The following is a 115,343-nucleotide window of genomic DNA, read 5'->3' as shown; positions in this document are numbered from 1 at the left end:
ATTAGGTTAAAAGAAAATGGGCATCAAGAACCGAAACAATATTTTACTAAACATGAAGAACAAGAATTTGAGTTTTTTGATTTCAGTAATGTGGAGAATACAAATTTGCTTGAGGAATGGATTGAGCAGAAAACAAAAGAAACGTTTACATTATTTAATTCAAATTTATACTATTTTGCTTTAATAAAATTAAACGATAATGAATGTGCAGTCTTTGGAAATGTTCATCATATTATTATGGATGGTTTATCAATTCAAATATTTACTGAGCAGATTGCAAAATATTATTATGACATGCATAACGAGAATGAGGAAGGCGAAATTAAAAATTCATATGTTCAATTTCTGACCAATGAACAAACATACTTGAATAGTAGTCGCTTTCAAAAAGATCAAAAATTTTGGCTAGAGGAATTTAAAACACTGCCATCTGTGACTGGATTGAAGCCTTATAATACGTACCAAGTTAGTACCAAAGCATCACGTGAGACGTTTATATTAACGGAGCATTTGAAGAGAAAGATAGAAAAATTTTCTGAAGATTACAAATTTAGTTTATACACCCTTTTTGTTGCTGCTTTCTCGTTGTCCATGTATCGGTGGACCTCATCGCTTGATATTGGTTTAGGAATGGCTTACGGCAACCGTATGACTAAAATGGAACGAAAATTGATTGGAATGATGGTGAGTACAGTTCCTTTAAGAATGGATATTGATCCAGAAGAAGAAGTACTTTCATTTATTAGTAGGGTGTCCAGAAAACAAAGTAAATCATTAAGACACCAGAAATATCCATTTGATTTGTTATTAAAGCAGATTAATAAAGAGAATAACAGTAATGTGAGACTTTTCGGAACTACGATTGATTATAGGGATCGTGATGAAAGTGGTGACTCACTATGGATTCCAAACCGTGAAGAAGTACAAGATTTTGCAGTGCATATTGAAAATCTAATTGATATAGACTCTTTACATGTACATATTGATTATCGTGAGGAGCTATTTTCTAAGGAAGAGATAGAACGATTCTTTAACGTTATGCTAGTGATACTGGAAAATATTTTTGAAAACCCAAAGCAGAAGGTGGCTGAAATAGAAATCATTTCTGAGGAGGATAAAAGAAAAAGTTTAGTTGAGTTCAACAATCCTAAACTGGATGTCCCGCCTCAAGTAACTATTCATGAAATGTTCGAACGGCAAGCGATGATTTATCCAAATGCTATTGCAGTTACGTATGAAAAAGAAAAAATTACTTATAAGGAACTTAATGAACGTGCAAACCAGTTAGCTCATTATCTGCAGAAAAAAGGAGTAGGACCTGATACTTTAGTTGGACTGTGCGTTGAACGTTCCCACGAGATGACTGTAGGTATTTTAGGGATTTTGAAGGCTGGTGGGGCTTATGTCCCACTTGATCTAACATATCCAGAGCAACGACTTCAATATATTTTAGAAGATGCTAGCATTCAGTTATTCGTAACGCAAGAAAGTTTAAAAGAATTGAACTGGTTACCAGAAAATGTTGAGTCGATTTGCCTGGATCGTGATCAAGATGAGATTGGGAAAGAAAGTAAGACTTTGCCGGTTTCTGGTGTCGGTCCCCAAAATCTGGCATATGTAATCTATACTTCGGGATCAACGGGAAATCCAAAGGGCGTTATGATAGAGCATCACAATGTCATTCGGTTATTTAAATCGACGGATTGTTGGTATCAGTTTAATGAAAAAGATACTTGGACGCTTTTTCATTCGTATGCATTTGATTTCTCAGTATGGGAAATTTGGGGAGCATTATTATATGGTGGAAAATTAGTTGTTGTTCCGTACTGGATTAGTCGATCACCTAAGGATTTTTATCAATTATTGGTGGAGGAAGAAGTCACAGTTCTAAATCAGACACCTTCCGCATTTCGACAATTAATACAAGTGTGTGAACAAGAAGATGAGAATAAAAATTTGCAGCTGCGTTATGTCATATTTGGCGGAGAAGCGTTAGAACCTACTAGCTTGTTACCGTGGTTTCAAAGGTATGGGGAGAAAAACCCACAGTTAATTAATATGTATGGAATTACAGAAACTACAGTTCATGTTACATATTATCCAATTACTTTAGATGATGTGCAGCAGGCTTCAAGAAGTAATATTGGAAAGCGGATTCCCGATTTAGAAGTGTATATACTAGACGCTTATCAACAACCTGTTCCTATAGGTGTTGATGGTGAACTTTATATTGGCGGGGCAGGGCTTGCACGTGGGTATTTAAATAGACCTGAATTAACAGCAGAGCGTTTTATATCTCATCCATTTAGTAGTGATCTGAAAGCAAGATTATACCGGACAGGAGACTTAGCGAGGTATTTGCCAGATGGGAATCTAGATTATCGTGGAAGAATTGATCATCAGGTTAAAATACGTGGTTTCCGAATTGAGATTGGGGAAATTGAGTCTACTTTACATACATATGCATATGTAAAAGAGGTAGTTGTAATTGTAAGAGAAGATCAGCCAGGCGATAAACGATTAGTAGCATATGTTGCAGGAGATGGAAATGTAGATGCGTGGAGAGAGTATCTTAAAGCGAAACTACCAAGTTATATGGTTCCTTCGGGATTTGTGGCGATGGAAGCTATTCCACTTACAGCTAACGGTAAAGTTGATCGTGAGGCCTTACCTATGCCGGAGGAAACGCAGATTAATAGTGAATGTGTTGGCCCTCGGAATAGTAACGAACAGATACTAACTACCATTTGGAAGAGAGTATTAGGTGTTAAAAAGGTGGGAATCTATGATAATTTCTTTGAAATTGGTGGCGACTCGATTCTCAGTATTCAAATCATATCTCAAGCAAGTCAAGTGGGGTTAAAACTTACTCCAAAGCAAATGTTTGAATGCCCAACTATCGCTGAGCTGGCACAAGTGGCTATAGAAACGCAGGGAGTACAAGCGGAGCAGGGAATTGTGATAGGTGATGTGCCTCTTACTCCAATTCAGCGCTGGTTCTTCGAGCAAGAACATCCACATACAGAGCATTGGAATCAATCAATGCTTTTAAGAGTAAAAGAAAGATTGGATGTGAAATTACTAGAGGGAGCGATATTAAATTTACTGAAACATCATGATGCTTTACGTTTCCGGTACGAACAGTTACCAAACGGAACGTGGAGGCAGAGAAATGAAGGGGCTGATGAGCTGTCAGTACTCCATGTTGTAAAACGGAATCAAGTTAATGAAAAAGAGTGGAATAAAATAATACAAGAAGAGATGAATATTCATCAAGCTAGTTTCAATTTAATTACTGGTCCGTTAATGAAAGTAGTGTACTTTGAAGATAACTTGACTGAAAATGATCGAATATTCTGGGTGATACATCATTTAGTAGTAGATGGAGTGTCATGGAGGATTCTATTGGAAGATTTACAGGTGGTATATAACCAGATGAAACAAGGTCAAGAAATTCGCTTACCTGCGAAAAGTACATCTTTTAAAGAATGGTCTGAACGACTTCAGACATACAGTGATTCGGGTATTTCAAAAGAAGTAAAGGATTATTGGAATGAACAAGTAGAAAAAGAAACGATGAAAATTCCAATGGACTATCCAATACAAGAAACGACAGAAGAATCGATTGATCAAGTGACGGGGACTTTAGGAATAGAAGAAACACAAGCATTGTTTCACGAAGTTCTAGTCACTCATAAGACAAGGATTGATGAGGTACTATTAACGGCATTAGGACAAGCTATCGTCGATTGTACAAATCAGCAAACCGTTTCTATTCATCTAGAAGGACACGGGAGAGAAGAGATGATTGAAGGTATTGATTTATCAAGGACAGTGGGCTGGTTCACGAGTATTTATCCCGTTCATCTCAATTTTCAAGGAACTCAGACACCTATTGAAGGGTTAAAGGCAGTCAAAGAGCAATTGCGTCGAATCCCAAATCGCGGAGTTGACTATGGTATTTTACGTTACTTGAATAAAGGATTACTTCCGTTTTATCAGCAAAAGCCTTCAATAAGCTTTAACTATTTGGGCCAATTTGATCAGGTGTTTTCAAGGGACTCTTTGTTTATACAAGAGACAGGATTTACATTTTTAGATCATGCTCCAGATTCCAAACCATCTCATCTAATTGATGTTATCGGAATGGTGAAAGATGAAAAGTTACATTTTATTTGGATGTATAGTAGGGAACAGTTTTCTAAATTAAAAATTCAAGTGATAGCAGATGGTATGTTGAGGCATCTTCGTCAACTTATAAATAAACCAACAACAGAGTCTGCTTTTACGGTATCAGATTTTGCTGATGCAGAGGATCTTACGGAAGAAAGCTTGAGCAAAGTATTACTTAAATTAACAAAGAAGAGGGTGTAAAAATGGGAGACGTTATTGATATATATGGTTTATCACCTTTGCAAAAAGGAATACTGTTTCATACTTTATACGATCAAGATGATGAACATTCTTTTTCCTATATTGTACAAGTAGGTTTCTTGCTCGGGGGGCAATTGGATGTTGATACTTTTGAAAAGGCTTGGGAATATGTTATTAATCGACATGAGGTTTTACGTTCAGTATTTGTATGGGAGGAAGTAGAAAAGCCACTACAAGCGGTTTACCAACGTCTTCCTTTTACTATTCATCAAGAGGATTGGAGCACCTATCCACATGAGGAAAGGGTGAAGAAATTACAACAGTTTTTGAATGTAGATCGTAGAAAAGGATTTTTATTGGATGAAGCACCATTGATGAGAGTCACTGCGATTAAAGAAGCAAAAGAGGAAACGAGAATTATTTGGACACATCATCATATTTTGCTAGATGGATGGAGTGTGTCATTGGTCTTTAGTGAAGTGATGGAAGTTTATCTCAAGATGATAAAGGGAGAATTATTGACTCTTCCTAAATCTCTTCCTTATAAAAAATATATCCAGTGGATAAATAAACAAGATCAAAGTCAAGCAGAGGAATTTTGGAAAGAAGAATTAAAAGGGTTCTATGCACCTACGCCATTAGCAATGGAAAGAAAGGATCAAGGACAAGAGAAGGGCTATGGAGAGTGTGTTTATCAAGTATCTGAGAAACTTACTGAGAAGTTACAAGAGTGGGTACGAAATAGTCGATTAACGTTGAATACGTTAGTACAAGGTGCATGGGCTTATTTGATGAGTAGGTATAGCGGTGACAGTGACGTCGTATTTGGCGTAACTAGCGCTGGACGTCCTACTGATTTAATGGGAGCAGAGAATATGGTGGGGCTATTTATTAACACATTACCTACAAGAATTCGATTAACGGATAATACATCAGTAGTAGATTGGCTTCGTAAAATACAAATGAAAGAAATGGAACGAAGACAGTATGAGTATAATTCGTTGATAGATATTCAAGGCTGGAGTGAGGTTCCGCGAAATAGCTCCTTATTCCATACCTTGTATGTGTTTGAAAATTATCCAATTCAAGGTGAGAGAAATGATGATTTAAGATTACTAGATGTTACAAGCACGGAACAAACAAATTATCCTTTAACACTCATTGTAATGCCCGGTAAGAAAATTACTTTAAAGTTGATGTATGATCGAAGCTATTTTAATGAAGAAACAATAAATCTGATTCAGAATCACTTATTGCAAATATTAATTCAGATGACGAAGAGCCTAGATTCAAAACTATTTGAAATTACTCATTTAACAGAAGAAGAACAGATACAGTTACTAGAGGAATGGAATCATACTCGATTTAATTATTCGGCTGAAGGCATGATTCATACGATGTTTGAGGAGCAAGTTAAAAAAACACCGGAAGCAATCGCGGCTAGTTACGAAAATGAACAAATTACCTATAAAGAGTTGGAGAAGCGTGCAAATCAGCTAGCTCATTATCTACAAAAGCATGGTGTAGGCCCAGAGTCTCTAGTTGGGGTATATATGGAACGTTCATTACAAATGATGATAGCGTTATTAGGTATTCTAAAATCAGGAGCAGCGTATGTTCCACTTGACCCTACTTATCCAGAGAGTCGACTTCGATATATATTAGAGGATGCTGGAATCGAAGTACTAGTGACGGAAGAGAATTCTAAAAATTTGTTTGTATCTGAAAATATAGAAACGATTTGTATGAATAAAGATTACACTGCAATTGAAAAAGAAGAATCAACCCCATGTATAAGTGGTGTAACAGGAGAAAATTTAGCGTATGTTATGTATACTTCAGGATCTACAGGGAATCCAAAGGGAGTAATGATTGAGCATCATTCAGTAATTAATTATCTAGAATGGATGCAACATAAATATCCGCTTTCTGAAAAGGATGTGGTCTTGCAGAAAACGCCATTCTCATTTGATGTCTCTGTTTGGGAATTGTTTTGGGGCATTCACGTTGGTGCAAGTGTATCTTTCCTACCTCCAGGTGGAGAAAAAGATCCTTCTATTATAGCTGAAGTGATTAAACAACATCAGGTTACTATAGTTCAATTTGTACCTTCGATGTTATCTGTTTTCTTAGACCACTTCAATCATATTGAATTGAACATGAATTGTTCGTCCGTACGCCATGTATTTTCTGGTGGAGAAGAACTAAGTTCAGGGTTGGTTAGACGATTTCAACAGAAATGGAATTATAGTGGACAAGTGAAATTAACCAACTTTTATGGGCCAACTGAAGCCACTATTTATGTGAATGCATTTGATATTCAGCCTAATCAAGAATTTGTTTCTATTGGGCAGCCAATACAGAACACGCAATTATATGTATTAGACCAAAAGCAACGCTTGCAATCAATAGGAATTGAGGGTGAGTTATATATTGGTGGTGCTGGTTTAGCACGTGGATACTTAAATCGTCCGAATCTTACTGCTGAAAAATTCGTTTCGCATCCATATCGATTTGGGGAACGACTATATCGAACAGGAGATTCAGTAAGATATTTAACTGATGGAAATTTAGAATTTATAGGTAGAATGGACCACCAAGTCAAAATGCGTGGTTTTAGGATTGAATTAGGAGAAATTGAAGCGACTTTAGAAAAATGTTCGTTTATTAAAGAGGCTGTCGTATTAGTTAGAGAAGATCGTCCAGGTGATCAACGATTGGTTGCATATGTAATAAGCGATGGAAATACCGAGGAGTGGAGAGAGTATTTACAAAAACAATTACCAAATCATATGATTCCAGCGCACTTTATAGAGTTAGAACACTTCCCGCTTACTCCAAATGGGAAAATTGACCGAAAGGCCTTGCCAGCACCTGATGAGCAAGCTATTGAAGATTTAAATGTGCTACCTCGGACGCCATCGGAAGAGCTTATTGCCTCGGTTTGGAGTCAAGTGTTAGGAACAGAAAATATTGGCATTCAGGATTCCTTCTTTGAACGTGGTGGGCACTCACTACTTGCTACTCAAATTGTCTCTAGATTGCAAGAAATGTTCCAAATTAAAATTCCATTACGTGAACTTTTCAAGCACGATACAGTGGAAGCATTGGCGAAACGAGTGGATCAGTTACGAAAAGAAGATAAAAAACGAGAGGTTGCTCCTCTTGTACCTATGAAACGAGAAGAAGTTATCCCACTTTCCTATGCGCAGAAACGTCTATGGTTTATTGATCAATTAATGCCAAATAGTGCTATGTACAATATTCATGCAGCGTGTCGCTTAACAGGTAAATGGTCAATTGAAGCATTGGAGGTCGGATGGAATCAATTGTTGGAGCGTCATGAATCATTAAGGACGACAATTCTAGAACAAGAGGGTGAACCTTTTCAACAGGTTCAATCTCATGTGTTCAGGCATATTCCTCAAACGAATCTAACAGATCTTTCTTTGGAAGATAGGGAAAGAGAAATGAAACGCCTTATTCAAAACGAGGCGGAGGAACCATTTCATTTTGGACAAGGTCCTCTGATTCGAACACGAATATTGAAAGTGGACAGGGAAGAATGGGTTCTCATTTGTACGATGCATCATATTATTTCAGATGGATGGTCAATGGGAATCTTACTTGAAGAATGGATGGCTTTTTATGAAGGAGCACTAACCGGAAAACCAGTGGAATTGAAGGAGTTATCTATCCAATATGCAGATTTTGTCATGTGGCAGAAGGAATGGCAAAAAGAGGAGAGTTTGAATCAGCATCTTCAATATTGGAAGGAAGAATTATCTGGGGAACTACCGGTTTTACAATTACCGATGGATCGTCCTCGACCTGCAGTTCAAACCCATCGTGGTGCAAGTCAGTCCTTAATAGTGGCGAATTCCTTACAGGAAAAGCTCAAAGATTTAAGTTTGCAAGAAGGATGCACTTTATTTATGACATTGATGGCAGCGTATCAAAGCTTCCTTTCTCGTTATACAGGACAGGACGACATTATAGTTGGAAGCCCCATCGCTAATCGAAATGTGAAAGAGATTGAGGGATTAATAGGATTCTTTGCAAATACGTTAGTTTATCGAGCTGATTTCAGTGGGAATCTGACGTTCCAAGAACTATTGTCGCAGATAAGAAAAAAAGCACTAAAAGCATACGAGTATCAGGACATCCCATTTGAGAAAGTGGTAGAATCCGTAAAACCTGAACGGAATACAAGTCATTCACCAATATTCCAAACTATGTTTACTTTACAGAATACGAAACAAGAGTTTCTTCAGCTATCCGAAAGACAAATGGAACTCATGGAAAGCCATGTTTCTGTTGCCAAATTTGATTTGAGTTTATTTGCTTCTGAGACGGAAGAAGGATTATCACTAACCTTTGAATATAATACTGATTTGTTTAATGATACAACCATTAAACGTATGGTAAATCATTTTGAACATTGGTTAAATCAAATTGCCTCTTATCCAAAATGTTTATTATCAGAATTGAATATGTTATCGAAAGTGGAATATAAGCAACTACTAGAGGAATGGAATGAATCAGCCGTTATAGATATAGAAGATAGTATGATTCATACAATGTTTGAAGAACAAGTGGAAAAAACACCAGAAGCAATTGCAGTAGTGTGCGAAGATGAAGAACTAACATATCGAGAGTTGGACGAACGCTCGAATCAGTTGGCACATTATTTACAAAAAAATGGTGTAACATGCGAAACATTGGTTGGGATTTGCGTTACACGTTCATCCGAGATGATTGTCGGTCTCTTAGGAATTATGAAGGCGGGAGGAGCATATGTCCCAATTGATCCAGCGTATCCGGAAAGTCGACTGCAGTACATTTTAGAAGATGCTCAAATAAAGGTACTGGTGACACAGGAAAAGTTACAAAAAAAAATGGTTATACCTACATTCGTTAACGTCATTTGTATTGATCGTAATCGAGCAGAAATAGAACAAGAAGTTACTACGGTATGCACGAGTGAAGTGACGGGTGATAACTTAGCCTATATTATCTATACTTCAGGTTCCACGGGAAATCCAAAGGGAGTAATGATTGAGCACAGGAATACAGTAACAATGATTCATTGGGCGCATCATACGTATTCTCGAAAGGAATTAGCGGGAGTATTAGCTTCAACTTCACTATCTTTTGATTTATCCGTTTTTGAAGTATTTGTTCCCTTAACGATGGGTGGTAAGGTGATTGTCGCTGAAAATGCTCTACATCTAGACAAGTTGTCTACCAAAGGTGTGACTTTGGTTAATACTGTGCCATCGGCAGCAAAGGAACTGGTTCGAGCAAAAACAATTCCTTCTTCAGTAAAGGTAATGAATTTGGCTGGAGAACCGTTGCCATATCCGCTTGTTCAAGATTTATACGAGAGAAGTACGATTGAGAAGGTGTTCAACTTATATGGACCGTCTGAAGATACTACGTATTCCACGTATCTGGAATTAGAAAAGGGTGTCATGCATAGGGTACCACCAATTGGTAAACCAATCTTCAATACAGAAGTATATGTATTGAGTGCTGAGCAAAAAATGGTTCCAATTGGTGTAGTTGGTGAGCTGTACATTGGTGGATCAGGGTTAGCACGTGGATATTTAAAACGCCCTGACTTAACGAAAAATCGATTTATACCGCATCCGTTTAAAGAAGACGAGCGAGTATACCGGACTGGAGATCTAGTAAGGTATTTGCCGGATGGAAATTTGGAGTATGTTGGAAGAATTGATCATCAGGTGAAAATTCGTGGGTTCCGGATTGAACTAGGAGAAATCGAAGCGGTATTACAAAAGCATACATTAGTTAACGAAGCTATTGTGATGGTGCGGGAAGATTATCCTGGCGATCCACGTTTGATTGCCTATGTTGTAGGAGACGGGGATGCTCAAAAGTGGCGTGATTATCTCAAGGACCAACTACCAAATTATATGATTCCATCCTATTTTGTTGGATTAAATGCATTTCCACTCACTCCTAATGGAAAAATTGATAGGAAGGCTTTACCAGCACCAGAGAAGCAGGAGATAGCGAGTTGTTATATTGCTCCTCGTACGTCTACGGAAAAAACAATTGTTTCGATATGGCATGAAGTTTTAGGTATGGAAAACATCGGAATTCAGGATTCGTTTTTTGAAATTGGTGGACATTCATTACTTGCTACGCAAGCTGTTTCCAATCTTAAAGAGGCTTTTGGAATCGAGATACCATTGCATGATTTATTTATATTTCATACGGTGCAGCAATTGGCAGAACAGATTGATCAATTGCTCTATAACAAAAATCAAGAAATGCAGAATGATAGTAAGGAGAATGTAAGTCTTCAAGACTATATTCAAAAAGAAGCAGAAGTGAGTAATGATGAAGAATTATTAGAACTGCTTAAGCAATTAGAAGAGCTATCAGAGGAAGAAGCACATGGGATATTCGAGAGTAATTTGATTGAGGAAGGGGTAAAAAAATGAGAAGTGATTTACTTGCAAAGCTGAGTTCACTTTCTCCTGAGAAGAGAGCATGGCTTCAGAAGCAAATGCAAAAAAAGGAGAATAAAGAAGCACTCCCGTTGTCTTATGCACAACAACGTTTGTGGTTTATGGACAGATTTAACCCAAACAGTTCTTTATATAATATTCCAACAGTATGGCATCTAAAAGGAAATTGGATACCTGAAGCATTAGAGAAGGGATTCAATCGACTCATTGAACGTCATGAATCATTACGAACTGTTTTTAAAGAAATAGGAGAACAGCCTGTGCAACAAATTGTCGAATTCCTTCCTAGAGCATTACCTGTAAGGGATTACTCTCAACTTCCTCTAGAAGTAAAAGAAAAAGAGGTAGATAGTTTAATTGCGAGAGAAGCGCAAGAACCATTTGATTTAATGAATGGTCCTTTAATTCGTAATCAGCTTGTTCAATTAGAGAAGGATGAATGGTTATTACTGTGTACGATGCATCATATTATTTCTGATGCTTGGTCCATTGGTATATTCATGAATGAATGTCTTGCTTTCTATGAAGAAGAAACAGGCGGAAATCCTGCTAAATTAAGTTCATTATCTATTCAATATGCAGACTTTGCGAAGTGGCAAAAGGAGTGGTTGCAAGGTGATGTGCTAAATCGTCAGCTTACGTATTGGCAGGAAGAATTGTCTGGTGAGCTTCCTATTTTACAACTGCCAGTGGATCGACCTCGACCGGTTAAGCAGACTTACTCTGGGGCTGCGCATCACGTGATTTTTCCTTATAAATTGCTCAGTCAATTGAAGGATATAAGTCGACAAGAAGGGTCCACTTTATTTATGACTTTAATGGCCGCATACCAGAGCTTTCTCGCTCGTTATACGGGACAAAAAGATATTCTAGTTGGTAGCCCGATTGCAAATCGGAACCATAAGGGAGTAGAAGGATTAATTGGTTTCTTTGTTAATACGTTGGTTTATCGATCAGATTTGAGTGGCACCCCTACTTTTCGGGAGATTTTGAACCAAACAAAGAAAAAGGCGTTAAAAGCTTACGAATATCAAGATATACCATTTGAAAAAGTGGTAGAAGCTGTGCAACCTGAACGAAGCATGAGTCATTCCCCTATATTTCAGACCATGTTTACGCTACAGAATATAAAACAAGAACGACTAGATTTGCCTGATAGAAGTATTGAAATGGTAGAAAGTAATATGTCTATTGCTAAATTTGATTTGAGCTTAACTGCCTATGAAGTGGAAGAAGGTCTATTCGTCTCATTTGAATACAACACGGATTTATTTGATAGTAGTACCATTGCACGTATGGCAGGACATTTTGAGAACTGGCTAAATGAAATCACGTATCATCCAGATGAATCATATACAAAGCTGTTAATGTTATCGGATACTGAGCAAAAACAACTCCTAGAAGAATGGAATGATACGGACGTAGTTTATGGTCATGATTGTATGATTCATGAGCTATTTGAGCAACAAGTTGCACGGACACCTGATGCAGTGGCGGTAGTTTATGAGGGTGGAAAGCTAACGTATCAAGAACTAAATGAAAAATCGAATCAATTGGCACATTTTCTACAAAAACGAGGTATCGGACCTGAATCATTAGTTGGTATATGTATTGAACGTTCTCCTGATATGATTATCGGTCTCTTTGGGATTTTGAAGGCAGGTGGGGCTTATGTCCCACTGGACCCAAGTTATCCCGAAAACCGCCTGAGATACATTTTGGAGAATTCACAAATTCAAGTGCTGTTAACAAAAGAGGCACTACAGGACTGGTTACCTAAAGATATTCAAGCAATTTGTTTAGATCGGGATCAAGTAATGATTTCTAAAGAGAGTAATTTAGCTCCGGTGAGTGGAGTAACAGCAAATAACTTAGCCTATATTATATACACTTCGGGTTCGACAGGAAATCCAAAGGGGGTAATGATTGAACATCATTCTGTTATCAATCGCCTACAGTGGATGCAGAAAAAATACCCATTGTCTGAGGAGGATACAATCCTACAAAAGACACCGTTTTCGTTTGATGTTTCTGTCTGGGAATTATTTTGGTGGTCATTTGTAGGAGCACGTGTTTGTTTACTTCCACCAGGAGGAGAGAAAGATCCTGCGGTGATTGAGGAGTATATTGAACGATACCGTGTGTCCACCATGCATTTTGTTCCGTCGATGTTATCTACTTTCTTAGATTATATGGAATTATATAATTCGAAAAGGGATGTATCGTCTTTAATTCAAGTTTTTACTAGTGGAGAAGCGTTAAACACTGAACAGGTTCGCCGGTTTAAGGGGATCTTTTACAATGCTCAGCAAACAAAGTTAATTAACTTGTATGGTCCTACTGAAGCAACTGTGGATGTGACTTATTACGATTGTGATTTAGAAAAAGAACCAATGCTTATTCCGATTGGTCGTCCGATTGATAATACAGAGTTGTATGTGTTAGACCAATATCAACAAGTGGTCCCGATTGGTGTGGCAGGGGAACTTTACCTTGGAGGAGTAGGATTAGCACGTGGCTACTTCAATCGACCGGATTTAACTACTGAACGTTTTATTCCGCATCCCTTTAAGGACGGGGAACGATTATATCGAACGGGTGACTTGGTTAGATATATAAATGATCGTAACTTAGAATATATTGGAAGAATAGATAACCAAGTTAAAATTAGAGGATTCCGAATTGAATTGGGAGAAATAGAAGCAGCTTTACATGATCACTCATCTGTAAAAGAGGCAGTCGTGTTGGTGAAGGAAGATCGACCAGGAGATAAGCAGTTAGTAGCTTATGTAGTGGGTGAAGGGGATACTGGGGAGTGGCGTGAATATCTCAAGAAGCAATTACCACATTATATGGTTCCGGCATACTTTTTCCAAATTGAAGGTATGCCACTTACTCCAAATGGTAAAGTGAATCGGAAAGCATTATTGGAATTAGAAGAACAGTTCATAAGTGAAGATATTACTTCATCACGAACACCAGTGGAGGAGCTCATCGTTTCCGTTTGGAGCCAAGTGTTAGGAATAAAAAATATTAGTGTTCAGGATTCCTTTTTTGAAATCGGTGGTCATTCACTACTAGCTACTCAAGTAGTGTCACGTTTACAGGGAATTTTTCAAATCGAATTACCAGTACGTGAACTATTTGAATATACAACGGTGGAGTCACTGGCAAAGCGATTAGAACAGTTACGTAAAGGAGATAAAAAACGAGAGATTCCGCCACTAATACCAATGAAACGAGGAGAAGCTATTCCACTATCTTATGCCCAACAACGTTTATGGTTTATTGATCAATTTACACCTAATAGTGCCCTTTACAATATGCCAATGGTATGCCGTCTTACAGGGAATTGGCTACTTGAAGCATTGGAAACGGGATGGAATCAACTAATAGAACGTCATGAATCACTGCGGACGGTCTTTCAAGAAGTGAATGGTCAACCCGTACAGCAAATTGAACCGTATGCTTTTCAATCAATTCCGAAAACGGATTTAACTATGCTTGCTTCTGAAGATCAAGAAGAAGAAGTTAAACGTTTAATTCAACAAGAAACAGAAGTGCCATTTGATTTAACAGAGGGTCCATTAATCAGGACAAGTATTTTGCACGTGGGAGAGGAAGAATGGATACTCCTTTGTACTCTACATCATATCATTTCAGATGGATGGTCAATGGGAATCCTACTTGAAGAATGGATGGCATTTTATGAGAAAGCAACGAATGGAAAGGTAGCGGAACTTGAACCATTACCGGTTCAATATGCCGACTTTGCTCAGTGGCAAAAAGGATGGCTAAAGGAGGAGGTGCTTGATCAACAACTCCAATATTGGAGGGAAGAATTGTCTGGGGAGCTTCCTGTACTCCAACTTCCTGTGGATCGCCCGCGTCCCGCAATACAAACTCATCACGGGTCGACATACACTCTGGTTCTGCCAAGCACGCTACATGATAAATTGAATGAACTTAGTCGAAAAGAAGGGGCTACGCTCTTCATGACGCTTTTAGCTGCATATCAAAGTTTTCTATCTCGTTATACGGGACAAGAAGATATTCTGGTCGGAAGCCCAATTGCGAATCGGAATTATAGAGAAATTGAAGGACTAATTGGTTTCTTCGTTAACACGCTAGTTTATCGAGCTAATTTGAGTGGTAGACCGACATTTCAAGATGTACTGTATCAGGTTCGTCAAAAGGCATTGAAGGCGTATGAATATCAAGATATTCCATTTGAAAAAATTGTAGAAGTTGTGCAACCGGAGCGAAGTACAAGTCATTCGCCAATCTTCCAGACTATGTTCATCTTGCAAAATATGAAACAAGAGTTACCGGTGTTATCGAGTAGAAGTATTGAAATGATAGAAAGCCATAGTCCAATTGCAAAGTTTGATTTAAGTGTAATGGCAGTTGAGACGGAAGAGGGATTACTTTTTACTTTTGAGTACAATAAGGATTTATTCAATGCTACTACTATTGAACGGATGGCAGGACACTTTGAGAAATGGCTACATGAAGTTTCTCATCGCCCACAAAATCCGTTGCATGACCTGAGCATGCTATCAGAAACCGAGCGTACTTTGTTATTAGAAACATGGAATGACACTGTAATGGAAATGTCTCATCAGGGTCTTATTTGCGACAAAGTTGAGGAGCAAGTAGCAAGGCGTCCTGATGCGATTGCGATAGTTGATCAAACAAAACAGTGGACTTATGGTGAATTGGATACACAAGCAAATCAGTTGGCAAATGTTTTACAGCGAAAGGGAGTAGCCCCAGAGTCAGTGGTAGGGGTTTATCTTCCGAGGTCAGCTGAGCTGATGGTAAGTTTACTAGGCATTTTAAAAGCTGGTGGAGCTTATGTCGTTTTAGATCCGTTGTATCCAAAATCAAGGTTAGAATACATGATTGAAGATGCAGGAATTCAATTTGTAGTGACGGCGGAAGGACAAGAAGGACATTTCGCACACGTCGAAATGGTGAGGTTAGAAGAATTAACGGTGGAAAGCGTAATCGCACCTACACGTCAAATAAATCCAGAGAACTTAGCCTATATTGTTTATACCTCTGGTTCTACAGGAAAACCGAAGGGTGTCATGGTTGAATATCGCTCATTAATGAATATGGTTTCTTGGCATCAGGAAGTTTATCATATTTCAGCAGAGGATCGTGCGACTCAGATTGCAGGGGTTGCTTTTGATTCGGCTGTCCAGGAGATCTGGCCGTATCTAACTGCTGGCGCAGCACTCTACTTGTCAACAGAGGAACTGAGAATTAATCCAGAAGCACTAAGGGACTGGCTCATTGATTCACGAATAACAGCTAGCTTTGCACCTACGCCTATTCTGGAAAGACTCTTGAAATTATCTTGGCCAGATAAAACGGATCTTCGTTTTATCATTACTGGTGGGGATCAATTAACGCAGTATCCATCTAACGATATTCCTTTTGCGGTAATTAATCAGTATGGTCCATCGGAAAATACCGTTGTTACCACAGATTATTATGTACCTGTAGGAGTGACAACAGGTACGCCATCGATTGGTCGACCGATTGCGAATACAGAAGTTTATGTGTTAGATTCTCATCTTCAGCTAGTACCAATTGGTGTAATTGGAGATCTCTATATTGGAGGGAAGAGTCTTGCACGTGGATATGCTAATCGTCCGGATCTTACAAAGGAAAAATTTATTCCACATCCTTTCAAGTCAGGAGAACGTCTCTATTATACAGGAGACAAAGCAAGTTATCTTTCTGATGGTAATCTCCAGTTCCATGGACGTATAGATGACCAAGTGAAAATTCGTGGTTTCCGGATTGAATTGGGAGAAATAGAAGCTGTTTTGCAGGCGCATTCTTCTGTCAAAGAAGCTGTTGTATTGGTGCGAGAGGATAATCAAGGTGATAAGAGATTAGTAGCTTATGTAGTTGGTGAAGGAAGTGTCCATGAATGGCGAGAACATCTACAAACACATTTACCTAATTACATGGTTCCAACAAACTTTATTGAGATGGAATTTTTACCACTTACACCGAATGGAAAACTTGATTTGAAGGCATTGCCTATACTTAGTGAACAATCCACTGAAAATACTGTATACCCAAGAACTCCGCTGGAAGAACTTATTGCTTCAGTGTGGAGTCAAGTGCTAGGAATAAGAGACATTGATGTTCAGGATTCTTTCTTTGATCTCGGTGGTCACTCTCTACTTGCTACACAAGTGGTCTCACGCTTACAGGAAGTCTTTCAAATCAAATTGCCAGTACGTGAACTGTTCGAATATTCAACGGTCGAGGCATTATCGAAACGAATAGATCAGTTACGTAAGGGGAGCGAAAAACGAGAAATTCCACCATTGATGCCGATGGAACGAGGGGAAAATATTCCACTGTCTTATGCCCAACAGCGCTTATGGTTTATTGATCAATTTGCACCTAATAGTGCACTTTATAATATGCCAATGGTATGCCGGCTTACAGGGAATTGGTTACCTGAGGCCTTGGAGTTGGGATGGAATCAGTTGATAGAGCGTCATGAATCTTTGCGGACTGTATTTTATGAAGAGGATGGCCATCCTGTGCAGCAGATTCAACCGTACGTTTTCCGTCCGCTTCTGCAAATGGACTTAACTAAGCTTTCATTAGAGGAGCGAGAAAGAAAGTTGGAGCAATGGATTCAAACTGAAGTAGAATCTCCATTTGATTTAGAACAAGGGCCATTATTCCGTGGGAAACTCATAAGAATTTCAGAAGAAGAATGGGTTCTTCTGTGTAATATGCATCATATTATCTCGGATGGGTGGTCAATGGAAATCTTGCTTCAAGAATGGATGGCATTTTATGAAAATGCGATTGGTGAAAAACAAGCAGAGCTGGAACCACTACCAGTTCAATATGCCGATTTTGCTCAGTGGCAAAGAGACTGGTTGAAAGATGAAGTACTATATCAACAACTTGCATATTGGAAGGAAGAATTATCTGGTGAGTTACCAGTCTTAATGTTGCCAATAGATCGTCCGCGTCCGCCAGTGCAAACCCACCATGGATTAACTCATAATGTTTTGTTGTCACGCTCATTACTGGATAAATTAAACGAACTAAGTCGTCAAGAAGGGGCCACACTTTTCATGACCTTATTGGCATCGTATCAAAGTTTCCTTGCTCGTTATACGGGACAAACGGATATTATTGTTGGCAGCCCAATTGCAAATCGAAATTATCGAGAAATTGAGGGGCTGATTGGTTTCTTTGTCAACACCTTGGTTTATCGAGCTGATTTAAGTAATGCACCGGCATTTCAAGAGTTGTTATCTCAAGTACGGATAAAAGCATTGAAGGCGTATGAGTATCAAGATGTTCCGTTTGAGAAAATTGTAGAGGTTATCCAACCTGAACGAAATACAAGTCATTCTCCGATTTTCCAAACCATGTTTACTTTGCAAAATACGGGACAGAAGCTACCAGAACTACATGGAAGAAATATAGAAGTAATGGAAAGTAATGCTCCGATCGCTAAGTTTGATTTAAGTTTAACTGCTGCAGAAGTGGAAGAGGGTTTATTACTTACTTTTGTTTATAGAACTGATTTATTTGACAGCTTAACTATTGAATCCATGGCTGAACATTTTGGGAACTGGTTGAATGTAATCGTGGAGAATCCTGATAAATCATTAGCTAAGTTGCCTATATTATCAGGATTACAGCAAAAACAGTTGGAAGAGTGGAATAATGGTGCTGTAGCATATCCACAGGAAAGTACGATTCATCAGCTGTTTGAAGAGCAAGTAAATCGTACACCTGATGCGGTAGCAGTGGTAGATGAAAAACAGCAGTTAACATATCGAGAGCTGAATGAAAAAGCTAATCAATTGGCCCACTATCTTCAGCAATGTGGGATTGGGACTGAATCATTAGTTGGAATTTGCTTTGAGCGTTCAGTTGAGATGATTGTTAGTATTATGGGGATCTGGAAGGCTGGAGCAGCATATGTTCCATTGGACCCATCATATCCAGAAAGTCGCCTACGATATATTTTGGAGGACACTGAAATTCAAGTATTAGTTACGAATGAGTCATTGGAAGGTTGGATACCCAAAGAAGTCAAGGCAGTTTGTCTAGATAGGGATCAGGCAATGATTTCAAAAGAAAGCATTTTTTCACCAAAATGTGAAGTAACAGGAGAAAACCTAGCGTATGTTATCTATACTTCGGGATCGACGGGGAATCCAAAGGGTGTCTTGATACATCATCATTCTGTACTAAACTTGTCGCATGGTTTACAAAAAGAGGTTTTCGAACATGAGATACCATCTAACATGCATGTCGGTTTAAATGCGTCAATTGCCTTTGATGCATCTATTCAGCAATTACAAATGCTGCTTTATGGTTCAAGTTTGTATATTATTCCGAATGAAGTACGAAGTGATCCGGAACAGTTTGTAGCTTATATTAGGGAGAACAAGTTAGCAATCTTTGATATAACGCCTTCAATGCTTCAATTACTTATAGATGCCGGATTGTTAGAAACGTACGATGGTGTTCATGTTCCAAGTAAGGTATTGGTTGGCGGCGAAGCGATTATGCCGTCATTATGGGAACAGCTAGTAGAGACTGATAAAATACATTTTTATAATGTATATGGTCCTACAGAATGTACGGTTGATGCAACATGCTATCATATCAAAAAAGATAGTAAGAGAGTAACAATTGGGCGTCCATTGCCTAACATCCAAACTTATGTATTAGATAGAAATAGGTTGCCAGTTCCAGTTGGTGTGATGGGGGAACTTTATATCGGAGGAGCAGGTCTAGCAAAGGGGTACTTGAATCGTCCAGAGTTAACATCCGAACGATTTATTTCTCATCCATTCAAAGAAGGCGAGAGGTTATATAGAACAGGTGATCTTGTGAGATATCTTCCTGATGGTAATATAGCCTACTTAGGAAGAATGGATAATCAAGTGAAGATTAGAGGATTTCGAATTGAACTTGGAGAGATTGAGTCGACCTTACAGGAGCATTACTTAGTAAAAGAGGCAGTTGTAATGGTTAGGGAAAATCAGTCGGGAGATAAGAGGCTGGTAGCTTATGTAGTGGGCGAAGGCAGTTTAGAAGAATGGCGAGAGTACCTTAAAACAAAACTGCCAATCCATATGATACCTTCCTACTTTGTCGAAATGAAAGAATTACCGCTAACCATAAATGGAAAGGTTGATCGGAAATCGTTACCTATACCAGATTATCAAGGAACAAAAGAAGGATACGTGGCCCCAAGAAATGAACGTGAACATAAGCTTTCTATCATTTGGGAACGTGTGCTAGGTTCAAAACGTATTGGTATGAATGATAACTTCTTTGAAATTGGTGGAGATTCAATTCTTAGCATTCAGATTGTCTCGCGCGCGAAGCAAGTTGGTTTACAATTGACACCAAAACAAATATTTGAACACCAAACGATTGCTGAGTTGGCGCAAGTAGTCAAAGAAGAACAAGGTGTACAAGCTGAACAGGGAATTATAACTGGAGAGACGATACTTACACCTATTCAGCAAAGGTTTTTTGCACAAAATCATCCTAACCCACATCATTGGAATCAATCCATGTTCTTTAGAACGAAAGAGAAATTGGACATAGGATCACTGGAAAAGGCGGCAGGTAACCTTCTACTTCATCATGATGCTCTGCGTTTAAGATATGAACGTTTATCTAATGGGGTTTGGAAACAGTGGAATGAAGGAATAGAAGAACAATTGATGCTTACTGTCATTTCATTAGACGAAGTGCCGGAACCTGATTGGCATCAGGTTATTCAAAAAGAGATTAATGTTGCACAAGAAAGTTTGAATTTACATGATGGTCCGCTAATGAGAATGGTGTATTTTGATGAAGGTGAGCACGCTGGCCGATTATTTTGGACAATTCATCATTTAGCCGTGGATGGTGTTTCTTGGCGAATTTTATTGGAAGATTTGCAAACAGCATATACGCAAGTAGTCCAAGGGCAGAAAATTCAATTACCTATGAAGAGTACATCTTTTAAAGAATGGTCGGAGAAATTACATCATTACGCTGAAACGGGCCTATCAAAAGAAGTGCTACATTACTGGGAGGAGCAGGCTGAACAAGACGTAGTTAAATTGCCGGTAGATGGTACTATAAGTAATCCAGTAAGCGCAGTAACTGAGGAAATTACTGTGGTGTTAAATGAGAATGAGACCCGTATGTTATTGCAAGAGACTTTAAGCACTCACCGTGTCCAAATCAATGAAGTATTATTAGCAGCATTAGTACAAGCTACGGCAGCATGTACGGGGCAGCCGATATTGAGCGTAGATTTAGAGGGACATGGTCGAGAAGAGATTATTGAAGATGTTGATTTATCGAGAACTGTGGGATGGTTTACAAGTATTTACCCAGTTCATTTAAATATTACTAGTGCTAATACGCCAATTGAAGCATTAAAAGCAGTTAAAGAACAAGTTCGCAAAATTCCTAATAAGGGTGTTGATTATGGGGTGTTGCGTTACATGAACGCAACAATGTGTGAGCAATTAAGCTCCCAATATACACCGTCTATTAGTTTTAACTATCTTGGACAATTTGACCAAATGTTTTCTAGCGATGCAATGTTTATTCCGGAGAACGAATTTAAGCGTTTAGATCATGCTGCCGGTTCCAAGCGATCGCATGTAATTGATGTAATTGGGGTTGTAACGGATGGAAAACTTCAGTTCACTTGGGTATACAATGTTGGACAATTTGCCAAATCAACGATTCAAAGTATTGCACAGAATATGCTATATCAACTGAGTACATTGATTCAATTTTCAGATAGAGAATCTGCACTGACCATTTCGGATTTTGCAATGGCTAATCTTAGCCAAGAAGGTTTGACAAATGTACTAAACAAAATGCATCGCGGAAAGAACAATCAGATTACTGATTTATATCCACTATCACCTTTGCAAGAAGGTATGATTTTCCACACATTGCATGACCAAGGGGATGAACATGTTGCACCGTATATAGTGCAATTGAGTTTTATGATTCGAGGAAAAATGAATATTCCTACATTTGAGCAGGCGTGGAAATCTGTAATTCAGCGGCATGAAATTTTTCGTACAGGATTTGTATGGGACGAAATTGAAGAACCTGTACAAGTGGTGTATGAAAATATCCCATTTAAAGTGAATAAAGAAGACTGGCGTACAATGACAAGTGAAGAGATAGAGGAAAAAAGAAAAGTCTTTTTGGCATTAGATCGAAAACAAGCCTTCCAATTTGATGAAGCACCATTGATGCGGGTAACAGTCATTCAAGAAGGTGAGGAAGAATATCGGATTGTTTGGACCCATCACCATATTTTACTGGATGGATGGAGTTTACCATTAGTATTTAATGAATTACTTACAGTCTATCAGAAGAGAATGAATGGAGAAGCTGTGAAGTTACCTAAGTCCTCACCATATAAGAAATATATCCAATGGTTAAGAGAGCAAGATAAGGAGCAGGCGGAACAATTCTGGAGAGAGAAGCTAAAAGGTTTTACTGCGCCAACTTTGCTGGGCTTAGAAAGTAAAGAGGAAGAAAAAGGTTACACAGAGAAGGTTACGTATTTATCAGAAGAGCAGACTCAAGCGTTACAAGGATGGGCGAAACGCAATAAACTTACTTTGAGTACAGTAATTCAAGGTGCATGGGCATATCTCATGAGCCGATATAGTGGAGAAAATGACATTGTTTTTGGTGTAACAAGCTCAGGGCGTTCTACGGAGATTATTGATGTTGAAAACATCGTAGGTCCTTTCATTACAACGTCACCGACGCGAATTCAATTGATGGATGATATAAAATTAATAGATTGGTTGCAGAAGATACAAGAGGAAGAGATAGAAAGAAGACAATATGAGTATGCTTCTTTGACAGAGATTCAGGGGTGGAGTGAAGTTCCTAGAGGAATACCGCTGTTCAATAGTTTATATGTGTTTGAAAATTATCCAGTGAAAGAGGAGTCTTCAGAAAATCTGGAAATTGGTGAATTGGAAGGGGTAGAACAAACCCACTACCCATTAGGGTTAGCTGTAGTTCCAGGAATCCAGTTATCGTTAAAGTTAATGTATGACCGTAGTAAGTTTAATAGAGTAACCATTGAACGAATGCTGGGTCATTTACACAAAGTGTTAATGCAAATGCTCAAAAACATTGATCAAAATCTATCGGAGCTAGTATATATTACGGAAGCTGAACAAAGAAAGCTATTGGAAGAATGGAATAATAATACTATATCCTATCCACGTGAGAATGCAATTCATCAACTATTCGAAGAGCAAGTAAATCGTACGCCTGACGCGTTGGCAGTGGTAGATGAAAAACAGCAACTAACATATCGAGAGCTGAATGAAAGAGCTAATCAATTAGCCCATTATTTACAGAAATGTGGAATTGGGACAGAGTCATTAGTTGGCCTTTGCTTTGAGCGTTCAGTTGAGATGGTTGTTGGTCTCATGGGAATTTGGAAGGCTGGAGCAGCCTATGTTCCATTAGATCCATCGAATCCGGAAAGCCGCCTACAATATATTTTAGAAGACACAGGAATTAAAGTGTTAGTTACAAATGAAGTATTACTAGGCTGGATTCCTAAAGACATTAAGACAGTTTGCCTAGATAGGGACCAAGCAATGCTTTCTCAAGAAAGCAAACTTTCACCAATATGTGAGGTAACAGGGGAAAACTTAGCGTATGTTATCTACACTTCTGGTTCGACAGGGAATCCAAAGGGAGCTTTAGTACAGCACCATTCTGTAATAAACCTATCATATGGTTTACAAAAAGAAGTTTTCTCACATGAGATACCTAGTAATATGCGCGTTGGTTTGAATGCATCAATTGCCTTTGATGTATCTATTCAGCAATTACAAATGCTGCTTTATGGTTCAAGTTTATATATTATTCCAAGTGAAGTTCGCACTAATCCAGAACAATTTGTGTCCTATATTAGGGAGAATAAATTGGAAATGTTTGATATGACACCTTCATTACTTCAATTACTAATAGATGGAGGATTGCTAGAAATAAGTGCTGATGTTCATGTACCAAGCAAGATATTGGTCGGTGGTGAAGCAATCATGCCGTCATTATGGGAACAGCTAGTAGAGACTGAAAAGATTGATTTTTATAACGTATACGGTCCTACAGAATGTACAGTTGATGCAACATGCTATCATATCAAAAAAGATAGTAAGAGAGTAACAATTGGACGTCCATTGCCGAACGTTCAAACTTATGTATTGGATAAAAATTTGTTACCTGTTCCAGTTGGTGTAACAGGTGAGCTATACATTGGGGGTGCAGGTATAGCGAGAGAATACTTGAATCGCCCAGAATTAACAGCAGAGCGATTCATCTGTCATCCATTTAATGAAGAAGAGCGTTTATATCGTACGGGAGATTTGGTTCGTTATTTACCTGATGGTAATTTAGATTACTTGAGAAGAATTGATAATCAAGTAAAAATTAGGGGCTTTCGTATTGAGCTTGAAGAGATTGAAGCGAGTATAGAGAGGCATCCACTGGTAAAAGAAGCAGTAGTTTTGGTAACAGAGGATAAATTAGGAGAGCAGAGATTGGTTGCTTATGTAGTTGGAGATGGTAGTATGCATGAGTGGCGTGAATATCTCAAGACACAAGTACCAAATTATATGGTTCCCGCACACTTTATTAAGGTAGACGAGATTCCTCTTACAACAAATGGCAAAGTTGATCGAAAGGCATTGAACAATTTAACTATTCATAGAGAAAGTAACTTCTCTACACCAATCATTCCAAGGGATGAAATTGAATATCAGTTGATTAAAATCTGGCAGGATGTGTTACAGATAGAAGATGTCTATGTAAATGATGATTTCTTTAATAGAGGAGGACACTCTCTCCTTGTAATTATATTAGTTTCAAAAATTAGGGAGAAGTTTGGAAAAGAGATTAAGGTTTCAACATTGATTAAGAATCCAACATTGGAAGGAATCGCATGCCTTATTCGTGATAAGCATGATATGACGAAATCAGTAGCAGCGCTAGTTCCACTACAAGAATCAGAAAAAAGCCCTTTCTTCTGTGTTCATCCGTTTATGGGGAATGTATTCTGTTACATTCAACTAGCAAGATTACTTAAGAACCATTGTTCATTTTATGGTTTACAGAATCCTCTTATAGAAAAGGGAGAAATTGATGAATTGACCTTGCCGGAAGTAATTCAACTTTACATTGAAGAAATCAAACGTGTTCAGCCAGAAGGTCCATATCGTCTTGGAGGATGGTCTTTAGGCGGTGCGATTGCTTATAAAATCGCAACTGTACTAAAGAATCAAGGTGAGGAAGTTGAGTTGTTGATACTAATGGATACTAAAGTACCTTCAGAGCAGGACTATAAAACAACGGAGGATATGCTCTCATATATATATGAGCATTTCATTTCTAGAGGTTTTACTGAGCAGGGGGAAGGCCTCTTCCATGAACAAGATATGCTTGTAGAGCGATTAATTATGGAAGGAGTACTCCCGCCTGATGCAGATCTTATGAATTTGAAGCAAGTTATCAATGCTCATAGGAAATGCCTGAACATAATGGCAGATCATGATTTAATATCATACTCTGGAGAAGTTCTCTATTTTAGTGCTGAGGAAGGAAAAGAGTTGTTTACAGATTGGGGACCTTTATTAAAAGGAAGAGTAAATAAGTATTCTGTCCCTGGATCACATGAGGAAATAGTAGACTTCCCCGCAGTTGAAAAGATAGCTAAGTACCTATTAAATGAATTTGAAGGGATAAAAGAAACATCCCTTTCATTAACTGAAAAGTAGAGAGTGCAAAAGATGCAACGCTATGAACGAAAAGGGCAGCCCAATAACTGCAAATAAAGTGTAGGCAATAATGAATATATCAAGAGTATTACTTTTTAAGAGGATAATGTAAAAAGTAATTGGTAGAGACATAGAAATCTTTGTAATAGAAGCGAATGCCTGATGATATTACTGAGGAAAGGTGCATATTTTCATTGATATGTAAATATGCACCTTTTCTATTGTATTTGCAATTTAATAAAGTTAATTTGAATTTATGTAACGCACATATATGAAGCCATCTTTTAAAAAAGGAAGTGATTTATCATACACATTCAAGCTGTGAAAATACCAAAGAATATTGAAAGTCATTTGTTTAAGCAACTTAGTAACTTAGTTTCAAATGAGAAGAAAGAACGAATGAAGCGTTTATTAAACTCATGCGACGTTAATAGGACCCTGATAGGGGATTTACTAATCCGATCTCTAATCTGCCAAAAGTATAAAATTAATAATGAAGAAATTAGATTTAAATATAATGAGTATGGAAAACCTTTTGTTGAAAATTTTTCTGACTTTCATTTTAATCTGTCACATTCAGGAGAATGGGTGGTTTGTACTACTGCTAATTTTAATGTGGGTATTGATATAGAAAAGATTTCAGAGATAGAGGCGCTTAAATTAGCAAAAGAATTTTTTTCAGCGGATGAATTTTATGATATATCTAATATGAATTCTGATGAACAAATTAATTGTTTTTTTGATTTATGGACATTAAAAGAAAGCTATATAAAAACGATTGGAAAAGGGCTTTATACCCCATTAAATTCATTCTCTATAAAAAAAAATCACGAACTTTAATTTCATACAAGAATATACCTAAAAACTTTTACTTTAAACAATATAACATTGATCCAAATTATAAGTTATCTGCTTGTGCAACAAGGGATGAATTTCCGCAAGAGATAATAATTAAAGACATTTATGCAATTTGCCAAAATATATACAAATTTGAAAGTAAGGAGAAAATCAATGCAGAAGACTAAACTTTTTTGCTTTCCACATGCTGGGGGATCTGCGTTTAGTTACGCAAAATGGAAAAATCACTTTAATCCATCTATTGAGGTAGTCCCGATAGAGTTAGCTGGCAGAGGATATAGAATTGAAGAAAACTTGTACCAAAGTATGGAAGAGGCAGTAAATGATGTCTACAATAAAATAGTTATGCAGATAGATGATTCGCCCTACATTCTATTCGGGCATAGCATGGGAAGTTTGATCGCCTATGAAGTAGCCAGAAAAATAAAAGATTCTAAAAACGTATCGCCTGAATTTCTTGTTTTGTCCGGTAGAAATCATCCAAATAGTAAAATAAAAAATATCCGACATAATCTTTCTAATGAGCAATTCAAAAGAGAAGTTATTGCAATGGGAGGTACACCATCTGGGGTACTGCAATCAGAAGAATTGATGGAGATTTTTCTCCCTATTCTAAGAGCAGATTTTAAAATCGTTGAGACGTATATTCATGACAAAAATACACAACCATGTGATATTGATTTTCTTATATTTAATGGGGAAAATGATGAATTTACTACATATGATCAAGTAATAAAATGGAAACGATACACAAGTAAAACGTGTACTTTTCATTCTTTTGAAGGTAATCATTTCTTTCTAAATGAAAATATTGAAGAAATAGCAAATAGTATTAAAAGAAAGTTAGATTCTAAAAGATTATCAAATAGTTTTTAGAGTTTTATAAGTATGCTCATAGCTAAAAATATTAAAGGGTTTGAAGTATACACTTCTTGTGCAGATATGCATGGCAAAAAGACAATCGAGTACATTCGGTGGTCTTTTTCTATTTTCATGGAGTTTGTGGCGAAATGGTAGACTTGCTAGATTGTGGATCTAGTATTCTGTTGAATGTGCGGGTTCAAGTCCTGTCATTCCGACCACGAGGGGGTATAATTTAAGGGCGAGACAGGGGCCTCCAGAACCTCTGACCATAATTGTATAAACGTAGCGAACATTTCCTATCTACAGGTCTATTTATGTACCAAAGGGATACATTCGGTACATATTTAATACAGCGCATTGGTGAAGCGGCCAAACACATCGCCCTTTTACGGCGACAACCGCGGGTTCGATTCCCGCCATCCACTTATACTTGTTCATTAAAAGGTTTCACAAACAATATGTAATACGTTATGGGTACTTACATAAATTTATTGATTTTCAGTTAAAAAAGTATTGTGCGATTACACACGTTATGTTACATTAATGTTACTAAGTTGTTACATTTTATTATAAATGTTTCGTTTTTGTTTCCTGTTATTTCCGTAATGTTACAAAAAACTATAAATGTTGTTATGTGTATAGGAGTGTGTGTAGTAAAAAGTCTGAGTTGAAAGTACGTGCACACTTTAAATTTCCTTTTTGTCTGAATGAAGAAGACTACCAACTAATTAAGGGCTTTAAAGTAACCACTTTAAATAAAATGTGCTTCCTTTCCCACACACAATTGAGTACATATTTAAAGTACAGCCTAATTGCTACACAGACTCTTGTACATATAAACATTAAGGTGAAATAGAGATAAGAATTCATTACATAAAAAGCATTACCAAGCTAAACTTACAAAATATCATCTGTGCATTTTGATGAAATGTTAAAATGCCTAGATGATATTTTTTTTGAAGAATTCTTGGATATGTTTATGAGTAACAATTCCTAATACTTAATGATTCTCTACTACTAAAACATCCGATAATTTATGTAATTAGATTTACAGGGTGTATGTACATTCACTTATATAGGGAAAATGAGGTTTTTCATATGAAGTATAGTTATAAAGTGTTTATATTTATTTGGACAATTATTTTATTGTTTTTTCTACTTTATCATGGTTACAGTGAAATTTCCGAAAACGAGCAAGTGCCAGTCATAACAATCAAACAATAAAAATAAGAAATACTACAAAAGCAAAACATAATAAAAATAGATACCCGAAAATGTTTAAGAACAGGAACAATTACATGCATAAACAACCTTACGATTTCCATGCATACCCCACGTCATTTGGGCAATAGGGGAAAAGTATTATTATTTGGCGTGCGCAATCTTCCATCACTAGTAGAAACGGAAAGTTCCGTATCCCTGCTGAAGGAGGAAGATGTCTACCTGCCAGGGGGCGGATCTATTCAGCATCTAGAAATATTGGAATTAAAAGTGTAGAAAACAAATAGTGAAAAGGGAACATATCTTGTGTTTCCTTTTTTATTCTTGTAGATAAGTCTGGGGAGAAAACGGGGATTTCTGCACGTAACATAGATCTCATCGGTATACTAATTGTGTTTTACGTATAGCTGGGAGTTGGTGTGATGGTATTTGCAATGGATGTGAGATTCCGTCATTCTTTTCATGAAATTGAATCATTAGACATTCCAAATATATTGTTTCCGAGTCAGTGCAGGAAATTGTATCAAGTGATTGGAATCGGCATTCAAGAAGAATTCCGCAATCCCTATGTCATTATAAAAGAGCAACATGGTTCCGTTATATTCCGATTACCAGAAGAATTATCAACATGGGTGCAGAACAAATTATTACTTGTTAAAGGGGGGCCAGTTTGTTTCCATACTGCATTTCAGTTAGCCATGCGAAGTTTTGTGCCATTTTTTGATCTCGGATATAAAAAGAATAGTCTGTCAGGTTAGGTGAGGAGATGCCACCTCTGACTTTCACATCATACGTAGGATGTGGTGTAACTTGAATCAATTCAGTTTTATGATTCTGAATAAACATTCTAACCTTTTCAAACTTGTTAATTACGGGCTGTATCTCCATTTTAAACCGATCATAGGGATATGTTTTATTTTTATTGTAATACCTATCCAGTTCAATCAACTCTGACACTGCGGTATCAAATTCACTCTTTACTTCAGGATTTACTTTTTGCAACCATTCTTTTGCATAAGAGCGGAATGAAGATTTATAAAACAAATTCACATCAAAACCAGCTAATGTGAGTGGCTTTCCTTTTTCTTTTTGTTCTTTCATATAGGTAAATAATTGTTCAAGTTCCTCAGTTTTCCATACAGAGTATAAGGATTGTTTCATCGCTTCTGTAGCGGTTGAGTTATCAAAATTTTGCTGAACAGCTGCTGCTTCCAAAAGCCCTGTTTCAAATGCAATCACATCATATTCCAGGTGTGTAACAGCTTGGGAGAAAGTGCTGGAAGACGGAATCCCTAAGAAAGCAAAAAAACTAGGTGTGAAATAATCAGTTATTTGTGATGGTGGATTCTCCTAGGTGGAGGGTTCACCGTTTTTTATTATATGTTATGTTGTGGTTTTTATATAAAGCATATTGAAAAGATGGATTAAATCTTCTGGAATGATGTCTCCATAATTAATAACTTGTACAATAACCTTTCAATTATCACTAAATCCATTCATATCAACAAGTTGTCCCATATATCCCTTTGTAGCAATATCTTTTAAAGTACGCTAAAAAATACCCTTTATTTTATCTTTATCTTATCTTTACCTTATCTTTAAATTTTTATATTAAACTTGAAACCTTAAAGTATTGATGTATGAGTCTAAAAGGGTGGGAGATAGATGTTCATTACATAGTTTATATATAACCAATTACCTTTGAAAAATTGCATTTCTTATACGAGGAGGAATATATGAAGGATACAAGTAAAAAACAAATTATAAAAGTGTTCCTTATTAGCATTTTAGGCTTAGGAACAATACTTGGAATGCTATATTTTAATCATAAAACCAATATTCAACAAAATAAAGCGCTAGCCACCGAAAAACGTGTATTGCAATATGAGTCTACCTTAAAAAAAGAATTAGAAAAATATAATTTAGGAGAGAAAACACCAATTTTATTAGGAATTATGTATCAAGAGAGTAGAGGTGAGGGAAACGACCCTATGCAGTCATCCGAATCACTTGGATTAAAGCCAAATGAAATTCAAGAGATAAGCTTGAGCATTAAACAAGGGGTAAAGCACTTTGTTAAAATGTACAAGTATGGAACGGAAAAAGATGTTAGCATGGATACAATTATTCAAAGCTATAATATGGGGCCAGGGTATATTGATTTTATTGCTAGTCAAGAAGTTAAACAACACTCGGAGGATTCGGCCAAAAAATTTTCTAAGATGAAAGTTGATCAAAATCCAGCAATGTACACTTGTGGTGGAAATAAAAATAATTTTAGGTATCCATATTGTTATGGTGATTTCAAATATGCCACAAAGGTAAATGAAAAAACAAAACTTATTGAAGAACTTCTTCGAAATGTACATAGCTCTTCTAAATAAGTTGCAGAATGAAATATAATGATACCCAGTTATTAACAATAACATCTAAGAAAAAACTATTTTATTTATTAATTCACATAATTTTCAAAAATAAATTCTGTAGATGTTAATATTTGTTATATAATATATTTGTCAAAGCATTACCCTTGAAGTTTCTACGGTCAATTTGTAAGATAGTTTGTTTGGTCCTTATATTCGCCTTAAACTAAAAAGAACTTGTAGAGATTCCTACAAGTTTTTTTGTTTTAAGGGTTAAATGTGAATTTCAAATATAGTTGTAATTTTTTGAGGGGGAAAAGTAAATGTTTATAAAAACAGAAAGGTTATTAATACGGAGATTTGAGTTCAAAGATTGGCAAGCTGTTCATGAGTATACATCAGATATCAATGTTATGAAATACATACCTGAAGGGGTTTTTACTGAAGAAAATACAAGAAACTTTGTGAATGAAAACATTGGTGAAAATGCTAAGAACTTTCCTGTAGTATTAATAGATAGGGATATCCTGATTGGTCATATAGTTTTTCATAAATATTTTGGTGAGCATACATATGAGATTGGTTGGGTGTTCAATCCTAAATATTTCAATAAAGGATATGCTTCTGAAGCAGCACAAGCTACATTGAAATATGGCTTTAAGGAAATGAAATTACATAGGATTATAGCTACATGTCAGCCACAAAATACCCCATCATATCGAGTAATGGAGAAGATTGGAATGAGAAGAGAAGGCTATTTCAGGAAGTGTATACCACATGGGAATGAATGGTGGGATGAATATTATTACGCTATTTTAGAAGAAGAGTAGTGTTTCAGAATGCATCATTTAAATTGACACTCTTATTCCTAAATAGGCAAGTTGACTATCTTTATTGGGGATTCTTGCTACTAAAGGCGAAGTTTATTTTCAGTATCGCTGACGTGCAAAATTTTGTATAATCTGATCTTATCTCTAAATCACAACTGTTACCCCATCACCATCAAGTTAAAGTTTCATTTTATTTTGCTAACTTGATCGTGATGTGACGTAACCTTAATTATTTAAAAATTTTAAAAAGTCCCCTTAGTCATGTTAAAGGGACCTTGATCACGCAAATGATCTGTAAACCAATTCATTTTTTATATACAGATCATTTGTATGATAATTTTTTATAAATAATTGCTAAATAGTGAATTTACATAAATGCTTTTAGTAGTTCTTGAATTAATGGGATTGCTCCACCTATAAATTTTAAAACTGCCATTGCGATTTCCATATTATTCTCTCCTCTTTTTCGTATTAAGATGTAATAAATCTTTATAACCTTATTATAGTAAGCGCTTACAATTATAACAATATATTTTCGTATGCAATATTGCATATTTATACATTAGATCTCTATTATTCATTTTTTAATGGTACTATAGCGAGGTGAGAGTCTTTAAGGGTTCTGCTTAATAGGAGGAAATATGGAAAGAGTGCAAGCGATTTACAGTAATCAAAAATTTAAGAGTTGGGTTAAACAGGTATTAGCTGTAGGAGGAGTAATAGGGTGCTGTTATTTGGTGTTATATGTTTTCTGTTTCTTAGTTATCATGTAAATAGTATACAACTAAACTAGTAGAGTCTTGCCTAGAAAGGTAAGGCTCTTTTATTGTAGTACCTGGAGATGAGCAAACTACATACAATATCTCTCAGGTTTTTCAGATCACTTTGTACGGTTTCTTGTTTAGAACACTAATTCCTATCATTGAAAACAGAATTCTATGGATAAAAAATATGTTTTTACTAGATACATATTAAAAAGACAAGCATAAATTATATTAGATTTTGACAAAGTCTTTTTGATTTCTAAAAGGATTTAAATCTTACTTATAGATTTGATTCCTTTTTATATAATATAATCCTTATATTGATACGTAAATATAATACAGTAATAATGATTTAAAAGCAAGAATTTTAGTAGCGGTACGTTCACACATCCATCAACTTAAGATTTTAAAGTAGCTCTTAAACAAAAAAAATTCTTTTTTTAATTGATTAATAGTAAACAAGAAAGATTGGCAAATTAACAACTAAAGAGATTTATTCAGGTAAAATCTATCAAAAGGTCCTTTACAAAATTTATACATAATTCAATTACAAAATAATATAAAAATTATGCATTTTTGTAAAAGAAATTCATTGACACTTGTGTATATAAGTAACTATACTCGTTACATCAAATTGAATGCGTGATAATACGATTTTATTATTATTACAAACATGTAAATATAAAAATAGAAAATTTCAATTTGATAAATACAATGGTAGAGGTGTTTATTTTAATGAAGCACAAATTAATTGCAACAGGTATCCTTGCAGGAGCTATATTATCCTATTCTTCTAATATTTTAGCAGATACTCATAAATTCCCAGATGTTCCTACATGGGCTGATAAATCCGTTAACTATTTAGTTGATAAACAGGTATTAAATGGTTATCCAGATGGAACTTTTGGTTCAAATGACTCCTTAGACAGAGCTTCGGCTACAAAAATTATGACAAAAGTTTTAGGTATACAAATTGATCCTAATGCAAAACCATCTTTTACAGATTCACAAAATCACTGGGCTACTCCTTATATTGCTGCTGCTGAAAAAGCTGGTATTGTTAAAGGTGAAGGTAATGGAATCTTTAATCCATCCGGAAAAGTAACTCGTGCTGCTATGGCTACCATGCTAGTAAATGCATATAAACTACAAAGCACAGCAAATCATAACGAGCAGGTTAGATTTGAAGATTTAAAAGGGCATTGGGGAGAAAAACATGCCAATATTTTAATAGATTTAAAAATTTCTAATGGTACCGAGAACGGTTGGCAACCAAATAGATTTATAACACGTGCTGAAGCTGCTCAACTTACTGCAAAAACAGATATGTTACAACAAAATTTAAACGATGAAAAAGAGGTTATTACTGCTACCTCATATGAAGATTTAAATTTAACAGTGGCTTCGAAAATTACAGCTCAAGAGATTGATAGTTTTATTGCAAAATATCATTCAGATAGTCCCTTAGTTGGACATGGACAAGATTTTATCAATGCGCAAAATCAATATGGCGTGAGTGCTCATTATTTAGCGGCGCATGCGATTTTAGAATCTGGATACGGAAAATCAGAAATCGCATATCAAAAACATAATTTATTCGGTCTACGTGCATATGATGGAGAGCCGTTTAAATATGCGAAATATTTACCAAGCTACGGCGATAGCATTGCTTATAATGCTAATTATGTACGAGAAAGATATTTAGAAGAAAATGGTATGTATTATAACGGGCCAACATTAACTGGCATGAATGTGAAATATGCATCAGATAAAGGCTGGGCTAAGAAAATTGCAGGCATTATGGAACGTATTAAACCGTTTCGTGTAGAAGACTATACATATGAAAAAAAATTATCAAAGAATCCTGAAACATTAGATGTCGAAGCGTTATCAAATGAAATTCCGTATAAAATGTATGCAGACGGTTCAAGCACAAATGTTGTATCATCAGCTACTTACTACCAGGTACCTTATCCATTTAATTTGAAAATTAAAAGTAGACCAGATGTAGCTGTCGAGGAAAATAAAGTTGGTACAGTAACTCCTGGAACAACCATCTTTATTTATCGTGAAGATCCAAATGGATGGGTAGAATTCTCTTTTGAAGCTAATGGAGAAAAATATTGGACATTAAAAAATAAATTAAGTATGTAATTAAAAAGATCTATTGCACTAGTTTTAAAAGTATGGGATTGGACAATTGATTCTCTAGATTAGAAATACAGTAAATTACCCGTTGATGTAGCAGCTGCAAAGATTATTCAAAATGTCTTAGCAGGTGCGACATCCGCATGCTTTTTCGGGAAAATGTTGCGCAAAGTAGGTTCATTTTCAGCACTATCTCCTGGTTCACCGTAATCTTTAATGATGTAATATTCCTTATCTTAAATGTATATATTGAATATATGGATATATTGTGTTATGATGTGAATTAGAAACTCGCGTGTTTCAAATACAACATTTTTATCTTCTTGATGACCTCTTATCTTTCCGTAAGAGGTCCTTTTTTATCCCTCCGTATTGCATAGCCGCTAAAATACTATGAAAAGATACTAGAGACTACTACAATGTGATATTCTCTAGTATTTTTTCTTTATCCATATTATCTATTGTTGGGTAATCGATGAATTATTAATTTTTGTATGATTTTCACAAAATAACTTTGAACCATTATTTATTTCAATATAAAATAATAAAGGGGTATATATGAATAGGTATGTCCTTTTTATGTGATGATAATGCGAATTGAAGCGTAATACTGAAACGGTAAACGAGAAGAATCAGTGCCGAAACAGATAGTAAGGAAAGTAAAACAGTAACAGCAGACAATACTTATAATGAAAACGTTCATAATGGACTGTCTATGGATGGAGAAAAAATACGAAAAGATAAAAGGGGCAAATGAATATGAACAGAGCCTTTAAAGGTACCGTATTAGCAGGGATAAGTGTGGGTTTCTTGCTAGCTGGTTGTACAATAGAAACATATGTCCTAACGCAGTCCAGAATATAAGCAAGTAGATTAAGTATTCTAAGCAGATAAATGAAGACTATCGCGATGAAGAAATTGAAAGACAACTAAGAGGTATAGCATTCTGACTTTCTAAATAACATGAGTGTTTCTATAGAATGAATCCTTAGGAGGGCTATTGTGGAACCTTTAATCAATGCTATTCTATACTTTGTATTTTTATTTGGAGCACTGTTTCTTATACTGGGTACTGCATTGGTTTTATTAATCGTGGCTGCATTACCAGTAATCTGGAAGAAGAATCTATCATTCCTAATGATTAGTTTAGGTATAAATATACTTGTCATTCCATTGTCTTTTTTTATTGGCGGGATGGCAACAGATTCTTCTGGTAGTACGATGCACGATTTTTGGGAAGTATTTTTCTTTATTCAGGTATTTCCGTTTCCCCTAGTACTGCTATCTTTAGTTTGGTGGCTTGTGCGTCGAAAAAAAGCAAAAGTTCATGTATAGTGTTTTTAATGCAAATAAGCTGTCCGTTTGGGCAGCTTATTATATTTATTACTAAGCGTGATTATTTCCAAAATGAATGCAATACCACTATACAGTTAAATTGAAGGTGAAACATATTGAAATCTTATCAAACTTTAGCCCACTTGTATGCATTAGGACTAGGCTGCGGACTTTGGAATAGAGAGGAGGTTATTTCATGGTGCGATAGGTTGATTGAAGCAAGTGATCACCCGCCATATGAAATTATGGAGATATCTTTAATGTCTAAAGCAAAGCTGATATATATAGAATCGGCTTTACTGTCATATAGCCGCATAGTTGATGAAAAACCCTTGGTAAACATCCTTCTTTCAGTCTTAAATGAAAAGTTAGTAGCTCAGAAATGGAATATTAAACAAGCGATTACTTGCTCTACTCGATTACTAGTAAATAGAGGCCTGTATTGGGAAGAAGAATATTTTGATTTATACAGCCTTAATGATAGCTATGACTTAGCACAGGAAGGTATCCATTTTAATGAAAAAGATGTGATTTCTGCTTATATCGATACATTAGATGTTTTTCGCATCCATTTTAACGAGTTTGAAGATCTCTATTTACAAGTCATGAAACAGAAGTGGCAAGGGGAGAGGGCAGGAAAAAGAATCATTGAATCGTAAGATTTATTTCCTGTATTTATCACCAAATTTATCTAGCCAAGACAAATCTGTCTTCGTGTTGATGAATTTTTGTCTCTTAATAGCTTAATGCTATCGTTTTTAATTTTTCCGACAGCAAGCAAAGTTAGCATGTTTAATGCATAATCAGACGCCTGTAAATGAGCATTACTATTTAAATTTTTACCAGAGAGTAATTTAGTTAATTAGTAGAAAAAGGAAGGGGCCTATTTGGCTCCTTCCCTTTTCTCATACATACATAACGCTTGTTGACAACTTATGAAATAATAGCATTCATCGCTATTAAAATATAACATTAAAAGCAATTAATTAGATATGTAATTTTGCATATATTGTACTATTTCATGAATAGGAACAAAACTATTTATTCCTTTCTGTATGGAGACAAATAGATTTAGGTTTACTTAGGGTAAGAAGACCTGATCATTGATTGCTGGTTAAACCATATTTCTACGTATTTGAAACAAATTATTTCACTGAATTGTATGTTAAAGAGAGTGAGGGATTTATGAAATGTAGATTATTCCTTGATTTCTTACTCGTGATTTTACTTGGACATCGGAAAAGAAGTTACGTTATATACGATTTCAAAAGGGGATATTATTCAGTGCATCAAAAGATGCGCTCCGTTTCCTGTTTCCTATCCTACTAAATTACCATTCCAAGCAAATTTCTTCTCTTTCAAACAATTCATCCATTGAATAAAGATAATTCGGCCATACGTATCGGAGGACATGAAACTTTCTTAATACCATTTGGAATATATTTCAATATACTTCCGATACTATAACAGATCGAAAATTTCTTTATTGGAGGTATATAATGGCATATCCATTTCGTAACTTAGTATTTGAAGGTGGCGGGGTAAAGGGAAGCGCTTATATAGGTGCCATCCGTGCACTAAATGAAGAAGGGATTTTACCAGAAATACAACGATTTGGAGGGACTTCAGCAGGAGCGATTACTGCATTACTTTTAGGTCTTTCCATTCCATTCGCAGATCTTGTAAAAATCCACAAAGACATGAATTTCAAAGCGTTTAAAGATGATGATTTTTCGATTGTACAAGATAACATTCGTTTATTTTTTGATGGTTTTGGTATCTATAAAGGGGATTTCTTCACTGAGTGGGTAGGAAAGATTGTTGAAAAGTGGACAGGGAGTAAGGACACAACTTTTCAGCAGTTGTATGACAAAACAGGAAAAGACGTGTTTTTCCAAGGAACGAACATTTCTACACACCAGCTTCGTACGTTTTCACGCGAAACGACACCTGATGTCCCATTAGTAGTTGCTGTGCGGATTTCGATGTCCATCCCATTCTTTTTTAAATCTGTGGAATGGGATAAAGATTATTATGTAGACGGAGGTGTACTCGATAACTACCCAATTCGTTTATTTGATCGAAAAAGTTTTGTGAATAAAGAAGAACACTTCACGACCACAGATACGATTGACGAGGTTAATAAACTGATAAGCAATATAGAGGATCATTTTACATTAAGAAGCTTACACACGAAATACAATGCATCTTTCTTTGATCCTACAGATGAAATTGTCTACAACAAAGAAACACTTGGTTTCCGTTTAGAATCTCAGGCGGAGGTTGCCATGTTAAAACATATCGCAACCTCAACAGAACATCATATTGGCCATTCTCTTATTCATTTTGCATGGAATTTGTCTCAAACCATGATCAAAGGTCATGAGAGCGGAAAAACCACCAAAGAAGATGCTGCCCGCACTGTATTTATTAATACATTCTTTACGTCGGCGTTTAATTTTGATATCACAGAAGAAGAAAAGAAAACACTCATGAATTCAGGTTATACTTCTACTAAAGACTATCTACATCAGTTTAATACGTCTGAAGTAAAATTGTTTAATCGACCATAAAGCCGAGTGCAATGCACTTGGCTTTTTTTAATCGTCCTGTAAATTCTTTTTTTAGTAGCTAATAAAAATTTAGATAGACTATGCATAGAACAAGAGAGAGGAGATAACAGAAAGTAATAAATATAAGTTTTGATGACTTCTTATTTTGTAAAACTAGGGTGTAGAAAGGGTGAAACAGGTGGAAGAAAAACGAATTATGATTTATACAATTTTTTGGCTAACACAGTACAAAAGAGAACTTTAAAACGGTGGATAGGAATGTATCAAAAAATGAATAGAGTAGCAAGGCGGATTTATTGTGGAAGTAGGGATTTTCCTTTTTCTTTCTACTGATAATAAAGCGTTATGTAGACTGGGGATGTATAAGGTATTCATTGCTATTCCTTCAAAATGCTGATGTTACATCACATTAAAATAACCTCTAATTTAAGTATTGAAATTCTCTAAATCTCGATGTATTATATTCTTGTATTTTCTCACTTTGCGAAGCCTAGAAAACATCATCACTTCTGAAAGAACTCGAACTCTAGCCGGTTCTTTGAATTTACTTGAACTTATTTTTGAATCATTGTATTATATTTCCGAGTCTTACTCATATAAATCATTATCAGGAGAATCTGCAAATTTGCAGGTTCTTTTTTATTTTATTGAAAGTAAAATTTTAGCCAGTCGTTTATTTTCATATTGTTGATTTTTATACGTGTTTGGTAAAAATCAATGAGTTGCAAAAAAATACTATGCTGAAATCTAGTTTGGTATAGCAATGTGCATATAAAAGATCTCACTTTGCTATATCCCCTAAAAAGAGTCATAAAAATCTATATTTTTTTAATTCAGTTGCATACTACAAAACTTCTTTTAAAAGAAATGTATGTACATACACATTATATTTTGTTCCATAACTCTCTAACTTTCGTTCACGATAGTCTGTTAAGTACAGGATTATTGGCGGGTGGTGCAATAGGTGCAGAAGATGTGAAAACAAATGAAAAAGTACAAGTTGCTGTTGCAGGTAAAGAGGGAAATATAACGTATAAAGAAATTGATAAAGCAGAATCTCCATTGTTATTTGGAATGTATCCTTTATGTTAAGATCCTAATAAGAAGTTAGTTTTTTTTGATAATTAATATTTATACAAAATATATAATTAATATACTAAAACGTTTTTAAATTTTATTAATGTATTCCTTTTCATATGAATGAATTATTTATTGCAACAGGTTTCCCTTTCAAAATAAGATGTTCAAACAAAAGACAATATAAGTATCTTTATAATGATTTTTCAATATAATCAATGTGTTTATGAAAGGAACTCTGTGTTATTTTTGCTTTTTTACTAACTAATACAGCTTCAAACAAAGGACACAATTGCTACATACTAAGTGTAATTTATTACCTATTCAAAATTCTGTCTATTCAATCTTTCTAAAAATAAAAAAAGATTAAACTTATAAATATACAAGTTATAATGAGGGCGTCGAGACACAATTTATTACCTCTAGAGAAAATATCAAACCTCGTTTTGGATTAAAAATTCTAAAGAACTTGCCAGTAATTTTTTAAAATTGGACATACTGATATGATTACTATACGGAGGATAGCGGATTAGAAGGGAAGTTTATTCAACTCAATAAAGAAAGCGTTATCAAACAAAACTTGTTTTGAATCGATCATTCTAATAACTTAGATTCAACTACAGCTAAAAATAATAAATTATGGGGGTGCTTATATGAACATGAATGTAGCATCTATTAAAGAAAAAAAGATTGTTAAATACAAAAGTTGTTTTGATGTGATTGGGCCCATAATGATAGGCCCTTCAAGTTCACATACTGCAGGTGCTTTGGCTATTGGAACAGTTGCTAATAAATTATTTCAAGGTCTTCCCAAAAAAGTTGTGGTAAAGTATTATGAATCATTTGCTGAAACCCATAAAGGTCACGGAACTGATTTTGCAATTATTGCTGGTATATTAGGCTTAGCTGCTGATGACAGCAAAGTGCCAGATGCTATTAAAATAGCAGAGTCTAAGGGAATTGACATTACCTTTATTGAACAATTGGGTAATAGTCCTGCTGGTCATCCAAATACGGCAGATGTATATGCAGAGGATGAAAGTCGAAGTATTAGAGTAATGGGTATTTCGGTCGGTGGTGGGTTGATTGAAGTCAAAAATGTTGAAATTGATGGATTTAGCTTAAATCTGCAGGGGCCATTGCCAGTTGTTATTGCGATTTCAGAAAGAGCTGACTTTGAATTTGTTTTACGCAGGATCTTTAAACAATATGATGTGGAAATTAACAACTTTCATAGTTTGGAAGATAAAACAAAATATTTATATGCATTCGCTTTGGATTCGATATTGCCAGGTAATGCTCAGAAGGAATTAGGAGATTTAAGCAATATAGCTAATCTTATTATTCTTTAGTCACATTAAGGAGTGAAAAATATGTATATGGCCATAAAAGAAATTATGGATGCAGCTAATAAAAGCCAAAAGCAAATTTATGAATTAGCAATCGAACAGGAAATCAAACAAACTAAAACTTCTTATGAAGAAGTATGGAGTAAAATGGAACGAAATTTAGCGACTATGCAACATGCAATAAATAAAAGTATCGAGGGCGACGGTGTATTTTCTCCAACAGGTTTGACCGGAGGGGATGCTGTAAAAATTAAAAACTATCGAGAAAATAGGAAAACTCTTTCTGGAGATTTGATGGTGTTAGGGATTCAAAGTGCTATCGGTGTTAATGAAGTAAATGCTGCATTAGGAGCTATTTGTGCAACTCCAACAGCAGGTGCGAGTGGGACGATTCCGGGAGTCCTATTTAGTATTAAAGATACGTTGCAGTTAAGTCATGAAGATATGATTCATTTTCTATTCACTTCAGCGTTATTTGGAACGATAGTCGCAAACAACGCTTGTATTTCAGGAGCGTATGGAGGATGTCAAGCTGAAGTAGGAAGTGCCTCAGCGATGGCGGCTGCAGCTGCGGTAGAAGCTGCGGGTGGAACGCCACAGCAATCTTCTGAAGCTTTTTCGATTGCATTACAAAATTTACTCGGTTTAGTTTGTGATCCGGTCGCTGGTTTGGTAGAAATTCCTTGTGTAAAGAGAAACGCCATTGGAACGGCAAATGCTTTAGCAGCAGCGGACATCGCATTAGCTGGCGTAAACAATCTCATCAATGCTGACGAAGTGATTGAAGCCATGTATAGAGTTGGAAGACAGATGCCTCGCGAATTAAGAGAGACAGGTTTAGGTGGTATTGCAGTTACACCTACAGGAATTGCCATTAAAAATAAAATCTTTGGGGAGAAACAATCAAATCAATAAGTTATCGAATATATTGTGAAGTTTTTAACAATCTTTACTCTATTGTTCGCCTAAGGATGTCTGTATATTGGGGGAGTTATCAATAAAATATACTACTATATAATTAAAATATTTTATAAGTGGTAACAAACCCTTCAGGTTGATGCTTCGCTAATTTTTTGATTTTTATTAACCTAGAAGGGGGATATTCGTTGTGGGGCACTATATAAGCTATTCATTTTTCAAGAACGGTCTATATTCCTATATCTTAAAAAGAGAATTAAGAATAGGACACAAGGAGGAATTATTATATGGATGGGAATACTGCAAAAAACATAGAATTTCAAGCTGATAACACTGCAGTAAAAAATGAGAAATATTTAGACCCTAAAAAGTGGCATAAACAGGATACTACCTGGGCATTGAGCCTTTTTGGAACAGCAATTGGAGCAGGAGTACTCTTTTTACCGATTAATGCAGGTTCAGGTGGTTTATTATCATTGCTGTTAATTACCATACTTGCATATCCTGTTATGTATTATTCACATAGGGCGCTTGCTAAAATGATTTACGCTTCGAACTCTGCCGATGAGGGGATTACAGGTACAATAAGAGAGTATTTTGGAAATAAGGCAAGTATCATTTTTAATATTGTATATTTTGTCTCCATTTATACGATCGTGCTGATGTACTCGGTCGCACTTACAAATACCGCTAGTAGCTTTATCGTGCATCAATTGCACATGTCGGAGCCTCCAAGGTCCATTTTATCGCTTGTTTTAGTACTCGGTCTTATCGCTATACTAAATTTTGGTCAAGATATAACTGTAAAGATCATGAGCATGCTAGTGTATCCTTTTATAGCTTCTCTACTTTTTATCGCAATATCTTTGATTCCACAGTGGAATACGTCAATGCTTAGTTTTTCAAGTGTTTCTACTGCTTCAACAGGAACAGGATATTTAGGAACGATATGGATGATACTTCCAATCATAGTATTCTCGTTTAATCATTCGCCTATGATTTCGTCATTTGTTATGAAACAGAGAGCTACGTATGGAATAGATGCTACTGATGCTAAATGTGCTCAAATACAAAAAGTTTGTTATATTATGACATTCGCAGTTGTTATGTTCTTTGTTTGGAGCAGTACCTTAAGTTTGACTCCAAATGATCTTAAGGTGGCAAAAGAACAGAACTTGTCAATCCTATCATATCTTGCTAATGAGCTTAATTCGCCAGTAATCACTATTGCAGCTCCTATCATTGCATTTGTGGCTATTACAAAGTCTTTCCTTGGTCATTATATAGGAGCGTATGAGGTAATGCGTGACATGATTATCAAGTCCAGTAAAAAACGTGGGAAAGATATAGGAGAAAAAACAGTTAAGACAATGATTCTTACTTTTGTCGTATTAACATGCTGGTATGTTGCTTATACAAATCCAAGTATTCTTGGAATCATTGATGCCCTTAGCGGTCCGCTAGTTGCTTCTATCTTATGTATACTACCAATGTATGCAATCCATAAAGTATCAGTACTTGCTAAATACAAAGGGAAATTTAGCAATGTATTTGTCATTATTATAGGTATTCTTACTGTCCTAGCAAGTATTAAGTCATTATTCTAATCCACTATTGTTAGTATCGATGCAAAAACCGTGGGATATGGAAAAAAGAAAGATTCTTATCGGAACTGAATTCTATATTGTTAAACTAAAGAAATCATGGTTTTGGACAAACTCCTCACATTGGAGAGTTTGTCTTTTTTTATCATTTTAGCCAAGAAGACCCCTTCCTCAAGGAACGCAAAATAAGTAGGTGGGAGATGAATTGGCTAAAATGATAAACTGGTGACCCCGTATGTAGAAGTAAAAAAGGGGGAAACTATTGTATAATTATCGATAATTTAGGGGGCGCCAAATGAAACATAATAAAGAAGTAACACTTGGGGATTACGTTGAATTTTCATATCGTAAAAATCATAATTTGAAATTAATGGGATTTGTGGTGGATGTTTTACAAAATACAATTGTTGTAGATATTGCGGAAAGAATGGATATCAAGGTAGATGATTTTAGGCAAGTTGTAAAGCATGGTTATTATAATAAAGTGGTTCATAAGCAAATAAAGAATAGTGTTTTATAAAAAGTGCTCCTATATATATAAATTTAGGAGCACTTTTTATGGAGAGAATTTTAGCAAAGATTTTTTTGTCTGAGGTATAAAATTTTCATATAAAAATACGTTTTGAAGATATTTTCATATTTGTTAATTAATAATTTTTTCAATCTTTATAGCTGTTATGGATTTAAAATATTATTCATAAGAATTTCACATAATTTTATTAAAAAGAAAAATACTAATACTTGTTTTAATACTTTACTTCGAGTCATTAAAACAAATTTACTAACTACGAAACAAGGAGGCATCACTGTGGACATTCGTGAAGGATTAATTCCAACAGCTTTAGGTACAGCAGTGACAGCAGCAGGTTATGCTCTTAAACAAACTCGTGGAACTAATAAAATGATTGCAAATACAGTATTTGGTTTTGGTTTAGCACACGTCGTTTTAGGTGTAATCGATCTTGTTGAACATCGTCGTTAGAACGAAAGGCAAGCATTGATATATGCTTGCCTTTTTGGGAGTACATTTATTATTCATTTTTCAAAATATGTTTGTATGACGTAATCATTATCAATGTAATTAAATAGTTACACTACAAGAAAATTAGAAAGTAAAACTGTGAGCATTGAATTTTATGAAATGAGATGGTGATGGAATGGAATTTTCTTCTGAAAGTAATACGTATCATGCTGGTGACATTGTTTATATTTTTTACCGAAATCCTCATACTCAAGACGTAGCTAACATACAAGCTGCAGCAGTTGTAAATAATCCTGAAAGACCTAATGAATTAGCACTATTTCTTTACGAAACGTATTATCCACTAACAAATGAGATGGCTATATATGCTACCGAAGATGAAGCAAACCAAGCTTACACTTACTATTATGGTGATATTTCAGAGGGGATGTTAGAATGAATAAGCCATTTATGCCTAAGCTCGTATATTTTGAACCGAAAGCATTAGATTATCCTTTGGGGAAAGAGCTGTTTGAGAAGTTTTCAAAGATGGATGTTGAAATTCGACATACTACTTCCCATAATCAAGTAAGAGATTTGCCAGGGGATAACGATTTTCAAAAGTATCGAGTAGCAAAATCCACGCTGGTTGTTGGTGTTAGAAAAACACTGAAATTCGATACTTCCAAGCCTTCAGCAGAGTATGCAATTCCTTTTGCAACGGGATGTATGGGACATTGTCATTATTGTTATTTACAAACAACGATGGGAAGTAAGCCTTATATACGAACGTATGTAAATGTTGAAGAAATTTTAGATGCTGCTGATAAATACATGAAAGAGCGTGCACCTGAAGTAACAAGATTTGAAGCGTCGTGTACTTCAGATATTGTAGGAATCGATTATTTAACGCATACCCTTAAACGGGCCATTGAGCATTTTGGAGAATCTGAATATGGGAAATTGAGATTTGTTACGAAATTCCACCATGTAGATCATTTACTTGATGCTAAACATAATGGAAAAACAAGATTTCGCTTTAGTGTAAACGCTGATTATGTGATTAAAAACTTTGAACCAGGAACTTCTCCCTTAGCTAAACGAATTGAGGCAGCAGGAAAAGTAGCTAGAGCTGGATATCCTCTTGGTTTCATTGTAGCTCCTATTTACCTGCATGAAGGCTGGAAGGAAGGATACTATCATATGTTTGAACGCCTAAATGCTGAATTACCTCTTGATGCACGGGATGATATTACATTTGAATTTATTCAACATCGTTTTACAAAGCCAGCTAAGAGAGTAATTGAAAAAAACTACCCGATGACAAAACTAGAATTAGATGAAGAGAAAAGAAGGTATAAATGGGGGAAATATGGAATCGGAAAATACATTTATCAAAAAGAAGAAGAAGAGGATATAAAAAACTATCTGTATTCCTATATGAAACAGTTCTTTCCTAATGCAAAACTAGAATATTTTACATAAAAGAAACGAAAAAAATTCATTACATCATCAATCTAAAAAATTACTCACTCAAAAAAGTGATATTGGTCAACAATTCGCTAATAAATCATTTGAAAAATTTATATACGAAAGTCTTTTATGTAAAAAATATGTTTCATTATGAGCTGAACCCCAACAGTTAAACAGAAAAATACAGTGGTTGCTCTGAGTTAGTGGAGATAGAAGAAAGAGGCTTTGTAGTAGGTGCGTCTTACCATATTGTTAAGGAAAAGAAATCAAATCCAATTATGAAAGGGACGTATCAGATGGTACTTCTCAGTAAGTTAGCGCAGCAAGGTGGAAAAGGGGCAGGGAATAATTATATTAATGTGAGTGCAAAAGCAGATAGTGTATTTGAACAAATACGAATTATTGCTAAAAAAAATTAGTCGTGAATTATTTTTTCTGAAAAATTACTCTCGAATCCTAATGCTTTACAGAATACGCTAGATGTATATATTCGTGATCATGAAATGAGAAGAAACATCCGTCTATTTGTTTCTGAAAAAAAATGCAGAAACTATCTTGAAACAAAGTGCAAAACTAGAAAATTTACCGGCACAGTATATTGATATGCTAGCTGAACATCCTCCCAAAAACGCTCAAATGGTGGAGGCGGCAAGAATTGGTGATGTGCAGGAAAAGATAATTTCAAAACGCAGTTTTGTACTACCTATCTTAAGGCCAACAAAACAAGGGATAGAAATGGATGGGGCTGCATTGTTTCGTGGGAAGGATAACAAGTGTGTTGGAATGTTAAACGGAGAACAAACACTGGGAATGAACTTTGTAATTGGTGAGAAATTAGGGGGCTATTTTACCATACGTGAAAAGAATCAGCTTATTACATATGAAATTCATAAATTACATCGAAAAATAAAGGTTTTTACTGAAAATACTACAAAACCGAAGTTTGATATTCATTTGTTTCTCGAAGGTACTTTGGCGGAGTTGCATTTTAGCGATTATAAACAAGTTATGGATGAAAAACGCTTAACGAAGGATATTTCAAAAGAGATGGAGCAAAGGATTCAAAAATCAATAAAGCTTGTTCAAAAAAATATAAGGTGGATGTATTAGCATTAGGAGAAGTATATAAGCGGAATAATTATAAAGAATGAAAGAAAATAAGTAAGAATTGGGATCAAGGTGAAAATTATTTTAGTAATGCTGACATTAATGTTTATGTTCATCCAGTAATTGAACATTCAGGCTCAGCTTTACCGAAGAGAGTGAAATAAGGTGATTTAAGTCGTTAGCGGATTACAAATACGCTAAACGATATTAATGCTGGTTCTGCATTTTCAATCAGTGCAGACTTATGTACTTTAAACGTGATTAATAAATTATATTTGGCTTATTATGATCCTTTGGTTAGCACTAGTTAGAGTTATAGTAAAAATATTAAGTAGAAACGACTTATTTTTAATAATAAGAGGAAATATGTTACTGAAAAGTAAGGAGACAAATTATTACTTTTCTAAAGGGTAATTAGGTTCGTACAATGATGCATTAAAGTGATTCATAAGGGATTCTGAATGCTAAGAGAGTGAGAATGCATTACAAAAGAAAGGTGCATAGGCGCCTTTCTTTTTTGAAGGAATTTTTTGTTACGAGTTAGTACAAAATTGGGTTCAGGGGGTACTATAAAATTTTAGCTTGATGGCGATGGGGTAGCATCCACCGTCTATCAACATCACTACACCTATATTTAATACTGCGTTACGTGCCTTTAATCAAGTGAAAAACAAGACCCATTTTGTAAAAACTGAAACCAACGTTTTCTAAACTGAACTTGAGCCATATCTGCATGAACATGGGCCTCCATTTTTAAAGCTTCTGGTATAGGTCTAGGATGTTGACTTTCTACAATAATTTGATCCTCTTTTAGTACTCTTAAACTAAATTTAGCTAAAATTTGGTCTAGTAAAGGGAAGTACTTTAAAAATGTCCTTCCGGTATATCCCATAATTAATGTCTCTTCTTCATCAATTGGTGTAAACGTAATATACTGAATAAATGACTCATTCTCCTGTTTGCCACTGTGAAGCATCCACTGATGTGGGAATTTGTATTCAAGGTAAGCATCACCATTTGAGAATATAAACTGATCCAGTGTTCCCTCCAGCTTATAATTGGTTGATTCGGCTTTTGTTTTTCTACCAATCGTTTTTTTATGTACATAAGCAAGATGAGCAATATCCAGCACAGATTCGATTGATCGAGTAAGGTGTGCATTCCAAGTGGCGTGGAAGAAAGAGAGTTTAAAAGGAGTGTTCTCCATTACATGAAAAGTTTGCCATTCAGGTGGATTTTCCTCACTATCAGGGTATATCCAAATCAACCCAATCTTTTCTTTTACAGGGTATGAGAAGGTATGAGCAAATTTCGGGATAGGTTTATTGGGTTGGGATGGAATTCTTACACAAGTACCACAACTATCGAACTCCCAACCATGGTAGGGACAGACTAGTTTACCATTTACTACTTGTCCCAGTGATAAGTCAGCGCCACGATGAGGGCAGTAAGGTGATAGAGCCTGAACTTCGCCTTTTTCATCCCGATATAATACAAAATCTTTGCCAGCAACTCTTTTTTTTACTGGAATCTTTTTTATATCTTTTACATAACTCACAGCATACCAATTACGTGGGAATACTCTATTTATATTTAGAGTCATTTATTTTCTCCTTCTTTTTATTCACCTAGTAGATATTAGTGGTGTCTACTGTATACTGTCTATTCTATGCTATAAAATATTTTAAATGTTCGTTTAAAATTAATAAATCTACAGTTTGATCAAATCATTATGAAAGCCTGTATAATCTCTCTAAATGTAACAAAAATGACTATAGTACAATAGATTTTAAAAAGGAGAAAGTCTTATTTTATTGAAAATTGAGATATTAAGCAATATTCCTATTGCTATTAAATTCACCATTAAAGAACTTCCACCAAAACTTACAAATGGAAATGGAGTACCTGTAAGAGGAAATAGTCCCGTAATACCACCTAAATTTACAACTGATTGCATACCAATCATACATCCTATACCAATTGCTATAAAACTGCCGAATGGATCTACACATAATTGTGCAATTTTTAAGGAGCGAAGTACTATAGTCAAAACTCCAACCAATAGAATAAATACACCAATAAATCCTAGTTCTTCAGAAACTATTGCCATTATAAAATCAGTGTGTGGTTCTGGAAGATAACCTGTTTTTTGTATGCTATTTCCAAATCCACGACCAGTGATTCCTCCAGAGCCCATGGCAATAAAAGAGTTTACAAGCTGGTATCCATTTCCTTGCGCATCAAGAAAGGGATTGAAAATCGTAGTAATACGTGTCTTTTGAACTTCTGATAAACTATATTGAATCAAATAATATAAAATAGGTAACCATAAAATAGAACCGATGGTAGTTCTTTTGATTAGTAGATTTATATTTATTCCTGAACAAAGAAATATGCTAAAACCTATACCTAATATTAAAAGTGCAGATCCTAAATTTGGTTGTTTAAAGATAAGAAAAAAAATTGTAGCTAAAAAAAATAAAAGTTTTCCGATACCACTCCAGTTATTTTTAGCTTGTTCTTGTCGCAATGCAAAAAAACGGGCTGTTACAAGGATTGTTCCTAACTTAAGAAATTCAGCTGGCTGTATTCCAAAGATCCATGATTGAGCATTATTTACCACTTTTCCTTTCCATAAAACCATAATTAATAAAAAAATCCCCCCAACCATAATACAGATTGAGACTATTCGTTTTTTCCATATTTCATATGGGAGTAAAGCACAAATTATTAATCCTATTGTTCCTAAAAGTAGCTTTGTTAATTGAGAATCAACAAAATGTCTACTGTTATAACCGTAATGTTGAACAGCGACAATGGAGCTTGCACTATACATCATGATAATACCTAAAGTACATGTTATGAATAGAGGAAGGAGCAATAGATAATCGAGTTTTAATATTTTTTTCATTTTAATATCCTCCTGATTTAAAACAAAACATAATATTACATTTGTTAATGAATAGAATCTTGTTCTCGTCAATTACTAAATATGACTTTTGTTTAGAAAGATTCTATCACTTATTCCCTGTTTTTTACGCAAAAATCCCCCTAGTATGTAACTAGAGGGATTCAAAATGGCATGACTAAATAAGGCTTTTTCCCCCTAGTAGAGCTTTGGCACTATACAACGTAAAGTAATGAAAATTCATTACTTAGCTATCTTAAGAAGAGCCTTAATCCGACAATTCCTGTTCTACCCATTGGCGTCTTTCGACATTTTTGGGCAATAGCCTGTGTTTGCATAGGAGCCTCACCTAACAGGTTAAGCAATATAAATTTTATGTGTTTGTTTCGTGTAGCAAGCATAAATATATTTTTTTTGCTTGTCAAGCAACCATATTGCTAATTTTATTTGTTTTATTGCTTTATAGTTCTTTGAGAAATGATATGAAAAAATGTCTGTAATCATTCTGTATAAGTACATATTTTTGACTTGTAGTGTATCGTTTGATTAAGTAGTTTAACCATATAAATTTGATAAACAGTAAAGAAGATTTTAATCATAAAAGAAGATTTTTTTGTGAATGTTCTTTTGATATACAGAATGACTAATTATTCATCTTTTGTTATAAAGTTGGAATTTGATTAAAAACAATAAGTTTCATATGTTTTATTACGTTTCTTCGAATTAAATCTATTTGAATTCTATGTTTTTTAAGGGGAATTTTAAATTTATAATAAAATATAATTTCATTTTCTATAAAAGATTTTTTTATGAATGGAATTGAAAGTCAGTTGACAAATATTAAATTCTGGTTTAAATTTTGAAGTAATTCAATAAACTTTGTTAGGTGAGGCTCCTGTATAGAGAAACGCTGCTGCCCAAAAATGTCGAGAGACGCCAATGGGTCAACAGGAACGGTCGGATTAAGGCCCTTCTTAATGTAGCTGGTTATAAAAACCTATGCTATACAGTGCTAAAACTCAACGAGGGAGTGGTATACGATTTGATAGAAAGGCACCTCTGTGATTTCGGCAGAGATGTCTTAATAATCATTTATTTGTATTGTGAAAAAACCTTTACTCCTTTTTGAGTAAAGGTTTTTCTGTTTAATGTTATTTATTTTTATCTTGTCTATATTCAAAAAGGAGGTAATTCTAACTAATGAATTGATTGCAATGTAACTATTATTGCTCTAATAAAAAATTTAAGACAGATAAAATAAAACAAAACCACTCATGAAACTCTAGAGTCTCCCTTAGCAATATGAGGAGGAGTTAACATGAAGAAATTATTAAAGGAATTACTTATAACCAAAAATAACTTGGATGCAGAGAAAGTTTTACGTCTTCCGTCGTATGATATTGCGCAAGAAGTAAAACAGTTTTCAATTGAAGATCAAGTCATATTACTAAATACGATTCCTGTATTAAAAAGCTCTAAAGTTCTTCAATATATGAGTGCAGAAGAAAAGTATAATATCTTAATTCACTTATCTGAAAATAAAGCTAAAAAGTTACTAAATTTACAACCGATTGATGAATTAGTAGATTTACTTCTAGCGGTTCATCCGGAAAAACAGGCTAAATTAATGGCGTATCTAGATAAAATTACAAAACATAACGTAAAAAAATTAATGACTTTCAAACCTGAAACGGCAGGAAGTCTTGTTACAAGTGATTTTGTTGCAGTTAGAGGAAATTGGTCAGTAAAAATGACATTGAAGTATATTAGGGAACATTCTGAAAATGTAGAATCAATATCTTATAGTTATGTTCTTGATAGTCATGGTTATCTTGAGGGAATCGTTTCCATACATGAGTTATTACTAGCAACAGATGAAGAGATGTTATCTACTATCATGATGCCAGAGGTAATTTCAGTACACGCTGAAGTTGACCAGCAAGAAGTTGTAAAAAAGCTACTGAATTATAATTTAGCAGCAATACCTGTCACAACAGCAAATAATAAAATGATTGGTATTATAACATTTGATGACGTAATGAATGTTATGGAAGCAGAAGCTACAGAAGATATTCAAAAGTTAGGCGGAAGTGAACCATTGAATCAATCTTACTTTGAAGCTAGTATTTGGAGCATTTTCCTAAAACGTCTACCATGGTTATTACTTCTTTTTGTTGCTGAGGCATATACAGGTACAGTATTAAAGTATTTTGAAGACGAAATTGAAACTGTAGTTGCCCTTGCTTTCTTTGTTCCATTATTAGTAGGTACTGGAGGGAATACAGGAACACAGGTTGTAGCAACAATTACTCGTGCAATTGGTATTGGAGAGTTGAAATTTAAAGACATTTTCCGTGTAATGAAAAAAGAATTTGCAATTGGTATGCTTCTTGGACTTGCACTTGGGATAGCTGGGCTCATTCGTGCTTATATGTTAGGAGTTGGAGCAGAAGTTGCGCAAGTTGTAGCAATTACTTTATTATTTATTGTTATTTGGGCTTCTCTTGTAGCAGCTGTTTTACCTTTAATTCTAAGAAAATTAAAACTAGATCCTGCAGTTGTTTCAGGTCCATTTATTACAACATTTGTTGACGGAACAGGATTAATAATTTACTTCATGGTTGCAAAAACGTTATTAAATTTATAAATATACACTAAAAAAACGAAATCCGGAATAAGTATGTTGCCTTAATTGCTAAAACATAGTGGGGAATTCAGGCATGAGGAAATCAAACACTTTTGTCTTTAGATAAATAATATTTTAATGGATTTATTGAATGTAATGAATGCTGGAGGATAAAACTATGAAACATCTAAGAAAAATCTTCAAACGAATTTTGCTTCTATTTTCTATTTTAATGATTATTGGCGTAGGAATACTATTTGGTACTAGCTATGGCCGAGAGCTTCGTATAACAATCGCTGGGAGTATATTAACTTCTCAGCATCCACAATATGCGAAATATACATTCCTATCCCAAAAGGAACTAGATAAACTGCAAGATAGAATTAATCATCCAAAATGGTCAAACAGTGATGAGCATATTTATAAAAAAATAGTAGGAAAAAGATTAGAAGAATTAAAAAATCAGCCATTAGAAATTGATGTAGAAACAATTAAAAGTAATAAAGATAGTCGCTTTCTTTTCGAAGGAAAGTTAGTAACAATTAGTAATCCTTTCAATGTTAAACTTGTTAGCCATCAAGGAACACAGGGTGCTAACAGGGGAGAAAAAATTAGTGTAATGGCAAAACGTAATCATGCACTTGTTGCTGTGAATGCAAGTGGATTTGCTGACGAAACAGGAAGGGGTGGAGGAAATGTTGCTACTGGAATTGTGATAGAAAATGGGAAAGCTATTGATACAAATATGGATAGAAATGCCCCTACAATTATTACGGGATTAACAAAGTTTGGTCAAATGATAACAGGAAATTATTCTACCCAACAACTGTTGGATAAACAAGTCGTTTCCGCAGCTGGATTTATGCCACAGTTAATTGTAAATGGAGAAAAAATGATTACAGAAGGAGACGGCGGTTGGGGGTCGGCTCCAAGAAGTATTATGGCCCAAAAAGAAGATGGTACAATTATGTTTCTAGTTATTGACGGTAGACAGACACATAGTATAGGAGCTACGTTGAAAGAGTGTCAAGATATTTTATATGAAAAAGGAGCTATAAATGCAATGGCAATGGATGGAGGTTCTTCTGCTACGCTATATTTAGGAGGAAAGGTTATAAATTCACCGTCTACATTATCCCATGAAGATCGTTATTTACCGAACGCTTGGGTGGTAACAGCAAACCAAAAACAAAAAATAAAGATGACAATTGATGGGAGAAAAATAGATACCAAAACATCAGATGAATTTGATGCGAACATTTCAACGAATTTATGAATTATTAAAAATAGAACAAATACATGATTTTTATCCCGTTAGTCGGAAAATTGAAATTGTTTTTAAAAATTAGAAATTCTTATTTCATATTCATGATTTGCACAATATCAAATGAGAGTGATGAGGATTCCAAATTTACGGAATTCTTATCACTCTTTTTTAGTTTTTTGTAAATATGGAACAATATCATTACTTTCACTGTCTATTAAGCGTTAGAACATTTTTTATTAAATAAATTAAGAAAGGAATCATCATTTTTAACTAAGGGAGAAGATTGAATTGAAAAAATTATGGATGCTGCTTTTCGTTTGTTTTGCGGTTATGTTGGTAGGATGTAATAAAAACGAACCGCCAAAACAAGCATTTGAAGAATATATCAATTTATGGAATGATAGAAAATTTACAAATATGTATGATCATTTATCAGATCATGCAAAAAAAATCAATTTCTAAAAAAGAATTCACAGAAAAATATCAAAAAATCTATGAGGGGATTGGAGCTAATAATTTAAAAGTTAAAATGAAAGGAGAGCATACGAAAGATAAAGAGCTTTTTCTTTTTGAAGTTAAGATGGATACGGATGTAGGATCAGTTTCATTCATCCATGAAGCAAAACTTGTGAAAGATAAAGAGTCTTGGAAAATAGATTGGACACCAGACTTCATTTTTCCAGGAATGAAAAAAGATTACAAAGTACGTATGCAAATAGAGCAAGGAAAACGCGGAGAAATATATGATCGAAATGGAAAAGGGCTTGCAACGAATGGTAAAGCGACTGAGGTTGGAATTATTCCAGAGAAACTAGGCGAAACAGCAGCGCAAACGAAAGCAATAGTAGCACAATTACTTGATATGTCTATAGAAGAGGTCGAACAAAAGCTCACAGCAAAATGGATAAAACCAGACTCCTTTGTACTAATTGGTATTTTAAAAGAGGGAACCAGACAGAATGATTATATTGAATTAGAAGGAGTTTCATCTCACCCAGTAAATATTCGTACGTATCCATTAGGTGAAGCAGCGGCACACTTAACTGGATACATAGGAAAGGTGAATGCGGAGGAGTTAAAATCACTTCAAAAACAAGGTTATCAAGCAGATGATTTAGTAGGTAAGACCGGTTTAGAGAAAGTGTTAGAAAATAAATTGCGTGGTGAAAAGGGTGGACGCGTATTTATAGAAGATGAGAAGGGGAAAGAGATTAAAAACGTAGCAAAAAAAGAAGCAAAAGAAGGAGAAAATGTTACGTTAACAATTGATGCTGCAATTCAAGAAAAAATCTTTAATGAGATGAAAACTGAAGCAGGGTCTAGTGCAGCGGTCAATCCTAAAACAGGTGAAACAATCGCACTTGTAAGTAGCCCTGCTTATAATCCAAATATAATAGTTAGAGGAGCATCGAAAGCCCAACGAGAAGCATGGAGTAACGACTCGAAACTACCAATGACGAATCGCTTTACACAAGCATTTGTACCAGGTTCCGTATTTAAAACGATCACAGGTGCAATTGGTTTGGAAACAAACACAATAAATCCGAAGGAAGAATTTAAAATTCAAGGATTGAAGTGGACAAAAGATTCGTCTTGGGGAAATTACTATGTAACGCGTGTAAAGGATGCAAGTCCAATTGATTTCGATAAGGCAATGAAGTACTCTGATAATATTTATTTTGCTCAACAAGCTTTGAAAATGGGAAAAGATCAGTATGTAAATGAATTTAAAAAGTACGGATTTCATGAAAAATTACCAATCGAATACGAACTTCCTATTTCAATCATTGCAAAAGATGGGATAAAAAACGATATTCAACTAGCAGACACGGGCTATGGACAAGGACAAGTACTAATGACACCACTTCATTTAGCATTAACATATGCACCGATTGTGAATGAAGGGAATATTCCGTCGCCACATCTTTTAAAAGAAGCAAAAGTAGCAGGGAATTGGAAAGAAAATGTGGTTTCTAAAAAGAATCAAGAGATATTAAAGAGCGCATTAATTAAAGTCATTAATGACCCTGATGGCGCAGGGAGAATTGCACAGGTTGATGGTGTGACGCTTGCTGGTAAAACTGGTACAGCAGAACTGAAAGAGTCGAAAGAAGCAGACGGAAAAGAACTGGGATGGTTCGCAGCTTTCGATGCAAATGCGCCAGACATGATTGTTACAATGATGATTGAAGATGTAAAAGGAAGAGGAGGAAGTAACGTTCCAGGTGAAAAAATAAAACATGTATTTCAGAAATAATACTTAATTATAAGGTGAATTTTTCACTAAATTTATTACATGTTTGCTTAACTCAAAGATATAGATTGGGGGAAATATAGAACAATTAAATTTCAAAAAAGCATTCTTTCTAATCGAGAATGCTTTTTTGCTGTCATTCTAGAAAAGTTGACATTGTTAATGGTAAATAGAAGGGAATAGCAAATTGAAATGGACAAGTAGAGTGTTACGTTAAATTCAAAAAATAGATTATTGTGAGTGGATTTTTATCATTGTATGCTTTACTTGTTTTTTAGTAGTATTATTCTGCCTGAAAAAAGATAAACAATGGAACAAATGAAACTTGTATTTTGTCTATATATTGAAACCATAATAAAAAAGTGAGGGCAGTTTTATGTTTATTCAAATAAGTTTGAGGTGTGGAAATGGAACAGACGTTTATTGAAAAGTGTAATCATGATGAGCTGGACTATGTTATAAAAGACTATTGGCAAGATGTATGGAATTATTCATTTATTATTACGAAAGATCCACACTTATCAGATGATATCACGCAAGATGTATTTATAAAGGTGTTTAAAAATTGGAATTCATTTCGAAAGGAGTCATCTATTAAAACGTGGATTTTAAAAATCACAAGAAATACGGCAATAAACTATTTGAAATCCTCCTATTTTAAAAGGATATCTTTAATAGGATTTTTTAGTGACGATAAGCAATCCTTGTCAGCAGAACAAGAATTTTTTAAGCAAGAAGAAATGAATGATGTGTGGAAGGTGGTATTAGAACTACCTAAAAAGCACCGTGAAATAATTATATTGGATGCAAAATATGAATTATCTTATGAAGAAATGGCTGAAACATTAGGAGTATCCATTGGAACTGTAAAATCGAGATTAAGTAGAGCGAGAAGTAAGGTTTCAAAATTAATAGGGGAGGGTAGTAGTGATGAACAATAAACAAAATCCTGACTGGTATAGAAAAATAAAAAAAGGCCCAATGGAGAATCGTAAAGATGAAGAAGAATTTATTTCTAAAATAAAGCAGTCTATATATGAAAATAATGAAGTGGATTTTGAAAAACATAAAAGACCATTTCGTAAAAAAGCATTACCTATTGTAGTTGTTTTGGTTTGTACAATGTTATTTTTCATTGTTCAACAACCTTGGCTTGATGATAATAAATCACCGGTACAAAGTAGTACTCAAATTAAGCCTAAAACAAAAGATGAGTCTGCTCAAGATCCATCATTAAAACAATTTATGAATGAACTATATCAAAGTACGAACTCAAAAAATGAAAATAACTTGTACAAAGCGTTAAATGATGAAGTTCTATTTAAAGGAAAGAGTTATAGGAAGGATGAACTGAAGTTTGATGAAGATATCTTTCATGAGTTGCAAGTCGCCCTTACAATGGGAGGAGAGTTTGCAAAAGATACAAAGCAAGTATATAAAGTACCAAGTGGATTGACAGAAAGTAACCAACCAAACCAAGCGCATTTTATATATGCAACTGTTACTGGAAATAAAACGAAAATTTTAGCTGAACCAAAGCGAGAATCACAAGTTTTATATGAAGTATCTAATGAAATGGTAAAAGCTTGGATTCCAGAAAAAGTACAGAATAATGGATATATAAAAATATCTACAATTAACGGTAATACTGGATATGTACAGAAAGAGTATGTTTTAACTGATATTAAATATTCATTTATGTTCGAAAAGAATAATGAAGGTATATGGAAAATAATAAATATAGATTCTATATGGTAAAAGAGGAAGGTTCATTAAAGTGAACCTTCCTCTTTATTTTTATTTTCGTTTTGAAGAGTATTCCAGTACTCTAAAATTTCTGATGTAACGAGAGCGGCAATGTTTTTTTCTGAATTACTACCAGGGATAACGACAGAAACGGCAATTTGTGGATCTTCCGTAGGAGCATATGCAATGAAAAGAGAGTGATTTATCATTCTTGCTTGCTCATTTGGAAAACCTGTAATACCTGTTTTACCTGCGACGTCAAAGGGTAACTTTTTAATTTCCTCTATATTTTGACTCATCCCACCTTGCACGACACTCCAAAAGTTCATCGGGTAACGATTTGAACTTTCTAAAATGGGTTTAAACTTTTTGGTTTCCTTACCATCTTGACCAATAATCGCACTTACGATTTGAGGTTTATATTTGTCGCCTTTACTTGCCAAAGTTGCTGCATATTGAGCGAGTTGAAGAGGAGTATGCACTTCATTTCCTCCCCAAGAGGCATTTAATAAAGCTGAAATCCCATTTTCAAATTTATTAGATGGATGGAATTCATATTGTCCGTCTTCTTCAAAGGGTAAATCAATCCCAGTTTTAGAACGTAGGCCGAATTGCATTAAATAATCTGTCCATATATGTGCCACTTTTTCTATATTTCCATTATTTTGGTTGAATAAGGGCAGAGCTACTTTTGCTGTCATAAATGTGTTAGATGAATTAATGATAGCCTGCCTCGGTGTAATCTCCCCTGTTGGTGTTCCAGGCGCATTCGTAATGTTATTTTGATTATCATACTGAAAAGTACCTTTATCTAAATAAGTATCTTCTGGTTGGAAAAGCTTTTCATTTAATCCAATTAAAATAGTGAGTGGTTTTATAGTAGAAGCCATATTTACATAAGATTCACCATACTTTAATTTTTGAATTGCTTTATTTTGCGAAAGAGATTTAATGTTTTCTTTTCTAGAAGATACATGTGTATTTAATATATTTGGATTAAAAGCTACCGAGTTGGCCATAGTTAAAATTGCGCCAGTTTTTGCATCGCTCACTATAGCATAACCAGCTTTAGCATCAGGTGTTTTCTTAATTTGAGATTTTAATGCTTCTTCTGCCTTTTGCTGCAACTCAGAGTCTAAAGCTAGCCGCACATCTTTTCCTTTTTGTACTTTTTGAATGTTCCATAAGAACTTTTTATTATTCAATTTAAAAATAAGAGTTTTGCCTGGTTTTCCTTTTAAATCATTTTCATATTGCAGCTCAATCCCGCTTTTTCCAACAGCCATATGCTTGGACTTAAGGTCATTTTCTACATACCCAATTACTTGTGAACCAATTTCGTGTTTAGGGTAATATCGAATCCATTCATCTTTAATTATTACATTATTGGGTTTGTTTTTGTTTATGAATGCAAGTTCATTCTCATTTATATCAGAGTATAACGGTATATCATTCATAGTCTTCTTTTTACAAGATTGTTGCAATTGAGATTTTATGTTCTCTGTAGAAATATCATGTTGAAACTCGCTTGAAAATTGGTTAAAAAAAGCTAATGTGTTTGATGTATCTTGTTTCGATAGCTTTTCATCATTAGAAGTGCAATATAGAGACTTAACTTTCTTATTTGTAGCTAGCATTACACCATTTTTATCAAAAATCTTTCCTCTTTCAGCTGAAGAAGTTGCGATAGTAATTGAAATGAAGTTGATTTTTAATAAAATTAGTAAAATCAAACCTACAATAGAAAGAACCGCAAAAAATCTCCATCTTCTTGTATGTAACATATAACCCTCCCTTATGTAGCCTATTTCATCTTATATTTAATTATTTTTTTTGTAAATGTGGAACAACTTTATTGTTTAGGTTGTCTATTAAGTATTACAGCATGAAGAAAGGAATAATTAGCATGAAAATTTACTAGCAAGTTTATATGTAAGTTTAATAAGAGTTATTATACAGTTTAGCACTTCTAATGCAAGTGGCAAAAAAAATAGAGAGAAAACAAGAAGGGAGAGTTATTAATTCCGTAGCTAAACGAAAAGGAATGGTTGCTTACAAGGATTAAGCAAAAAATTGAGGCGATATTTATAACCGATTATCGGTATCTAATATATAAGGAATGCTTTTAGTATTTGTAGCAATTCCTGAAAGGATTAAATGGAGGATTTATGAAAGGACAAAAAGGCAAGAAGCAGAAGACATATATATCTATTCGATTAAATATAATGTTCCTTTGCATATTTGTACTATTCTCAGCTATTATTATGCAGCTAGGAAAGGTACAAATCGTTGAGGGAGAGGCTTATAAGAACCAAGTGGAAAGTAGTCAAAATGCAATAACTAGTATTCCAGTTCCACGTGGACAAATTTTAGATCGAGAAGGGAAAACAGTTGTTAATAATAAATCTCTTCGCACAATTACGTATACAAGGGTGAAGGGAATTACGAGTGAAGATATTTTAAAAACAGCAAAAGACTTGGCGAAAGTACTTGAAATGCCTGAACAAGATATAAATAAATTAACAGATATCGATAAAAAAGATTTTTGGATGCAGTTGAATTTGAAACGTGCGGAGACAAAGATTACTAAGAAAGATATAGAAAAGTTTAAAGAAAAGGGTATAGAGGGAAAAGAGTTAGATAAAAAAATAGAAGACTTAAGACGAGGTCGTGTTACAGAGGTAGAATTAGCAGAATTAACAGCACAAGATTTAAAGGTGTTAGCTATTAAAAGTAAAATGAGTTCAGGTTATCAACTAACACCACAAATTATTAAAAAAGATGTAACAGATGAAGAGTATGCGCGGATAAGTGAAAACCTTGCGAATTTTCCAGGAGTAGATGCAACTGTTGATTGGGAACGTAATTATGTAAATGGTAATTTATTTCGTTCTGTATTAGGAAATATTACGAGTAGTGAAGAAGGATTACCGAAAGAAAATTTAGATTCTTATTTAGTACGTGGATATAACCGTAATGATCGTGTTGGAAAAAGTTATATTGAACAACGATATGAAGATGTATTACACGGCACAAAAGAAGAAGTGAAAAATATTACTGATAAATCAGGAAACATTGTTAGCACAGAAATAATCTCTAAAGGAAAAAGTGGTAATAGTTTAACATTAACGATTGATATGGAATTACAAAAGAAAGTGGAAGAAAGTATAGAGAAAAACTTGAGAGCTTTTAAGAGTTCAGAGCCACTGCTCGATCGAGCTTTTGTTGTCATGACGAATCCAAATAACGGACAAATTTTATCAATGGCAGGCAAAAAGATTGTAGAAAAAGAAGGAAGAATAGAGGTTGAGGATTTGGCATTAGGTAACATGACAACTTCGTATGAGCTAGGGTCAGCTGTAAAAGGTGCTACTTTATTAACTGGATATGAGACAGGGGCAATACATCCAGGAGATCAATTTTATGACGCGCCGATGAAATTTAAAGGTACACAAGCTAAGAAATCGTGGAATGTATCCGGATTTGGTAATATTAATGATTTACGGGCTTTACAAGTATCTTCGAATGTATACATGTTCCAAACAGCTTTAAAAATTGCGGGAGTCAATTACGTACCAAATGGCTCATTGGATATTAAACAAGGAGCATTTGATACGATGCGCTATTATTTCAAGCAATTTGGTTTAGGTGTCCCAACAGGTATTGATTTACCGAATGAAATAATTGGACAAACGAGAAAAGTAGATAGTCAACCTGGGTTTTTACTAGATTTTTCTATCGGTCAGTATGATACGTATACGCCGTTGCAATTAGCGCAATATATTTCAACGATTGCGAATGGTGGTTATAGAATGCAACCTCAAATTGTACAAGAAATACGAGAACAATCAATAAAAGAAGAGGTTGGCAAAGTTATACGTTCCATAGAGCCTGTCGTATTAAATCGAATTGATATGAAGAAAGAACATATTGATCGAATAAAAGAAGGGTTTAGATGGGTATTCCAAGAAGGTGATGGAACTGGCGTGAAATATTTCAAAAACGCGCCATATAAACCAGCAGGAAAGACAGGAACAGCCCAAACTGTATATGGTGGAGATGACCCGATTGGTAGAAATGCAAAAGGAGAACGTATGGAATGTTACAACTTAACGTTAGTTGGATATGCTCCATATGATAATCCAGAAGTAGCATTTTCCGTAGTAGTTCCATGGCTTCATGATGATAAAAATGGAATTAATTCTATAATTGGAAAGGAAGTATTAGATGTATACTTTGATTTGAAACAGCAACGTATACATGGTGAAGCTACTAGTACAGGTAGTTCTAAGCAAAATTAGAGTACTTTTCTCAGGGAAGAGACCCTGTTCATATAAAGCCATTTATAAGTAAAAAAATGAAATATGAAATAAGAGATAGAGGCGTCGTAGCTACTATCTCTTATTTTGTTAATAACTCTCATACTAGCTATAATTTTTTTAGTTTGTGGAACAAATTTGGTTCGGTGATTGTCTATTATGTGTACGTATAAAAAGGTGCTAAAAATTTGGAAGGAATGATGATTTTGAAAAATAAGAGGATGCTAAAAATAGGAATATGCGTTGGTATATTAGGTTTAAGTATTACAAGCCTAGAAGCTTTTACAGGAGGGGCACTGCAAGTTGAAGCGAAAGAAAAGACTGGACAAGTGAAACATAAAAATCAGGCGACGCATAAAGAGTTCTCACAACTTGAGAAAAAATTTGATGCTCGAGTAGGTGTATATGCGATTGATACTGGTACAAATCAAACAATCTCTTATCGATCTAACGAAAGATTTGCCTTCGCATCAACCTACAAGGCTTTAGCAGCAGGAGTATTACTACAGCAAAACTCAATTGATACATTAAATGAAGTAATCACATTTACGAAAGAAGACTTAGTGGATTATTCACCTGTTACAGAGAAACATGTAGATACTGGAATGAAACTAGGAGAAATTGCTGAGGCTGCTGTTCGTTCAAGCGATAATACTGCAGGGAACATTTTATTTAATAAAATAGGAGGACCGAAAGGATATGAAAAAGCGCTTAGGCATATGGGGGATCGGATTACTATGTCTGATCGCTTTGAAACAGAATTAAACGAAGCTATTCCAGGAGACATTCGTGACACTAGTACAGCGAAAGCTATTGCTACGAATCTTAAAGCTTTTACGGTCGGAAATGCACTTCCAGCTGAAAAACGTAAAATTCTTACAGAGTGGATGAAAGGAAATGCTACAGGGGACAAACTTATTCGTGCAGGCGTACCAACTGAATGGGTAGTTGGAGATAAATCAGGTGCTGGTAGTTACGGGACAAGAAATGATATTGCTATCGTTTGGCCTCCAAATAGAGCACCAATTATCATCGCAATTTTATCTAGTAAAGATGAGAAAGAGGCAACCTATGATAATCAACTCATTGCAGAGGCAACTAAAGTTATAGTTAAGGCTCTTAAATAGTATTTTAGTTTTCGCATTTTTAACATGAAAGTATTAAAAGTATAAAGTTAGAAAACGACTCTTTTCTTGTGATAAGAGTCGTTTTTGTATTCTTATTATTAAAAAGGTAAAAGTAAAAATATAACGAATATATATGACATATCTCATACGAAATTTCATGTACTGCATTATTTTATTAATTTAAATAAATTCCAAGAAAGTATAATATAATTCAGTTAGCATATAGAAGTGTTTGATGAGAATGTAAAGGAGAAAATATGAAAAAGAAAATTAATAGAATTGTAATGATTATTTGTATATTAGTAGGTTTTACAATCTTTTTATATTTACAGAACAATTTAATAAGTATAACTGAGGTTAAAATAACCTCTAGTAAAATACCATCCTCTTTTAAAGGGTATAAAATTCTACAAATTTCAGACTTACACAATAAAAAATTTGGCGATAATCAAGATGTGTTAATTCAAAAAATAAAAAGTATAGACCCAGATATTATTGCGATTACGGGTGATTTAATTGACAGTAAATCATACGATGCAGAAGTGAGTATGCAATTAATACAAAAAATGGTAAAGAAGTATCCTGTATATTTTGTGACAGGAAACCATGAACAATGGTCTGGAAAGTATAACAGTTTAGAAAAAGAGTTGAAGAAATATGGTGTCAATGTTTTAAGGAATGAACATGTAGGCATTCGAAAGGGTGAGCAAGAAATAAACTTGCTAGGTATTGATGATCCAGAGTTTGTTACTGGAAACCGTGATGAAGGAAATATTATAATAGATGAAATTAAAAAAGCAAAAATTGAAATGCAGCCAGATAGATATAATGTATTATTATCCCATAGGCCTGAATTTATAAAGGAATATACGAATGAGAGGTTGGATTTGGTTTTATCGGGACATGCTCATGGAGGGCAAGTTAGATTGCCATTTATCGGTGGATTAGTTGCTCCAAATCAAGGTGTTTTACCTAAATATACAGCAGGTTTATATGTAGAACAAAATACATCAATGGTAGTGAGTAGAGGATTAGGAAATAGTATCATTCCGCAAAGAATTTTGAATAGGCCAGAGATTGTAGTCGTGCAGTTAAATTAAGCTGTACGATTTTTTTATGCAAAAGTGAGTAAAGAGATTTTATGTATTTTGCAGGAGTTAACATTACAATTTTGTTAAAAATTTTCTACGTTACATAAAGTAACAAAATTTGACCCTGATTGTTTGTTATAGTGTAAATAATCAAAAAACTTAAAATTTGTCGAGTGAAAATTGTGATAAGTAATTCATGTAAAAAACTTAAAGGGGTGTACACATGCATAAAGAATATGAAATTGAAGAATACACGGCGATTGAGGAACAAATACATTATTATTGTAAATGTTTATTAGTAAGTCATCCTGATCAAATAATAAAGTATTTAGAAAAAAGGTTAGAAAAATATGCAGAAACATTACAATATGCACATTTATATCCTGACACAGTTATTTTACCGTTACAGCAATTAGTTATTGAATATTCTTTAGATGTTGCTAGAATTCGGAAGTATATGAATTTAAAAACGTAAAGTGAAATTTATAGTTTAAATGAAACAGAGTCGACTTTAGGAAATGAAATTCTAATGTCGACTCTGTTTCATTGTTTAATATCGTTGATTGAACATACATACTAATCAATGAAGTTTGACATATAATTAAGCAAGGGTAAAATAAAAGTGAGTACTCACTCATTTTATTGGAAAAGGAGGATGGAACGTGCAACAACCTTCAATTATTTTACGGACTGTATCAAAAAGTTTTGGAAAAAAAGAAGTGTTACACAATCTTTCATTGCAAGTTGAAAAAGCAGAAATTTTTGGTTTTGTTGGACCTTCTGGATCGGGGAAAACAACGCTCATTAAAATGATTGCAGGTATTAATGAGGCAACGAAAGGTGAAGTGCTTGTTAATAATACTAATATGCCTAATTTAAATGAAATGAAAAGAATTGGTTATATGGCTCAGGCGGATGCATTATACGAAGAATTGTCAGCATATGAAAATGCAGATTTTATAGCAACGATGTATGGACTAAAGGGAAAACGTAAAAAGACAAGAATTGCAGAGGTTTTTGAACTTGTACAATTGTCTCAGTATATGAAAAAGCAAGTACAACAATTTTCAGGTGGAATGAAAAAACGCTTATCATTAGCAATAGCGCTCCTTCACGAACCAGAAATATTAATTTTAGATGAGCCTACAGTGGGGATAGATCCGCTTCTTAGAAAAACGATTTGGGAAAAATTTTATGATCTTAAAAAGAAAGGCACAACGATTATTGTAACGACGCACATTATGGATGAAGCTGAATTTTGTGAGCGTCTAGGGTTAATTAGAGAAGGGAAACTAGTTGCGGTTGGAACAACTGAAGAATTGAAAAAACGCGTGTCATCTGGACGGATTGAAGATGTCTTTTTGCTAGAAGAGGTGGTGCCATCATGAGAGTTACTGGTGTAATTATACGTATTATTCGTCAATTTTTTCGAGATAAGCGTTCGTTAGCAATGATGTTTGGAGCACCGATGTTATTACTTTGGCTTTTGTCACTAGTGTTTACACAGAAAGACTATATACCGCAAATTGCTGTTGTTGATATGCCCGCTCAAATAGTAAAAATGATGAAAAATCAAGAAGCGTCAATTTATGAATACAGTAAGGAAAAGGCGATTTCTGAGTTGGAAAAACAAAAAGTAGATGCAGTATTTCGTATAGAGAATGGAAAAATGAAACTTCTGTTGGAAGGTAGTGATTCGTCAAAAAATCGTGCTGTACTTCAAGTATTGCAAAAAAGCACAGAGAAGAATGATGTATCGATTATGAAACCTGAAGTAAATTATTTACATGGCTCTAAAGACTTTACGATGTTTGATGGGCTTGGTCCTGTATTAATTGGTTTCTTTACATTTTTCTTTGTATTTATATTATCAGGTGTATCTTTCGTAAGAGAACGTTTAAGTGGTACGCTAGAAAGGTTATTATCCACCCCAGTAAGAAGATGGGAAATAGTCGCAGGTTATATTATTGGTTTTGGAATCTTTGCCTTTATACAATCCATTATTATCGTAAGCTTTTCCGTTTATATTTTAGATTTATACGTAGCTGGCTCCATATGGCTAACGCTACTTATTACATGTATGCTCTCTTTAACTGCACTAACATTAGGTACGTTTTTATCGGCATACGCAAATAATGAATTTCAAATGATTCAATTTATACCGCTTGTTATAGTGCCACAAATCTTCTTTTCTGGATTGTTTCCAATGGAATCTATGAATAAGTGGCTCCAAATGTTAGGGAAAGCATTTCCACTCACATACGGCGCTGACGCAATGAGACAAGTGATGATTCGGAATCAAGGGTTTACAGAGATTGCATTAGATCTTACTGTGTTATTACTTTTTTCACTATTATTTGCAGTAGGAAATGTATTTGCTTTAAAGAAACATCGCAAAATATAATAATGACAAAAAGGAGCTTTATAAATGCAGAAGGATTGGCTGGAGGAATTAATAGCTGCAACTAATACGGATAAACGAAATGAACGTCAAATGCGAATATTAGAGGCGGCTGTTGATATGTTTGGAGAAAAAGGATACGCTTCAACTTCAACAAGTGAAATTGCAAAGCGTGCTGGTGTAGCGGAAGGAACCATCTTCCGCTACTATAAGACGAAAAAAGATTTATTATTAGCGGTCGTAATGCCAACTTTAACTAAGTTCGCTGCACCATTTTTCGTACAAACCTTTGCAAAAGAAATATTTAAATCAGAGTATGAATCGTATGAAGGACTTTTAAGGGTTGTAATTCATAATAGATTTAAATTTGCTCAAAAACACTTTCCTATGATAAAAATATTAATTCAAGAAGTACCATTTCAACCAGAACTAAAAAATGAAATACAGCAATTAGTAGAAACAGAACTGTTTTCACATTTCAAAAAGTTGATTGTGAAATTTCAAGAAGAAGGAGAGATTATTGAGATACCACCATCTTCCGTACTACGTCTTACTTTATCAGCTGTATTAGGTTTATTATTAACACGATTTTTATTATTGCCTGAAGAAAAATGGAATGATGAAGCAGAAATTGAAAATACGATTCAATTTATATTGTATGGATTAACTCCACGAATTTAATCGTCGAAGTGTGAATTACATACATTACTTTTTAAGTAAAAATAAATCGCCTTTAAAAAGGCGATTTATTTTCGTTATATATTTTTGATAAATAAGTACTTGTTTATTAAAAACATTCTAAATCAGCGTGTTTCTTTGTCTCTTCTTCTAAGACCTAATAATCCTGCTAGTCCTAATAAACCAAGCCAAGCCCAATTATTATTTCTATCACGATTATCATTTAAATCATTTGTTGTATTTACATTTCGAGTTCTTACATCATTATTAACTCTGTCTAAATTATTGTCATTTACTCGAGTTGAAATATCAGTGTTATTCACTCTATTCATATTATTTCCATCGTATTCAGCTTGCGCAGATGTACCTAAAAACATAATAGAGAGTGCTAAAACACTTAAAATAGATGATAATTTCTTTTTCATAACAATTCCCTCCTTTCTTAATCATTAATTTCTCCGGAGCATCTGTGTATTATTCATTTCACAATATCTAAACCAGTATAATAGGGCGCACATTTATTGAAAATAGAGTTGAATGATTGTTAATATATTATTGGATATATATTTCTCATAAAAATAAATGAATCAAACTTTGCTTAAAATGTTAATCTTAGTACAATTTATAGTATACGGACTAGCACTAAGGAGGTAATGAGATGCGACAATTTGCAAAACCTACAATCGTCGTAAGTAAATGTTTAGAATTTGATGCTTGTCGATATAATGGAGAGATGATTCCAGATGTAACAATACGAAATTTGCAGCCATTTGTTACATTTATACCTGTTTGTCCAGAAGTGGAGATTGGATTGGGAACTCCTCGTGAAACGATACGAATTGTAGAAGAAAATGGTGAGAACAGACTTGTGCAACCGTCGACACGAGAAGATGTAACTGAAAAAATGGAGCGGTTTTCAAATGACTTTTTACAAACGATATCGGATGTGGATGGTTTTATTTTAAAGAATCGTTCGCCAAGTTGTGGTACGCGTGATGTGAAAATTTATTCTGGTTTTGAAAAAGCGCCAGCAAAGGGAAAAGGATCAGGCTTATTTGGCGGAGCAGTAGTAAAAAAATTTTCGCATCTTCCTATTGAAGAGGAAGGTAGATTGTCGAATTTTATTATTAGAGAGCATTTCTTTACAAGGTTATTTACAATCGCATATTACAAAATGATTAAACATAATAAAAATATGAAAGACCTTGTATCGTTTCAGTCGGACAATAAATATTTATTTATGGCATACAATCAAGTGAAACAAAAGGAATTAGGGCGTATAATTGCAAATCAAAAAAATGAAAAGATTGAAGTTGTATTTGAAAACTATGAGAAGACTTTATATGAATTATTTATGCGCACCCCCCGCTATACATCGAATGTAAATGTATGCGAGCACATTTTTGGATACTTTAAAACAAAGCTAAAAAAACAAGAAAAAGATCATTTTATAGAACTGTTACAAAAGTATGCAGAAAAGAAAATACCACTTAGTAGTTTACTTACAATTTTAAAATCATGGGCCATTCGATTTGATGAAAAGTATTTATTAAGACAAACGTATTTCGAACCATACCCTGAAGCATTAGTAGAAATTTCTGATTCGGGAAAAGGTAGAGATTATTAAACAATAAATTACATAATTCGACACAAAATCTCCTATGTTGTTGTAGAACAATGTAGGAATTTTTTTGTGCATTAGTACAGAATCTGTTTTAAAATTAAGTTATGACAGAATTATAGCAATTGTCTAACTAATATTCTTGTCTTTTAAGTTGTTATGTTTGTAGTAGAAACTCGCACGCTGTCGAAACTCAATATTCGATAAGGGGTGTGTAGCGGAATGGAATTTACTCTAACTCGCGAAAAACAAATGATTAAAGAAATGGTACGTGACTTTGCTGAAAAGGAAATCGCACCGAAAGCTGTATATTATGACAAAACTGCAGAGTTTCCATATGAAACATTTCAAAAAATGGGCGAACTAGGATTATTAGGCATCCCATTCCCAGAAGAGTATGGAGGTTCAGGTGGCGATACTGTATCGTATGCGTTAGCAGTTGAAGAAATTGGTCGCGCTTGTGGTGGCACTGGTTTAAGCTATGCTGCAACAATTTCATTAGGTGCTTCTCCAATTTATTATTTCGGTACAGAAGAACAAAAACAAAAGTATTTAGTTCCAATGGCGTCAGGTAAAACATTAGGTGCCTTCGGATTAACGGAGCCGAATGCTGGATCAGATGCAGGTGGTACTCAAACGAAAGCGGTACTAGATGGCGATGAGTATGTAATCAGTGGTGAGAAGTGTTGGATTACAAACGCAGAGTATGCAAATACCATTATTGTAACCGCTGTCAACGGTGTTGAAGAGAATGGTAGAAAACGCATTTCAGCATTTATCGTACCTACTACGAGTGAAGGATTAACGATTTCTAGTCCTTACGATAAAATGGGCGTTCGCGCTTCTAATACTTGTGAAATCGTACTTGATGGTGTTCGTGTACCGAAAGAAAATATTCTTGGTGATGTAAATAAAGGTTTTAAACAATTTTTATATACACTTGATGGAGGACGTATTTCAATCGCAGCATTGGCAGTTGGTATTGCGCAATCAGCCTTTGAACGTGCATTGCAATATGCGAAAGAACGTCAACAATTTGGAAAGTCAATCTCTAATTTCCAAGCGATTCAATTTAAATTAGCTGATATGGCGACTGAAGTAGAGCTAGCACGCAATTTAGTACATAAAGCAGCTTGGTTAAAAGATAATGATAAACCTTTCGGCAAAGAAGCGGCAATGGCAAAACTATTTGCATCGGAAGCAGCAAGCCGTATTGCGAATCAAGCAGTACAGATTCATGGTGGATATGGTTATATGCGTGAATATGAAGTTGAACGACATATTCGTGATGCGAAACTATTAGAAATTGGTGAAGGAACTTCTGAAATTCAACGTCTCGTAATTGCTAGACATTTAGGATGTAGATAAAAGGGAGGAATCACTATGTTTCAAAAAATATTAATTGCAAATCGCGGAGAAATCGCAGTTCGTATTATGAAAACTTGTCAAAAACTTGGCATTCGCACTGTTGCTATTTATTCTGAAGCAGATGAAAATGCCCTTCATGTGAAAATGGCAAATGAAGCTTACTTAGTAGGTGGACCGCGTGTCCAAGAAAGCTATTTAAACCTTGAAAAAATTATTGAAATAGCTAAGAAGACAAATACAGAAGCAATTCATCCGGGTTATGGTTTATTATCAGAGAATCCGTCTTTTCCGGTTCGCTGCAAAGAAGAAGGAATCGTATTTATCGGTCCTTCAGAAGAAATCATTACGAAGATGGGAAGTAAAATCGAATCACGTATCGCAATGCAAGCAGCAGATGTCCCAGTAGTCCCAGGTATTACTACAAATATTGAAACTGCTGAAGAAGCAATTGAAATTGCAAAACAAATTGGTTATCCATTAATGCTTAAGGCATCCGCAGGCGGTGGAGGCATTGGTATGCAGTTGATGGAAACTGAGCAAACGCTCACCAAAGCGTTTGAAAGTAATAAAACAAGAGCGCAAAACTTCTTCGGTAACGGAGAAATGTATTTAGAGCGATATATAGCAGACGCGCATCATATTGAAATTCAGCTTTTAGCAGATACACATGGTAACACAGTGTATTTATGGGAGCGTGAATGTTCGGTACAGCGCCGAAATCAAAAAGTAATCGAAGAAGCACCTTCACCATTTTTAGATGAAGGTACACGAAAGGCGATGGGGGAAGTTGCTGTACAAGCTGCCAAAGCACTTGGTTATACAAATGCAGGTACAGTTGAGTTTCTTGTAGATGATCAGAAGAACTTCTATTTCTTAGAGATGAATACGAGATTACAAGTAGAGCATCCAGTGACAGAAGAAATTACGGGATTAGACCTTGTAGAACAACAACTTCTGATTGCAAGTGGAGAGAAACTATCATTTACTCAGGATGATGTAAAACGTAGTGGTCATGCCATTGAAGCTCGTATTTATGCAGAGGATCCGAAAACATTCTTCCCGTCACCTGGGAAAATTACAGATTTAACATTACCGTCAAATGTACGGATTGATCACTTCTTAGAAAATCATGTAACGATTACACCTTTCTATGATCCAATGATTGCGAAAGTCATTGCACATGGCGAGACTCGTGAAGAAGCAATTTCAAAATTACATGATGCTCTAGAGGAATTAAAAGTAGAAGGTATTAAAACGAACACACCAATGCTACTGCAAGTTTTGGAAGACGAAGTGTTCAAAGAGGGTATTTATACAACAGGCTTTGTAACGAAACAACTCGTTAAAAAATAAGATTTAACAATATTAAGGGGGAAAAAATGATGACGAAAGTATACGCATCGATGGCAGGAAACGTTTGGAAGATTGTTGTAGGAGTAGGAGATACAGTAGAGGAAGAGCAGGATGTCGTCATTTTGGAATCTATGAAAATGGAAATTCCAATCATTTCAGAAGAAGCTGGCACAGTTATGAAAATTAATGTGCAAGAAGGCGATTTTGTAAATGAAGGAGATGTATTATTAGAAATTGAATAGGGAGATATAGGGGGAATCGAATTGAAACTACCTAATTTTGCTGTCATTAAAGAAGTCGGGCCACGTGATGGCTTACAAAATGAAAAAAAGATTGTTGGCACAAAAGATAAAGTAAAATGGATTCAACTACTTACAGAAGCAGGATTGTCGTATGTTGAAGTTTCCTCATTCGTTCACCCAAAATGGGTCCCTGCATTAGCGGATGCAAATGATGTATTTTCTGAGCTGAAAAGGGATCCAAATGTTACATATGCTGCGCTTGTTCCGAATCAAAATGGTTTGGAACGAGCTTTTTTGCAAAATGTAGATGAGGTGAATGTTTTTTTATCAGCAAGTGAATCTCATAATAAAAGTAATATTAATAAATCGATTAAAGAAGCATTAGTTGTAATTGAAGATATAACAAAACAGGCATTATTCGAAGGGAAAAAGGTAAGAGGCTATGTTTCTACTGTATTTGGATGTCCTTATGAAGGGGATATAAGTGTCGCAGCAGTTGACGAATTATGTAATCAACTATTTTCATACGGCATTTATGAAGTTTCTCTTGGGGATACAATCGGTGTAGCGAATCCATTACAAGTAGAACAAGTATTAGAACATCTATTAAAGAAGTATGATGCTTCGCAGTTTGCCATGCATTTTCATAATACGTATGGAATGGCTCTAGCGAATGTAGTTAAATCATTAGAATACGGTATTACAACGTTTGATAGTTCTTGTGGTGGACTCGGGGGCTGCCCTTATGCACCAGGAGCATCAGGTAATGTTGCCACTGATGACCTAGTACATATGCTCCATAAATTAGGAGTCCAAACGAATATAGACGAAGAAAAGTTATTGAGAGCTAGTCAATTTATTCAAAGTAAGTTGAATATCCAATTACCGAGTCATGTGTATAGAGCGCTTCAACATAAAACGATAAGTAGGTGAGAAGATGCTACAATTACAAAACATTTCAGTTGATTATGTAACACCTCACGTAGTAAAGATTTCGTTAAATCGTGCAAGACAAGCAAACTCATTATCTTTGGCATTATTAGATGAACTACAAACGATATTAACTCAAATAAGTGAAGATTCAAACGTACGTGTAGTTATTTTGACTGGTGCTGGTGAAAAAGCATTTTGTGCTGGTGCAGATTTAAAAGAGCGTGCCGGTATGAATGAAGAACAAGTTCGCCATGCTGTTAGTATGATTCGCACTACTATGGAGATGGTTGAACAATTACCACAGCCAGTTATTGCTGCTATAAATGGAATTGCACTTGGTGGTGGTACGGAATTAAGTTTAGCTTGTGATTTTAGAATTGCTGCTGAATCTGCAAGTCTTGGTCTTACTGAAACGACACTTGCAATTATACCAGGAGCAGGTGGTACACAGCGCTTACCGAGATTAATTGGTGTTGGTAGAGCGAAAGAATTAATTTATACAGGTAGACGTATTTCAGCGCAAGAAGCAAAAGAATACGGTTTAGTAGAATTTGTTGTACCAGCTAATTTACTTGAAGAGAAAGCGATTGAAATAGCAGAGAAAATTGCTAGTAATGGACCTATTGCTGTTCGATTAGCAAAAGAGGCAATTTCAAATGGTATTCAAGTTGATTTACATACCGGATTACAAATGGAAAAACAAGCGTATGAAGGTGTAATCCATACGAAAGATCGAATAGAAGGATTACAGGCATTCAAAGAAAAACGCAAACCGATGTATAAGGGGGAGTAAATATGTTAGACCAAAAACAACAATCTAATTCATTTGAAGAACGAGTTGAAACAATTAAACAAGGCGGGGCACCGAAATATCATGAGCAAAATAAAGCAAAAGGAAAATTATTTGTTCGAGATCGTTTAGCGCTTCTATTTGATAATGGCGAATATGTAGAAGATGCATTATTTGCTAACTGTGAACAAACAGGCTTACCTGCGGATGGCGTTGTAACGGCAACGGGTAAAATACATGGTCGTACTGCGTGTGTAATGGCCAATGATTCTACTGTAAAAGCTGGATCATGGGGATCACGCACAGTTGAAAAGATTTTACGTATTCAAGAAACAGCTGAAAAACTACGTGTTCCGTTATTTTATTTAGTTGACTCTGCTGGAGCGCGTATTACAGATCAAGTAGAAATGTTCCCAGGGCGCCGCGGTGCAGGAAGAATCTTCTATAATCAAGTGAAGTTATCAGGTAAAGTTCCTCAAGTATGCTTGTTATTTGGACCTTCTGCAGCTGGTGGTGCGTATATTCCAGCCTTTTGTGACGTTGTAATGATGGTAGAAGGAAATGCATCTATGTATTTAGGATCTCCTCGTATGGCTGAGATGGTTATCGGTGAGAAGGTAACTTTAGAAGAGATGGGCGGAGCTCGTATGCATTGCTCTGTATCAGGATGCGGAGATGTTTTATGTAAGACAGAAGAAGATGCGATTACACAAGCAAGACAATACATTTCATATTTTCCAAACAACTACTTAGAAAAGACTCCATTGGTTACACCTCAAGAACCGAAGCAATTCGATAAAACGTTAGAACAAATCATTCCAGAAAATCAAAATGCTCCTTTCAATATGAAAGATCTCATTAATAGAGTTATTGATGAAGGTTCATTCTATGAAGTGAAAAAATTATTTGCTCAAGAGCTAATTACAGGCTTAGCACGTATTGATGGTAAGCCAGTTGGTATTATTGCAAATCAGCCGCGTATGAAGGGCGGCGTATTATTCCACGATTCAGCTGATAAAGCTGCTAAGTTTATTAATTTATGCGATGCATATCATATTCCATTATTATTCCTTGCGGATGTACCAGGATTTATGATTGGTACAAAAGTAGAGCGTGCCGGTATTATTCGCCACGGTGCAAAAATGATTTCTGCAATGAGTGAAGCGACTGTACCGAAGATTTCTATCGTTGTTCGTAAAGCATATGGCGCTGGTTTATATGCGATGGCAGGTCCAGCATTTGAACCAGATTGCTGTCTGGCATTACCGACAGCTTCTATTGCGGTAATGGGTCCAGAAGCTGCGGTTAATGCTGTATATGCAAATAAAATTGCAGCTTTACCAGAAGAAGAGCGTGCTAGCTTCATTGCTGAAAAACGTGAAGAGTATAAGAAAGATATTGATATATACCACTTAGCATCAGAGATGGTGATTGATGGTATTGTTCATCCAAACAATTTACGTGAAGAGTTAAAAGGACGTTTCGAAATGTATATGAGTAAATATCAAGTATTCACAGATCGTAAACATCCTGTATATCCAGTTTAAAAGCCCTATTTAGGGCTTTCTTGCTCAAAAAGTTAAGGAGGGGAAAACATTGAAACAAGCAGTTTGGTTTCCAACAGAAGAGTACAAGGAAAAAACACGTTTATATGGTTGGATGAAATCATTGGGATATGAAGACTATGAAATTTTTTATAATAAATCTATTGAGGAAACAGCTTGGTTTTGGGGAGAGGCAGAAAAAGCAGTAGGCTATCAATGGATGAAACCTTATACAGAAGTGTTAGATTTAGAAAATGGTACACCGTTTGCACAGTGGTATAATGGCGGAACATGTAACGTTGTAGAATCAGCTTTATCCCGCTGGCTTGCGGATGAAGAGACGAGAATACAGCCAGCACTTCAGTACGAAGGGGAAAATGGAACTTCAAAATCATTTACATATGAAGAGCTTGACAACTGGGTAAGCCGTGTTGCAAATGGTTTGAAACACGCGGGTATTGAGAAAGGTGACCGTGTAACAATTTATATGCCGATGATTCCAGAAACAGTTGTTGCGATGCTAGCTGTAATGAAAATCGGAGCAATTATTTCACCAATATTCTCAGGCTTTGCGTCTGATGCAGTTATGACACGTGTGCAAGCGGCAGGTTCAAAAATGATTATTACCGCAGATGGATTTTCACGTCGCGGTAAAATTGTTTCTTTAAAAGATGAAGTAGATAAAGCTTGTGAACATTGCCCAACTGTTGAAAAAGTTGTTATCGTTCGTCATGCAGGAAATGATTTTACACCACATAACTATGACTTTTCGTGGAGTACGCTAGAAAAAGAAAAACCATTCATACATGCAGAGGAAATGCAAAGTGATGATCCATTGATGCTCATTTATACATCAGGAACGACTGGTAAGCCGAAAGGAACAGTACACACGCATGCAGGATTTCCTTTGAAAGCAGCTTTTGATGCAGGATTTGGAATGAATATTAAACAAGGTGATCGTGTATTATGGGTAACTGATATGGGCTGGATGATGGGGCCGTTTCTATTATTCGGTTCACTCATTAATGGAGCAACGATGGTTATGTACGAAGGTGTTCCAGACTTCCCAGAAGCAGACCGGTTATGGGAGACAGTTGATAAATATGAGATTACTCATCTAGGTATTTCGCCAACGTTAATCCGAGCATTAATGGCAAAAGGTGATGAGTATGTCAATAAACATTCTTTAAAGAGTTTGGAAGTATTCGCATCAACAGGAGAACCTTGGAATCCTGATCCATGGATGTGGCTGTTTGAAACAGTTGGAAAAGGAAATGTTCCAATCTGTAACTACTCAGGTGGAACTGAAATCTCTGGTGGGATTTTCGGTAATGTTCTTATTAAGCCAATCGCACCGATTAGTTTTAACGCATCTTTACCAGGAATGGCAGCTGTCGTACTGGATGATCAAGGTAAACCAATTCGAGATGAAGTCGGAGAATTATGCTTAGAGAAACCTTGGGTAGGTATGACGAAAAGCTTCTGGGAAGATGATGAACGTTACGTGAACACATATTGGTCACGTTTTGAAAATAAATGGGTCCACGGTGACTGGGTCATTTACGATGGTGAACAATATATCATCACAGGGCGTTCAGACGATACGTTAAATATTGCAGGTAAACGTATTGGACCTGCTGAATATGAATCTATTCTTGTGAAACATAACGATGTAATTGAAGCTGCTGCAATTGGTGTACCTGACGAAGTAAAAGGTGAAGTTTGTCATTGTTTTGTAGTATTAAGAGATCATGTAACATTCACAGGAGAATTAAAGAAAGAATTAATGAGTTTAGTAAACTCTCATATTGGAAAAGCGTTGTGTCCTAAAGACATCCACGTTGTAGAAGATTTACCGAAAACACGTAATTCTAAAGTAATGCGCCGTGTTATTAAAGCAGCTTACTTAGGAAAAGAATTAGGTGATTTGTCTTCACTTGTAAATCCTGAAGTAGTTCCGTTTATTCAGGGGTTACAGTCTAGTAAATTATAAAATTAGAAAGGATCTCTATATAAATAGAGATCCTTTTTTATGTTTATAAAAAGAGAAGAAGTGAAGTTGATGAAGAAGAAAAATTCTACTATTAGTGTTAAGTATGTTTTATAGTTTTAATCAAAATACGATATTATAGAATGTCTATTCAATGGGGGAATACTAATTTACAACAACAAGGTGGTGACAAAGCGTGACTGCTTATATGTCTGTTTAAACCTTTACGTGTTCATATATAAAAAGCTGACTATACTCAGTCAGCTTTTTATATATTACATTCTAGTATTTATCTCGCTATTTGTCAGGCAGTAATGCCCCCACCTAAAAATTCAGCGAAAGCAAGGAAGTAGGTGAGGGATCAACTTTCCGGAAAAGTCCGATTGGTTCCAAAAGACATATTCTTTCCGTTAAGTTGACATTAAAAATATTACCAGTTTTTTCTTTTACAATGGCAACAAATAAAGAAACATTTACAACGACACTTATTTCGTTTAGAACTCCAATCGTCATCACAATGACACTTTTCTTTAGATTTCCACCAATCATCATTACAATGCTTTTTCTGAGAACTCCAATTATCATCACAATGATGTTTTTCTTTAGATTTCCACCAATCATCATTACAATGCTTTTTCTGAGAACTCCAATTATCATCACAATGATGTTTTTCTTTAGATTTCCACCAATCATCACAACAATGCTTTTTCTGAGAACTCCAGCAATCATTTTTCCAGGACATTTATTTCTACCTCCTTTCAATAGTGTTCATATTATTCTATGTTTTAATAAAAAAATTGCTTGTTTATTAACCTACTATTTTATCTTTATATGATAGAGTGTCTTCTACTCGATATAGAATTCATACAAACTATGCTAATTTTTAAGAGAAAGTGGAGAGAACTACTACTAGTTATGGTATTTTTCAATAAACACTTGTTGAAGAAAATGTTCTGATTACAAATAATATCTTATTTTCGAGTACGCTTTTTAAATGTATATTTCACAATGAAAAATGGGAAATCCACAAATAAAGTCTATGTATATGTGAGTTAATGGGAAAATCTAGTGTGTTTTTAAGGGGCGTCTTATTTAAAAGAAAAAAGGTTTGTTTTAGAAAGTGGTGTCTAAACATTAAATGGAGTAGGACTAAATTCACGGCCGCTCATTAAAAAGCTTTTAATTAGGAGAAGTCTGTTTTTATAATGAATAATGAAAAGAAAGTTTGGTACAATTGTTTGTTTTTTTCTTTTTATGTGTTTGCCTCGTACCCTTTTAAGCTAGTGGACATACTTTACTAATAGAAAGGATTAGGGGGTGAGGTATTGGGTTCTCGATTTAATAATTGTAAAAAGAAGTGTACATGTAAACAAGATGATTGTTGGGAAGTATTCGAAGAGTGTAAAAAAGAACAGCATGAGAAATGTGATAATTCTTGTGTACAAGGAATTAGAGATGAACTTAAGAAATTAATTAATCGAACAGTTCAAATTAATACAGAGGGACGTACTTATGTAGGTACTGTTTCGTCTGTAAGTTGTGATGTAGTTAGGCTTGCGGCTATTCCTGGATCGGTTGGAGTAATTATTTCCATTTGCAAAATTGAAGCAATTTTCCCACCGGTTACAACGGTTACTGCTGACTTTGATTTTAATGGTATTGATGTAGCAAACAAAGCATAATTATGCTGCTTTTTTGTAAAGCCATTCACATGAATGGCTTTATTTTAATTTTATATAAAAGGAGAATATATTCTTTATATAGAAATAAGTTTGAGGTTATAAAGCATGATGTACGAAAGGAGCAAGGAAGTGATTAAACTAGAAAGCTTTAAGAAATCTGATTTTAAACAATTAATAAATTGGATTAATTCCGAAGAATTTCTAATACAATGGTCAGGAAATGCATTCACATTTCCTTTAGACGAACAGCAATTAGAGAAGTATATAGAAAGTGCAAATACACTCGCTTTAAAAGTGGTAGATGAAGAGACTTCAGACGTTATTGGACATATTTCGCTTGGGCAAATAGATAATATTAATAAGTCCGCTAGAATTGGAAAAGTATTAGTTGGTAATACGAAGATGAGAGGACGTTCTATAGGAAAACATATGATGAAAGCAGTACTTCATATTGCTTTTGACGAATTAAAACTACATAGAGTAACTCTTGGTGTGTATGATTTTAATACATCGGCCATTTCATGTTACGAAAAAATAGGGTTTGTAAAAGAAGGCTTATTAAGAGAGTCAAAAAGAGTAGGAGAAACGTATTGGAATTTATGGGAAATGAGTATGTTAGAATATGAATGGAAGAAGTAGCAACGATAGTAATTTATAATTATATTATGTTAACAAAGGGGTTTGGTGGGTATAGTGGATAATAAAACAAAAATAATTTCAATTGCAGCTGTTTCGGGGGGAGGTAAAACTACAATTACAGAAAGATTAAAGCATAAGTTTAAAAACTCAAAAGCTCTATATTTTGATAGTTACACATTTGATAAATCTCCTGCTGATATTTGTAAATGGATTGATGATGGGGCGAATTACGACGAGTGGGTATTAACACCATTAATTCATGATATTGAGCAACTTATACAAAATAATACCTTAGACTATATTATTGTAGATTATCCTTTTGCATACTTAAATAGTGAGATGCGAAAATTCATTGATGTAACTATATTTATTGATACGCCTTTAGATATTGCGATGGCTAGAAGGATTTTGCGAGATTTTAAGGAAGGTACAATAGATGAAATACATAATGATTTGGAACATTACATGACATATGCGAGAAAAGCTTATTTAGAGGCAATTCATACTGTTAAGCCGAATTCAGATATCATATTGGATGGTTCTTTATCTGTAAGTGAAATAATTAATCACGCTGTAGAGGAACTTGGCCGAAGAGAAGTGATTGTCAATGGTTAAATGTATAACAGATGCTGTTAGGTGGATAATTGAAGTAAGGGAGAGATAAATGTGTACACTTTATTTCAATATAATTGGCAAGTAAGAGATAATTGGTTTAAGTGGTGTGAACAACTTTCAGAGGAAGATTTACTTTGCAAACTGGGGGTATGTTAGAAACATTATTTCATATTGTAGATGTAGAGTATAGTTGGATTAGTGCTCTTCAAGGATAAGAAGATAGAGAACAGCAATTTAAAGATTATCAATCGATTCAAAAAGTGAAAGCGTTATTTAATTTATATAAACGAGAACTTGAAGTTTTTTTGCAGTCATAATTATCTAGCCTAGAATGCTAGCACACTTAAAATAAGACGTATAAAAAGTTAATCATTGTGTGCTTTGATTATATAATGTCGGCGAAATAAATAGTGTGAAGGACAGCTATCTTAACAAGTGTTTCATGTAACGTTCATATACTTTAATTTTTTATAATTAATTAAATTTGAATTTTGTTTGTTGTTAAGAAAAGGTGAGAAGAAAATAAAAAAAGAGGGCTAATGCCCTCTTTTTCTTTTAATTTGGTAATTAATCACAGATTGGTATCCCAAGCACTCTTAGAGCTAATGCTACTTGAAGGGAAATCTCTAATCTAGCAATTTCAATACCAGCTACTGAAAGAACTAAAAAAGGTTGTCCGTTTACAAATACAACGCAACTATCCATAGTTAAGCCTCCTTTCTAGTAATCTACTACAGTATATGAATAGAACTTTAATATGTAATAGTTCAATTGTTGGATTTAATAGAATTAATAGATTAACCCATTTAAACTAAACAAACGAATACAACGAAAGGAAACAGAGATGGATGTATGCCTCAAAAAACATAGGTTTTAAGACATGTAATGGGATATGAAATTCATCATATTGGTCAGCTATCTATATGGGCGAGGAAGTTAAACTTGCAACCAGTTTCAGCAAATTTGAAGAGGATGATAGAATTAAAAACCGACTTGCATCTTAAGCGCAAGTCGGTTTTATATATAAGAAGATTTCTTAATTGAAATCCTCGGATTTTTTCTGACGTATATGTAAAAACATTAAGGTGGTAATGATTAAAAAAATCATTATAGTTTGTATAATTAAATTTTTAAACTGAAGTAATATTGTCCAGGATGTAAGGGCGTCTTTAAAAGCTTGGAGTGCAGAGTACGAGGAAGGATCAAAACCATACTGTAGCAACTTTTTTGTTTCAATAAATGAAATGTTTTCTTCATCTGCATCTAATATTACTGAAATTAGTCTAGTATCTCCAAGTTTTGCTGTACTGACAAAACTATAATTACCGTTAGTTGAAAAACTAGTTTGTAAGCCATCAACACCTTGAAGTTTAATGTTTTCATTAAGGGAATATATCATTTTATTCGTATTGAAAACCTGGGAATCTTTGAAGGTAAATTGGTAAGAGGTTAGTTTCGTAATATTCAATACATCTGGAAAATCTTTTACTAATTTAGCTGCTAGTTTAGCTGCGTCTATCGCTGTTGTAGTTGATTGTTTATCTGTATCATTATTAATTCCAGTAGAGTTTAGAAATGGAGATGGTTGTAATAACTTTAGTTCTTTTGCTTTTTTATTCATTAATACTGTAAAGTTATCTTCATTTCCAGCAATGTGTTCTGCTAGAGCGAGTGCAGAACGATTATTCCCTGCCAGTAGCAATGCATGAAGTAAATCACGAACCGTTGTTTTATCATTCGATGTTACTTGTATAGGGCTTGTTTCTACTCGGAAAACTTCGTTACTTATTTGTACTAAGTCATCTAACTGTATCTTTCTATCATTTAGTTGCTCCAATACGATATATTCTGTCATTAATTTAGATAAAGCAGCTGATTGTACTGGAGTTTCTTCATTTTTTTTATAAACAATTTCACCTGAATTAGCATTTATTAAAATAGCTGATTTAGCTTGAATAATCGGACCATTTACATAAAGGTAAAAATATAAAACGATAAGTGCAGTAATAAAAAAAGATAATAATAAAATAGCGAATTTTTTTAAGAATTGCATAAGCGATCCTCCTATTATGACATCAATACTAGTATTGTAAAAAGGAATGCTTAATTAGGAAGAAAGAAAAGGTAAAGAATTTCTAAAGAATTATAAAGGATTATTAAGTTTTGGGTATTAATGGAAAAAGTTCAATTTCTTATATGATAAGAAATTGAACTTTTTATTTATAATATTAACATTTGTATGGGAGTAGTTTTACAGTGAATGTTGTTTTTTCATCATCACTATATACTTCAATTGTTCCTTTATGCAATTCGACTATACTTTTTGCAATAGCTAATCCAAGTCCAGATCCACCAGTGTTTGTAGAGCGAGATTTCTCAACGCGATAAAAACGTTCAAAAATATGAGGTAAATCCGTACTAGGAATAGGTTGTCCGTAATTTGTTATATCAATTGTAATCATATTATTGCTTTCATAAGCAGTAAGGTCAATATAGCGACCTTCGCTTCCATAAGCGATAGCGTTTATAATAAGATTTTCAAACACACGCACTAATTTTTCACCATCAGCTAATACCATGAGCTTTTGAGATGGGAAAGAAGGTCGACATTCTATATTTGCTTCTTGAAATTGTATACGGAATTGAACAGTTAATTGTCCAAGTAACTCTACTATGTCAATAGGAACAGAATACAAGCTTAACTCTTTATTTTGAACACGTGTATATTCGAACAAGTCATTCATTAATGCATTAAGACGAGTTACTTTATCGTAAATGACTTGAATATAGTATCGCAATTCTACTTCATCTCTATAATTATCATGATGGATTAAATTTACGTATCCAACTATAGAAGTAAGGGGAGTGCGTAAGTCATGTGATACATTTGTAATAAGTTCACTTTTTGCTTGTTCCGCTTGTCTTTCTTCATCAATGGAGACTTTTAATTGTTCAACAATTTCATTGACCCCGATTGCTAATTCTTCTAGATAATTATGATTTACAATAGAAACTTTATGATTGAAGTTTCCATTTGCAATATAACGAATTTCTTCTATCATTTTTTTAATACAAGTTTCATAGTAAAGTTTTTTCTCGTGGCGATAAAAAATGTAAAGATAGGATGAAAAAATAGAAAATAAAAACAAATAAGATACAATCATCATCCATAACGATTCTTTAATCCCTTTATACTTTTCATAACCAAAAATTCGAATGAATTCTTTACCAAGTTCAGTTAGAGTAAGTGAACTCTCAATTACACTCGTAACGAGGCGATAAATAATTAACTCAGTAATAGGCGTGAGTGTGATAGCTAATAAGAGCCAAAAAATAAGTTTCCATTTAGGGATATCTTTTAATATATCAAATGCTTCATTTCTCAATTTTATAGCCAACTCCCCAAACAGTGTGAATAAATTTTTCTCCATTTATTACTGTTTCAAGTTTATCCCGTAAGTTGCTAATATGAACCATTACAGTCTTATTTGAACCGTAACCATCTTCATTCCAAACGCGTTCGAAAATTTCTTCTGAACTAAATACTCTTCCTGTATTACTTGCAAATAAATATAAAATATCGAACTCAATAGAGGTTAATTTAATATACTCTCCATTTACTTTAACAGTATGATTATGTTTGTGTATTTCAACAGAGCGAATACGAATAATACCATCTTCATTCTTTTGCGAAGTAGCGTTTTGGAAAGAGGATCTTCGTAATAAAGCTTTCACTCTTGCTACTAATTCTAATGGATTGAATGGCTTGATCATATAATCATCGGCACCTGTCATAAGACCTAATATTTTATCCATATCTTCTGCTTTTGCACTAAGCATTAGAATTGGTACAGTATTATTTTCACGCACTTCCTGACAAACTTCTAATCCGTTTCGCTTTGGCATCATAATATCCAAAATCATAAGGTCAACTTCATATGTAGAAACCTTTTGCAATGCTTCATCGCCATCATAAGCTTTATAAATGTTATAGCCTTCATTTCGCAAATAAACAGCAAGTAATTCAACAATTTCTTTATCATCATCAATAATTAATATGTTTTTATTCATTGTGTAGTTCCTTTCCTTACAAATCATCAACATTACTATAATATCAAACATTTATGTACTTGTAGCGATGATTCTGTATAAAATTTCATGTAACGTATTAAAAAGGAGTAAAAAGATTAATAAAGAATATAAAATAACAAGGATATTTAGATTCTACATTATAATGAAAGGTAGTTATAAGGGGATTTTCTATGTTATGTAATGATATATATTCATTTACTCAAACTGGAAAAATAGAAAATGATATTAAAGCTTTTCTACTAAAATATAATAAAGAGTTTACATATAAACATTCAATTCGTGTAGCAAATGAGGCAAAAAAGATTGCAGAAAAGTTTCACGTAGATAAAGAAAAAGCAGCACTTGCAGGATATTTACATGATATTAGTGGCATTTTTCCGAACGAGGAGCGGATTGCAGTTGCTGAAGAATTTGGGATAGAAATAGTGGAAGCAGAAAGAAAGTTTCCTATAATTATTCATCAAAAACTATCGAGAGTAATCGCAAAAGAAATATTTAAAGTAGAAGATGAAGAAATTTTAAATGCAATTTGTTGCCATACAACGTTGCGTAAACATGCAACGAAGATGGATTTAGTATTATTTGTTGCAGATAAAATAGAATGGGATCAAAACGGGACACCACCATATTTAATAGAAATAAAAAAGGATTGGCAAATTTTTTGGAAAAAGCAGCTTTTGTATATATTTCATATTTGTGGGAAAGGAAAGATACATTTAAAGTTATACATCCGTGGCTAGAAGAAGCATACTGGGATTTAAAAGGAATTGTACAGTAGAAAGGACAAGGAAATGCAATTAAAAGAATATATGACTCAAACTTTTCCAGGAGTTACATTAGTACCCTACTTATATTCTCAGTGGGGAAATCATTTACATTTTGATTTCGGAAAAGATAAATATCAAATTGTAGAAGGAACCGACGATTTAAATATGGAATACTTTTCTCAATTATATACATATAATAAATTCTTATTTGAAGATATATTTTCAAAAGAAGATGTAGTGTTTGTAGTGACAAATGTTTATAGATTTAAAAAGGAAAACATAAAAACTCCACAGAAAATAAATGTATACAATAAATATATTAAGAAAAGAGATTTAAGATTTCATATAAGACAAGAAACGTTACCGTTTCTATTTGAAGATGAAGAAGCAGATTTATATTGTACATATCAATTTTCTTTAAAATGCCTTGCGGAAGATATTAAGTATAAATTGCTTATACAAGCTGCTAATCATGAGGATTTCTCTGCTCTGTATCCTCGATTTGGACGAAAAAAAGAAATTTCTTATCCAAATGTATTTCTCATAAATGCAACGAAAGATATTGTCATGTTTATGTATGATGATAGAGGAAGTGAAGTAATTGCGAAGAATAAAGAAATAATACGAGATTTATATAAGAAATATAAAGACTGGATTCTAGATTATGAATGAGAAAGTATAGATAACTCATTTAAATGACAATAGGGGAAGTGAAGCGTGTAATGAAACGTATTGCAATTGTCTCTGCATGGGAACCAGAACTGACGTATTTGCATCAACATTATCCAAGTGAACGTGTTGAAAAAAGAGCAGCTTGGGAATTTCATTTTCATACTATTAATGAGCTGGAAATTATATCAGTTGTTACTGGTGTCGGTAAAGTAAGCTGCGCTAGTTGTGTACAATTGTTAATTAGTGAGTTTCAGCCAGATGAGTTGTTTATGACAGGAATATGCGGAAGTTTATCAAACAAGGTGAAAAACGGTCATATTGTAGTCGCACTAAACGCAATACAACATGATGTTACTGCTGCGGGTTCAGGAGAAGATGTTTTTAATTTATATAACGGTAGAACAGCACCTATTGAAACAACAAAATCACTTGTAAGAAGAATAAAAAAAATACGATCGTATGATCCGATACATTTCGGTACATTTTTATCAGGAGATCAACGTATTCGTAGTTCAGAAATGAGATATTTACTCCATACCGTATATGGAGCATTGGCAGTTGATCAAGAAGTAGCAGCTTTCGCCTATGTATGCCAAATAAATAAAAAACCATTTCTCTGTTTAAAAGCTGCTTCAGATCAAGCAAATGATAAAACGAAAGAAGAACAAAAAATCTTTAAAATGCTAGCATGTGAAAGAGCATGTGAGCATTTAATTGCTTTTTTACGTGTTTATGAGGTTAATGTAGTAAATAATAGATAGTTTGTTATAAAACAAATCAATAGTGAGTTATATGTAGGGAAATGTCCGCTCATTTCAAATTAAGAGCTGAAATTTATAATAGATGGAATATATTATATGGGTACACGTTGAGTTTAATATAAGCAGTTGGAGGGCAATTTTATATGATTCAATATAAAAGGTGTAGTGAAGTAAATATTGATTTAGTATATGAAGCTTTTAAAGATGGATTTTCAGATTACATTATTAAGATGGAGGTTTCAAAAGAGGATTTTATACAACGTTTTTTGGGATCAGAAGGTAATTTGCTAGAACATTCTTTTCTTGCTTTAGAAGAAGGCAAATCTGTTGGCGTAATACTAGGTGGCATAAAGGATTATGAAAGTATAAAGACTATGCGCTGCGGAACATTAGCGGTTCATCCTAATTACCGCGGTATTGGTGTGAGTCAAAAATTATTTGAACTGCATAAAGAAGAGGCGATTCAACATGGATGTAAGCAACTTTTTCTCGAAGTCATTGTAGGAAACGACCGAGCGATTCATTTTTATAATAAGCTGGGCTATGAAAAAGTGTACGATCTTTTTTATTATAATTTAAATGATTTGACTAAAATAATGAATAAAGATTGTAAAGATATTGAAGTAAAACAATTAGAATTTCCAACTTTTAAAGATGGAATTCAGAAATGGTTAAACTTCCATATAAATTGGCAAAATGATATTGATTATATTAAAAAAACAAATAATGTATTTTATGGTGTATATGTCGATAATGACTTAAAAGGCTCTCTATGCGTAAATGAACAAGGTAAAATTAGTTTTATTTTCGTAGACAAAGGTTATAGAAATATTGGTGTTGGGATGAAATTATTACAAGTAGCAAGAGAAGAATTAAATTTATCAAGTTTATCAATTGGGTTTCCTAACAATAATTTATTGGAGGGTTTTTTAAAGAAATGTGGATTTGAAAAGAATTCTTTAGCGCAATATGAAATGTATTTATTACTCTAAGAGCGGAAAGATTTATTCTTTTCGTTTTTTATTTAGCCGTTATGTTGGTAAATGCTCCGCAATTATAATTTGTAATGAGAGGGATTTTGTTTATCCTTAAGTTATTTTTTAAATTGTCAATTTTATGCTAATAATTTTCTTTGTATAATATTCTAATTTTATGTAGAATAGATACGATGGGAGGGGATGAAATGAATAATGGATTAAAGTTTAAGATTTTTGAATTGCATTGTCTCGTTCAAAAGACTTATTCTGATATTAAAATAGCATGTGATATTGCTATTTATCAAGAAAACACTTCTAAATATTTAATTTCATTAGGATTTTTAAATAAATCATATATGACTTATATAGAAGCAAAAAGATTCTATCGCGAAAATGAAGAGCTTGTAAGTGTAGAATTTGATAATTTCTTTGATATGTATGATAAATTAGAAAATGAATTAAAACAAGTTATTTCAACTGAAGATAAAAATCCTTCATTGCTACATAGCAGACTTGATCAGTTTCAGCAGAAAGTTGAAAATATAAATGACCTAATAAAAGTATTGCAAAATGCTCGTTAATGAATGCTTTTTTCTTTTTTGTATAGAAATTATGTATTAAAAATATTTTAGGGATATTACATATTGAAGAGGTGGCTTTTGTAGATTACAAAAGTCATCTTTTTATGTTAGGAATAGATTGTATACATTTTAGCAGTTTCATATAAATAATAGAAATTTATACGAGGTAAATATCATGGGAAATAAAAAAGAAATAGCTATAGTTGCATTAACAACAGGATTCGTTTTAACAAGTGTAACACCATATGGAGTAGGTCATGCAGAGGAACCTGGTCAAATGCAAGTTGAAATTCAAGAGGATTCGTTCCGTACAGGTGATCTTACACAACCATCAAAAAAGGCGCCAGAGAATGTAGTGAAAGATGCACTTAAGGAAAATACGGAGCATGCTTTGTCTCCAAAACAAGTTAGTGCAGAAACAGGAGTAGATTACAAGGTTCTTCAAAAACGTGGTTCTTATGATGGAACTACACTTGTGCGCATGCAACAAATATATGAAGGAAAAGAAGTGTATGGCCACCAGTTGACTGCTCACGTAGATAAAAAAGGTATTATTAAAAGCATTTCAGGAGCTAGCGCACAAAATTTAACACAAGAAGATTTAAAGAAACCTATTAATTTATCAAAAGAAGAAGCGAAACAATATATTTATAAAAAGTACGGAAACGACATTAAATTTATTTCTGAACCAGAAGTTAAGGCGGTTATTTTTGTTGATGAAAATCATGGGCAGGCTAGCAATGCATATCAAGTTACATTTGCTGCTACAACACCAAATTATGTATCTGGAACTTATTTAGTGAATGCTCATAATGGCGATATGTTAAAAGATATGGTACAAGAATCAAGTTTGAAAATAAGTGAAGAGTATGTTGAATCCGTTAAGGAAAATAAAACTAGCAATTTCACATCATTAACTGGAACAGGAAAAGATGATTTAGGCGTAACTCGTACATTTGGTATTTCTAAACAGACCAGTGGGAATTATGCGCTTGCTGATTACACAAGAGGGCAAGGAATTGAGACATATGATGTAAATTATAGAGATATTACAAATGAAGAAAGTTATTATCCTGGCATACTAGCAACTAGCGCTTCAACAACATTTAATGATCCAAAGGCGGTAAGCGCTCATTTCTTAGCAACAAAGGTATATGATTTTTATAAAGAAAAATATAATCGTAATAGTTTTGATAATAAAGGAAAAAAAGTAGTTTCAGTTGTACATGCATGGGATTCTGGAGGAACAAATGATCCTGAAAATTGGGAGAATGCATTTAGTACTAATATTAATAACATCAGTATGCTTTTATATGGAGATCCTATGGTAAAAGCGTTCGATATAGCCGGTCATGAATTTACACACGCAGTTACATCAAGTGAATCTAACCTTGAATTCTCAGGAGAATCTGGGGCAATTAACGAGGCATTATCGGATATTATGGGAACGGCTATAGAGAAATACATAAATAATGGGGAATTTAACTGGACAATAGGAGAGCAAACTGGATCGACTTTTCGTAATATGAAAAATCCAACTGCAATTAATTTTTCAGAAGGACTACCGTATCCCGATGATTATAGTAAATATAATGATTTAAATGGAGAGGATTATGGAGGCGTACATTTTAATTCAAGTATTATTAATAAAGTTGCGTATTTAATTGCACAAGGTGGTACTCATAACGGTGTAAATGTAAATGGTATTGGTGAAGATAAAATGTTTGATATTTTCTATTATGCAAATACTGATGAATTAAACATGACTTCTGATTTCTCTGAATTGAAATTGGCATGCCTTAAAGTCGCAGCTAATAAATATGGAACGAACTCAATTGAAGTTCAAGCAGTCCAAAATGCTTTTGATGCGGCAAAAATTACAGGAACGGTGAAAGAAAACGAAAAAACAGCAGAAAACCAAGCTCCAGAGTTAACTGTACCGTTTACGATTACACTACGTGTAGGTGATACGTTTGATCCAATGAGAAATGTAAAAGCTGTTGATAAAGAAGATGGTGATTTAACAAATAAAGTAAAGCATAAAGGCGATGTAGATACTTCAAAACCAGGTACATACATTGTGGAATACCTGGTTGTTGATTCTCAAGGGGGGAATGCAACGGCTACACAGACTGTAATTGTAGAGGGAAATGGCGAAACATCAGATTTAGAACCTAAATTAACAGTGCCTGTTGGAGCGACAATTCATGTAGGAGATTCATTTGTTCCAATGGCAGAAGTATTAGCTATCGATAAAGAAGACGGTGATCTTACTTCTAAAATCAAAGTTGATGGTGAAGTAGATACAAATAAAGCCGGTACTTACGTATTAAAATACACAGTTACAGATTCAAAAGGCCATGAAGTAACGGCGAAGCAAACTGTAACGGTCAAAGTTAGAGAAGAAGTTAAAAATGATAAACCAATACTAAAAGTACCTGCTACAACTTCAATTACTGAGGGTGATCAATTTGATCCGTTGATAGGAGTATCAGCTACTGACACAGAAGACGGTGACCTTACTTCTAAAGTAGCGTATGAAGGAACTATAGATACAAATAAAGCTGGTATTTATGAAATAATATATAGTGTAAGAGATTCCGTGGGTAATGAGGTAAATACGATACAAAAAGTATTAGTGAAAGATAAAGAAACTAGCAAACCTAATGGTCTTGCTAATAAGGCAAATAAGAGTAATATCTCTAACAACAGTAATAGCGATAAAAAAGAATATACATATAAGGAGCTTCCAAAGACGGGTGTAAGTACAACTAACAGTGCAGCAATCGGCATATTGATGATTATTACAGGCACAGTACTCACTTTTGTTCGCAAATTTAGAAAGATACAAAAATAATAGTAGGGATTATTCGTTTGAAGAAAAGAGTTCAGTATTCAAAAGAAATAAAGTAGAAAGTAAATAAAACGAAATATGGATTTTTTACTTATTAAGATTTTAATAGTTAAGCGGTACATTTGGCTTTTATAAAAATTTGCAGTTGGATACTATTCTGTCTACAGAACTATATTACATATAAAACACGTTACTATTCTTTTATTTTAATGAGAATAGTAACGTGTTTTTTGATTTGAAAATAGCATAAATCCTATAGCTCATGAATATAGGAGTACTTCTAATTTGCCATTGATAAGTTACTGAAAACATTTTGTTTTAATGGAAGGTTCACTCTAAATGACAACATGAGATTTTCGATATTTACCAGGTGTTTCATTGGTGAATTTTTTGAAAATTTTAGTAAAATAACTTTGATCGCTAAAATTAAGCGAAGCGCATATGTCTGATAAGGGATAGGTGGTGAAAGTTAATAATTTCTTTGCTTCTTCGACTCGTTCACGTTGAATGTACTCAATTAATGAAATACCAACCTCTTTTTTAAATAATATAGATAAATAATCTGAATTCACATTTGCAAATTTAGCAAGTTGTTTAACAGATATTGGATTGTAAATATTTTTAAAAATATAGTTTTTGCAAATAGCAATAGTCTGTGAATGTTGCTGTGTTTTTTGTGCCTTTACACGGTCTGCAAAGGTGCAAAAAGCATTTTTTAATAAATCCCAAACAGATTCTTTGTCTTTTAAATCTTCTGTTCTTTGAATATGTAAATCATAAATTTTGTAAGCAATCCCAGATGGAAGTCCCCCTTTTATCGCATATCTAGTAGCGAGCGTGATGGATGAAATACAAATGTTTTTATGACGTCTTAATTGATGGAATGAAGATAAAGATGAAAGAGTCTCTTGTTGGAATTCGTAATAATATTTGAGTACGGTTTCTTTATCCCCGTCTTCTATAGAACTAAGTAGTTGCTGCTCTATATATAAATTATGATAAATGGATTCGTCTTTTTGCATTGAAATATATACATCTTCGTTTAAGATGCTGCTATGACTTATATGAAGTGAGTCACTGTTCTTTGAAAAGGTGCTTACATCTGAATTTTTTTTATAGAGAATGTTATAGAACAATATCGCTATATTTACAAAGAAATTTTGATCTTTGACTGACAATGAAAAATAATGGTCTCTTGTTCTTTTATAATTTGGAATAAAATTAAGGTTACTATCCGCTTTACTTGTAGAAAAATTTACATGTGTCAAGGGCCCAATAATAACAGTACCGTTCACCATATAATCGCTCTTTATGTGAATTAAAATAAAGTGCCCTAGATATTCGTGAGTTCTGAAGATGGGGGAATTATATGTATCATTTCTCTGAAAAAGCATATGTAACTGTTCTATTTTTGATGTATATAACGAATGTGAATCATTTTTGGATTTAAATTCTAAAAGAATATTTTTGTTACAATCTAAAAAACAAACTGGAATTTCGAAAGATTGAAAAAACATATTGCAAATGTACTCTATCTCAACTAGACTGAGTTTTTTAGTCATATTCTTCCTCCTTACAGTTATGCGTAATAGTTAAATAAACATATATTCCTTTTTCATAAGTAGATACGGAAAACCTTTATCAATAAAAAATATAAATAAAAGTTATAAACTTCTAAGAATAATACCATAATTTAACATGAATAGCACATATTATTTGAATATACAGGTAATAGTTTTGGACAGTAACGTAAAATATGAATCGTCACACTTATTTGTTGGTTATTACTTATATGTATTAAAAAATGATTAAGATTGGATTTTAAATAGGGATAGGAAGTGAGATATGAATAGATTGACAGTAAGTGACTAGTCGAAATTAGCAGTGAAAGCTATTATGTAACAAATGTAATGATTCTTGAAATAGGGATATACGTGTAATTTAGGGGAGAAAATTACATATATCATGCGGAGAGACAACGTAATAATAGAAGATAAGAAAAGTGAATAAGTGATTGTAAACAATGGATTGTTGGACGACTATGTTTTATGTTATTCGTTTAAATCTGATACTTGGCACACTATTGCTTTTAAGAAGGTAATAGTAATAAAGAAATTTTTAAAATGATAGAAGTAGTAAAGGGGATAAGAGAAATGAAAAAAATATTTAGTGTGCTTTTAGTGTTATTCTTAACATTTTCTACATGGTCTAGTGTATTAGTAAAGGCAGATTCATCATCTAAAGGTACTTTAACGATTCATAAGTATGAACAAGAAAAAGATGGAGCGCAGGGACTAGAAGGTGACGGTTCTGCAAATCAAGAGGTGCCAAAAGATGTGAAACCATTAAAAGGTGTAACGTTTGAAGTGAAAAGGGTTGCTTCTTTTGAAAAAATTTCAAACGATGGGAAAATCGTAAAAGAAGACGTGAAACCTGTAATGGGAGCCACTCCAAATCAAGTAGTAACAGATGATAACGGACAAGTTGTATTAAAAGATCTTCCGCTAGGACGTTATGAGGTGAAAGAAGTGGCAGGACCTCCACATGTTAATCTAAACCCCAATACGTATACAGTGGATATCCCATTAACGAATAAAGAGGGTAAGGTGCTAAACTATGATGTTCACATGTATCCCAAAAATGAGATTAAACGTGGTGCAGTGGATTTAATAAAAACTGGTGTAAATGAAAAAGCATTAGCAGGTGCAGTATTCTCTTTATTTAAAAAAGACGGTACAGAAGTGAAAAAAGAGTTAGCAACAGATGCTAATGGTCATATTCGCGTGCAAGGATTGGAGTATGGAGAATACTATTTCCAAGAAACAAAAGCTCCGAAGGGCTACGTAATAGATCCAACTAAACGTGAGTTTTTTGTTAAAAACTCCGGAACAATTAATGAAGATGGAACTATTACTTCTGGTACAGTAGTTAAATTAGAAGTGAAAAACTATGAAGAACCAACAATTGATAAAAAGATTAACGGAAAATTGGAAGCGTTACCAATCAATCCGTTAACTAATTATCATTATGATATTAAAACATTAATTCCAGAAGACATTAAGGAATACAAAAAATATGTGGTAACAGATACTTTGGATAATCGTTTAGTGATTCAAGGAAAGCCAATCGTGAAAATTGATGGGGCAGAAGTAAATGCAAGCATTGTAGAGGTAGCTATAGAAGGTCAAAAAGTAACAGCTACAGTAAAAGATTTCACAAAATTAGATGGTAAAAAAGAATTTCATTTGCAAATTAAATCTCAAGTAAAAGAAGGAGTACCATCTGGTTCGGAAATTTTAAATACAGCAAAAATTGATTTTACAAATAAAAATGATGTAATTGGAGAAAAGGAATCTAAACCCGTAGTTGTTATTCCAACAACTGGAATAATTGAGTTAACAAAAATTGATGGTGCTAATAAGAATAAATTAAAAGGTGCGGAGTTTGTACTTAAAGATAAAAATGGAAAAATAGTTGTTGTAGCAGGAAAAGAAGTAACAGGTGTATCAGATGAAAATGGTGTTATTAAATGGTCTAACATTCCATATGGAGACTATCAAATTTTTGAAACGAAAGCACCAACATATACAAAAGAAGATGGTACAAAAGCTTCTTATCAATTATTAAAAGATCCCATCGATGTAAAGATTAGCGAAAATAATCAAACGGTTAAATTAACGATTGAAAATAATAAAAGTGGATGGGTTCTTCCGGTAACGGGTGGCATAGGAACGACTCTTTTTACTGTAATAGGTCTTACGTTAATGGTTACAGCGGCATTTGTTTTCTTTAGAAAAAAGTCTGCTAATAATTAAGATTTTAGGAACATGTAACTATGGGAAAAGGGGAGAAGCAAAATGCTTCCCTCTTTTCGATATTTAAGCATATACAGAGGTGGAAATATGAAACGAAATCTTGTTTTGGGAGGTATTTTTTTATTTGGATTAGGTGTTTTTTTATATCCTACTATTAGTAATTGGTTGGCGACTCGTGCACATTATTCTGAGATTAGCTCTTACGATAAGAAGATCAAAGCGCTACAAAAGAAAGAAGTTGAACGTAGGGAAAAAGAAGCAGCTGAATATAATAAACAAGTTCACACTTCCACGAAAACATTTACTGATCCATTTTCTGAAAAAAAAAGTAATCATCAAGCATATGCTGATGCGTTAAATTTAGGAGATGTAATGGGGTATATTGAAATATCGAAAATTAATATAAAACTGCCAATCTATCAAGGGACATCTGAGGAAGTATTGAGCCGCGGGATAGGTCATTTAGATTTTTCTTCGCTCCCGATAGGTGGAGAAAATACGCACACTATTTTAACAGGGCATCGTGGTTTACCATCAGCAAAATTATTTACAGATTTAGATAAGTTGAGCAAAGGAGATCTTTTTTATATTCATTCTTTAGACAAAGTTCTTGCTTATAAAGTAGATCAAATTAAAGTAGTGTTACCACATGAAACGGACGATCTACAAATTGTAGAAAATAAAGATTATACAACTTTAATTACGTGTACGCCTTATGGAGTAAACACCAATAGATTGCTAGTTCGAGGTGAGCGCGTGGAGTTAAACGAGAAAGAAAAACAAAAAGTGAGTACAGAGATATTTATATTTAATAAGTGGACTGTAATAGTTACAATCCTATTGTTATGTGTGCTTCTCGTCGTAATTTATAAGAAAAAGTTAACTCGATAGAATGTATTTATCCTGCATTAATGGGAAGTGGGACCGGAAATTCAAAGATAAGTAAAGACGGTATATAGGGGATGAAGTAAATCATCATTAATAAAAATTCATTTTATTCGATTATAAAAAAATACGGTAAAGGTGGGAACAAAGGAATTGAGGCTACGATTAAAGCTGGTAAGTATTCATTTTATTGTTTTGTTAATGTTAAGTGTAAGTTTTGTCGTATATGTACCAAAAGAAGCATATGGATCCACGACTACCTTAGAAGGTCTAGGAGATATATCGCGTTATAATGCTGTTGTCTTTGGTAACCATAAAGCAATAGGTGGCGACATTGAAGGAGCAATTGCAGTCCAAGGTGATATGGATGCATCGGGGTATACGATTGTAGGTGCTGCAGCGGGAACATCTAATATAGTAGGTGAAAAATGGGTTGATGAGGGATATCCGTCCTTGTTATTGTCTGGAAAATTTAAGAAATCAAGGGAAGAATCTTTTATCATTCAAAACGGAATAGTCGTAATGACAAAAGAGAGTGATCCAGATCGCATCATACAATCCTCTTATGATCGTATCGTTTATAAAGAAAAACTAGAAATTGACGCGAAATTTAATGAATTTCGCAATATAGTGAACCAAGTCAGTAAAAATGCAGGTCAATATAAAACGAATACCCCAATTCCAAATATGAGTCATGGAATCGGAAAAGATATAAACAATCCTAATATTTATGTTTCATCAGAATTGACAGGGAAAATCAATTTAGATATAAGAGATGTATTTTTACCAAATGCTAAGGACAAAGATTTTGTTGTTATGTATTCGAATGCAACAGAGGTTACATTTAAAAATGGGTCTATTCTATATGACACGAACAATATTGGAAGGGCTACAGATATAGTTCCTACATCACAACCATATTCTCCTAATTCCCCGTTTACTGAGCTATACGGGAAAGTGATTTGGGTTTTTCCAAATGCGAAAAAAATTACAACAGAGGGATATGGTGTCGTTGGGAGTGTGTTTGCTCCCAATGCTGTATTAGAAACAAAAGGCGGCTCGATTAATGGACAAGCATTTGTCGGCGCGGTACAACAAACTGGTGGATTTGAATTTCACAATTTCAAATTTAACTGGCAACATTGGAACAAGCCTAGTACAGGAAAAGTAAAAATAAAAAAGGTTGATAGTAATAATGATAATAAAAAATTGGTGGGAGCAAAGTTTAAAATTGAAGATTTAAATGGGAAAATAGTTGGAGAACTAGTAACAAATGAAGAAGGAGAAGTAATATCAAAAGACTTACCAATAGGAAACTATACCTTAGTGGAAGTAGAAGCACCTAAAGGTTACGAATTATTAAAAGATAAAATAGCTGTAAAAATAGAAAAAGATACAGTAGTAGAAATTAAAATAGAAAATAAGAAATTGCCAGATCCGACTGGGCAATTTGAAATTGAAAAAGTTGATGATAAGGATAGTGAATTAAAGCTAAAAGGCGCTGTATTTCAAGTGTTAGATAAAGAAGGGAAAGAACTTAGTAGATTAATAACGGATGAAAAAGGAAAGGTAATTTCCAACCAATTAGCAATTGGTAAGTATACGATTAAAGAAATAAAAGCACCGAACGGATACATGTTACTTAGAGATCCAATAGAAATAGAAATTACAGAAGCAGTAAAGACACAAAAAATAACAGTGAAAAATGCGAAGAATAATTGGGTAATTCCTAATACTGGTGGGAGCGGAACAACAATTTTTTACGTAATTGGTATTATGCTAATGTTTGGTGTGCTATATTTCTGTAAGAAAAATCGTATATTATGAACTGATTTTATAGAGTTAGACAGATTGTTGCGTTAGAGAGTTTTTAGGGCATGAGTTCGGTATTGTACTGGACTCATGTTACTACATTTGTTGAAGGAGGAAGGATAATAGTAAACATAGAATATATTAATGAATTAAAATGTTTAAGAGGTGAACATGGTGGCAATAAAACAAGACGAAATTAAAGTAGTTGTCGGAGCTGGAGTGTTTAATAATAATCCAGGCTGGATTCAAACGCAAGAAGATGAACTTAACTTACTAGATAAAGCTACGTGGGAAGAAAGATTTGAATACAACTCTATTTCAGCTATTTTAGCTGAGCATGTATGGGAACACCTTACTTTTGAAGAAGGTGTAAGAGCAGCTGAAATCTGTTATGAATTTTTAAAACCATCTGGTCATATTCGGTGCGGAGTCCCTGATGCATTCTTTCAGGATGAGGTATATCAAAATATAGTTCAAATAGGGGGACCCGGTCCGAAAGATCATCCAGCAGCAAGTCATAAAATCGTTCATAATTATAAAACATTAACGAAAATGTTTGAAACTGCTGGATTCGAGGTAGTTTTACTTGAATATTGTGATGAAAATGGTCAGTTTTATTACAACGAATGGGATGCAAACGACGGTGTTATTTTCCGTTCGAAAAGGTATGATTCTAGAAATAAAGGCGATAAACTTGGTTTTCCATCGCTAATTGTTGATGCGATTAAGCGCTAATCATTCAACCAAAAAAGGAGTTAATCCTATGATTTCATAAGTCGCAAATGCGGCTTTTTTATTTGTACGTAAATCTATATTTTATTTTCAATACTATATAACTCGATTTAGAAAATATTTAAGTTTTTCTCAGCGTCATTCACTTTAAATTAACACTTCGTTGACATAAATATTTATTTTATATTTATATTCGTGTAAAATAAAATGAGAACATATATTCTATATAAGGAGGCAATCAAAATGATAGCTGAAATTGGGAAACTAAATGATGGATATATTGTGAAATTTGAACGCCAATTTCCATATACGGCAGAAGAAGTTTGGTCTGTATTAACAGAAAACAGTAAGCTGAAAAAATGGATGTCCAATTTACAGATTGAAAGCCTTAAAACGGGTGGAATAATAAAGTTCGACATGATGAACGGTTCATTCATAAACATTGATATTTTAGAGTGTCAAGTAAACTCAGTACTTGAATTTACTTGGGATAAAGATCGTGTCCGATTTGAAATACATAAAGAGGAAAATGGTACTCTTTTATTCCTTAAAGAGTACATTCATGAATTAACAGATCATACACCGAGAGATATAGCTGGTTGGCATATTTGTTTAAATCTTTTTTCTTCTGTTTTAGAAGGAGAAGAGAAAGAATTTTCTAAAGATGAATGGCAACAATGGTTTGAAATATACAAGGATAAGATTCATGAAGTGAGAGGATAATTGTATAATAGGTAATATTCATTATGTAATTATTATATTTTAAAAATGCTTTTGTGAATAAATAAGAATAGAGGTTAATATGAAAGTAAATCAATTAATTGCTAATAACATAAATAAATTAGATGCAACTATACCGTTTAATAAATCGTTTGGAATTGCTGGGTTATCTGGATCGGGTAAAACAACTTTTTGCCAAACAATTGGTGAAGAATCAAAAAAACGATTAGTTTCTTTATTACCAAAGGCTGAATATCAATATTTATTTCCTAACATTATGGAAACAAATTTTAGTGCTATTAAGATGGAAGAAATGCCATTAGTACTTTTTCTAGGAAAATCATCGATTTCGTCTAATCCGCGTTCAACGATTGGTACTCATACTGGTGTTTTTACAGAGGTTCGGGAAAAACTTGCTGAAGTATTTAATCTTTCTCCAGAGGTCTTTTCATTTAATAATCAATTAGGCTGGTGTACTGGTTGTAAAGGCCGTGGTACTACAAAAAATGTTGAGTGTAAAAAATGTAAGGGAAAACGTTATAGTGAAGAAATTGAACAATATGAAATTGATTTGTTGGAAAAGCCACATTCAATCTCAAATATTAATGATTTAAGTGTTGAATCTATTCTTTCACTAGCAAAACAATTAAATATTAGTGAGGAAAAACAGCATATACTGCAAAATATTATTAATATGAACATTGGTTATTTAACATTAAATCGAATTATGGGTACGTTGTCAGGTGGAGAGTTAACACGACTTTATTTGGCTGAATTCATGGCAGTAAGTGAAAATGCTGTAATTATTATTGATGAGATTTCAGTTGGACTTGATCATGAAACATTATTACAAATTTTAGAAGAGATTAAACGATTAGGGTGTAAAAATCAAATTTGGCTTATTGATCATTCAGATACGGTACTAGATACAACTGATGAGCAATTGTTCTTTGGACCTGGTAGCGGAAAATATGGCGGGAAAATTGTGAAAGAATCACCAAGACCAAAGTCAATACTGTGGGAGCGAAATAAAGAAATACCAACAGAATATTATACATTCTATGATTTATATTGCCGTAATATCCAAATGGCGGAGTTTCAAATTCCTAAAAACAGGCTTGTAACGGTTACAGGAGAATCGGGATGTGGGAAATCTACACTTGTCAACGAATGTCTAGCTACAGATTTTTTAAAACGATATCCAAAAGATAAATTAGTTATGGTAGGACAAGACCGAAATCAATCAATTACAAGTCGATCAACTGTAGCAACTTTCCTAGATATTAAAAAGAAACTCACAAAGTATAGTGAAGACATTGATGATATTTTTGAGCGCTCGATTGAGGATATTATTGATGAACTTCCAAATGAAGATATCGCTTATAAACGTTTGAGCTTACTAATTAAATTAGGGCTTGGCTATTTAACATTAGAGAGAAAAACACAAACATTATCGACAGGTGAGTTTCAATGTGTTCATTTAGTTTCGGAATTATTTGCAAACACTAGAAATCCACATACATTATTCATTTTTGATGAGCCTTCAAAAGGTTTATCACAAAATATTTTAAATCAATTTATCGATAGTATTAGAGGTATTCTGCAAGATGAATCAGTTTCTATCATTATGATTGAGCATAATCGTTACATGTTAGAAAGCTCTGATTATATAGTTGATTTTGGAAAAAGGCAGAATGAATCTGTAGAGCATTTGGATGTTGTTAATCATGAGGATTACTATCATCAAAAAAGTAATGTGAATAGCACAGAGAAAATAAATATCTCTTCAATGCTTAAGCAGAAAAAAGGAGTTCACTATTTAGAAGAAAATCATATTAACTATTTTAAAAATGCCGAAAATGTTTATAAGGGCGGTATTTTAAAAAGTTTATCATCAATGGCTAGGTTAATTTATGGTGAATATGAATCTGATACAATCGCACCTGTTATTGCTATTGATCTTGAAAGACATTTATATAGTCAATATAGTTTCTTATATGAGATTGGTGGATTAATTAATCATATTGTAGCTGCTCATCCAATTAATAAAGATACGAGAAGTTTTGATTTCTATTCACAGGACAATCATTGTCCATCTTGTTCTGGACGTCTTCAAATTGAAGTTTTTGATAAAGATATTGCCATTCAAGATAAAAGTGTTCCATTTTGGGATGGGCTATTCGATCAAGAAATCATGAAGGTATTAAAATTTTATCAGCATGAAAAAATAGAATTTCTATTCGAAGAAATAAAAAATGAGCTTGGTCACGATTTGTCAAAGAGCTATAATGATATGTCAGAAGAAGAAAAGCATACGTTTTGGTACGGATATTTTGAAAAATCATTTTATGATAAAAAAGGAAAGACACGCAGAACATGGGTAGGGTTTAATACAATTATTGGTGGATATATTGTTATTTCAAAAGCACCTATTAAAGAAGAAATTAAGAGTTCAAAAAAAATGATGAAATGTCCAATTTGTGAGAGGACGGTTTTAAATCATCATAAACCACTTAAATTTGGTAACGTAGATATTCGTGAAATAATCAATCAGCCTATTAATAAAGTATTGAAAATAGTTGGTGATTTACCGGCACTTGTTAAATTGAAGTCTATTGTTGGTGGCGATATGGTATTGACGGAAGATGTTTCTTTATTGCCAAGAAAAGCACAAGTTGCATTGAAAATGTTTGAATTAGAACAAGCAAGCTTTTCAAACTATGAAATGGTGTTACAAAATGTCTTACCATTCTGGAGCGAAATAAAAGGAAATATCGAATCCATTAGTGTTAATAATCAGGTAACTGTTTGTGATTTCCCTAATGTTTATGAAACGAGAGAAACCATTATAGATAAGTATTTCACAAATGGTAAATATAAAAAACTTACGTATGTATACGAAGCGTTTGGATACAAAAAATTAGTTACCCAAATTAATAAAATTAAAAAAAGTAATCCATGTCCATTTTGTAAAGGTAAGAAAGTGATAACCGAAGATAATCTACATGATGGTGTCTTTAAACTAACAATTCCATGTGTAACTTGTAATGCAAGTGGTATTAATGACGAAGGGTTAAAAGAAGTTGTCGAGGGCGTGGATGTACAAACGTGGTTAACTGGAAAAGTAAGTGATGTTGTGAATGAAAGCTTATTAACAGAAGTTGTTGGACAAATACCCATTTTCAATCGCATACGTGAGTTGGATAAACGAGATATGATGGCGGTTTATGAATGTCTTGAGAGTAATCAGTAAATTTTATTAATATATGTTTTATTAACATAAATTAATAAAACATATATTCTTTATAATGTATATATTAGCGCAGTATGATTAATACAAGGTAATGAAAGAAGATCCAATTTCTTAATATCAAAATTAAGAAATTGGATCTTTTAGTATTTTTATGTCTCCATACAATATTTTTCAATAAGAAAAGAAGTAATATGGAAGGAGAGATACAAAACAAATAGTGATAAACGATTAATATATTATGTAATTATTATATTATAAAAACGAAAATTAAGGTTTAAAATGGTTCGTAAGTGATATGTTTTTGTTTATTAATCTATTTTTCATTGTCTGATTTTTTAAATTTAACAGAAATATATACTTGAATGAAGTATATATTTCTGTTAAATTTATCCTATGGATAGAACAAGTTTAATTAAAGGTCATTTAGAAATGTGTGTATTATCTATTTTGTCGAAAAAGAAAAGTTATGGTTATGAGATTATGAAAGAACTTGAAATAAACAATTTAAAATTGAAAGGAGTAGGAAGTATTTATCCTATTTTAACTAAGTTGAAAAATCAAGAGTGGGTTAACACTTATCAAGAGGTAACAGACAGTGGTAAAGTGAGGATTTATTATGAAATTAATGAAAATGGGAAAATACGTCTTGAGAAGAAAATTAATGAGTGGTTAGAATTGCAATTGGACATTCAAACATTATTAAAAAGTGGTTTGAAAGGAGACCTTCTGAAATGAGGAATAAATTGATAGGTAAAGAAAAGCAATTTTTAAGAGACGTACTTAAGGAATTAAAGCAATACGATATTAGTTTAGAAGAAAGGGAAAATATTAAGAGACAAATATTAGAACATATTCAAGAGTGTCATGAACATGGTGAAGACAGTATAGATGATTTAGGTACCCCTCAATTATTTGTTAAAGATTTTATAGAAATAAATGAAATTGATTTACAAGTTAAAATGAAACAACTTCAAAATGAAAAAGGAAAATTCAACACATTTATCTTACGTGGCATATTCATCGCAATTATTACTTACCTCATCTCGCAAACTACATTTTCAATATTTTTAACTGAATCATTTAATTCAACTAATAGCAAAAATACATTTAATTATAATATTTTATATCGCATATCAGAGAATCAATGGTGGAACGTTTTATTAATAATGATTAGCTTTATGCTCTCTGTAGTAGTGTTTATTAGCTTAGTAAGTTATAAAAAAAGAAAGCTATCTAAAGTATAATGAAGAAAACTATCTATAAACTATTTCAAATCTATATTCTTTGTAATGTAATAGTATTATGTATCATTTATCCAAAAGCATATGCTCAGCAAGATATTAAAGCTACTTTAGATAAGTATATTGAAAAATTTATAAAGGAACAGAATATTCCAGGGGCTGCTGTTGCAATTGTACATAATAAAGATGTATTCTTCACTAAAACGTGGGGGATTACTGGGGAATCTGAAAAAAAAATAACTAGTAAAACACCATTTGCAATCGGTTCAATAAGCAAATCTTTAACAGCTTTAGCTATAGTAAAATTAATAGAAGACAAAAAGATAAAATTAGAGGATTCAGTTCAACAACATCTTCCTTGGTTTAAACTAAAAGATTCTCAAATATCCTCATCTATAACAATCCAACACCTTTTAACTCATACAAGCGGAATAAACACATATGAAGGCTTATTAATATCAGATAAGCAATCCAAAAGTTCTACAGCATTAAAAGAAAATGTAATGAGACTTTCAAATGTAAAATTAACTGCTCTACCAGGAGAAAAATATCAATATAGTAATGCGAATTATATTGTTTTAGGTGCACTTATTGAGGAAATTACAAATGATACATATTCCTCATATATGGAAAAACATGTTTTTCAGCTATTAAATATGAATGGTGCGGCAGCAAGTAAAGAAACTGCATATGAAAAAGGCTATTTAACAGGTTATCAGTCATGGTTTGGCATACCAAGAAAAAGTGTAGTATCCTATGATAATGCCGGGGCACCGTATGGTTATATTACCGCAAATTTGGAAGATATGATTCAATTTATTATGTTTTTGAATCGACAAGAAGATACTCAATTTTTAAAGAAAGAAAACATCGACCTTTATCTTACACCACTTTATAACATAAATTCAGAAAAAAGCTATGGTTTTGGATTAAGAACAACAAGTATAAATGAAAGCGAAACGATGATTTGGCATTCAGGATCAACGCCCGATGCTCGTACAGAAATATTTACTTTAAATAAAAGTGGCTGGGGTGGTGTGATTTTAACAAATAAAAATCATGTATTAGAAGAACCAGCACTTTCAGTATTAAAAAAGGGGATTATTAATATTTTGAATGAAGAAGAACCGGTTGATCCCCATAAAAGCATACCATTTACACAAATTGTTATGTCTACAGTTATACTCGCGCTTTTCATTTCATCAATTATGTTAATTAAAAAATATAAACATAAGGAAACTGTAAAAAAATTAACTTGGTTATTCGTAGGGGCTCTATTCCTACTATTATCTATTATTTTCATCCCACTTCTTACTTATTGTACAAGCTCACCATGGCGTACGATAAAAATATTTGCGGCAGATGTAGGTTTACTTACAAGTATTATAGTAATTTTATTAGCTGTGAACGGATTATTATCAATCTTTATAGGCATAAGACAGAAGAGTATATAAGGGTAAATAATTAAAGAAATATAATTCAAACGTTATAAACAGTTGACCCTCACACAATGTCATTGTTTAAGATAAAGTTGAGCTTCAAAGTAGATGTAACTTATAGGAGGAAATCATGTTTAAAATAGGGGATTTTTCAAAACTATCTTCCATTAGTATACGAATGTTGAGACACTACGATAAAGTGGAATTACTACAACCAGTAAAAGTCGATGAGCAGAGTGGATATCGATTTTATTCAGCAGACCAATTAAAAAAAGTAAATCAAATTCAAACGTTAAAAGCTATGGGGTTTAATATTGCTACTATTAAAGAAATAATAGAATGCGATAATATAGATACCATAAAAGAGAAATTTTTTAATCGTAGTGCTCAAGTTAAAGAAGACATGAATAACCTCCAAAAACAGTTCCGTCTCCTCGAAGGCTCAATGAAAATGATGAGAGAGGATGTTGTTGAGATGAATTATCATGTTTCAATAAAAGAAATTCCAGAAAGAACTGTAGCTAGTGTTAGAAAGATTATCCCATCGTATAATTGCGAAGGTGATTTATGGAGTATATTGATGCAAGAAATTCAAATAGGAAATATTAGTATTGACCATCCAAGTTATAGTATTGCGGTTTTCCATGATAGTGAATACAAAGAAAATGATGTAGATATAGAAATACAGCTAAGTATTCTTGGTAAGCACGAAAATACAAAAGACGTTGCATTTAAAAAGATTGAATCAACTCATGTAGCTTCCATAACAGTTAATGGAAGTTATGAACAGATGACAGCTGTAAATGAAGCTGCGGCAAAATGGATTGAGACAGAAGGTTACGAATTAGCAGGTCCAATGTTTAATATTTATCATGTGAGCCCAGCGATGGAATCGGATCCTAATAAGTGGGTTACAGAAGTTTGTTATCCAATAAACAAATAAGTAATAAAAAAAGGCATGTTTTATGCCTTTTTTATTTTATTAATATCTCAATATATATAAATCTTCCTCTTTACAGTTTTCGTATCGGACTATATAAGGCAATAAAGACTTCAATTATTTTAGTAAAAGCAGCTAAAGCAAATATAAATACAGGATTGTAGGCTGAAATAATTCCACCTACTAATGCCCCCAATGGCATAGATAATCGTGTAAGTACACGAGAAAAACCTAAAACACGTCCTTGCAAATTGGATGGAACAGTTTCCTGCCGAATTGATGTAACAATCGTATTCCATGTGATATTACATGTCATCGCGATTCCGAAAGCAATTCCGGGAGCAAGCCAATATGTACTCCACAAAGCAAATGTTAACCCAAGCGCTCCTAAAAATAGGAGTAAAGGAATAAGTACACCACGTCGAAATTTCTTTTCTAAAGGAACGGCAATTAAGCTTCCTAAAAGCCCACCTATTCCTATTAAAGTATAATTATAGCCACTTTGTGCGGAGGTAAGATTTAATGTCGATAATAAATAATACATAAGTACACCTAAAACAGCACTTGCTCCAAAGTTACCTACCATAGCTTGAAGTGACAAAGCTATATTTAACCGATCATTTTTGAGCCATTTAAATCCATCAAACAAATCATTTAGTACATTTTGCAATGTTTTTTTATCAGTATTCTTTTTATTTAAGTTTTTCATAGAAGGTAATATAATCACAGCAATTAATGTAGCAATAAATGAAAGAACATTAATCCAAAGTACTTGAAAGCCGCCAATAAAAGATATGAAAAGCCCAGCTATGATTGGACCAAACAAACTAGCCAATTGATTAACCATTTGATATAAAGAATTAGCCTTCGTTAATGATGCACCTGCGATGTGTGGAATGACTGTAACTGTTGTTACATCAAAAAGCATGGACATAACTGCTAAGATAAAAGTAATTACGTATAAATGCCAGACCTCTAATATATGTAATGCATGTAAAATTGGTACGAGACTTACTAAAATAATATTGGTGATATCTGCCATCCAAAGTAACTTTTTTCGATCATATCGATCAACTAGTACACCAACTAAAGGGCCAAATAAAACGATTGGCAATACGTTAACAGCAAATAAAGAACTCATAATTACAGCTGAACCAGTTAATTGATAGGCAATCCAAGGCAGTGCAAAAGTATATAGTGAATCCCCGATTCGTGAAATGAGTAAACCAAAAATAAAAATCTTGTATTCTTTTGAAAAAGTTGTCTTGACAGTTAATCTTTGTTCTTGTACAAATTTCACAATTGTATGACCTCCCTTTTTTATAGAGGAACTTGAAAATAATCCGCCCAATACGTATTAAATATAGAATTCTGTAAGAAGTTGTTGAATCCTACCTTTATAAGGTTAATTTTATATAAAAGTGTAGGGAATAGAAATTAGGGCGGCTTTTATTGGATGAGGCGGAATGATTCGAGAACAAAAAGGATTGCTAGATAAAGAGTTAATCTTACGACCTTTTTCACAACTTTTGTTTTAGCAGAACTAATAAAAGAGAATCCTATATTACTTCAGCAATGTTTAAATTAGCAACAAAAGCCACTGTAATAAGGGGCTTTTGTTGCTAATAATTTAATGATATGTGTACCCTCCATCTGGAAATAATACATTACCCGTAGTAAAACTATTTTGCATTAAATATAGAACAGTATGTGCAATTCCATTATTATGGCCAGGCCTTTTTACAAGAGAAAGAGATTTATAAGATTCATAAGCATTATCAAGAAATAACACCTAAAGTAGAATATAGCTTAACTGAGCATGGAAAAACAGTCAGTACTGTTTTGGATAGTATGTGTAGTTGGGGAAGAGGACATTTAGAACATATAGATAAAGGTGAACTATAAAATTATTATGTAAACTTAGCGTCGTACGAAGTGGAATGGTGTTTTAATAATTTGTATTTTATAATATATAATTAAATAGTGTTGTAGGTTATTATACATATTTAATTCGTTTTTACAAAGGGGAGTTATAAGGTGAATGAATTAGAGTACAAAAGCTTTTATGATAAAGTAGGAAGATTAAATGGATGGGATTTTAGTAAAATAAAATGTGAAACTGTAGGAGAAATATGGGACTTTTATGGAGAAGTGAAAGAAAGATGTAAATCATCAGACATTCTACTTGATGTTGGTACAGGCGGAGGAGAAAATGTACTTAACATAGCATCATCAGCTAAATTGTTGATTGGAATTGATAATTCTAACGGCATGATTGAAACGGCACATTCTAACTTGAAAAAATCAGGTGTACAAAATGTTGAGTTTCTTCAAATTGGTTCTGAAGCTTTAACATTTCCGCATGCCCATTTTGATATTGCTTCAAGTTGTCATGCTCCGTTTCTAGCATCTGAGTTAGCAAAAGTAATGAAAAAGGGTGCCTTTTTCTTAACACAACAAGTAAGTGAGAATGATAAATTAAACCTGAAAGAAGCATTTGGCAGAGGACAATGCTTAGGTGAAAGAGATGGAACTTTAAAAGAAAAGTATATGGGTGAACTTATAAATGCAGGATTTGAACTCGTGCAAGTACGTGAATATGATGTTACTGATTATTACAGTACGCCTGAAGATCTTATTTTCTTATTAAAACATACACCTATTATTCCTAGATTTGGAGAAGAGGAAGAGGATTTTACTATTTTACAAAAGTTCATTGAAACAAATAGTTCTGAAAAAGGGATTCGTACGAATTCAAAAAGATTTATGATTATCGCTGTTAAATTATAATATATTTTAGCGTAAAAGCTGCTTTTCATTTAAAGAAAAGCAGCTTTTTGTGTGGAAAAGAATACAGGAAATACTTGAAAATAATAGAAATAAATAAAGTGTAAATCAAAATATGGAGGATAAATGTTTTGAAACGTTACTATATTAGCAATGAAAAAATAAATGTACATATTACTGAATGGGGGAATAATGACAAGCCCGTTATCTTTTGTTTACATGGATTAGGTAGTACGAGTTTAAGTTTTATAGAAATTGCTGAGGAATTAAAAGAAGAGTATAGATTTATCTCCGTTGATGCACCTGGACATGGTAAAACACCGCCATTTGAAAGAACAGAAGATTATGAGATGCAGAATTTAGCAAATTGGTTAAATGAAATAATAAATGAATTGAGAATCGAATACTTCTATTTTCTATCACATTCATGGGGAAGTTTTGTAGCGTTATTTTATTTGTTACATCATTCAGAAAAAGTACAAGGAAGTATTCTTATTGATGGTGGATATCAAACAAAAAGGCTTCAAGAAAAAACGTTGGAAGAAGAAATTGCTTATTATGAAAAGGACTTTGATGAATACGTTTTTAATAATTGGGACGAATTTTTCAAAAGTGAAAAAGAAGCTTATACTAGGTGGTCTTCATTGTTAGAAGTTGCTGTAAAGGACCTAGGGATCGAAATGGATAACAAAGTATGGTGGCATGCCAGGGGGAATACAGCTAGTAATATAATAAGAGGTATGTATAAAGATGAAACGATAGATATATATGAGAAGCTGCCGGCTAATATTGTATTACTCCGAGCTACAGTTCCACAAGTTTGGGCGGATTATAGAGATAAGACAGTAAATGTTTTCAAAGAGAAAACGGACAGTATAGTAAAAGTAATTCCTGATACTACACACATGTTGCACTGGGAGAAACCAGAAATTGTTATAGCAGAAATAAAAAATAATTGGAGCTAACATATTCATACTAAAGTTGTAGTTTCTATATGGAAAATCCATCCTTCCGTTTGATTTTATCTATTTATAAGTGTAATACAATACGAATAGATAATAAGAAATGAGGAGGAATGTAAAGTGATTACACATATATCAGATATAAAACTACAAACGGTTTCCATAGAAGGGGTAAAACAAGTTTATAAGGACATATTATCTCTTCCAATAAAAAAAGAAACAGCATCCTTCATTCAATTTGAAGTAACCCCTTATACAACAATTAGTTTTCAAGAAGTGTATGAACCAATTGCACCTGCACATTTTGCTTTTGAAATCCCATATTCAAAATTTCATGAAACAGCAAGATGGCTTGAGGAGTCTGGATTACTCATTGCGAAATGGAAAGATGGTCATATAATTGATGAAGAGGATGGTCGATTCAATTTATACTTTAAAGACGGAGATGGAAATCTACTCGAAATTATCGCGCATAGTTATGTTAAAGAAGATGTATTAGTACCGCAGTCACCTTTAAACATTTTATATGTAAGGGAAATTGGTCTTCCTGTTAAAAGTGTACCTATTTTTAGGGAATGGCTGAAATCAAATCTAAATATGAAAACGATGGAAGACGGGGATATTTTTAACTTTGTAGTTGGTGGCACTGCTTATGTCGTCGCAACTTGGTGGCAGCGACCTTGGATTCCAATCGCCATGAAAGCTCTATCACCGAAAGTACACGTTTCTTTCGGAACACCAGACGTCGCATTTTTACAGCGAATCCAAAATAACTTTAAGAAAAATGGTGTATCATTTGAATGGAAATGTAATGAAGTATCATTTATTGAGCAAGGATATACATTTTCAATTGTGCATACATCAGAGTTTCATTCTGATATTCCTAAACAATTAAACTTACCGCTTTCTATTTAAGGATGGAAAGCGGTAAGTTTTTTGTATATTCGTGAAGAAGGTTTTAGCTAGGATTATAGTGAATTTAAAGAGAGGTATAAGGTGTTATTTTAATTTATGTTAAGGGGAGAAATGAAGTGGTTTTAGGTAATCCAATTGCAAAAGGAAAACAGCAGAAATTTATTTAACTGATGATAAGGTTGTAAAATTATTTAAAGATTACCTCCCAGATACAGAGTCTATGAATGAAGCAAACAAACAAAAATATGCTTATTCATGCGGGCTGCCAGTTCCAAACGTATTTGAAGTGAAAAAGATACACGATAGACAGGCAATTATTATGGAATATGTAAAAGGGGAGAACATTGGTGATCTCCTGCTTAATAATTTGAATGAGGCAGAGCGTTATATCGGCCTTTGTGTTAATGAGGAAAAGGTTAGAGCGTCAAATTAAATCTGTACATAAATTGGATGAAAGCAAAAAGAAGAATATATTACAAAAATTAGATTCTATTACATTTGATTTTAGGCTATGTCATGGAGATTAGATTCTATTACATTTGATTTTAGGCTATGTCATGGAGATTTCCATCCATTTAATTTGATTTTGAGTAAGGAAGAGAAAGTGAAAGTTATAGACTGGGTAGATGCAAGTTCAGGTGATATTCGCGCAGATGTATTTCGAACATACTTGTTGTACTCACAATCTTCGGTAGAATTAGCTGAGATGTATTTACGTATATATTGCAGTCGTACCGGCTTATCAAGAGATGAAGTTTTTCAATGGGCTCCTATTATTATTGCAGCTAGATTTTCTGAAAAAGTATCACCGCAAAATGAAGTGTATTTGAAAAGATTATTGAATCAGTATTTATAAGTCATAAAAAAGGCTGTCAGCAAATTAATAAATGCTGTTGTTTAACCAAAGTTTCCTTGTAGTTAAACAACAGCACTCTTAAATATTGATAGAGGTATACTTATTTTCGATCTTCATCCTATAAAGGTTCATAATCCGTACTTGTTCCTCCGTTAATTCTTCTTTAACCCAATACATATGCATTAAGCTATATTCAAAAATCTCCTTTAATTTAATAAATAATGGAAACTTGTCTATCATCTCTTTTGGTAGTTCATTTTCCTCTTGGTAGCCTTCAAATAGTGCTTCTGTAATAGAATGTTCATAGTCAACGATATTCCCATTTCCAGCAAATGAATATTCTATCGCACTATAAATAGGCACTGCTAAATCGAATAGGTAAAAATGTTTTTCACAGTCTTGAAAATCAATCATTGTTAAGTTTGAATTGTTTTCAACTAATATATTTTCTAACCATAAATCACCGTGAATTAAGCCGTAATTCGAAGTGGATTTTTGTAACTTTTTTATAGAAGTTAAAACGTCAGATGCAATTTCTCTTATAGTAGTTTCTTCTTTAGGGATATACTTAAGAAAATTATACTCTTCATTTTCATACCAATCATTTATATGTTTTACTGGTTTAATCTTTTCAAAGTTTTTAGATATACGATGTAATTTTCCAATTTGTTTACCAAGCTTTTTAAACATTTTAGAATTCCATTCGCACCTTGGTAAATGTATACCAGGCGCAGCTTTATATAATGCAGCAAATAGTTCTTTGCCTAATGTTAATTTCTCTACTAAATTCCCATTAAGAGAATGTATGATTGGAGGAACTGCTAAACCATTTTCATATAAAAAGTTCGTATATGAAACTTCTTCTAACTGTTCTTCATATGTTTTGTAGTTTGTAATTCTAATGAAGTATGTATCTAGTTCTGTAAGACATTGATACATTTCATTCGTTATAGGTTTAATGTTAATAAAATTTAATGGATATCGTTCATTTATGAATTGAAGTATTTCTTTTTCTAGCTCGTTCATTGTAACGTCCTTTCCAAACTTTTATTTTTTACTAGAGAACTAAAAGATTCTTAATATACAACATTCGTGTTTTATGTTTGATTTCCTTTAAAATGAAGTAATGAACGGCTCAGGTTATAAAACACAAGAAGTATCAAAAGAAAGAAACGAACCTCTTATATACTTATAAATAAGAAATGAATGAACATATACAGCAGATAATTGATTGGAGTGAGAGCAATTTAAAAGAAGAATTTTCATTAAATAAATTATCCCGTTATATGGGCTATTCTCCTTATTATTGTTCCTTTAATTTTCACCAAGTAACAGGCATTAGTATTAGGCGCTATATTCTTTTGAGGAAATTGTATTTATCTAAGGAGGGTCTGACGAATGATAAAAAGATAATAGATATCGCATTGGATTATGATTATCCTTCGCAAGAGGCTTATAGTAGAGCTTTTAAGAATGTTTTTGGAATGAATCCAAGAGAATACCAACGAACAACATGCCTATTCAATCATTTGTTAAACTTAATATAAATAAAGAAGGGGAGTTCAAAATGAATATTTCTAGAAAATTAGAGGTTGAACAGTTACGTAATAAGAATAGTGAGCTATTTGATAAAGATGTACTTAACATATTGAATGGTCAAATGATGTATGAAGAATTTAAAACGGAGGAGCTAATGGGTGAGTCTGATTATGCCTCATTTAACGAGGCCATGTGTGTAAATAGCGCTACTGCACAAGTTTTTGATGAAGAGTTTATTAAAATAAGAGCAGAAGGTCATAACAGTTCAGTCGAAAATTATGCAAAAAAAGTTATAGATCCGTTAGAAAATCTATTTGCGAAAAAGTATAAATGTATTGTTTTATGGTTCGGTGAAGATATGTTTTGCCAAATGAATCTACTTACTTTACTTTCATACCTTGAGCAGTCGTGCTATGAAGGGAAAGTATACTTAAATAGTTTCAGGGAGGATGAATTTAAAGTAAATCAAATTGAACTTGAATTGGGGGATTATTCTACTATATACAATGAAGTATTAGTAAACCATAAAAAGACTTATCATAAAGTACCACCTGTAATGTATCAAGCTATAGATTTATATTTAGAAATGCTAAAAGAAGATAATATCGTAATGAAATTCATCTCTAAAAATAAAGGTTTATCAAATCAAGAATTATTAACAAAGTTGTTTTATCTTTTTCCAACAATCGGATATGGTGATACTCAGTACATAGAACTGATTAATAAAATGAAGAAGAAAACTACACCTAAAATATAGGTGTAGTTTTCTTCTTATAATTGCTCAAGTAATTCTAATTCTTTTTCTACAAATAGCATTAGTTCTTTAATGGTTTCACCAGAGAAATCAAAACGAATACCGGCTGCATCATATACTTCTTTTATAGATTGCGAGCTTCCTAGTGATAATGCCTTTTTATAATTTTCTAGCGCTTGCTTAGGATCCTCTTTATATTGTTTATACATTTGTAATGCCCCAAGTTGGGCAATCGCGTATTCAATATAATAAAATGGTACTTCAAAAATATGGAGTACAGGTAACCAACTCGTTGCTATCCAGTTTTCGTAGCCATCAATATGTATGACGCTAGATTGATAATGTTTTTGAAGTTGTAAGTATTTTTCATTTCTTTCTTCAGAAGTATGAATTGGATTTTCATACAGCCAGTGTTGAAATTGATCTACAATAAGCATAATAGGTAAATATGAAATAACATCTTTAAAGAAGTTAATTTTTGCTTGTTTTAAATCTTTTTTGTCTGTATAGAAGGTATCCCAATAATTAAGCGAGAATAACTCCATTGTCATACTGGCTAGTTCAGCTGTTTCAGCTGGAATTTCTATATACTGTCGTAATTTTAATGGTTTTATGAGTTCGTTATGAATACTATGACCCATTTCATGTATAAAAGTGATAATATCATCTTGTGTATAATTTAAGTTCATAAAAATATAAGATAATTGTGAAGCTGGTAAGTACTCACAAAAGCCACCAGCTGCTTTTCCTTTGCGGCTTGTTAAATCAAGACAATTGTGTTTATACATTCGGTTTAATAGTGCTGAAAATTTAACATCTAGTTTATTAAAGATATGAGTGCTCTTTTCAATTAAATCATTTTCATTTGCAATAGGTTTAAGTACTTTTTGATCTGGAGTTACAGCTGATACATCCCACGGGCGAAGCGTATCAACTTGCAGTTTTTCTTTTTTCTCTAGCATTATTTTATCTTTAAGAGGCACAACATATTTACGTATGGATTCGGCTAGTTCATAGCAATCTTTCGCTGAATAATCAAAACGCTCGTATTTTTTGAACATATAATCGCGATAATTCTCTAGTTGAATATTTTTTGCTTTTTGATGGCGAATTTCAATTAATTGATTTAATATGTTTTGGAGTTCTTTTTCAACAGATAAAAATTGTTCAGAAATAATAGTTTTTGCCTTTTTACGGATGTCACGATTCGAATCTTGTAAATAGGATTGTAATTCTGTTATCGTTTTTTCTTCTCCGTCCCAAATTCCACTTAATCCTCCAGTGATTTCAAAGTACTCTGTGACTAATTTGTCTTCCTGTATTTCTAATTCGATATTTTCCTCACAAAATAACTTTTGAGCATTTTTTATTTTTGCATCTAACAAACCATATACGTTAGAATCTAATTCCATTCGAAAAGGTGACTCTAAATATTTATTATCCAATAAATTTTGGTACCGCTTTAAAAGTGGCTTTACAAATTGTTGATCATGTTCAAAAGTATCCTTTATTCCTTCATCATCCGTATTACATTGAAAGGCGATGTAATGTGATCTTAATTGTTCTTCGATTTCCCAAATTACTTTTGACTGCTCTTTTAACCAATTTTCAAGGTCTAGTTTTG

76 protein-coding genes, 1 tRNA gene, 11 pseudogenes and 2 riboswitches (2 of these 90 only partly in view) are annotated in these 115,343 nt (G+C 33.7%); of the genes and pseudogenes, 71 read left to right on the top strand and 17 right to left on the bottom strand.

What is annotated here, in order from left to right:
- From ACTFR8_RS02325 to ACTFR8_RS02300, 6 genes and pseudogenes are all read left to right on the top strand, one after another.
- On the top strand, positions 1-4,374 hold the 3' portion of the coding sequence (locus ACTFR8_RS02325) for a non-ribosomal peptide synthetase (protein WP_252209981.1). 183 nt of this gene lie to the left of the window's left edge; 4,374 of the gene's 4,557 nt are visible here — the last part of the coding sequence; its start codon lies off the left edge, out of view; it ends in the stop codon at positions 4,372-4,374.
- Between the two features lie 2 nt (positions 4,375-4,376).
- Positions 4,377-10,847, top strand: coding sequence for a non-ribosomal peptide synthetase (locus ACTFR8_RS02320; protein WP_144608064.1), 6,471 nt, complete (start codon positions 4,377-4,379; stop codon positions 10,845-10,847).
- Positions 10,844-25,726, top strand: a complete 14,883-nt coding sequence (locus ACTFR8_RS02315) for a non-ribosomal peptide synthetase (protein WP_252209983.1) — start codon at positions 10,844-10,846, stop codon at positions 25,724-25,726. Before ACTFR8_RS02320 ends, ACTFR8_RS02315 begins: the two co-directional genes overlap by 4 nt.
- Positions 25,727-26,047: 321 nt before the next feature.
- A pseudogene (locus tag ACTFR8_RS02310) lies at positions 26,048-26,751 on the top strand (4'-phosphopantetheinyl transferase family protein).
- A complete protein-coding gene (locus tag ACTFR8_RS02305) occupies positions 26,738-27,460 on the top strand; it encodes a thioesterase II family protein (RefSeq protein ID WP_044584469.1) in 723 nt (240 codons plus the stop codon). Before ACTFR8_RS02310 ends, ACTFR8_RS02305 begins: the two are co-directional and overlap by 14 nt.
- Before the next feature lie 347 nt (positions 27,461-27,807).
- Positions 27,808-27,867: transfer RNA gene (locus ACTFR8_RS02300), tRNA-Lys, on the top strand.
- Between the two features lie 1,456 nt (positions 27,868-29,323).
- Here ACTFR8_RS02300 and ACTFR8_RS02295 read toward each other — a convergent pair.
- Entirely contained in the window at positions 29,324-29,908 is a 585-nt protein-coding gene (locus ACTFR8_RS02295) for an erythromycin esterase family protein (protein ID WP_002098395.1), read from the bottom strand.
- Between the two features lie 497 nt (positions 29,909-30,405).
- On the opposite strand from ACTFR8_RS02295, the gene ACTFR8_RS02290 reads away from it, so the two are divergent.
- Both ACTFR8_RS02290 and ACTFR8_RS02285 read left to right on the top strand, forming a co-directional pair.
- Positions 30,406-31,053 (top strand): lysozyme family protein, encoded by a 648-nt coding sequence (locus ACTFR8_RS02290; RefSeq protein WP_119780873.1) that lies wholly within the window; start codon positions 30,406-30,408, stop codon positions 31,051-31,053.
- Between the two features lie 302 nt (positions 31,054-31,355).
- Complete coding sequence (locus tag ACTFR8_RS02285) at positions 31,356-31,862, top strand: GNAT family N-acetyltransferase (RefSeq protein ID WP_000470155.1); 507 nt, start codon at positions 31,356-31,358, stop codon at positions 31,860-31,862.
- A gap of 367 nt (positions 31,863-32,229) precedes the next feature.
- On the opposite strand, the gene ACTFR8_RS02280 is transcribed toward ACTFR8_RS02285, so the two are convergent.
- On the bottom strand, positions 32,230-32,415 hold the full coding sequence (locus ACTFR8_RS02280; protein WP_002005090.1) for a hypothetical protein: 186 nt from the start codon (positions 32,413-32,415) through the stop codon (positions 32,230-32,232).
- 946 nt (positions 32,416-33,361) lie between these two features.
- On the opposite strand from ACTFR8_RS02280, the gene ACTFR8_RS02275 reads away from it, so the two are divergent.
- Together ACTFR8_RS02275 and ACTFR8_RS02270 are read left to right on the top strand one after the other, a co-directional pair.
- A complete protein-coding gene (locus ACTFR8_RS02275; protein WP_000680983.1) occupies positions 33,362-34,780 on the top strand; it encodes an S-layer homology domain-containing protein in 1,419 nt (472 codons plus the stop codon).
- Between the two features lie 24 nt (positions 34,781-34,804).
- Positions 34,805-34,918 (top strand): annotated as a pseudogene (locus tag ACTFR8_RS02270) (polysaccharide deacetylase); the annotation flags it as partial.
- Here the strand turns inward: ACTFR8_RS02270 and ACTFR8_RS02265 are convergent.
- A pseudogene (locus ACTFR8_RS02265) lies at positions 34,906-34,998 on the bottom strand (peptidase M56); the annotation flags it as partial. The pseudogenes ACTFR8_RS02270 and ACTFR8_RS02265 sit on opposite strands and share 13 nt — an antisense overlap.
- A 778-nt stretch (positions 34,999-35,776) precedes the next feature.
- Here ACTFR8_RS02265 and ACTFR8_RS02260 point away from each other — a divergent pair.
- From ACTFR8_RS02260 to ACTFR8_RS02195, 14 genes and pseudogenes are all read left to right on the top strand, one after another.
- Positions 35,777-36,109, top strand: coding sequence for a hypothetical protein (locus ACTFR8_RS02260; protein ID WP_000433526.1), 333 nt, complete (start codon positions 35,777-35,779; stop codon positions 36,107-36,109).
- Between the two features lie 116 nt (positions 36,110-36,225).
- Positions 36,226-36,768, top strand: a complete 543-nt coding sequence (locus ACTFR8_RS02255; protein ID WP_000844539.1) for a hypothetical protein — start codon at positions 36,226-36,228, stop codon at positions 36,766-36,768.
- Positions 36,769-37,608: 840 nt separating this feature from the next.
- Complete coding sequence (locus tag ACTFR8_RS02250; RefSeq protein ID WP_000331129.1) at positions 37,609-38,682, top strand: patatin-like phospholipase family protein; 1,074 nt, start codon at positions 37,609-37,611, stop codon at positions 38,680-38,682.
- 837 nt (positions 38,683-39,519) lie between these two features.
- Positions 39,520-39,774, top strand: coding sequence for a hypothetical protein (locus ACTFR8_RS02245; protein ID WP_000557537.1), 255 nt, complete (start codon positions 39,520-39,522; stop codon positions 39,772-39,774).
- 638 nt (positions 39,775-40,412) lie between these two features.
- Positions 40,413-41,111 carry a serine dehydratase beta chain gene (locus tag ACTFR8_RS02240; RefSeq protein ID WP_001056999.1) on the top strand — a complete coding sequence of 233 codons (699 nt, stop codon included), beginning with the start codon at positions 40,413-40,415 and terminating at the stop codon, positions 41,109-41,111.
- 21 nt (positions 41,112-41,132) lie between these two features.
- Positions 41,133-42,023: an L-serine ammonia-lyase, iron-sulfur-dependent, subunit alpha gene (gene sdaAA, locus ACTFR8_RS02235; RefSeq protein ID WP_252209985.1), complete on the top strand. Its 891-nt coding sequence runs from the start codon at positions 41,133-41,135 to the stop codon at positions 42,021-42,023.
- 290 nt (positions 42,024-42,313) lie between these two features.
- A complete protein-coding gene (locus ACTFR8_RS02230; RefSeq protein ID WP_252209987.1) occupies positions 42,314-43,633 on the top strand; it encodes an aromatic amino acid transport family protein in 1,320 nt (439 codons plus the stop codon).
- A gap of 292 nt (positions 43,634-43,925) precedes the next feature.
- Positions 43,926-44,150, top strand: coding sequence for a DUF2187 domain-containing protein (locus ACTFR8_RS02225; protein ID WP_252209988.1), 225 nt, complete (start codon positions 43,926-43,928; stop codon positions 44,148-44,150).
- Between the two features lie 288 nt (positions 44,151-44,438).
- Positions 44,439-44,612, top strand: a complete 174-nt coding sequence (locus tag ACTFR8_RS02220) for a hypothetical protein (protein ID WP_000354585.1) — start codon at positions 44,439-44,441, stop codon at positions 44,610-44,612.
- A 175-nt stretch (positions 44,613-44,787) separates the two neighbouring features.
- Positions 44,788-45,051 carry a transcriptional regulator SplA gene (locus ACTFR8_RS02215; RefSeq protein ID WP_000396091.1) on the top strand — a complete coding sequence of 88 codons (264 nt, stop codon included), beginning with the start codon at positions 44,788-44,790 and terminating at the stop codon, positions 45,049-45,051.
- Positions 45,048-46,076: a spore photoproduct lyase gene (splB, locus tag ACTFR8_RS02210; RefSeq protein ID WP_001039638.1), complete on the top strand. Its 1,029-nt coding sequence runs from the start codon at positions 45,048-45,050 to the stop codon at positions 46,074-46,076. Before ACTFR8_RS02215 ends, splB begins: the two co-directional genes overlap by 4 nt.
- A gap of 191 nt (positions 46,077-46,267) precedes the next feature.
- A pseudogene (locus ACTFR8_RS02205) lies at positions 46,268-46,666 on the top strand (Ger(x)C family spore germination protein).
- Positions 46,620-47,174, top strand: a complete 555-nt coding sequence (locus ACTFR8_RS02200) for a Ger(x)C family spore germination C-terminal domain-containing protein (protein ID WP_437263786.1) — start codon at positions 46,620-46,622, stop codon at positions 47,172-47,174. The pseudogene ACTFR8_RS02205 and the gene ACTFR8_RS02200 overlap by 47 nt, the downstream one beginning before the upstream one ends.
- Positions 47,175-47,516: 342 nt before the next feature.
- Positions 47,517-47,585, top strand: a pseudogene (locus ACTFR8_RS02195) (HXXEE domain-containing protein); the annotation flags it as partial.
- Between the two features lie 241 nt (positions 47,586-47,826).
- On the opposite strand, the gene ACTFR8_RS02190 reads toward ACTFR8_RS02195, so the two are convergent.
- Both ACTFR8_RS02190 and ACTFR8_RS02185 read right to left on the bottom strand, forming a co-directional pair.
- Positions 47,827-48,774 (bottom strand): aromatic ring-hydroxylating oxygenase subunit alpha, encoded by a 948-nt coding sequence (locus tag ACTFR8_RS02190; RefSeq protein ID WP_000174200.1) that lies wholly within the window; start codon positions 48,772-48,774, stop codon positions 47,827-47,829.
- A gap of 186 nt (positions 48,775-48,960) precedes the next feature.
- Positions 48,961-50,082 carry an FtsW/RodA/SpoVE family cell cycle protein gene (locus ACTFR8_RS02185; RefSeq protein WP_000722116.1) on the bottom strand — a complete coding sequence of 374 codons (1,122 nt, stop codon included), beginning with the start codon at positions 50,080-50,082 and terminating at the stop codon, positions 48,961-48,963.
- A 184-nt stretch (positions 50,083-50,266) separates the two neighbouring features.
- Positions 50,267-50,443, bottom strand: a riboswitch (M-box (ykoK) riboswitch).
- A gap of 507 nt (positions 50,444-50,950) precedes the next feature.
- Positions 50,951-51,116, top strand: a riboswitch (M-box (ykoK) riboswitch).
- Between the two features lie 281 nt (positions 51,117-51,397).
- On the opposite strand from ACTFR8_RS02185, the gene mgtE reads away from it, so the two are divergent.
- The 5 genes and pseudogenes from mgtE (at position 51,398) to ACTFR8_RS02160 (ending at position 57,984) form a co-directional block, all read left to right on the top strand.
- Positions 51,398-52,726, top strand: a complete 1,329-nt coding sequence (gene mgtE, locus ACTFR8_RS02180) for a magnesium transporter (RefSeq protein ID WP_000734822.1) — start codon at positions 51,398-51,400, stop codon at positions 52,724-52,726.
- A gap of 157 nt (positions 52,727-52,883) precedes the next feature.
- The gene (locus ACTFR8_RS02175; protein ID WP_000681825.1) at positions 52,884-53,981 is read left to right on the top strand and encodes a phosphodiester glycosidase family protein; all 1,098 of its coding nucleotides are present in this window, start codon (positions 52,884-52,886) and stop codon (positions 53,979-53,981) included.
- A 279-nt stretch (positions 53,982-54,260) separates the two neighbouring features.
- Positions 54,261-56,229: pseudogene (locus ACTFR8_RS02170) on the top strand (penicillin-binding transpeptidase domain-containing protein).
- Between the two features lie 404 nt (positions 56,230-56,633).
- Positions 56,634-57,167, top strand: a complete 534-nt coding sequence (locus tag ACTFR8_RS02165; RefSeq protein ID WP_000438327.1) for an RNA polymerase sigma factor — start codon at positions 56,634-56,636, stop codon at positions 57,165-57,167.
- Positions 57,157-57,984, top strand: a complete 828-nt coding sequence (locus ACTFR8_RS02160) for an SH3 domain-containing protein (protein ID WP_001060751.1) — start codon at positions 57,157-57,159, stop codon at positions 57,982-57,984. Before ACTFR8_RS02165 ends, ACTFR8_RS02160 begins: the two co-directional genes overlap by 11 nt.
- A 14-nt stretch (positions 57,985-57,998) precedes the next feature.
- On the opposite strand, the gene ACTFR8_RS02155 is transcribed toward ACTFR8_RS02160, so the two are convergent.
- Positions 57,999-59,756 (bottom strand): peptidoglycan D,D-transpeptidase FtsI family protein, encoded by a 1,758-nt coding sequence (locus ACTFR8_RS02155; protein WP_000903423.1) that lies wholly within the window; start codon positions 59,754-59,756, stop codon positions 57,999-58,001.
- 384 nt (positions 59,757-60,140) lie between these two features.
- On the opposite strand from ACTFR8_RS02155, the gene ACTFR8_RS02150 reads away from it, so the two are divergent.
- The 7 genes from ACTFR8_RS02150 to ACTFR8_RS02120 all read left to right on the top strand — a co-directional run bounded on the left by ACTFR8_RS02150 (position 60,141) and on the right by ACTFR8_RS02120 (position 67,591).
- Entirely contained in the window at positions 60,141-62,273 is a 2,133-nt protein-coding gene (locus ACTFR8_RS02150; protein ID WP_000678283.1) for a peptidoglycan D,D-transpeptidase FtsI family protein, read from the top strand.
- Positions 62,274-62,491: 218 nt separating this feature from the next.
- The gene (gene bla / locus ACTFR8_RS02145; RefSeq protein ID WP_002098388.1) at positions 62,492-63,418 is read left to right on the top strand and encodes a class A beta-lactamase Bla1; all 927 of its coding nucleotides are present in this window, start codon (positions 62,492-62,494) and stop codon (positions 63,416-63,418) included.
- A gap of 257 nt (positions 63,419-63,675) precedes the next feature.
- Positions 63,676-64,518, top strand: a complete 843-nt coding sequence (locus ACTFR8_RS02140) for a metallophosphoesterase (protein ID WP_000727186.1) — start codon at positions 63,676-63,678, stop codon at positions 64,516-64,518.
- Between the two features lie 214 nt (positions 64,519-64,732).
- Positions 64,733-64,984: a hypothetical protein gene (locus tag ACTFR8_RS02135; RefSeq protein WP_000548621.1), complete on the top strand. Its 252-nt coding sequence runs from the start codon at positions 64,733-64,735 to the stop codon at positions 64,982-64,984.
- 187 nt (positions 64,985-65,171) lie between these two features.
- Positions 65,172-65,897 carry an ABC transporter ATP-binding protein gene (locus tag ACTFR8_RS02130; protein ID WP_001187071.1) on the top strand — a complete coding sequence of 242 codons (726 nt, stop codon included), beginning with the start codon at positions 65,172-65,174 and terminating at the stop codon, positions 65,895-65,897.
- Positions 65,894-66,913 carry an ABC transporter permease gene (locus ACTFR8_RS02125; protein ID WP_001266717.1) on the top strand — a complete coding sequence of 340 codons (1,020 nt, stop codon included), beginning with the start codon at positions 65,894-65,896 and terminating at the stop codon, positions 66,911-66,913. Before ACTFR8_RS02130 ends, ACTFR8_RS02125 begins: the two co-directional genes overlap by 4 nt.
- A 24-nt stretch (positions 66,914-66,937) precedes the next feature.
- On the top strand, positions 66,938-67,591 hold the full coding sequence (locus tag ACTFR8_RS02120; protein ID WP_001168192.1) for a TetR/AcrR family transcriptional regulator: 654 nt from the start codon (positions 66,938-66,940) through the stop codon (positions 67,589-67,591).
- Positions 67,592-67,713: 122 nt separating this feature from the next.
- Here ACTFR8_RS02120 and ACTFR8_RS02115 read toward each other — a convergent pair whose 3' ends face one another.
- The gene (locus ACTFR8_RS02115; protein WP_000728151.1) at positions 67,714-68,013 is read right to left on the bottom strand and encodes a WGxxGxxG family protein; all 300 of its coding nucleotides are present in this window, start codon (positions 68,011-68,013) and stop codon (positions 67,714-67,716) included.
- Between the two features lie 233 nt (positions 68,014-68,246).
- Here ACTFR8_RS02115 and ACTFR8_RS02110 point away from each other — a divergent pair, with 233 nt between their 5' ends.
- From ACTFR8_RS02110 to ACTFR8_RS02075, 8 genes are all read left to right on the top strand, one after another.
- Positions 68,247-69,215 (top strand): YbgA family protein, encoded by a 969-nt coding sequence (locus ACTFR8_RS02110; RefSeq protein WP_001248647.1) that lies wholly within the window; start codon positions 68,247-68,249, stop codon positions 69,213-69,215.
- Between the two features lie 216 nt (positions 69,216-69,431).
- Complete coding sequence (locus ACTFR8_RS02105) at positions 69,432-70,577, top strand: acyl-CoA dehydrogenase (RefSeq protein WP_000397282.1); 1,146 nt, start codon at positions 69,432-69,434, stop codon at positions 70,575-70,577.
- 15 nt (positions 70,578-70,592) lie between these two features.
- Entirely contained in the window at positions 70,593-71,930 is a 1,338-nt protein-coding gene (locus ACTFR8_RS02100) for an acetyl-CoA carboxylase biotin carboxylase subunit (protein WP_000486756.1), read from the top strand.
- 26 nt (positions 71,931-71,956) lie between these two features.
- A complete protein-coding gene (locus ACTFR8_RS02095; protein ID WP_001987345.1) occupies positions 71,957-72,172 on the top strand; it encodes an acetyl-CoA carboxylase biotin carboxyl carrier protein subunit in 216 nt (71 codons plus the stop codon).
- A 21-nt stretch (positions 72,173-72,193) separates the two neighbouring features.
- Positions 72,194-73,105: a hydroxymethylglutaryl-CoA lyase gene (gene mvaB / locus ACTFR8_RS02090; RefSeq protein ID WP_000775433.1), complete on the top strand. Its 912-nt coding sequence runs from the start codon at positions 72,194-72,196 to the stop codon at positions 73,103-73,105.
- A 4-nt stretch (positions 73,106-73,109) separates the two neighbouring features.
- Entirely contained in the window at positions 73,110-73,898 is a 789-nt protein-coding gene (locus tag ACTFR8_RS02085) for an enoyl-CoA hydratase (protein ID WP_000939798.1), read from the top strand.
- A 2-nt stretch (positions 73,899-73,900) separates the two neighbouring features.
- Entirely contained in the window at positions 73,901-75,442 is a 1,542-nt protein-coding gene (locus ACTFR8_RS02080) for an acyl-CoA carboxylase subunit beta (protein ID WP_000886744.1), read from the top strand.
- Positions 75,443-75,491: 49 nt separating this feature from the next.
- Positions 75,492-77,432, top strand: coding sequence for an AMP-binding protein (locus ACTFR8_RS02075; RefSeq protein ID WP_000806459.1), 1,941 nt, complete (start codon positions 75,492-75,494; stop codon positions 77,430-77,432).
- A 321-nt stretch (positions 77,433-77,753) separates the two neighbouring features.
- Here the strand turns inward: ACTFR8_RS02075 and ACTFR8_RS02070 are convergent, their stop codons facing one another.
- A complete protein-coding gene (locus ACTFR8_RS02070; protein ID WP_176716600.1) occupies positions 77,754-78,191 on the bottom strand; it encodes a hypothetical protein in 438 nt (145 codons plus the stop codon).
- A 563-nt stretch (positions 78,192-78,754) separates the two neighbouring features.
- On the opposite strand from ACTFR8_RS02070, the gene ACTFR8_RS02065 reads away from it, so the two are divergent.
- The 4 genes and pseudogenes from ACTFR8_RS02065 to ACTFR8_RS02050 all read left to right on the top strand — a co-directional run.
- Entirely contained in the window at positions 78,755-79,111 is a 357-nt protein-coding gene (locus ACTFR8_RS02065; protein ID WP_000535577.1) for a hypothetical protein, read from the top strand.
- A gap of 105 nt (positions 79,112-79,216) precedes the next feature.
- The gene (locus tag ACTFR8_RS02060; protein WP_065845400.1) at positions 79,217-79,750 is read left to right on the top strand and encodes a GNAT family N-acetyltransferase; all 534 of its coding nucleotides are present in this window, start codon (positions 79,217-79,219) and stop codon (positions 79,748-79,750) included.
- A 45-nt stretch (positions 79,751-79,795) separates the two neighbouring features.
- Positions 79,796-80,365 (top strand): AAA family ATPase, encoded by a 570-nt coding sequence (locus ACTFR8_RS02055; protein ID WP_000513265.1) that lies wholly within the window; start codon positions 79,796-79,798, stop codon positions 80,363-80,365.
- Between the two features lie 51 nt (positions 80,366-80,416).
- Positions 80,417-80,676 (top strand): annotated as a pseudogene (locus ACTFR8_RS02050) (DinB family protein); the annotation flags it as partial.
- A 256-nt stretch (positions 80,677-80,932) separates the two neighbouring features.
- On the opposite strand, the gene ACTFR8_RS02045 reads toward ACTFR8_RS02050, so the two are convergent.
- From ACTFR8_RS02045 to ACTFR8_RS02030, 4 genes are all read right to left on the bottom strand, one after another.
- Positions 80,933-81,070, bottom strand: a complete 138-nt coding sequence (locus tag ACTFR8_RS02045) for a DUF3956 domain-containing protein (RefSeq protein ID WP_000376554.1) — start codon at positions 81,068-81,070, stop codon at positions 80,933-80,935.
- Positions 81,071-81,401: 331 nt separating this feature from the next.
- On the bottom strand, positions 81,402-82,418 hold the full coding sequence (locus ACTFR8_RS02040; RefSeq protein ID WP_001160052.1) for a D-alanyl-D-alanine carboxypeptidase family protein: 1,017 nt from the start codon (positions 82,416-82,418) through the stop codon (positions 81,402-81,404).
- Between the two features lie 175 nt (positions 82,419-82,593).
- Entirely contained in the window at positions 82,594-83,751 is a 1,158-nt protein-coding gene (locus tag ACTFR8_RS02035) for a sensor histidine kinase (RefSeq protein WP_001243309.1), read from the bottom strand.
- Positions 83,741-84,436, bottom strand: coding sequence for a response regulator transcription factor (locus tag ACTFR8_RS02030; protein ID WP_074595766.1), 696 nt, complete (start codon positions 84,434-84,436; stop codon positions 83,741-83,743). The genes ACTFR8_RS02035 and ACTFR8_RS02030 overlap by 11 nt, the downstream gene beginning before the upstream one ends.
- Before the next feature lie 191 nt (positions 84,437-84,627).
- Between ACTFR8_RS02030 and yqeK the strand changes: the two are divergent.
- The 6 genes and pseudogenes from yqeK (at position 84,628) to ACTFR8_RS02000 (ending at position 91,072) form a co-directional block, all read left to right on the top strand.
- Positions 84,628-85,235, top strand: a pseudogene (gene yqeK / locus ACTFR8_RS02025) (bis(5'-nucleosyl)-tetraphosphatase (symmetrical) YqeK).
- A 13-nt stretch (positions 85,236-85,248) separates the two neighbouring features.
- Positions 85,249-85,896 carry a DUF3885 domain-containing protein gene (locus ACTFR8_RS02020; RefSeq protein ID WP_252209989.1) on the top strand — a complete coding sequence of 216 codons (648 nt, stop codon included), beginning with the start codon at positions 85,249-85,251 and terminating at the stop codon, positions 85,894-85,896.
- 23 nt (positions 85,897-85,919) lie between these two features.
- Entirely contained in the window at positions 85,920-86,657 is a 738-nt protein-coding gene (gene mtnN / locus ACTFR8_RS02015) for a 5'-methylthioadenosine/S-adenosylhomocysteine nucleosidase (RefSeq protein ID WP_001987381.1), read from the top strand.
- Positions 86,658-86,800: 143 nt separating this feature from the next.
- Entirely contained in the window at positions 86,801-87,649 is an 849-nt protein-coding gene (locus ACTFR8_RS02010; protein WP_252209991.1) for a GNAT family N-acetyltransferase, read from the top strand.
- Between the two features lie 191 nt (positions 87,650-87,840).
- The gene (locus tag ACTFR8_RS02005) at positions 87,841-88,215 is read left to right on the top strand and encodes a hypothetical protein (RefSeq protein ID WP_001059022.1); all 375 of its coding nucleotides are present in this window, start codon (positions 87,841-87,843) and stop codon (positions 88,213-88,215) included.
- A gap of 175 nt (positions 88,216-88,390) precedes the next feature.
- Positions 88,391-91,072 (top strand): M4 family metallopeptidase, encoded by a 2,682-nt coding sequence (locus ACTFR8_RS02000; RefSeq protein WP_074595762.1) that lies wholly within the window; start codon positions 88,391-88,393, stop codon positions 91,070-91,072.
- A 332-nt stretch (positions 91,073-91,404) separates the two neighbouring features.
- Here the strand turns inward: ACTFR8_RS02000 and ACTFR8_RS01995 are convergent, their stop codons facing one another.
- Positions 91,405-92,631 (bottom strand): AraC family transcriptional regulator, encoded by a 1,227-nt coding sequence (locus tag ACTFR8_RS01995; RefSeq protein WP_000162831.1) that lies wholly within the window; start codon positions 92,629-92,631, stop codon positions 91,405-91,407.
- Between the two features lie 591 nt (positions 92,632-93,222).
- Here ACTFR8_RS01995 and ACTFR8_RS01990 point away from each other — a divergent pair.
- The 10 genes from ACTFR8_RS01990 to ACTFR8_RS01945 all read left to right on the top strand — a co-directional run bounded on the left by ACTFR8_RS01990 (position 93,223) and on the right by ACTFR8_RS01945 (position 105,909).
- Positions 93,223-94,884: a SpaA isopeptide-forming pilin-related protein gene (locus ACTFR8_RS01990; protein WP_000719312.1), complete on the top strand. Its 1,662-nt coding sequence runs from the start codon at positions 93,223-93,225 to the stop codon at positions 94,882-94,884.
- 87 nt (positions 94,885-94,971) lie between these two features.
- A complete protein-coding gene (locus tag ACTFR8_RS01985) occupies positions 94,972-95,775 on the top strand; it encodes a class C sortase (protein ID WP_074596001.1) in 804 nt (267 codons plus the stop codon).
- A 147-nt stretch (positions 95,776-95,922) separates the two neighbouring features.
- Positions 95,923-97,596 (top strand): SpaA isopeptide-forming pilin-related protein, encoded by a 1,674-nt coding sequence (locus ACTFR8_RS01980; protein WP_440026887.1) that lies wholly within the window; start codon positions 95,923-95,925, stop codon positions 97,594-97,596.
- Positions 97,597-97,752: 156 nt separating this feature from the next.
- Entirely contained in the window at positions 97,753-98,316 is a 564-nt protein-coding gene (locus ACTFR8_RS01975) for a class I SAM-dependent methyltransferase (RefSeq protein WP_000225725.1), read from the top strand.
- A 240-nt stretch (positions 98,317-98,556) separates the two neighbouring features.
- Positions 98,557-99,036: an SRPBCC family protein gene (locus ACTFR8_RS01970; protein WP_000559837.1), complete on the top strand. Its 480-nt coding sequence runs from the start codon at positions 98,557-98,559 to the stop codon at positions 99,034-99,036.
- Positions 99,037-99,115: 79 nt separating this feature from the next.
- Positions 99,116-102,286: an ATP-binding cassette domain-containing protein gene (locus tag ACTFR8_RS01965; RefSeq protein ID WP_252209995.1), complete on the top strand. Its 3,171-nt coding sequence runs from the start codon at positions 99,116-99,118 to the stop codon at positions 102,284-102,286.
- A 393-nt stretch (positions 102,287-102,679) separates the two neighbouring features.
- The gene (locus ACTFR8_RS01960; protein ID WP_000376286.1) at positions 102,680-103,021 is read left to right on the top strand and encodes a PadR family transcriptional regulator; all 342 of its coding nucleotides are present in this window, start codon (positions 102,680-102,682) and stop codon (positions 103,019-103,021) included.
- The gene (locus ACTFR8_RS01955; RefSeq protein ID WP_001244705.1) at positions 103,018-103,530 is read left to right on the top strand and encodes a hypothetical protein; all 513 of its coding nucleotides are present in this window, start codon (positions 103,018-103,020) and stop codon (positions 103,528-103,530) included. Before ACTFR8_RS01960 ends, ACTFR8_RS01955 begins: the two co-directional genes overlap by 4 nt.
- Positions 103,530-104,981, top strand: coding sequence for a serine hydrolase domain-containing protein (locus tag ACTFR8_RS01950; RefSeq protein WP_000751428.1), 1,452 nt, complete (start codon positions 103,530-103,532; stop codon positions 104,979-104,981). The genes ACTFR8_RS01955 and ACTFR8_RS01950 overlap by 1 nt, the downstream gene beginning before the upstream one ends.
- Positions 104,982-105,096: 115 nt before the next feature.
- On the top strand, positions 105,097-105,909 hold the full coding sequence (locus ACTFR8_RS01945) for a MerR family transcriptional regulator (protein WP_000472625.1): 813 nt from the start codon (positions 105,097-105,099) through the stop codon (positions 105,907-105,909).
- 70 nt (positions 105,910-105,979) lie between these two features.
- Here ACTFR8_RS01945 and ACTFR8_RS01940 read toward each other — a convergent pair whose 3' ends face one another.
- On the bottom strand, positions 105,980-107,206 hold the full coding sequence (locus ACTFR8_RS01940; RefSeq protein WP_000673886.1) for an MFS transporter: 1,227 nt from the start codon (positions 107,204-107,206) through the stop codon (positions 105,980-105,982).
- A gap of 330 nt (positions 107,207-107,536) precedes the next feature.
- A pseudogene (locus ACTFR8_RS01935) lies at positions 107,537-107,680 on the bottom strand (SDR family oxidoreductase); the annotation flags it as partial.
- Between ACTFR8_RS01935 and ACTFR8_RS01930 the strand changes: the two are divergent.
- From ACTFR8_RS01930 to ACTFR8_RS01910, 5 genes and pseudogenes are all read left to right on the top strand, one after another.
- A pseudogene (locus tag ACTFR8_RS01930) lies at positions 107,677-107,811 on the top strand (winged helix-turn-helix transcriptional regulator); the annotation flags it as partial. The pseudogenes ACTFR8_RS01935 and ACTFR8_RS01930 overlap by 4 nt on opposite strands.
- Before the next feature lie 132 nt (positions 107,812-107,943).
- Positions 107,944-108,696 carry a class I SAM-dependent methyltransferase gene (locus ACTFR8_RS01925; protein WP_001003880.1) on the top strand — a complete coding sequence of 251 codons (753 nt, stop codon included), beginning with the start codon at positions 107,944-107,946 and terminating at the stop codon, positions 108,694-108,696.
- Positions 108,697-108,824: 128 nt separating this feature from the next.
- Complete coding sequence (locus ACTFR8_RS01920; RefSeq protein WP_000833451.1) at positions 108,825-109,658, top strand: alpha/beta fold hydrolase; 834 nt, start codon at positions 108,825-108,827, stop codon at positions 109,656-109,658.
- Positions 109,659-109,775: 117 nt separating this feature from the next.
- Complete coding sequence (locus tag ACTFR8_RS01915) at positions 109,776-110,570, top strand: VOC family protein (RefSeq protein ID WP_000627944.1); 795 nt, start codon at positions 109,776-109,778, stop codon at positions 110,568-110,570.
- Positions 110,571-110,686: 116 nt separating this feature from the next.
- Positions 110,687-111,426 (top strand): annotated as a pseudogene (locus ACTFR8_RS01910) (aminoglycoside phosphotransferase family protein).
- A gap of 78 nt (positions 111,427-111,504) precedes the next feature.
- Here ACTFR8_RS01910 and ACTFR8_RS01905 read toward each other — a convergent pair.
- The gene (locus ACTFR8_RS01905) at positions 111,505-112,452 is read right to left on the bottom strand and encodes a phosphotransferase enzyme family protein (protein ID WP_001003813.1); all 948 of its coding nucleotides are present in this window, start codon (positions 112,450-112,452) and stop codon (positions 111,505-111,507) included.
- 176 nt (positions 112,453-112,628) lie between these two features.
- On the opposite strand from ACTFR8_RS01905, the gene ACTFR8_RS01900 reads away from it, so the two are divergent.
- Both ACTFR8_RS01900 and ACTFR8_RS01895 read left to right on the top strand, forming a co-directional pair.
- Complete coding sequence (locus ACTFR8_RS01900) at positions 112,629-112,973, top strand: helix-turn-helix transcriptional regulator (RefSeq protein ID WP_251199662.1); 345 nt, start codon at positions 112,629-112,631, stop codon at positions 112,971-112,973.
- 20 nt (positions 112,974-112,993) lie between these two features.
- Complete coding sequence (locus ACTFR8_RS01895) at positions 112,994-113,722, top strand: hypothetical protein (RefSeq protein WP_033689750.1); 729 nt, start codon at positions 112,994-112,996, stop codon at positions 113,720-113,722.
- Positions 113,723-113,736: 14 nt separating this feature from the next.
- Here the strand turns inward: ACTFR8_RS01895 and ACTFR8_RS01890 are convergent, their stop codons facing one another.
- A protein-coding gene (locus tag ACTFR8_RS01890; RefSeq protein WP_252209996.1) for a M3 family oligoendopeptidase crosses the window boundary here: on the bottom strand, positions 113,737-115,343 show its 3' portion. The gene runs 85 nt beyond the window's last position; 1,607 of the gene's 1,692 nt are visible here — the last part of the coding sequence; its start codon lies off the right edge, out of view; its stop codon occupies positions 113,737-113,739.

Origin of the sequence: Bacillus cereus group sp. MYBK15-3, assembly GCF_051916765.1 — a bacterium.
In the GTDB taxonomy this organism is placed as follows: Bacteria; Bacillota; Bacilli; order Bacillales; family Bacillaceae_G; genus Bacillus_A; species Bacillus_A cereus.
Note: the sequence above shows the minus strand (reverse complement) of the source record. Positions and strands in the feature narration are given on the sequence as shown.

What these genes read in the sequence shown, in the direction of transcription:
- ACTFR8_RS02125 (WP_001266717.1), top strand. Translation starts at nt 65,894, where the DNA reads ATGAGAGTTACTGGTGTAATTATACGTATTATTCGTCAATTTTTTCGA.
- ACTFR8_RS02150 (WP_000678283.1), top strand. Translation starts at nt 60,141, where the DNA reads ATGAAAGGACAAAAAGGCAAGAAGCAGAAGACATATATATCTATTCGA.
- ACTFR8_RS02290 (WP_119780873.1), top strand. Translation starts at nt 30,406, where the DNA reads ATGAAGGATACAAGTAAAAAACAAATTATAAAAGTGTTCCTTATTAGC.
- ACTFR8_RS01900 (WP_251199662.1), top strand. Translation starts at nt 112,629, where the DNA reads ATGAATGAACATATACAGCAGATAATTGATTGGAGTGAGAGCAATTTA.
- ACTFR8_RS02135 (WP_000548621.1), top strand. Translation starts at nt 64,733, where the DNA reads ATGCATAAAGAATATGAAATTGAAGAATACACGGCGATTGAGGAACAA.
- ACTFR8_RS02155 (WP_000903423.1), bottom strand. Translation starts at nt 59,756, where the DNA reads ATGTTACATACAAGAAGATGGAGATTTTTTGCGGTTCTTTCTATTGTA.
- ACTFR8_RS02020 (WP_252209989.1), top strand. Translation starts at nt 85,249, where the DNA reads ATGCAATTAAAAGAATATATGACTCAAACTTTTCCAGGAGTTACATTA.
- ACTFR8_RS01985 (WP_074596001.1), top strand. Translation starts at nt 94,972, where the DNA reads ATGAAACGAAATCTTGTTTTGGGAGGTATTTTTTTATTTGGATTAGGT.
- ACTFR8_RS02000 (WP_074595762.1), top strand. Translation starts at nt 88,391, where the DNA reads ATGGGAAATAAAAAAGAAATAGCTATAGTTGCATTAACAACAGGATTC.
- sdaAA (WP_252209985.1), top strand. Translation starts at nt 41,133, where the DNA reads ATGTATATGGCCATAAAAGAAATTATGGATGCAGCTAATAAAAGCCAA.
- ACTFR8_RS02215 (WP_000396091.1), top strand. Translation starts at nt 44,788, where the DNA reads ATGGAATTTTCTTCTGAAAGTAATACGTATCATGCTGGTGACATTGTT.
- ACTFR8_RS02115 (WP_000728151.1), bottom strand. Translation starts at nt 68,013, where the DNA reads ATGAAAAAGAAATTATCATCTATTTTAAGTGTTTTAGCACTCTCTATT.
- ACTFR8_RS01990 (WP_000719312.1), top strand. Translation starts at nt 93,223, where the DNA reads ATGAAAAAAATATTTAGTGTGCTTTTAGTGTTATTCTTAACATTTTCT.
- bla (WP_002098388.1), top strand. Translation starts at nt 62,492, where the DNA reads ATGATTTTGAAAAATAAGAGGATGCTAAAAATAGGAATATGCGTTGGT.
- ACTFR8_RS02095 (WP_001987345.1), top strand. Translation starts at nt 71,957, where the DNA reads ATGATGACGAAAGTATACGCATCGATGGCAGGAAACGTTTGGAAGATT.
- ACTFR8_RS02305 (WP_044584469.1), top strand. Translation starts at nt 26,738, where the DNA reads ATGCAGAAGACTAAACTTTTTTGCTTTCCACATGCTGGGGGATCTGCG.
- ACTFR8_RS02225 (WP_252209988.1), top strand. Translation starts at nt 43,926, where the DNA reads ATGAAACATAATAAAGAAGTAACACTTGGGGATTACGTTGAATTTTCA.
- ACTFR8_RS02165 (WP_000438327.1), top strand. Translation starts at nt 56,634, where the DNA reads ATGGAACAGACGTTTATTGAAAAGTGTAATCATGATGAGCTGGACTAT.
- ACTFR8_RS02175 (WP_000681825.1), top strand. Translation starts at nt 52,884, where the DNA reads ATGAAACATCTAAGAAAAATCTTCAAACGAATTTTGCTTCTATTTTCT.
- mgtE (WP_000734822.1), top strand. Translation starts at nt 51,398, where the DNA reads ATGAAGAAATTATTAAAGGAATTACTTATAACCAAAAATAACTTGGAT.
- ACTFR8_RS01905 (WP_001003813.1), bottom strand. Translation starts at nt 112,452, where the DNA reads ATGAACGAGCTAGAAAAAGAAATACTTCAATTCATAAATGAACGATAT.
- ACTFR8_RS02315 (WP_252209983.1), top strand. Translation starts at nt 10,844, where the DNA reads ATGAGAAGTGATTTACTTGCAAAGCTGAGTTCACTTTCTCCTGAGAAG.
- ACTFR8_RS02085 (WP_000939798.1), top strand. Translation starts at nt 73,110, where the DNA reads ATGCTACAATTACAAAACATTTCAGTTGATTATGTAACACCTCACGTA.
- ACTFR8_RS02040 (WP_001160052.1), bottom strand. Translation starts at nt 82,418, where the DNA reads ATGCAATTCTTAAAAAAATTCGCTATTTTATTATTATCTTTTTTTATT.
- ACTFR8_RS01975 (WP_000225725.1), top strand. Translation starts at nt 97,753, where the DNA reads ATGGTGGCAATAAAACAAGACGAAATTAAAGTAGTTGTCGGAGCTGGA.
- ACTFR8_RS02010 (WP_252209991.1), top strand. Translation starts at nt 86,801, where the DNA reads ATGATTCAATATAAAAGGTGTAGTGAAGTAAATATTGATTTAGTATAT.
- ACTFR8_RS02060 (WP_065845400.1), top strand. Translation starts at nt 79,217, where the DNA reads ATGATGTACGAAAGGAGCAAGGAAGTGATTAAACTAGAAAGCTTTAAG.
- ACTFR8_RS02045 (WP_000376554.1), bottom strand. Translation starts at nt 81,070, where the DNA reads ATGGATAGTTGCGTTGTATTTGTAAACGGACAACCTTTTTTAGTTCTT.
- ACTFR8_RS02250 (WP_000331129.1), top strand. Translation starts at nt 37,609, where the DNA reads ATGGCATATCCATTTCGTAACTTAGTATTTGAAGGTGGCGGGGTAAAG.
- ACTFR8_RS01960 (WP_000376286.1), top strand. Translation starts at nt 102,680, where the DNA reads ATGGATAGAACAAGTTTAATTAAAGGTCATTTAGAAATGTGTGTATTA.
- ACTFR8_RS02080 (WP_000886744.1), top strand. Translation starts at nt 73,901, where the DNA reads ATGTTAGACCAAAAACAACAATCTAATTCATTTGAAGAACGAGTTGAA.
- ACTFR8_RS02105 (WP_000397282.1), top strand. Translation starts at nt 69,432, where the DNA reads ATGGAATTTACTCTAACTCGCGAAAAACAAATGATTAAAGAAATGGTA.
- ACTFR8_RS02030 (WP_074595766.1), bottom strand. Translation starts at nt 84,436, where the DNA reads ATGAATAAAAACATATTAATTATTGATGATGATAAAGAAATTGTTGAA.
- ACTFR8_RS01945 (WP_000472625.1), top strand. Translation starts at nt 105,097, where the DNA reads ATGTTTAAAATAGGGGATTTTTCAAAACTATCTTCCATTAGTATACGA.
- ACTFR8_RS01950 (WP_000751428.1), top strand. Translation starts at nt 103,530, where the DNA reads ATGAAGAAAACTATCTATAAACTATTTCAAATCTATATTCTTTGTAAT.
- splB (WP_001039638.1), top strand. Translation starts at nt 45,048, where the DNA reads ATGAATAAGCCATTTATGCCTAAGCTCGTATATTTTGAACCGAAAGCA.
- ACTFR8_RS01970 (WP_000559837.1), top strand. Translation starts at nt 98,557, where the DNA reads ATGATAGCTGAAATTGGGAAACTAAATGATGGATATATTGTGAAATTT.
- mtnN (WP_001987381.1), top strand. Translation starts at nt 85,920, where the DNA reads ATGACAATAGGGGAAGTGAAGCGTGTAATGAAACGTATTGCAATTGTC.
- ACTFR8_RS02110 (WP_001248647.1), top strand. Translation starts at nt 68,247, where the DNA reads ATGCGACAATTTGCAAAACCTACAATCGTCGTAAGTAAATGTTTAGAA.
- ACTFR8_RS02005 (WP_001059022.1), top strand. Translation starts at nt 87,841, where the DNA reads ATGAATAATGGATTAAAGTTTAAGATTTTTGAATTGCATTGTCTCGTT.
- ACTFR8_RS01895 (WP_033689750.1), top strand. Translation starts at nt 112,994, where the DNA reads ATGAATATTTCTAGAAAATTAGAGGTTGAACAGTTACGTAATAAGAAT.
- ACTFR8_RS01955 (WP_001244705.1), top strand. Translation starts at nt 103,018, where the DNA reads ATGAGGAATAAATTGATAGGTAAAGAAAAGCAATTTTTAAGAGACGTA.
- ACTFR8_RS02160 (WP_001060751.1), top strand. Translation starts at nt 57,157, where the DNA reads ATGAACAATAAACAAAATCCTGACTGGTATAGAAAAATAAAAAAAGGC.
- ACTFR8_RS02320 (WP_144608064.1), top strand. Translation starts at nt 4,377, where the DNA reads ATGGGAGACGTTATTGATATATATGGTTTATCACCTTTGCAAAAAGGA.
- ACTFR8_RS02275 (WP_000680983.1), top strand. Translation starts at nt 33,362, where the DNA reads ATGAAGCACAAATTAATTGCAACAGGTATCCTTGCAGGAGCTATATTA.
- ACTFR8_RS02190 (WP_000174200.1), bottom strand. Translation starts at nt 48,774, where the DNA reads ATGACTCTAAATATAAATAGAGTATTCCCACGTAATTGGTATGCTGTG.
- ACTFR8_RS02280 (WP_002005090.1), bottom strand. Translation starts at nt 32,415, where the DNA reads ATGCAATATTGCATACGAAAATATATTGTTATAATTGTAAGCGCTTAC.
- ACTFR8_RS02230 (WP_252209987.1), top strand. Translation starts at nt 42,314, where the DNA reads ATGGATGGGAATACTGCAAAAAACATAGAATTTCAAGCTGATAACACT.
- ACTFR8_RS01995 (WP_000162831.1), bottom strand. Translation starts at nt 92,631, where the DNA reads ATGACTAAAAAACTCAGTCTAGTTGAGATAGAGTACATTTGCAATATG.
- ACTFR8_RS02100 (WP_000486756.1), top strand. Translation starts at nt 70,593, where the DNA reads ATGTTTCAAAAAATATTAATTGCAAATCGCGGAGAAATCGCAGTTCGT.
- ACTFR8_RS01965 (WP_252209995.1), top strand. Translation starts at nt 99,116, where the DNA reads ATGAAAGTAAATCAATTAATTGCTAATAACATAAATAAATTAGATGCA.
- ACTFR8_RS02140 (WP_000727186.1), top strand. Translation starts at nt 63,676, where the DNA reads ATGAAAAAGAAAATTAATAGAATTGTAATGATTATTTGTATATTAGTA.
- ACTFR8_RS02185 (WP_000722116.1), bottom strand. Translation starts at nt 50,082, where the DNA reads ATGAAAAAAATATTAAAACTCGATTATCTATTGCTCCTTCCTCTATTC.
- ACTFR8_RS02120 (WP_001168192.1), top strand. Translation starts at nt 66,938, where the DNA reads ATGCAGAAGGATTGGCTGGAGGAATTAATAGCTGCAACTAATACGGAT.
- ACTFR8_RS02285 (WP_000470155.1), top strand. Translation starts at nt 31,356, where the DNA reads ATGTTTATAAAAACAGAAAGGTTATTAATACGGAGATTTGAGTTCAAA.
- ACTFR8_RS02240 (WP_001056999.1), top strand. Translation starts at nt 40,413, where the DNA reads ATGAACATGAATGTAGCATCTATTAAAGAAAAAAAGATTGTTAAATAC.